Genomic DNA, 112,019 nt, shown 5'->3' on the forward strand with positions numbered 1-112,019 from the left:
CAAGCCGGTGGCGATACTTGGAGCCTCGCCAGGCGGGTTCGGAACGGTCCTGTCGCAGAACGACTGGCTGCCGGTGCTGCGGACGCTTGGAACCCGGCATTGGTTCGCCGGACGGTTACTCGTTGCGCACGCCGGGTCGTTGTTCGATCAGGAGGGCGACTTGATCGACGAGGGAATACGCGAGCGCCTGCGCGCCTTCATCGCAGGCTTCGTAGACTTCATCGAAGGCCGCTAGCCGGCCAACGAACCCTCACAGGCGCGGCGCTTCGCCCGGCGCGACGGTCATCACGTCGGCCCAGTCGGGATGCTTGCGATACTGCGCCTGGACATAGGGGCAGAGCGGAATGATGCGAAACCCGCTCCTGCGCGCGTCCTCGATCATATAGCCGACCAGCGCCGCGGCCGCGCCTGTACCTCGCATCGTCTCCGGCGCGCCGGTGTGGTCGGCGCTGATCAGGTTCGGCCCCCGGTTGGTGAAGGTGATCTCGCCTTCGCCTTCCACGCCCGCGATGCGGGCGACGTAACGCCCATGACGGCCGTCGCGCTGTTCCTTGGTGATCTTGATGTCGGGCACTACGCTTTCCTTTCTTCGCTGCTGAGCCAATCGCGGGCAATCCGCTCGTCGTCGTCCGTCAACGCATGCCCGGCAGGAATAACCTCGTGCCGGACGCGTGCGCCGTGGTCCTCCAGCCACGCGACGAGCGCCGGCGCCTTGCCGCCGAATGGATCGTCGCTGCCGTTGATCGCAAGCACGTCGGCCCCGGTCAGCTCGACTTGCGGAAGCGGGTCGAGCACCGGCGTCGAACGCAGAAATATTGCCCGCTTTATCAGGCCTGGATGCAGGCCCATCACCGAAGCGGCGAAATTGGCGCCGTTGGAGTAGCCGAGAAAGACGATCCGCGCCGGATCGAGGCCATAGCCGGAAACTGCCCCTTCCATGAAGGCGGCAAAGGCCTCCGCCTCGGCGCGGATATCGGCCTGGTCGAAAACCGTCATCGACAGTCGCCGGAACCAGCGAGCGATGCCCTCTTCATGGGCGCGGCCGCGCATACCGAGCAACGTCGCGCGCGGCGCAACGCGATGGCCGAGCGGCATCAGGTCGGCTTCGCTGCCGCCGGTGCCGTGCAGCAAGATCAGTGTGCTGCCGTCCGGTTCGTCCGGCACGTAGAAGCGATGCACGAAGGGCAGGTCGCGTTTCGGCAGGCGTGGCTCGCCCGGCCTCGCAAATTGCGGCAGCATCACTTTCAGGTCCTCGGCCCGCGCGGCATCCTGCGGCGGCACCAGCAGGGTTTCGCCCAGATGGCCGGGCGGCTCGTCCACGCCGAAGCCCGGCCCGTCGGTCGCCAGTTCGAACAGCGTCCCGCCCGGCTCGCGGACATAGAGCGAGGTGAAGTACTTGCGGTCGTGCATCGTCGTCGGCGACGAATTGAGGACCCCCAGTTCGGCTTCGGCCACCCGCACGGCCGCCACGTCGGCGGCGCGGAAGGCGACATGGTCGGCGGTGCCTGTGCCGGGAATGCCCGGAACATAGCCCGTCGCATCGCGCACATCGACGGCGTCGGTCGTTGACAGCAAACGCCGGATGTTTCCCGCCTGCGGCCCTGCTCTGTAGCCGAAGCGGCCGAGGAAGGCGGCCGTCTGTTCCGGCTCTTCGGTCAGGATGGTCACGGCACGCAACCGGCCGGCAGAAGCCGCCGAACCGAAGGACGCCGTCCGTTGTCCGTCGCCCACGCCCACCAGCTTGACGATGAAGCCGTCCGGGTCTTTCAGCCGCAGCACCGGTTCGCCGAACTCCCGGCTCGGGCCTTCCGCTCCTATCCTCTGGTTCAGCGCGCGGACCAGCCAGTCGCCAATGCTCTCGGAAGGCACCGCGAAGGCGATCTCGGACACCTGGCCGAGGCCGACCCGGCCCGGCGCCCCGTCCTGCCAGACGAGGAAGGTGACGAGCGAACCGGGCGAGCCGTTTTCGTCGCCGTAGAACAGGTGCAGTTGCTGGCCGTCCTCATAGCCGCCGGTTCGCTTGACCAGCCGCAGGCCGAGGAAGCCGGCATAGAAATCGACGTTCGCCTGCACGTCGCGCGTGATCAGCGTCACGTGATGCATACCGCTGGAGACTGGATTTTCCATGCCGGGAAACCGCCGCATCACTTCATGCCGCACGGTAGTGTCCCGCGAGCATCGATAATTCTACCTGACCTTCGCACGCGCACATTCATGTGCCAAGCGAAGCCGGGCAAACGCTGTGTTCGGGTATTGCGAACAGACAGGCCCGGGGCGAAGCCCGCGCCATGCGTGGAACGCTTGGCGACGACACCAACAATGCCGTCGCGGTCAAGCCGGAACGTTCCCGCACAGGTCCTTCGCTAAGCGAGCACCAATCCCTGTCGCATGGCGGTGGCGATGGCGTCGGTGCGGTTGGCGGCGCCGAGCTTCACCAGGATTGCCGCGATATGGAACTTGACGGTGTGGACCGAGATTCCGAGCCGGCGGGCAATCGCCTTGTTCGGCGCCCCTTCGGCGAGCAGCGCCAGCACCTCCGTTTCGCGCGGCGAAAGATGGACGGGGAGGCGGGCCTCACTCTCGTCGGCATCGGGGGCGGCTTCGCCGAGCGAATGGTCCGCGGCATCGACCGTGGCGCCGGATATCCGATAGCCGGCGGCGGCCAGGCGTGCCGCCGCCGCGATGAGAGCCGGATCGGCTTCCGCATCCAGCACTGCGGCAACACCGTCAGGGGGCACCGACCGATCGTCGCGGCCGGAAAGCAGGACAACCGACATACCGGGTAGCAGGTTTTCCAGAACCGCAATATCGTCAATGACCACGACGGTCGCATGGTCGCCGGAGTCCATGGCTTCCGCGGTCAGTGCGACAATGCCGTCGGATCCGGTCAGCGATGCGGCAAGGCGCTCGTCGCGCTCGGCATCACCGAGCGCGACCAGGATGACAAGACTTTCGTCGCCGTCGTGACTTGCCAGCATCGCCTGAATTCCGCCTGTTCAGATCAACGGCCTCTCACCGATGGTGATTGCCACGTCGCGTGCTTCGCCGCCGTGCAACACGCCGAGCGTCACGGTAGCGCCGGCACTGTCGGGGCCTAGTTTGCGGATCAGCTCGCGCGGGCCGCGCACGGCCTCGCCGTTCCAGGCGGTGACGATATCGCCCAGGACGATGCCGGCCGCCTTGGCTGGTCCTTCCTCATCGAGGCTCATGACGATGGCGCCCCGGACATCGCCGTGCCGGATCGGATGCAGGCCGGCACCGAGATAGCCGCGCGACACATGGCCCTTGCTCCTCAACGTCGCGACGGTACGCTCGATCGTCTCGTGAGGAATGACGAGCGCTCGCCGGCGGGGCCCGAACAGCAGCATACCGACCAGTGCGCCCCTGGCGTCCAGAACCGGGCCGCCCTCGAACCGCCCCCCGGTCATCGCCGCAAGGTTGATGCGGCGGTCGATGGTGCCGCCATGCAGCGAGCGCCAGGCCGGCCCGACCTCGCCCACCGTGCCGAGGACAGCAAGCGGCGAAGCGTTGTCACGCCCGGTGGCGACGACCAGGTGGCCGGGGCGCACGGGATCGGCTTTTTCGAGGACGGGAGCGGCGGCATCTTTCGGTTTCAGCAGCGCGATGCCGGTCGACGGGTCGCGTCCGATCAGTTCGACGCTCATCGTCTCACCGGACGCCAGCGTCAGTTCCAACTCCCCGTCCGGATCGACGGCTTCTTCGGCTGCGACATAGAAGCCGTCGCCCCAGTGGAAGGCTGTCGCGGTACGTCCGTGCCGGGTCCTGAAACACGCGGTCAGCGGCGCGGCTTTCTCGGCAATATCGGCGACTGCATCGGAAAAGGCGGCAAGATCGAAACGGCTCATCTTTCACTCCTGGGTTCTGCCCTTCGGGACTTTCGATACCCGGATATGGCAGCGGGCCTCGACGGTTCCCACTCGCCTGATGGTCAGGTTCGGTGACACTGGCCATCCGGCCAGGTCGCGGCGCGTCGGCGCGCTGCGCACATATAGGCATCCGCTTCCAGCCTTGCATGGAGACCTGCCATGGCACTGCCCGCGCCAGAATTGCTGCAGGACGATGGCCGCCTGCTCGACGCCTATTCCGCCACCGTCGCCGATGCCGTCGATCGGATCGGCCCGGCCGTTTGCCGCATCGAACGCATCGCCGACGGGCACCCTGCCGGGCATGGCTCAGGCTTCGTCATCTCGCCGGACGGCCTGATCGTCACCAATTTCCATGTCGTCGGCAACGCCCGTGCCGTTCGGGTGGCGCTGCCGGACGGCGCGTCCACGGAAGGTCGCGTGCTCGGCCGCGACCCCGACACCGACATTGCACTGGTCCGTGCCGACGGGCACTTTGCCGACATTGCGCCGCTCGGCGACTCGAAACGCCTGCGCCGCGGCCAGATCGCCATTGCCATCGGCAATCCGCTCGGCTTCGAATGGACGGTGACGACCGGCGTGGTATCGGCGCTGGGCCGTTCGATGCGGGCCTCGACGGGGCGCCTGATCGACGATGTAATCCAGACCGACGCCGCGCTCAACCCCGGCAATTCCGGCGGCCCCCTGGTGTCCTCGGCCAGCGAGGTAATCGGGGTCAATACAGCCGTGATCCGCGGCGCGCAGGGTATCGCCTTTGCGGTCGCCTCCAACACCGCCAGTTTCGTCATTGCCGAAATCATCCGCTTCGGTCGTGTGCGCCGCGCCTTCATCGGCGTCTCGGCCGATACGGCCGCCCTGCCGCGCCGCGCCGCGCTGCTGTCGCAGGTGACGAGCCGCACCGCCGTGCGGCTGCGCTCGATCGAAGCCGATGCGCCGGCGGCGAAGGCCGGCCTCAAGGAGGGCGATATCGTCTCGGCAATCGACGGTCACGCCATCGGCGGCGTGGACGACCTGGTGCGTATGTTGACCGCCGAACGGATCGACCGGGAGACGATGTTCACGGTAGTCGGAAGGTCCGGCATCAGACAGGTGACGGTAAGGCCGTCCTCACGTCCCTGATTGGAAAGGCGAGAGGGCTTGCCGATTCCGAGCGCTGGTTTAGAAGCTGGAGTTTCAAGTGCTGTCGGCATTCGATACCGGTCAAGGCGCCGTCATCCGCACCGGTCCAGCGCGCCGCCACTGTGTTGGGCCAGATATTCGACGGTTATCGACGGCTTTAGAGGGTAATCGGCGATATTTGGCGCACCCGACAGGATTCGAACCTGTGACCTCTGCCTTCGGAGGGCATAGATAAATTGCCCCTCGGATAACGAGGATAAGCTGAACGCCTTATTCTCTATGGCTTTGCGCCGATAGCATCGTTATTGTTAGCCACGCAATCCCACATAACAGTGTGGGACAAAGTGTGGGACGTGATATGGACGAGATCGATACGGTTGCCAAGCGGACGCGGCTGAAGGTTCGGAAAAACCCCTACTGGGTAGGCATCAGCGGCGGTCGCGGCGGCGTTTCTTTGGGCTACAGGAAAGCGAAGAGCGGCCGCGGCGCCTGGGTCGCCAAGGTGGTGCTGGACGGAAACCGAATTGAGCAATCTATCGGTCTGGCCGATGACGACGGAGCAGGCTTCGGGGCGCTCACCTATCGCGCAGCGGTTACAGCCGCCCTTGATTGGAGCCGCCAGCAACATGCCGCGATCGAGGCCCGCGACGGAGAAAAGTCGTCCGCACCGACCGTGCGCAGTGCCATCAACGCCTATGTAAAAACTCGGCAGCGCGTTTCCGGCCGCAACGGAGCGAATGCCAGCGGACGCCTGGCGCGTCATGTTCTATCGGACAAGGAGTTCGCCGATACCCCGCTGACCAAACTGCGATCAAGCCATCTCGACGCCTGGCGGTCCCGTCTGCCGATCCTCGACGGGCAACGTGTCGAGGCGGATTCTACTGACAGAGACGCCGACAGCGAAGATGCCGCTTTCATAACCCCCGCAACCGTTAATCGGCTGATGAACGATCTTCGCGCGGCGTTGAATGCGGCCGTCGAGAAGCACCGGCGCGAGTTGCCGGCGGCGTTGCCGCTGGAAATCAAGGTCGGCTCGCGCGCCATCCCGGCAAGTTCGAACGCCCGCAAGCAGATCCTGACGGATCAGCAGATCGCGAAACTGATAAAGGCGGCATATGAGATCGACGAAGATTTCGGCCAACTCGTCCTGATCTCCGCTGCGACCGGTGCCCGCCACGCGCAGATTCGGGCCTTGACCGTGGGCGACGTCCAACCCGACAGGCTTCGCGTCATGATGCCGGGCGCCAGGAAAGGCAGGAGTGCCAAGGCGAAGCCGCCCGTCGCTGTTCCCCTCGGCGCCGACGTTCTCGATCGTCTTTCGGTCTGCCTTGACGGTCGAGACGCCGCTGAACCGTTGCTGACCCGTTGGGCTTACCGAAACGTGGGGCCGCTCAAATGGGAAAAGGATCATCGCCGGGCTTGGGGTCCAGCCTACGAGGTGGACAAACCGTGGGCGGCAACTGTTGAGTGCGCCGGAGTCCCGAGCGATACCATCATGTACGCCTTTCGGCATTCGTCGATCGTTCGCGGCCTTCGCCACGGCCTGCCGGTCAGGCTCGTCGCGGCGCTCCATGATACCAGTTCCGAGATGATTGAGCGGTTTTACAGTGCCCATGTGGTGGATGCGACGGAAGAAATTTCACGCCGGTCGGTGCTCTCGCTGACCTAGCGCAAGCTGTTGATCGATAAGCTGAAACGGTCAGTCACTAAGCGAAATGTCATACACTTTTCAAGGAGTTACGACGATTTGTCCGCCAAATTAGGCTTGCGCAGTTTATCTTTTTAAGCCACGTTAATCACGGCAATTGCTACGAACGGTATGAACGGAAGAATTGGAGAAAGACGCGATGGCCATTAGCTAACCGGGCGTGTGGCGCCCGCATCAGTATGAGGGCTTTATCATGCCAGGAAAGCAGGCGGTCGACGTCGCTCCCGCAAATTCCGACGTTCCATGGACTGAACGGCGATTGCTGCCGTTGAAGCTGGCCGGGCAAATCGCCGGTCTCTCTCCCGCCACCTTGTACCGCCTCGAAGCCGGCGGCCGCGTGAAATTCAAGCGTCTCGGCGGGCGCACACTAGTCGAAGTAGCCAGCCTGATCGTTCTGATCGACGGCAGCGAAGATTGGACGGCCAGCGATCATGGCGCCGCCGGCCGCGCAAAGCGCGCCGAGCGTGCCGCCCAAGGCTGGCAATGATGGCCGGCGCGCGGAGAAGCGGCGGGAGTTACTTCCGCCCGCACCCAAAGAGCCGCCAAGCGTTCCTTGACGAGTGCGTCCTGATCTGGTGCGAGGTCGACGCCGACAAGTCGCCCAGTTCCGACGACCCCGACTTTCTGGCCGCACTAAAGGCACAGATGCGCAGCGATGTGGAGGCCCGGCTAGGGTCGGCCGCTCCCGACGTTATCGACTACTTCACCGGCGTTGAATTCGCCGCGTTCCAAAGCTGGCGTACAGCCCGCTATTTCGCCGACCAGCTCGATGAAATGGCGAAGCCGCGCCCCGGAAAGGGTAACAGGCGTCGGGAAGTGCCGGCGCATCTGCCGCTGCGGCAAAGCCGTGCAATCATCGCGTTTGTGGCCGCGGGGTTCAAAGCGCGGAACCCAACCGCTTCCAAGAACGCCATCTATGCGCAGACGGCCGAATACCTGGCCGATGGCCTTTCGAGGGCCGACGCCGGCGGCAAGATGACCATCAAAAACGTGCGCGATGCCTGCGAAAGCCACGGGATCTTTGACGACGTCGAAACGATGATGGCCCGAGACCAGCGCGAAACGAAGCGCGTGCGGGCGAAAGGACTGCCGCACGCTTGGGACTGCGGCTTCTACGACTGGCTCATTGTCGGCAGAAGGGTGGCCACTCTTCGCGGTTACGAAGACGAGCGTACGGCGCCCGCTCTGTACGAGAACCTCATAGCTCGGCCGACCCGATCGTTTGAACGACTTTACATCCAGGCGAGAGCCGGGAAGCGTTTTGCCGGTTTGCTGGGCGCTGACCTTGCGCGGGCGATCGACGCCGCCATTGGATTGCGTGCCTGGGTGTTGAAGGACATGGACGCATTAACTCCTGGTGTCGCCCGTAGCAGGACTAAAACTGCGAACGCAGCTGGTTGAACCTGATCGTTCGCGACAACAGGGAGACGACCAATGCGCGCTATCAGCACAACACCGTCCATCGAGTTAATCGCCGTCCAGGAGGCGGTCAGACGCTCAAACTGGAGCGCCGGCCACATCAGAAGTTTAGCCCAATGCGGGAAGCTCGGGAGCGACCGGAGCAGCGGCCGGATAATGGTCGACGCGGAATGCCTCGCCATACTGCTTCGGGCGCGCGCGGCCCGCCGGCGCCGCCCACGCCTCAGGCTTGTGATCGATAACGCATGATCGAAAATAACAACGCCACCGCCCCGGCAAGGGCGAGTGGCGTCAATTGAAAGCGAAGTTGGTCATATGACATTACAGCACAACACCACCATTGAAAAGCAAGAATTGACGCGGGAGCAGGCGGAGGCCGCGCCAGCATTGCCGCCGCTTCGCGAGCGGCTAACGAAACTGGTGGGCGCCGGTTATGGCCCGCTGCTGCTGACGCTTATTCCGCACGGCGTGCAATACCCCCGTTGGAACAAGTCGAAGAAACAGTACGTGCCGGCGGTCGCTTCCGGCAAAAGCCCCGGAATATGGGATGGCCGAGCATGGGCGGGCCTACCCAGTTGGACCGAGCGGCGCGCGACTGTCGCCGGTCTTGAAAAGATGAAGGACTGGCCGGAGAACACGGGCATAGGACTACAAACGGGAACGGTCGGCGCGTTCGACATTGACATCAAAGTTCCCCCGAATTCTGTCGATCCGTACGCCGTGACGGCTCGTGCGTTGATCTCCGACATCCGAAATATCATCGCCGCCAGGTCGAATTTGCCTGTCGAGCGACTGCCAATGCGGGGGCGATCCAACTCAACAAGCGTCGTGTTTTTCGCCCGCGTGGATACGCTGCTGAAGAGGCGTATGATGTCGTTCGACGCTGACGGTCATAGCCACGCCCTGGAGTTTCTGGCCGACGGGCAACAGGTGGTGATCAGCGGGCACCACAAGAGCGGCGGCATCCAGTCGAGCAATCTCGCCGAATGGCCGTTGGAAAAGCTGCCGCTGATCACCGAAGCCGATGTCGACGAACTGTTTGCCGAATTCAAAGCCGCCGGGGAGGCGCACGGATATCAAGTGGACGTCAGCCGCACGGCGGATCGGGCTCCCAAGGGCGATCGGCCACGCGATCTCGTCTTTGCCGAGGTCATGGCCCGAAAAGAGGACTGGCTGTCCGAGTTGTTGAACCTCGATGTTTCGGCGGCTCTTCCTTTTCGCCTCTCGCAAAGCGACCTTGATCGTAAGCTTGATGAGGATCTGTTGCTCGATACGGCCAGCATATGGGACTTCGGCACCCGCAGGCCTCACGATCCCATCAGTCTGATTTGCGAATTCGGCGCGATCGACGCCGAAGGCGACATCGGGTTCGGGGGGCCGCCGGAGTACGCGCCCGGCGAGGGTCAAGTCTATGACGTGATCGAGAATGTATTCGACACAGTTCGCCGGCCGACGCCATGCGAAGCGGCGACCTGGCTTTGCCGGCGGATCGGCGGCGAGGCGTTTCCCGAATATATAGGCCCGACCGACTGGAAGAGCGTGTCAGGTGCGGTCGCCACGGCGCTTGGCACGTCTTTGCAAGATCTGGCCTTCGCGCGCGTGTTCGAATTTGTCGACTGGTCGACGTTCGACGCGCAGCCGGAGGACTGGACGGAAAATGATGTTAAGCGATCGGCTTCTCTCGTTGCTGCGCTCCGTATCGCTGACCCGACAGGCTATGAGCGCCTTAAGGAGACATGGGCGCAACGTTCTGCCGAAGCCATCCCCGTTGCCGCGGTCGAAGAGGCGTTGCACCAGAAACAGGTCGAGCACGTCGAGCGCGAACAGAAGGCGCATTCCGCCGCCATGGCCGGCATACAGTCGGTGACATCGAAACTGGACCCGTCGACCATTCCCGTCAGAGAATTTGTCATCGAGCCGCGACTGCCGCTTGGCGATGTGGTTCAGATAGCGGGCGAGCCGGGCGTATCCAAATCCAGCTTTGTACTTCTCGATGCGGTCAGTATCGCATCGGGCCGCGAGGATATTTTGCGGGGCAAGGACGGCAAGAGGCAGGAGCGACTACACCGCAAGGGGGCGGTGATCGTTTATAATGCCGAAGATCGTCTTTCCGACATGCAACGCCGCCTGACAGCGCTACAGACGCACTACGGCGTCGAAGGGGCTTGCGAGCCGATCGTGCTCTGGTCAGGCGTTGATGGGCGAACGCTCACCATCATGCAGCGTGGAACCGAGAAGAACAGCATTCTGGAACGCGCCAGTGGGGCTGATTTTCTCGAAAACATGATCATGCGCTATCGGCCCGTTTTGGTGTGCCTTGATCCGCAGGTCTCGTTGACCGCCGGCAGCCAGGAAAACTCCAACGACGACATCAACGCTCTCTATCAGGAACTGGCGAACATGGCGTCGAAGCTCTGGACCTGCATCCAGGTCATTCACCACACGTCGAAGAGCACGCGGGAAGACGCCGGCGACATGGGCGCCGGGCGAGGCGGTTTCGCTGCCGCGGGCAAAGCTCGCGGCGTGTGGACGCTTACGAACGCAACGGGGAAGCGCGACGATGAGAAGCAATGGAACATCTCGGCCGCCGACAATCTGATCCGGCTGGACAGCGCCAAGATGAACCACGCAGCTCGACCGCGCACGCCGACCGTCTTTCGTCGGCGTAGTGTCGCTGTGGGGAACGGACAGGGGTTGCCGCTCGCGACGGCTACCGCTTTGTTTGAACAGTCGCCCCGTCAGATGCTTGAGGCTACCGGTGATTTTGCGCCGGTGCTGGAATTAGTCGGCCTGGACGAGTTGTGCCAGCCGGCCCAGGCCGTTGAAGTCGACAGCGAGATCGCCCGCAAGATCGCCACCGCTGTTGATCTGGTCATGGGCGAGGCAGACGAGTGCAAAGCTTCTGGCGTGGTCCCTACAGTGGGCGAGCGGCTGAAAATGGAAGGCGTGACCAAGGCCGCCAGTCGGCAGGAACTGACACCGATCATCACCGGCGCGCTACTCGGTAAAGGCGTCGCGATCGAGCGGGAAGGACAGATTGTACGAATTATCGCGATCAAGTCGGGCCGCATCAACAATGCGCCATGGATGTTCCGGCGGTTAATCGAGAGCAAGCAAGATGGTTGAAGGTGTTGAAGATTGCGTTGAAGGCTTCAACGCTCAAACCCTTGTGGCGCAAGGCTTTGCGCGTTTTTTGAGTGGCGTTGAAGGTGTTGAAGGCGACCTTCAACCTTCAACGTCGGTAAAAACCCAACAAAATCAACGGTTGAAGGTTGAAGGTCGTTGAAGCCCCTACGGGGGGCACCGCCGGCCTTCAACCGGGCGCCCACCGTAGCGCCCCGGCTTGAAGATAGCCGGAAGAGCACAACTGACCTGATTAGACAAAGTGTCCGTCGCCAACCTGGAAAGACCCAAGATAATGATACCTCAAAGCGTCTTAGCTGGAATGGTCGCATGAAAAAGCCGAACGCATGGCAATCATCGGCGCAGTGGCGCGCGATCAGCAGCGCCGCGATCAGCGCCTGGAACGCTAACCGCTGGCGCTTGCCAAAATGCGGGGCGGCTCGAAAATATGACGGGCGACCCTGCGAGCAACCGGCGCTAGAGAACGGCCGCTGCCGCTATCATGGCGGCCGCACAGGTAAAGGCGCGAATTGGGGTAAGCATCGCCTGCCGCCTAAAGACGCCGCACAGTGGGAGGCACGGCTTGCGCGCAAGTTCGCACAAATCGACCGTGACACGCGCCGGCGCGCGCAGCGATTGGCAAAGCTGACGCCCGACCAAAGGCGGCGTTATGACGCCTGGGTGGAAAGTCATCAGCCCGGCCCGGCCAGCGAACGGGCAAGGCGTCGGGCCAATAGAAAGATTGCTGCCGAGATCCGGGCCAGCTTGGAAAAGCCGGATCAGAAGCCCGTAACGCCCGAGCTTGCGGCATTGGATGCTGAACGCCGGCGAGTTGAAGCAGAAAGAGATCGGTGGCTTCGACAAATCAACACAGAACCGACAGGGAATGTTTTCGAATGAGCCGCCAGACAGAAATCGACGCCGCGCGGGCGCGCGCCATTCACCTGCTGCAGACGCGAGGATTTGAGGCCTCCGTGAGGGCGGCAATAAATCTCTGCGAGGACGAGGACGCGCCCGCAGCCGCGCGAGCATCGGCCATCAATTCAATCATGCGGGCGAACGGCGCCTTTACTCCGCAGACGGGGGAGCAGACCAAAGAAATGAGCGAAATGACAGCCGCCGAGCTGAAGGCGCTAACCGCCCAACTAGAGCGCGATCGGCAGCAAATGCTGCGCGATCTGGAGCAAGACGAAGATACCGCGTTCGATTGACTTATCTGTACTTTCTGTTACCTTTGTATTGTTACAGTAATGACAAAAATTACAAAAGAAAATCATTGACTTAACTGTTGATTGTACTACGTTTGGATTGTCGCAATTGAAGCCAACGGGAGTACATGCAAATGGTCATCGATTTTGTTACGGGTAGGACGCTCAACCAGCCGGAAGCCATTATCACTATCCTCGGGTTCGACAGTCCCTATCCCGAATTCCGCTTCGACGCTATCAAGCGCGGCCGTGATCTGGTTGACGGCCTCGTCGCACCCGATCTGGCTGTACAGATGCGGACGCTGGTGGAGGCTTCGGGGGGAAAGCTCGAAATCCTTAGCTGGGATGATCCGGGCCTCATAGATACGCCGCGCGATGCGCACCGCGTCATGATCGACGGGATTATGCCGCTTGAAACGGCGCTACGGCTGCGGGCGCTTTGCAAGGACTACAACGCGAAGCTGACGCAGCATTGATCGATCGGCATCGCGATAAACCGCCCCAGGCCTTGCCGGGGCGGTTTTGCTTTGCTGCGGTCAACTGCCCCGGCGGCCGGCTTACGCCGCTTCCTTGAGCCGCCTTGCCGCCTTGGCGACAGTCGCCCGGCTGGCGCCAGTGAGCCGCATCACCACGTTCCACGATTTCCCTTCCGCCAGCAGCCGGCCGATTTGCTCGATCCGTTCGCTGTCTTCCGGCCGGCCGCGATAGGCGCCGCGTTCTTTCGCCTTGACGATACCTTGCGCTTGCCGCCTGCGGCGGTCGTCGTAATCCTTCCGGGCGATCGCCGCGAGCATGTCGAGCATCATGCTGTTGAGCGCTTGCGCCATGCGGGCCGTGAACTCGTCGCCGCCGGCATTCAACAAAGCATAGGACGTGGGCAGGTCCAGCGCCACGACACGGACATCGCGCGCGGCTATTTCGCGCTTCAGGCGTTCCCAGTCGGCGCCGTTGAGGCGGCTTAGTCGGTCGACCTGCTCGACCAGCAGAACGTCGCCCGGTCTGCAATCCGCCAGCAGCTTGAACAGTTCCGGGCGGTTCAGCGAGGCGCCGCTTTCGTTTTCGAGATAGGTGGCCGCGATAACCAAGCCGCGATCCTTGGCGAAGGCTTCCAGGTCAGCACGCGTCCGGCCGGCGTCCTGTTCTTGGGTGGAGGCACGAAGATAGGCCCGAACGAACATGGCAGAAACTCCTTTCGGTCTGTTAAAGGTGGTCTGCATGATATCAGTCTGTTTAATATGGTCAACATGGTATAACAGACCGCGATTGCCGCGCCGCTTTGGTGGTGCGCGAAAGGTGTACGCTATCCAGACCAGCCGTTGTGCGGCTTCGCCCGCTCGCGCGCCATCTCGCCGCCCCGGCCCGACTCCTGGCGGGCAGTCCAAACGCAATCTGACCGGGGGCGGTCCACGTCCGTAGAAATTTTCAGTCCAGCCAAACTTTTGGCCGCCGAAATTCCGCCTTCCGCGCTGGCTTCAACGGCCGTTCTCGGCTATACTTTTCGGGCTGGTCAAACCGCGACGAGGCGAGCGCGTCGCACCAATCGCCCCACGGGGCAACGCAACGTCAACGAACCGCATCATCGCCGACAGTTTCGCCGCGACCCCGGTTCGTGATCCAGCAGCGCCATGGCCCGCACCGATCCGTCCGAACTCTTCGCACTATTCCTCCGCAATCGGAGGAGTAGATCAGTCGGCCAACGCGGGCCAAACTTCGACAAAGGCAAAGTCGGAGCGGACGCAGTGGACCACACCGGAACGAAACAGCACGCAGATCATGCCATCCAGCACTTCCGCTGGGTAGGCGGCTGTTCTAATGCGATGTTCAATCTTCAGATCGCACTTGGCGCCGTGCTGTCACTGGCTAACCCCCGTCAGGAATGGGACTTGCCGGACACACGGCAATGCCATGAACTTCTGGGCAGGGTCTATCAGAGCCTGGGAAACGCGATCGTCTACCTTAGCGACGACATCGAGATCGATCATCTGATCGAGGGGCTACTCGCCGCTGCGAACCTGGTCCGCGACATAGACCGCGAGAACTTCGGGAGCGATCGGCACAAGGACGACATAGACCGCACCAAAAAGTTGATTTGGCGGGCGCGCATCGTCGAGCTTCAGCAGGGCATCGACAAACGCCGTCGGGAGCGAGGGCTGGCAACCGTCGAGAAGATGCGGGCGCCGGCGAAGGCGACGGAAGGCGAGTTGTTCGGATGACCGCCGCAGCCCACGATCAGCACCTGGCCCAGGCCGCCGACCATCTCCGCGCCGCTATCGCGGGCGAAAAGCCGTTGCTGGACGGGGCACTGGGGCTGCGTTCGCTGTTCAATTCGCTAAATTCGAGCCAGCCTCTTGATCCGCAGCTTGCCGGCGAGGTTTCCCGGCTTCTGTTCGCGGCGGCCCCGCGCATCGCGGACGCCGCGTCCGGCCGTCTAGCGCCGGAATATGTTTTTGTGGCCCTCGGCTGTGCTTCAGCCGCAATGGGAAATGTGGATGCCGAGCGCCTCCGTGGCCTGATGGCTTTCGCGGCTATCCTGGAGGCCGAAATCCGCGCGCTCTTTCTGCGCGACATGATCGCCGCCGGCGGTCAGGCCGATTTGGCGGATGCACTGTCCCGAAGCCCCGTCATCGCCGCACCCTATCCGGTCGGCCCGACGACCCTTCATTGAGGAAACGACATGCCGTTTTTCAATAATCCAGCGTTTGGTCGAGCCTATGACACTATCGCCGCCATGCTCGCCCCGCCATCCGGGGCAGAGGCCGCCGGCTGGGCCACCGCGAGCGCCAGACAGGCGGACACGAACCGGCGGGGCCAGGTCTTTGACTACGCGACGGACCCGAACTTCGACCAGGAACGTTTCGACCGTATGGGCACCGGGGCGGGCCTCTGGACGCCGAGCCAGGGCTACTACGCTGTCGACAAGGACGACGCCACGAAGCGTTACGGCTTCGACACGCAGGCGGCAACGTTGCGAGCGAACAACGCTGCCGACAACGCACGCGCTCTTGCCATGAACCGGCTCGACAATCAGCGTTCCGCGATCACCGATCTATTCAAGCCGCTGGACCCCGGCCAGGTTCGCCCGGAGGTCACGCCCGAGTTTATGGACGCGCTTCATCTGCCGGCCGCTCCTGCCGTCGCCGGAGCGCCGAAGCCGCTTTCGGAAACCGAATGGCGGGCGAGCCAGAACCAGCGTTTGCTCGACGGCGGCCAGTTGACCGATCAAGATCTGCTGGACGCTATCACGGGCGACAAGACGCCGGTCAAAGCGATCGATCCGAACACTCACCAGCCCGCATTCATGTCGCCTGGCGCCGCCGTGCGGCAAGGTGCGCAGCCTTATGAAGCGGCCAGCGCCGAGCGCGTCGACAACTATTTGGCCTTAGGCCCGAACGGCGAGGAAGTCCGTTTCCCCGGCATCGTTGGCCCCGACGGACGCATTGTCGACGCGAACACCGGCCGCGTGGTCCCCAACGTTGTTCGAAAAGAAGGAACTGGTGGCGGGATGTCGTTCGAGGCCGACGGACAGGGCGGCGTTCGCTTCACCACCGGCGGCGCGGGAAACACCGTGTCGCAGCAGACCAATTTGCAGGGCCAGCGCGACGCCGCAACGCAGAGCGCGCGGGAACTGCAGACGCTCTTTGACAATATCGCGGCTTCGGACGTCGGCGTTGCTGGCAACTTCAACGATTTCCTGACGAACTACGGCGCCCAGGTGTTCCCCAACGTGGCCCGCGGCGACGTGACCGCGATGCGGACCCAGATGCAGACCACGGCGATGCGGATGGCGCGAAGCCTCGCCGGCGACAACCGGATTTCCGACACCGACCGCCGCATGGCTGAAGACATCATGGTGGGTCAGGGTCTCGGAGAGAGCTTGCCCGGTGCGAAGGCGAAACTGGCGACGCTGGTCGTGCTCAACGCATACCGGGCGAAATTCGCCGGATCGCTTGCTTCAGGTGGAGCGGCCTTGCCGCCGATCAACGGTAGCGTGCTGGGCCAACTGGTGGACGATGGCGCGATCACGCCCGCGCTGGCGGACGAATACCAGCGGACCATGCTGTCTTCCAAACGTGGCGGTCCAACCCGCATTCCGAGCGTGGGCGAACTCGAACGGGATTTCAATCCGACGCAGCTCGCCGCACCGCAGAAATCGGCCCCGGCCGCTGCGCCCGCAGGCGTTGACCCGGCCGATTGGGAGTTTCTTACGCCGGAAGAGAAGGCATTGTTTCGATGACCCCTGAACAGCAGCGCGCCATCGCAATCGCCCAGGCACGTCGGCGCCGCGCGGAAGCCGAGCAATCGGCAGTTCCGCCCGCCAGTCCGGTAGGGCCGTTTCCTGGTATGTTGCAGCCGGGGAACATTGATCTGGAACATCGACCGATTGCGCAGAACCCCGACGGTTCCTACAGCACCGTCCGTTCGATGTCGTTCGGCGACGACGGCGGCAAGGAAATTCTTGTCCCGACCGTTTCGCCGGATGGCGCCATTCTGTCCGATGACGCGGCGATCGACGCCTTCGGCAAGACGGGACAGACGCTCGGCGTGTTCGACACGGCGGAACACGCTGATATGTACGCCGGCGCGCTTCATAAGGCACAGGAACAGGTCTACGGCGCGCAGCCGAACGCAGCACTGAAAGCCGCTGCATTGGCCCGCGCTCGCCAGCGCCGCGCAGACGCCGAGCAATCGGCTGTCCCGCCGGAAGACCGCCGCGATAGCACTGGTGTTCCGGGCGGCCCCGACATCACGCCGGCCGCGCCATCGACATTCGGGCAGCGCGCCCTCGACGTGTCGGCCGGCGTGCTTGGCGCTCCGGTCGATGCCATGTCCGATCTGATGGGAGCGATCGGCCTACCGACGAGCGAAGCCCCATTTGGCGGCTCGAAGTTCATGGGCGGCATTCTGCACGGCCTGTCCGGCTCCAGGGAACAGGCGGAATTGGGCGATCAGACTGGTATCCAGCCTGGTGGCGCACCGATCAGCCAGCGCGTTTATTCCTCGTTCCTGAACACCGACAAGGCCAAAGATCAATACCTGACGAACACATACGGCCCCGAGAACGAAGGCTGGTATGTACTCGCCGATCGCTTTGGCAATCCGACTTCCCGTCGTGTCGTCCGCGGCAAAGACGGCTCGGAGCGCATTTTCGACCCGCCCGGCATTGACCTTGGCGACGTAGCCGGAATGGTCGGCGGCGTGCCCGATCTGATCGGCGCAATCATGGGCGGGAGCGCTTCCGTTCCCGCGTATGCGTTTGGCCCCGCTGCGGGCATTCCCGCATCGGCGGCGCTGTCCGCCGGCGGCGCGCAGCTTGTGGGCGAGAGCGTCGGGCGCCTGTTCCCCGAGAACCGGGAGGCCGAACCCAGCATCGTGGGTGACGTTCTGCCGCGCGCTGCGGGCGAAGCTGGCAGCGACGCCTTGATCGGGGCGATCACCGGCGGGGCCGGCCGCTTTGGGAACGCCGTGATCAACAAGGCGCGAGCGCCGTTCGCCAAGAGCGCGTCCGATCCGGTTGCGACGGAGTTCCGGCGGGCCGCCGACCGACTGCGCGGGCAGGGCTACGACATCTCTCCGCTCGCGTCCGAAGGCGGGGCCGGCGGCTTTACGTCCCGCGCCGAAGGACTGCTTGAAAAGCTTCCGGGGTCTGCCGAGAAAATGCGCCAATACCGCGAGCGCGGCGATCAGGCGGTCGCCCGGTTTCAACAGGACATCGCGGGCGACGTCGATCCGAACCAAGTCAGCCGCGAGACTATCGGCGAGCTTTCGACGCAGCGCAAGAACCTGACGATCGACCGCGAGCAGGCGCTGACCCGCGCCGATGACATGATCGGCCAGAACCAGGCCGATTTGACATCTCGGCAGGGTCCGCAGATGTCGGCGGAAGGCGCTGGCCGTCAGACCCGCGCCGGCCTGGAACGTGCGCGGCAGGAGTTCAAGGACGAAGCGAAACGCCTGTATGACATCGCCCGAGCGGCCCCAGGCGGCCGGGATGCAATTGTCGATGTCGGCCCGGTTCGCGAACAGGTCGCCCGTATCCGCGAGGCGTTGCCGCCGACTGCGGAAGGCACGCCGAGCGATCGGTTCACGCCGCAGGGTCTTTCCCGTTTCCTGCTTGGCGTTGACGACATCGCGCCGAATATCAGTCTCGATCAGGCTCGGCAGATGAGAGGGCTTGTCCAGGACGCAATAGACGACAAGTCGCTGATGCCCGGCGTTCCCGAACGCTACCTGTCGCAGCTTCAAACCGCGATCTCGCGCTCGATCGACGACAGTGTGGCGCGTGCCGGCACGCCGGAGCTTCGCCAGGCGCTTTCCGACGCGAACCGCTTCTACGCGCAGAATGTCGATCGCTTCAGTCGCAAGGGCATTATTGAGATCTATCGCGAGCCGATCCAGCCGGGCTACATCGAAGACAACCGCCTTGTCGATCGGCTGCTTTCCGGTCGAGGCCAACCCGGCGTGGTGCGAGAAACGCGCGACCTGATGGGCGCGAACAGCCCGGAGTGGGCGGCCACACGGCGCAACGCCGTCGAGCAGATCCTCGATACTGGGCGCGATCAGACCCGCAACGGCCGCAAGGTCGTCAACGTCGACGGCCTGGTAAGCAAGCTGAACCGGCTTGACGATGAAGCAATTACCGAACTGTTCGGCGTGGCCGACGCGCAGCAACTGCGCAACCTTGCCGTCGACATCTCCAATCGGTCGAAATACCTCGATGCGGCTGCGCTGTCGCAGAATGGCTCGCCGAATATCATGAACCAGCTGCGTGCCGCCGCCGCGGCCGACGATCAGATCGCCCGCGAATACCGCAACGGTGCCATTGCGCCATTCCTGCGCGGCGAGAATGGCGCAGCGGCCGCGCTGAAGCCCGAAGAGCTTGTTCCGTGGCTCTATCGTCGCGCCTCGCCGGACGAAGCCCGGCAAGTCCTGTCGAAACTGCCGGCGCCGATGAAAGCCCAGGTCGAGAAAGGCGTCGTTGCCGACATCGTTGAGAACGCGATCTCGCGGGGCGGCGGCGACATGTCCGCTGTCCGGCGTCTCGTCACCGGCGAGGCCAATCCCGCGGATAGCCAGGGTATCGCCGAAGTTCTCGGCGCGGGCCGTGACAGCGCCAGCCGCCAGCAAGCCGATCGGATCAACGCGCTCGTTTCGCCCGAGAACCGGCAGGCGTTGCGCGATCTTGCCCTTATCACCGCGCGCCGTCAGGAACGCGATGCAACGACTTCGGCAATCGGTGGCCTTGCCGCTGGCGCTGCGATCACCAACATTCTGTCATCGCCCGGCAGCGCGGTTCGCGGTGCGATCGTTGCGCGCGGCCTGGCGGAAATCATCACCCGTCCGGGCTTCCGCCGATGGGCGACGAACACCCGGCGCCATCAGATGACGGCGCAAGGGCAGGCACGGCTGACCGCGCTTTCGCCGCAGGCGCTCGGGCTGGCGAACGGCGCGATCTCGGAGAACGCAGACGTTCAGGCCGCGCTCGAATGGCTCAACGAAGGCGTTTCGCAGCTCAATGACGCCGGCGAGCGGATCACGCGACCGCCGCAGGGTTCGGGATCGTGGCAGGAGTTTTTCGAGCGCGAGATCGCGCAGTAGCGACCTGGAAGCGATAGCCAAAGAAGTCAGCGTTTGCTGCGATAGTAGGGCCGAACGTCAACACCGTCGCTTCGCGTGTAGCCGCTGACGTAATGGGTACGGGGGAGATTGGTGATCGTGCTGATCGCCCCATACCCAGTCGCGGGACCATGATGCCCGTCGGACTTTTCCTGACGTCTGGCATCTTCGGCCAGGCGGCCTGCCTGCCCTTCCCAAAACAGGCCGCCGTCGATCCGGTTGTTGACGCCATCACCGTAATAGATGATCGACGGCCATTTTTCTTTCGTTGTACCGTCGGCCAGGGCAGGCCCGGAAAGCGTGAAAATCGCCGTCGCAATTATTACCAGGATACGCATGGTCGATCTCCCGCCCGGCTGTGGAAGATAGCGGTACCGGGTCAGCGTCCGGTAAAGTCGGCCCGTAAAATTATAGCGATCGTCGAAAACGAGAACGCTGGCTCGCTGGATAAGGCGATGTGGGGCATCGGCAAGGCTCTGTTGGCTGCCGCTGCCGGAGCCGCTGGGGCATCATGTTATTCGATGACCCGCCGGCCTTCGCCGTAACACTGGTAGCAATTTATTGGTTCTGGAAACGAGGCTGAAACGCGGCCCTGCTATCCAAGGACATGGCGACGAACGACAAATACACGTCGAATTGGCGGGGCGCGCGTCGTTATCAGTTCGATGAAGAAGCGCGATTGAAGCGGGCAGCCATAGCGTCCGGCGCCCAACCTGCCCAGGTCGAAGTGTGGCCCATTGACACGAACCGGGACCGAGGCGTCATCGGGCTCGACATGGGCGGCAAGATCGCCAGCGGCAAGACGAAGGACGCAGGCATGCTGTTCCTGTGGGCTATACCTGCAGCTCTCGGCGCCGTTCTTCTCGCTGTGGTCGCCATCACGATCACAGGCGATCTTGCTCAGTAGGGAACGAATCCCCGCGCCTGTAGTTTTGCCTCGCTCCTAAGCATCTCCCATTGGCAGCCTCGGAGCAAAGCCCGCCCGGCAATCACTGCCCCGGACGGGCTTTTTCTCATTGGGAACAAATCTTCGATCTGTTGGTTGTTGGCTTGCTCCCGTGCCAGCCTCCCCTTCGCAGCATTGGAGCAAGGCTCGCCCTCCCGACACCTTGGGCGAGCCCTTTGTTTTGGAGAACCAAAACCGCCGTCCAACGTTGTCTCAGCAGGCGATCCCCGCCTTATGGAGAAAAACCATGGACTGGAACCGCGTCGAAGGAAACTGGAAGCAGATCAAGGGCAAAGTAAAAGAGCAGTGGGGCAAACTTACCGATGACGATCTTGACCAGATCGCCGGCAAGCGCGACCAGTTGGAGGGCAAGATTCAGGAGCGGTATGGCATCGAGAAGGACCGGGTGCGGTCCGATGTTGACGACTGGTATGGCCGCCAAAGCTGGTAGCGTTCTGCCACACATATACGCCCGGGCCGGCGAACCAGAGCGGGCTTTTCTTTTCTGGAACCAACCGCCGAATCGTTAGTTTCTTTTTCCTAGTCAGCCTCAGCTGGCAGTCCTGGGCAGGCCCGTCCGGTTCCGCGAGAGACCGGGCGGGCTCGTTCTGTGTGAGTAGGGGCCATGCGTGACGTTCCTTTCGAGAAGCCTGACCATCGAGACGGCCCGCGTCGGCCGCTACCTCACCATCACTCGCGTGGGACAGGCCGCAGACTTCCTGATGAATCAGTGGCCCGGCAAGGAGGGCTCAAAGCACCGTAAGGCCCTTCGGGCGGTGCTGGACGTGCTAGCAGGGAAGGGATGCGTCGATCGCCCGCGCCGCGCTCATAACCGCGGCGGAAGACGCCGACGTTTTCGTGCTGGAATAGATGGATCAGGCCGGGTCTTCCGCCGGATCGGGATCAAGATCATAGGCAAGGCGCTGCGCCACTATGATCACGTCTATGGCGCGATAAGCTTCACTTGCTGTCCATCCTGCATTTTCCGCGCGATCGACCAGGTCTCGGACAGCGAGGTCCAAGGCTTCCTGGCAGTCGATGTTACGGTCTGGGTAGCGGCCTTCGTGGCGGGGGTGCGGAATCTTGTCCATCCGCCTCAATGCGCGGCGGGACCTTTGGTTGCTGCAGATAGCGCTCGCCGTCGCCACGATGCTCGCCGCAGAACCAATGAACTGTCTCATCCTTCCGGCGTCCGAAGTCCCATCCTGCCCATTTCGTGCAGCCATCATGATCGCAGCGATGTTCGTAAACCCCGCTCGGCGCCGTTGATGGGGCGACGCCTCAGGGAGCTTGATTGGTTCGTCGCTCACAGTGGGTTCTCGAATTCGATCGGCTCGATGAAGTGCGGCGCGTCATTGCGCTGCTTGTCCTTAACGGAGGCGTTCACGTCGCGGCACACGCGGTGGAACTGCAACTGGTCATCGATATCGTGCGACAGCACTTCCGGCAGGTCGCTGGTCGGCGTCTCGGGGTTAAGCCAAGCATCGTAGTACGCCGGATCAAGGATGACGGGCTGGCGGTCGTGCAATTGCTTCATTGTGGCGCCGGCAGGCTCGGTGATGATGGTGCAGCTCGTCACGTCCAACTTGTCATTGTGCGCCCATAGGCCGGCGAAGCTGAAGGGCGCGTGGCCGGGCTGGAAGATGTGCCAGGGATCTCGGCCCTTGTCCGCCGGGCTGATCGTCCATTCGTAGAAGCCATCGGCTGGGATTAGGCAGCGCTTCGACTTGAAAGCGTCCTTGAACGCGCCAGACGTCGCCACTGTTTCGATGCGTGCGTTGAACATCGCCGCTTTCGGCATTTCCTTGGCCCACCACGGCACTAGCCACCAGCGGCCCTCGCGAAGTTTGTGGTTGCCGTCGTCGTTCCAGGTGATGAAGTCCACCGATTGCGTCGGCGCGATGTTGTAGCGGGCCTCGGTATTGCGCCCGGAGCCTTCCGCAGGAGCCGTTAGCCGATAGAGCCGATGGATTTCAGACCAGGAGAGGTATCGGGTGTAGCGGCCGCACATGGCCCTAGCCTAGCCATACGCCTCGGCCATGTCATCACCGGTCCAACAAGACGGCACCCAGGCAATCAGGTCGAAATGCTCGTCCGTGTCCCATCGTACCCAATCGGGATTTTCTCCGCTTTCCAGTTCTTCGTCGCTCCGCCAGCGCACATGCGCGAAATGTCCGGCTCGATCCTTGCCTACAAACCATGATCCGTCCTGCGGAGCGGTAACGGGCAATCCAGGTGCCACGGCTGCGCGGAACTCGACCTCGGGCGGGTTTTCCTTGCGGAAACGTTTCCGCGCGAGATGGCCGGCTTCGCTCTCGTCGTAGAAGCCGGGCGCCCGCCGCCGGGAAAACTCCGCCTCAAAAGCCGCTCGATCCTTCTTCCAATACATCTCGACGAGTGGATTAAGCCGCTCATGCACGACGTCCATCTCGTCAGCCGTAAGGCTTGCGGCGCCGCTCCTGCTCAATTTCAACGCGACACGATCCTCGGGCCGATCTTCGTTCATCCTTCCCGCTTCGATCAGTTCGATCGCCATGCCGACGACTGGGGCATAGGCGTCTTCAAGCTCGTCGTAGTCGTTCTCGTAGTCAAATTCTGTATTGTCGTCGTCGTCGTTGGCGCCGCGATGCATCCTTGTAGTCATCGTCGTCTCCTTTCAGGCCAGCCCGCCCACGAATGCGCTGGTATCGCCGCGCGGCGACATTGCGAGCCTGACGGCGCCGCGGCAGCCGCGCGCCCGGCAGGTCGCTTCCTTCTCGACCTCGTCGAGATATAGGAACTCGCGCTCCGGCGACGAGCAGATCGCCGCGCGCGTCAGGTAGTGGACATGACCGCAGCTCTTGCAGGTCATCTCCAGCTTGTCGCGGGCATCCAGGTCGCGCACCTGCACATTCTCCTTCCAGGTGCTCACCAGAAGTCCTCCACCGTCGGGATGCGCGTATAACTGATCTTGCCGCCGACATGCCCGCCCGCCGGCGGTTTCCACGGCCCGAGGCTCATCACCGTGCGGCCGTAACGGGCGTTCAAGCCGTCGATCGCCGCGGATGCACGTTCCCAACGCTGCCGGGTGCGATCGTCGTTGATCAGCATGTCGAGCTGACGCTGGTCGGCGAGGCTGAGTTCGCACAGCGTGACGCCGACGCGGAAGACCTGCGTGCCGTTCGAATGCTTGCGGCGAACCCGTTCCCACAGCCGGGCGAGGCCGGCGAGCACGGCCTGATCGTCGTTGACGATCGGGAGCTTCAGGTGGTCGCTCCACTCGCCGCCGCGCAGCGCCAGCCACAGCACCAGCCCGTTGCAGTAGTAGCCGGCGCGCCGCAGTCGCCGTGCCGCCTTGATCAGCAGGAGGCGGCATATCTCGTAGGCCGCCGGCAGCGTGCGGCTTTCAGGCGGCAGCACGCGACCGTGGCCGAACATGCCGCGCTCGGCCGGTTGGGCCTGGATGTCGTAGCCGTGCAGGGCGTACCAAAGCCGCTCGCCGTTGACGTTGCCCCACAGCTTGCGCATGTGCTTCGGCTGGAGGGCGTAGAGATCGGCCATGGTATAGACGCCAGAGCGCGCGAGCCGCTGCTCCATTCTGCCGCCGACGCCGGGCACGTCCGACAGCGGCAACGCGATCAACGGCGCCGGGAGGTCTTCCGGCCGCCAGATCATCAGCCCGTCGCCATATCGGTCGTCCGACCGTTTTCCTGCCTTGCACGCCATCTTGGCCAACTGGCGGTTGGCGGCGAAACCGATGGAGCAGGTGACGTAGGGACCGACATTGCGCGCGATGGTGGACTTCAGCCGTACGCCCAGGCCGACAGGATCTTCGCGGCCGCTTTCGTCCAGCCGGCAGGTCAACTCATCGATGCTTTTGACGGCGTCGATCGGAATGACGCTCTCGATCTCGGCAAGGAGCGTGTTGTGGGCGCGGCGATATAGATCGGGCTTCTGTGGCACCAGCACAATATCCGGGCAACGCTCCCGCGCCTCGGACACGTTCATGACGTTCTTGACGCCGAACAGCTTGGCCTCCCGCGAACAGGCGATGACACAGGTGCGATCGGTCCCTTCGAACGGCACGACGCCGACCGGCCGACCTCGAAGGCGTCGGTCGGCCTGCTGCTCGACGCTTGCAAAGAAGCCGTCGAAATCGAGGTAGAGGCGTTCGATCTTGTCAGGCTTCCGCAAGGCAAAGCTCCGCCGTCGCCCGGCAAAGCCGCGCCAACGGTTATTGATGCTGGATGTCGCACGCCGCCGATCGGCCGGCGTGTTCTCAAAATGTTCTCATCCTGATAATCTGTCAAGCGGAAAGGAATGTGTTCCTAGCCGATAAAGAGGCGAAACCCGCCGGTGACGACGTAGAGTGCCATGAACGCGAGCACGATGGCGAGCAAGATCATCGAGGGGCGCATCAAAGCGCCAGCCAGACGAGCGCCCCGCCGATCTCGAAACAGATCGCGAAGACGAGCAGAAAGGCGAGCTTGTCGAGCGTCACCTATTCACCAGCGTCGGCGGCATAAAGTCGATCCGGTCCAACTTGAACCACTGGTATGTAAAGCCGTCTGCCGGCTTATCGCTCTTGTTCGATTTGACTAGAAGCCACGTCTCTCCTGTGCACCCGTTCACCATGAGCGGGGAATTCGGCTGCGTGCCGTTGCCCGAGACAATCGAGAAGCATTCCGGCGTCTCCGCAACAGTTTTTGACTGTTCGCACCCCGCCAGCAACGCCGTCAATGCAGCGATGATCACCGCGCTTTTCATATCGGCCCCCAATCGCCCGATTTCATTCAGCGGACCCGGCTTTTGCGAGATTGCCGGCGTATGCGATAAGCCGGGGTAGATCAGCCTGAATGCTCGGCTTGTCCCCGTTCCTAGCTACGCCATTCCATTCGGGCACGAAGATATCTCGCACATAACTCGTCTGCGTGGATGCGTCTTCGCTATTGCCGTATCTAGGAGCTTTCTCTAACGACGTCATAACATCGCTTGCATCGGCGTAAGCTTGTCGAACGTTGATCGTTAGCTCCACACTCCGGCCATCGTAAAACGAGCGAGACCGCCCGAGATCAATTACGAAAGATTGCGGAATTAAATTAACGGCTTCCTTTCGATCAACGGAACCTTTTCTTAGAAAGATCATAACTAGCGGGAAAAGCAGCACCATTTCGACGGGGATCCGATGCTGCCATGCAGACACCACCGATGACATCAAGTCGATCGCGTGTTTGATCTCTCGCAAGTCGGATCGATATGCTGAAAAACCCGCAATCATGAAATACACAGCGTCCTTTGGGGCTCGAAGCTTTGCCAAGTCCAGCGCCGCGGCAATTTCGACCGCGATGAACTTCTCTGCATCGGGTTCGGCCAGAAGGTAAGTTCGATCGAAGAAGCGTTTGAGATACCTGAAGCCGTCGAAAGACGGGCCGTAGGCGCCCGAGACGATATGCTGCAACTCGCCGCTGTTCGTTGCGAAAACAAAGGCGACATTGTCGGCATCGAACAGGTGCTTGACCCGCTCCAGAAGCGCTATTGCATAAGATGGGCGACAGCGGTCCAGTTCGTCCACCAGGATGAAGAGCGGCGTTTCTCTAGTACCTTCGAGCGCGGCGATCGCTTTTCCCAGCTTTCCTTTGAACGTCTCTGTCGCCTTGTTCTTCCCGTTGAAGGCGTCAATGAGTTTCTGCGCGCCGGCGTCGATCACGCTCTCGATCTGAACGATGGTTTCCGAAACCGCGCCCTCGATGATCTGTTCCGAAGCGGACCTCTCTCCGTCCACGCCATCTTCGTCGAAGCCCACGCTATCCGTCATAAGGTCTTCAACAGCGTCCAGCGCCTCCTTGCCGACGTAGCGTTTGACGACAGTTTTCAACAATCCGGCGCCGAGCTTTCCCGCAACCGGGATCGCGTTTTGCTTCACCCCTCTCCACGCATCGAGCAGCTTCCCGTCCTTTTTGACGAACGGCTTTAGCGCTTCATCGATCGACGAGAGAATTGCAATGAATGGGTCGTCCAGATGATCGTCGCGCCAGGCGTTCACCCTAGCGACGACGTGGCCACTGTGTTCAAGTTGGCGTGCGAAGCGATCGAGAAAGAAGCTTTTCCCGGCGCCCCACTCTGCGTCGATATTCAGGACGTATGAGCCTGTTTGCCGTAAGCGCTTCCGATCGGCGATTTTTCCGCAAAGGAATTCTTGCAGGAATTTCGCGTCGCCCCGCCTTCCGATGAGATCGTCGCCCCATATCGTGTCGAGTGGGTCGGTTGCCTGCTCCGTATCCATGCCCGTCACCCGATTCCGTTGCTCGAGGATATTCAGGCGCAGAAGGGAAATTCGGGCAAGACGGATCACACGGCGTCCACCGGTTATTGAAAGGCGATTTTGTCGGCTAGATCGATAGCCTGTCTGTCCCTGCTGCGCGCCGTCCCACACTTGCGATCAGGCTGTAATATCGCACGCGAAATGATACGCTCTGCAAAAACGCGGGGATCGGTATGTGCTGCGGGCTGAAAACGCACAGTGACGCCATTCAGGCTGCCTGCGCAATTCTAGGTGTAATTATAGGCGCGACCGGCTTCTGGTTCACGATCGATCAGCTTCAGTCAGCTTCGACAGCACTTAAAGCCGCCAACGCCTACACCATCCAGCACGACGCCCGAGAGCTTGTGGCGAAGGTGGCACCCAACATCCAGAAGCTGGATAGCGGCAACCTCAACGCAGCCGAGAAGCGTGACGTGCTGATCGACTTCTGGCAAATGCTGAATTTCTATCTGTCGGTTTATCGTCAGGCACGCGCCGACGGCATTAGTCCTGAATTTGAGGCGGCGTTCAGGGCTGATTTTTGCGATTGGATATCCGTACCCACACGGGCGGCAGCGTGGGACGAACTGCGGGACGGTAACAAGATTTCGGATAGGCATGTTGCGATGAGGGAGGCTTGGTGTGCGAAGAAATAGAGGGGTTTTGTTCGCGGCACTGTTGATGGGATTTGTTGGGACGGCAGCGGCTGGCGAGTTTGGCAACGTATTCGGTAACGAAGAGACGCAAAAAGCGTCGCGAGATGCTAGCGCTACCGCCCTCGCCGCCGTCGAGAAGGCGGTGTCCGGTCTTCGCGCCCGCGAACTTCAAGACGGCTCTGGCGTCGAGCAGTTCATGGCTGCGTCTAGGCTCTTCGCCGAAGCGGCGGATAAGATGGAAGCTGTCTTGAAGACATTTCCGAACCAAGAACTATCGGAGCCTCAAATCGTCTTTCTAAAGGCGCAATTTTCGCCAGACAGCCAGACATTGGCGCAGCTTCAAGGCGCGAGATCGCTCCAGGACGTATATCGAAATTTCGCGGCGAAGACCCGCGAGATGTCGGGAACAATGGAAGGGCTAGCAACCAAGGAAAACGCCTTTTCGGTGCTGTCGCCTCTTTTAGTTGAATACTTTCAGCTTGCAGACGCAATCGTTGCCGTCAGAGCTGTCAAGTAGAACCTACACCGGCAGTCGATTGCAGCCGCCGCAAGTTTCGGGGTCGTGGCAAACCGAAACCGACTTCCTGGACGCAATCACCCGCCGAAGGCCCGCAACAACGGAACTTACTTGTCGTTCGCCGGCGGTTCGCCGACGTGGTCCTTACAGGTGCCAAGGTATTGAGATGCCATGTATCCGCCGAATGGCTGCGCTATGTGCCTCGACGACACCGCTCGGATAGCCCCGCCTTGCGTGGGAGCAAAAACGGTTGTCAAATTCACGCTACCGCCGGGCGTCCACTCGATAAACACCAGACTATCAAAACCCCCCCCCCCCCGCTGAACCCATACCGGTGTCGACCCCATATTTCCGGTAAGTTGGGCATGCCGCGCGGAAAGATCGATAGCGGAGAACGCAAGCTCAAACTTTGTCGGGCCAACTTTCAGTTGTTGTTCATAGCGGTGGTCGGCGTAGATGTCGTCAGTCGCCGAAAACGCGGACGCCGTAAATACGCAACCCAAATAAGCCGGTTGCCACTCGTTCGCGTCGGCAAATGCCGCCGAGCTTGACAACACAGACACAAACATCGCCAGGCCGATAGCGGCAAAACGCTCTCTGTGCATCAAAGCTCCCCCCAGTCTGTAGATTGGCGGAAGCCCGCCAATCGGGCAAGCCGATTTGCCGGCGTTGGGCCGCCCGCGTGAAGAGGGGCCGTTGGCCGCCTTAAAGTGCGCTGTGTGGGATTAAACTGTGGGACATTCGCCGAAGGAAAGGCCGCCCCTTCGTATCTATCTGTATTTACTGGATTATTTTGGCGCACCCGACAGGATTCGAACCTGTGACCTCTGCCTTCGGAGGGCAGCGCTCTATCCAGCTGAGCTACGGGTGCTCCGGAAACTGCGCCGCAGCTCCCGGCACGGCCGGCGAACCGGTCGGCTCCGGCTTCTTAGCGGAAGGCAGGCCGCGCTTCAATGCGGAAATGGAATGCCATCGCCGGCGCCGGTCGTGATCTGGAGATCGGCCGTCCGGCTACGATTTGACGGCTTTGACAAGCCTGCCGCGGCCGCCGCCGGAGCAGTTTGTTAACCGGCCGCGTCTAAGCTATGCCGCAACACTTCAATCGGCCTGCCAATGGCGCACTTTGCTCTCGACGATGAGTGCCGGTTGCCGGAGCCGACGATGTCCGACACCTCCCATCCCGGATTGGACGACCGCGGTGCCGGCAAGGCGCCCGGCCCCGGCGCGCCGGGTGTCGTCGTGCTCGGCGGCGCGCACGGCACGCTGGCGCTGGCGCGCAGCCTCGGCGGCAAGGGCATAAGGGTACACCTCGTTTCCAACGACACGCCGCTGCCGGGCTGGTCGCGCCGTGTCGACGGCAGCAGCGAATGGGGCGGACCGGATTCCGGCGGCGCCGTGGATTTTCTGCTCGACCTCGCCGCCACGCAAAATCTGCGCGGCGCGCTGCTGGTACCCGGCGGCGATGCCGAAGTGCGCTTCGTCTCGCAATCGATCGCCGCGCTGTCCGGCGCCTTCCAGGTCGTGCTGCCGCCGTGGGAGCGGCTCAAATGGGCATGCGAGAAACCGCTGCTTTATCGCCGTGCGGAGGAACTCGGCCTCGACGTCCCGAAAACCTACCGCTTCGCCTCGCTCGACGAGGCCGCAGGCGCCGACATCCGCTTTCCAGTGGTGCTGAAGCCCAACATGGGCGGCGGCGACAACCGCTTCGCGCGCGCCAAGGTGGTACGCGCCGACGATCGTGGTGCCTTTGTGGCGGCCTACAGGGACGCCGTCGGCCAGATCGGCCTCGATAACGTCGTCGTCCAGCAACTCATCCCCGGCGGCGGCGAAAACCAGTTCTCCTACGCCGCGCTGTGGTGGCAGGGGCGGCCGCTGGCCGAGTTCACGGCGCGCCGCGCCCGGCAATATCCGGTCGATTTCGGCTACACCTCCACCTTCGTCGAGGTGGTCGAGGCGCCTGAGGTGACGGCAGCCGCTCGGCGGCTGCTCACCTCGATCGGCTATCACGGCCTGGTCGAGATCGAGTTCAAGCGCGACGGCCGCGACGGCACGTTCAAGCTCCTCGACGTCAACCCGCGGCCGTGGTCCTGGTTCGGTCTCGCCGCCGCGGCCGGCATCGATCTCGGCGCCATGTTGTGGCAGAGCGCCAACGGCCTGCCGGTGGAGCAGGCGCGGGTGCGTCCCGGCACTGCCTGGATGTATCTGGCGCGCGATATGGTGTCGGCGGCCACGCTGGTCGGCCGCGGCACGTTGAAGCCGATGGACTATCTGCGCTCCTTCGGCGCCGTGCGTGCCTGGGCTACCTTTGCCGCAAGCGACCCCATGCCCGGGCTGATTGACCTGCCGCTCACCGGCTGGCGCGTGCTGACGCGCCGCATCCTGCGCTGACCGGCGAAAGGCTGCCACATGAGCGCCGCGAAACGCCTCCTCAAGCGCGCCGCCATCCGGTGGGGGCTGGAGGCCGTCGCGCTGAGCCGCGGCTGGCGTCTGTGGCCGGCGGCCGGCGGGCACGGCGTCGTCTTCACCTTGCACCATGTGCGGCCGGCTGCGCCCAAGGCGCACGATCCCAACGCCTTGCTTTCGGTGACGCCGGAGTTCCTCGACCTGGCGATCCGCGCCGCGCTGGAATGCGGCCTGACGCCGGTGGCGCTGGAAGACCTGCCGGTCTTGCTCGCCGATCCGGCGGATCGACGCCGCTTCGTCTGCTTCACACTCGACGACGGCTATCGCGACAATGCCGACCATGCCGCACCGGTATTCCGCCGCCATGGTGTGCCCTACACGATCTTCATCACCGAGGGTTTCGTCGAGCGCACCCGCTCGCTGTGGTGGGAGACGGCGGAGGCATTGACCGAAACGGCCGACCGGCTGGAGTTTGATTTCGGCGGCGGTGTCGAGACGTTGCCGATGGCGACGCCGGCTGAGAAGCAGGTCGCCTTCGATCGTATCGGCGACTTCATCCAGAGCGGCGACGAGGATGCTGCCGTCGCCCGGCTCGACGAGGCGGCAAGGGCGCATGGCATCGATCCGCTCGGCATCACGGATCGGCTGGTTATGGGCGACGGCGAACTGGCTGCCCTGGCCTCCGCCGATCCGCTCGCCCGTTTCGGCGCGCATACGCTCACCCACGTCGCGCTGCGCCGCGTCGATGCGGCGCGCCTGCGGGCCGAAATCGAAGGCTCCGTCGATGCGGTTGCGTCCTATGTCGGCCGCCGGCCGACGTGCTTCGCCTATCCCTACGGCTTCCCGGCGGCGGTCGGCGAGCGCGAATTCCGCGCGGCTGCGGAGGCCGGGCTTGCCATCGCCGTGACGACGCAGCCCGGCGTGCTCGGCTCGTGGAGCGGGCAGCAAGCTACGGCGGTGGGGCGCGTGTCGCTCAACGGTCTTTACCAGGAGAAGCGCTATGTGAAGGCACTTCTCTCGGGCATTCCCTTTCGGTTTATGTAGGGTCTCAGGCCGGCCGCCGGTGCGCCGCCATCGGCAGTTTCAGTCGGCGCGAAGCGGCGACGATGGCGCGCCGTGCCGGCGGCTCTATCAGGGTCGCGATCAGCCAGGCGGCGAACAAAAGGGCCGCGATCAGCAGGCCGACGACCAGCCAGCGGTTGCCCGGCGTGGCGAAGCGGGTGAACACGGCATAGCCGATGTGCTGGTGCAGCAGGTAGAGCGGATAGGTCAGCGCGCCGAGGCCGTAGGCCAGCGCCGGGCGGATCGGCAGCGCCGGCAGAAGGGCGGCGAGCGTGACGGCGCCTGTCGCCACGATGCCGGTAAGGCCGACGCCCCAGAAAGCGCGATGCACGCCATATTGCTCGACCATGCGCGGCTCGACCACATAGGTCGAGGCCACCGCCCACAGGAGCGCCAGCGCCAGAAGGCCCGCCGCCTTCCCGTCGAAACGCTGGCGGGCATGGAAGAGGACGAGGCCGAAAGCGAAGAAGCCGGAATATTCGGTGATGAACAGTTTCGTCACCGCGCCGGAATGGAGAAAGAATTCGTTGCCTGCCGAAATCGCCAGCCAGACGAACACGGCGATGCGCCAGCCGTTGCGGAACCAGCCGGCGGCCAGCAGCAGGAACACCCAGCTGTAGAAGATGATCTCGTAGGCGATGGTCCAGTAGGCACCGTCCATGAAGGGCTGGCCGGCCAGCCGCGAGATCATGATGAACTGCGCCAGCCATTGCGGCAGCGTCGGGTCCGGGATGCCGGGCACCGGCCATGCAAGCAGCACCAGCGCCGTCACGGTGGCTGAGACGACGAAGGTCGGCCACAGCCGCGCGAAACGCCCGACGGCGAAGTCGAAGGCCGAACGGTCCTGCGCCGACAGCGCGATGACGTAGCCGGAGATGACGAAGAAGACCATCAGGCCGGTGTCGAACCACATCGCCACCGGTGCGAGTTCCGGAAAGCCGACGCCGCCGCCTTCGCCAGAAATCGCCATGCGGAAACCGTAGTGGAAGGCGAGCACGGTGAGCGCCGAGACGAGCCGCAGGAGGTCGAGGTTGTAAAGGCGCGGTGCGGTTGTTCGTTGCATGGGCGGCGCTCGCTCGGGCTGCACATGCCGGCGCAAGCCGGCTGGCTCCCTTGAGCAAACACCGATCCGTTTAAGATTCCTTGAGTAGCGGCGCGAAACTTGTCGGCACTATGGTGCTTCTTCCCGCAAGCCCGGATGGAAAACCGGGGCTCGCTTTTGCCGAAATTGCCCTAGGCGCCTTCGACCAGCACGATCTCGCCGTCGGCAACTTGCTGGCGGATGGCAGCGGCGCGCTGGTACTCCGGCGAATGGTAGCAGTCGTGCGCCACCTTCAGCGATTCGAACTCGATGATGACGTTGCGGCCGCGGCCCGAACCTTCCGCCTTCTCGTGCTCGCCGCCGCGCGCGAGGAATTTGGCACCGTATTTGTCGAAGGCGATCTTGGAGGCGGCGACATAGTCCTTGTAGCGCTCCGCGTCACGAACATCGACGCGGGCGATCCAGTATCCCTTCGGCATTCTCTTTCTCCTGCTGGTCGGCGCCCACCCGTTCAGGCCGAACGCATCTCGGTGAGAATAGCGTGCGCCGCCGCCCGCCTGTCAACCGCGCCGACGATCGGCCGTCCGACGACGAGGTGGCTGGAGCCGTTGCGGATCGCCTGTGCGGGGGTCACCACGCGCCGCTGGTCGCCGTGCGCGGCACCGGCCGGGCGGATGCCGGGCGTCACCACCGCCATGTCGGGTCCGACGATCCGGCGCACCGCCGCCGCTTCCTCGGCCGAGCAGACGATGCCGCCCATGCCTGCCGCCAGCGCCTGCTCGGCGCGGCGCAGCACCAGCGTGTGCGGATCGTATTCGTAGCCGGCGTCGATGACGTCGCGCTCGTCCATGGAGGTGAGCACGGTGACGGCAAGCAGCGTCAGCCCGCTGCCCTTGGCCGCCTCGACCGCCGCCTTCATCGCCTTGGGATAGGCATGGATGGTCAGCATCGTCATGCCCATCCTGACGATGTTCTCGACGCCCTTCGCCACCGTGTTGTCGATGTCGAGCAGCTTCATGTCGAGGAAGACCTTCTTGTCGTCGTCGCTCGCCAGTTCGCGGGCAAAATCGAGCCCGCCGGCAAAGGCGAGCTGGTAGCCGATCTTGTAGAAGGAGACGGCGTCGCCGAGGTCGCGCACCACTGTCTCGGCCTCCTTGACCGAGGGCACGTCGAGCCCGACGATCAGGCGCTCGCGCATGGTGTCCGTATTCATGCCCCGATCCTCATCGAGGCTTGGCGCGCGGCTTGCGTCAGCGTGTGGCATAGGACCTCCATCGATTTCTGCAGTCGTCCGTCGCGGAAATTGCCGGCCTCGTCGAAGGCCGACGCGCCTTCCGGCACCGAACATTCCGGCGACACCACCTCCATCTGGCAGCGCACCAGCACCGCGCGCAGGTGGTTCGCGGCGCGGATGCCGGCGAAATGGCCGGCGGAAGACGAGCACAGACCTGCCGGCTTGCCTGCCAGCGGCCGCAGCACCCTGCCGTTGTCGTGGCGCACCCGGCTTACCCAGTCGATCGTGTTTTTCAGCAGCGGCGGAATGGAGCCGTTGTATTCGGGCGAGGCGATCAGCACGGCGTCATGGGCGGCGATCTGGCGGGCGAGCTTCATGGCATTGTCGGGAATGCCGCTCTCTTTCTCCAGATCCTCATCCATCATCGGCAGCGGATAGTCGGCCAGCGACAGCCGGGTGACTTCCGCGCCTTCCAATGCCAGCGCCTTCTGCGCCACGTCGGCGGTCCTGCCGCTGAACGCGCCGGTGCGGACCGAGCCGGCGAAGACGAGGATTTTGGGGATGACGGGCACGGCGGCTCCTCGATTGCAGCCTCTATAGGCCAAGCCGCCGCCAAATCAAGCCGGTGCGGAGGCCGTCTCAACCATGCTTGCGCCGCCGGTAGATCCACAGCTGCGTCGGCGGGATGTTGCGGACGACGAAGTGGAAATGCTCGACCGTGTAGTCGCCGCGGCCGGGCGGGATCGGCGACAGCGGGCCATAGGTGAGCTGGACGATCGGCCGGCCGGCCGGAATGCGGTCGAGCAGGCTTTCGACATAGGCAACGCGTTGCGCCACCGGAAAATTGAGCAGCGGCACGCCGGACACGACCGAATCGAAGGTCTGGTCGCGATGGTCTCCGAGCGCCGCCGAAAGATTGAAGGCATCGCCTTCGATGACGTTGACGCCGGGATAGAGCCGGCGGAGATGGCGCACGAACTCGGGCGAATATTCCAGCGCGTAGAGGTTTTCCGGTTTCACGCCGCGCGCCAGGATGGCGCGGGTGATGACGCCGGTGCCCGGTCCGACCTCCAGCACCGGCAGGCCTGAGCCGGGATCGACGATCGATGCCATCTTGCGCGCGGTTATGGAGCTTGTCGGCACGATCGAGCCGACGGTCTTCGGCCTGTCGATCCAACCTTTGAAGAACTGCAATTCGTCGTCGAACTTCTCGGCCAGGGTTCGCTTCAAACTGTGGCTGCGTGCCATCAATGCCTCTCCTGATGCGCCCCTCGCGCTACTTAACAGCTAACCCAGCGTCAGCAAGGAGCGAAGCTAAAAAAGGTCGTGGACAAGATAGTTTTTGTCGTTTCGATATTTGGATGGCACATGTCTTAGCCATGAAGCAGCGGCCATGCCCGGAAGGCGGGCGGGCGTCAGTGCTCGCCGAATGACTCGAAGAAATCCTTCATGCGGCTGAAGAAGCCACTCGATTGCGGCGAATTTTCCTTCGAGGAGAGCTGTTCGAATTCCTCCAGCAACTCGCGCTGGCGCCGCGTCAGGTTCTGCGGTGTCTCGACCGCGGTCTGGATATAGAGGTCGCCCATCTGCGGCTGGCGCAACACCGGCATGCCCTTGCCCTTGAGCCGGAACTGGCGGCCGTTCTGGGTGCCTTCCGGCACCTTCACGCGCGTCTGCGTGCCGTCCAGCGTCGCCACTTCGAAGGAGCCGCCGAGCGCGGCCGTCGTCATCGAGATCGGCACCTTGCAATAAAGGTCGGCTCCGTCGCGCTGGAAGAATTCGTGCGGTTTGACAGCGAGGAAGATGTAGAGGTCGCCCGCAGGCCCGCCGCGCAGGCCCGCTTCGCCTTCGCCGGTCAGGCGGATGCGGGTGCCGTCCTCGATGCCGGCCGGGATGTTGACGGAAAGCGAACGCTCCTCGGTGACGCGGCCCTGGCCGGCGCATTTCGGGCAGGGGTCCTTGATGGTGGTGCCGCGCCCCTGGCATTGCGGGCAGGTGCGCTCGATGGAGAAGAAGCCTTGCGCGGCGCGCACCTTGCCGTGGCCGCCGCACATGGTGCAGGTGACGGGCTGGGTGCCGGGCTTGGCGCCGGAACCGGAACATTCGGTGCAGGAGACGGAGGCCGGGACGCGGATCTGTGCGGTCTTGCCGGCGAAGGCTTCCTCCAGCGAGATTTCCATGTTGTAGCGCAGGTCGGCGCCGCGTTCGCGCCCGCCCGAGGTGCGGCGACGACCGCCGCCGCCCATCATCTCGCCGAAAATGTCCTCGAAGATGTCGGCGAAGCCGCCGGCCGCGAAACCGTGCGCGGCGCCGTTCATGCCGCCGTTCTCGAAGGCGGCGTGGCCGAAGCGGTCGTAAGCGGCACGCTTCTGCGGGTCCTTCAGGGTTTCGTAGGCCTCGTTGATTTCCTTGAACTTGTGCTCGCAGGCATGGTCGCCGGGATTGCGATCGGGATGGAACTGCATGGCGAGCTTTCGGAACGCTGCCTTGAGTTCCTTTTCGTCGGCGCCTTTCTGGACGCCGAGCGTTTCGTAGAAGTCAGCCTTCATGATTTCCCGTCGCTCTGTCTGTTCACGGCCCCGTTGTCGAGCTTGTCGGGTCGGGCCGCAATGGCGGTCCGACGTGGCCTCGATTTAGTAAGCCGGAAGCCGCAATGCCATAGTTTGCCGGGCAGTGCAGCGATTTTTTCGGTCGGGTGGCAATCGTACCGCGGTCGCCAGGGCTCAGGTGACGCGCGAAAACTTGCGGACGGGCGCGGCGAGGGCCATGAACAGGTCGTTCAGCCGCTTCGCTACAGGCGTCTCGAAGAAACGTGCGGACAGCATGGCCAGAACGAGCGTGACGGACAGCGGAGCCAACCAGAAGGCATAGAAGCTGATGAACCCGGTCGGCTCGACCAGCCGGCGCCAGACGATGCCCAACAGCAGCGAAGCGACAACTGGATGGATGAGATAGATGCTGAAGGAGGCATTGGCCAGCTGATCGAAAGACTTCAAAAGCCGGGTCGCATCGGGATTGTTGCGTTCGGCGAGGGCCGCCAGGAAGATCGAGGCGGCGAGCAGGGTGAAGGCCGGATAGCCGCCGAGCCCGTTCCACATCAAAAGCAGGGTCATTGCGAAGAGCAGCCAGCCGGGACGTGTGCTGGCCAGTTGCCAGCGGCTGTCCCGCACCAGCATCGCCACCAAGGCGCCAATGGCGAAATCGGCGAAGGCCCGGTAGGCGCCCCAGGTGTCGGCGACCATCCAATTGTCGAACGGCATGGCGCCGGCGACGGTTGCCGTCTCCAGCGCCGCGCAGGAGACGAGGACAAGACCAGCCAACCCGGCGGTGCCGAAACGGCGATGGATCAGCACCGCCGCTGGTAGAGTGAGATAGCAGAACCACTCGGCCGACAGCGTCCAGCCGACATAGTTGAAGGTCAATGCGTCGGTGAAGCCCCAGCCCTGCACGAGCAGGATGTTGGCCGGCAGCGCCGACCAGTCGTAGCGACCCGCCGCGCTCGAGCCGATCCAGCCGAGATGCACGGCGATGCCGACGATGACGAAATAGGCGAGGGTGGCGAAATAGAGCGGATAGAAGCGGGCGAGGCGGCGCACGATGAAGCGGGCGTAGGCGCCGCGCTCGGCCAGCAGCCTGTCGGCGTAACGTAGCATGATGAGGAAGCCCGAGATCATCATGAACATGTCGAGCAGCGGCATCAGCGCCCGCATGCGGTACGCGGCGTCCAGCCCGCTCGCCGGGCCATAGACCAGATAATGAAAAATCATGACCAGCAGCGCCGCCAAGAGCCGCCAGAACCCCAGAATGCGAAAATACACGCGCCCCGCTCCTCCCTTAGCTGAGGCCCGAGCCTAGCATCGAGGGAGCCGGGTTGTGCTGGAAACCAATCGTTAGGCTTAACGCCGAGGGAGGGGCTGGTAGTCCATCGCGCGCGGTCGGACTTCGGCCAAAACGGTCGATACTGCATCGAAGAACGTTTCCTTCATCGGCTCAACGGCATGAAAAAGCCCGGCACAGGGCCGGGCCTTTCCGATTTCAGTCGGTACCGATGGGATCAGGCAGACTTCTTCTTGTCGTCGTCGTCGAGTTCCTCGAAGTCGGCGTCGACGACGTCCGGATCCTTGGCGGCGTCCGCTGCCGCGTCGCTCTCGGCAGCTTCCTTCTGCGAGGCCTCGTACATGGCCTGGCCAAGCTTCATCGAGGCTTCCGCCAGCGCCTGGCTCTTGGCCTCGATTTCGGCCGCATCGTCGCCCTCGGCGGCCGTCTTCAGGGCCGCGATGGCATCCGATATCGCCGTGCGCTCGGCCTCGGAGACCTTGTCGCCATAGTCCTTCAGCGACTTCTCGGCCGAATGGACCAGCGCCTCGGCCTGGTTGCGAGCCTCGACCAGCGCCTTGCGCTGCTTGTCGGCCTCGGCATTGGCCTCGGCGTCCTTGACCATCTTCTCGATGTCGGCGTCGGAGAGGCCGCCGGAAGCCTGGATGCGGATCTGCTGCTCCTTGCCGGTGCCCTTGTCCTTGGCCGAGACGTTGACGATGCCGTTGGCGTCGATGTCGAAGGTGACCTCGATCTGCGGCACGCCGCGCGGTGCCGGCGGCAGGCCGACGAGATCGAACTGGCCGAGCATCTTGTTGTCGGCCGCCATCTCGCGCTCACCCTGGAAGACGCGGATGGTCACCGCGCTCTGCGAATCCTCGGCGGTTGAGAAGACCTGGCTCTTCTTGGTCGGGATCGTCGTGTTGCGCTCGATGAGGCGCGTGAACACGCCACCCAGCGTCTCGATGCCGAGCGACAGCGGGGTGACGTCGAGCAGGAGCACGTCCTTGACGTCGCCCTGCAGCACGCCGGCCTGGATGGCCGCGCCCAGCGCAACCACCTCGTCGGGGTTGACGCCCTTGTGCGGCTCCTTGCCGAAGAACTGCTTGACGACTTCCTGGACCTTCGGCATGCGGGTCATGCCGCCGACCAGCACCACTTCGTCGATCTGGCCCGCCTGCAGGCCGGCATCCTTGAGCGCCGCCTTGCAGGGCGCGATGGTGCGCTGGACGAGGTCGTCCACCAGGCTCTCGAACTTGGCGCGGGTGAGCTTCATCGTCAGGTGCTTCGGCCCGGAAGCGTCAGCGGTGATGAAGGGCAGGTTGATTTCGGTCTGCGCCGAGGACGACAGCTCGATCTTGGCCTTTTCGGCGGCCTCCTTGAGGCGCTGCAGGGCCAGCTTGTCGTTCTTCAGGTCGATGCCCTGTTCCTTCTTGAACTCGGCCGCCAGGTACTCGACCAGCCGCATGTCGAAGTCCTCGCCGCCGAGGAAGGTGTCGCCGTTGGTCGACTTCACCTCGAACACGCCGTCGCCGATCTCCAGCACGGAAATATCGAAGGTGCCGCCGCCGAGGTCGTAGACGGCGATGGTCTTGCCGTCCTTCTTGTCGAGGCCGTAGGCGAGGGCTGCCGCGGTCGGCTCGTTGATGATGCGCAGCACTTCCAGGCCGGCGATCTTGCCGGCATCCTTGGTGGCCTGGCGCTGGGCGTCGTTGAAATAGGCCGGGACGGTGATGACGGCCTTCTCGACCTTCTCACCGAGATAGGCCTCCGCCGTCTCCTTCATCTTCTGAAGGATCATCGCCGAGATCTGGGAGGGCGACTGCTTCTTGCCGCCGGCTTCCACCCAGGCGTCGCCGTTGTCGCCCTTGACGATGTGGTAGGGAACGAGGCCCTTGTCCTTGTCGGTGACCGGATCGTCGAAGCGGCGGCCGATCAGGCGCTTGACCGCAAAGACGGTGTTTTCGGGGTTGGTGACCGCCTGGCGCTTGGCCGGCTGGCCGACGAGTCGCTCACCGTCAGCGGTGAAGGCGACGATCGAAGGCGTGGTGCGCGCGCCTTCCGCATTCTCGATGACCTTGGCGTCCTTGCCGTCCATGACGGCGACGCAGGAATTGGTCGTTCCCAGATCGATGCCGATTACTTTTGCCATTTTGTCGTTCTCTCCTTCAAGCAGGCTTTCGTGGACCCTGTCAGGCGTTCCCGGGAAAGCCCCTGTTCACAAGAATTCCGCCGCAAGCTACGGTCCGCGCGGCTTGGACGGTTGTGCGGCGTATATAAGAACAGGCCCCTTGCTGCGCAAGCATATGTGGAGGCATTTGCAGGGCTGCGCTGGCATTACCCGATCCGCTCGGTTGGTCGCTTCAACAGCGGTGCGTTTTCCCCCTAGGCTGGAGCCCGCGAACACCCTTTCAGCAGCCTTGAGGCCATCATGTCTTCCACACGGATCGTTGTCATAGGAGGTGGCGTGGCCGGCCTCACCGCCGCTCTTGCCTTGCAGGAATGGGCTTCGGTGACGGTGATCGAGCGCGAAAGCCAGCTCGGCTACCACGCTTCCGGTCGTTCGGCGGCGCTGTTTTCCGAATCCTACGGCAACGCGATGGTGCGGGCGCTGTCGCGGGCGAGCCGCGAGGCGCTGGAGACGGGCGGTTATTTCGAGCACAAGCGTGCCGCGCTGCATTTCGGCGGGCCGGACGACGGCGAAGCCATCGACCGTTTCGCCCTGGAAGCGCAGGCCCTTTTGCCGACCATCCGGCGCCTCTCCGCCGCTGAGGTCGGAAAACTCGTTCCCGTCTTCGGCGAGCGCATGACGTGCGGCGGGGTTTATGAGCCCGACGCGATGGACATCGACACCGGCAAGATCGTCCAGGAGAGCGCCTCGGCCTTCCGCGCGCTGGGCGGGCAGATCCGCACCGGCGAGGAGGTCGTGCGGATCGAGCCGGATGGCGAAGGCTTGCGCGTCGAGACGACCGCCGGCGTCTACGAGACCGACACGGTGGTGAACGCCGCCGGTGCCTGGGCGGATGTGGTCGCGGAACGGGCAGGGCTGACCGGTATCGGCCTGGCGCCGAAGCGGCGCACCGCCTTTATCTTCGATGCGCCGGGCCATGATGTGCGCAACTGGCCGCTGGTGGTGGACATCCATGAACGCTTCTATTTCAAGCCGGATGCCGGCCGTCTCATCGGCTCGCTCGCCGACGAGACCGACTCGCCGCCCTGCGACGCGTATCCCGAGGACATCGACGTCGCCATCGCCGTCGACCGCATCGAGCAGGCGACGGGCCTGAGCATCGGCAGGCCGCAAAGCCCCTGGGCCGGGTTGCGGACCTTCGCCCCGGACGGCACCCCCGTCGCCGGCGCCGATCCGCGCCTGCCCCGTTTCTTCTGGTTGGCCGGGCAAGGCGGCTACGGTTTCCAAGTCTCCTTTGCGCTGGCGCGGCTCACCTCGGCGCTGCTTCGCGACGCCGCCGTTCCCGGCGACCTTGCAGCATTCGGCGTCGAGCGCGAAGCGCTGGCACCCGACCGCTTCATCGCCACGGAAGGTGGCCGGCAGGCCGGCTGAATCGGCGGACAGCTTATTTCCTGCGCGCGTCTCGCTGGCTGTTTCGGGCACCGGCGGACAAGACTGCTTGTCTGCACACCCTGCTTGTGATCGTATGTCAGACAAAAGTTTCGGATAAACCGCGACACCGCAAAGGGAGGATTTGCGCCATGGCCTCATTCAACCGTTCTTTTTCGCGCCGCCGGTTCCTCGGCGGCAGCGCGCTTGCCGTCACGGCCGGCGCGCTCGGCATGCCCTTCGTGCGAACGGCGCGAGCGCAGGCGGCGACCTTCAAGGCCGGCGTCATCACCTCGCTGTCGGGCGAGAACATCCTTGGCGGCAACTTGACCAAGCAGGGCTACGACCTGTGGGCCGAGGCGATCAACGCCAAGGGCGGCGTCGAGGTCGCCGGCGAGAAGTTCAAGGTGGACATGTTCTACGGCGACGACCAGTCCAATCCGGCGACCGGCGCCGATGCCGCCGAGCGGCTGATCGTCCAGAACGAGGTCGACGTGCTGTTCGGCCCCTATACAAGCGGCTCGACCATCGCGGTGCAGCCGATCTGCCAGAAATACCAGGTGCCTATGATCTCCGGCTCGGCGGAATCGCCGAACGTCTGGAAGGCGAAACCCGAGTTCAACTTCGGCATCATCCCGTCCGTGGACACGACCTCCGGCCTGTCGCTGGGCGTGCTGGCCAAGACGTCCAACCCTGGAGCCAAGACTGTTGCGGTGATCAGCGTCAACGAGCCGTTTTCCAAGGAAACCGGCGAGGGCTTCCGCGACGGCGTCAAGGCGGCGGGGCTGGAACTGGTCGCCTATGAACTGGTACCGCCGGAGGGCGACCTTACCCCCGTCATTTCCAAGATCGCGGCGCTGAAGCCCGATGTCGTCGCCGTCGGCGGCCACGAGGAAATCCTGATCAACGTGGTCAAGACCTCGAAGTCGCTGAACTACCGGCCGAAGGCGCTGATCATGCACTACGGCATCACCAACCCGGCCTTCGCCCAGGCGCTCGGCGCCGACGCCGACGGTGTCACGGGCGTGGTGGTCTGGCTCCCGACCGTGACCTACAAGGACGACGTCTTCGGCACCGCCAAGGAATTCTCCGAGATGGCGACGAAGAAGCTCGGCGGCGAACCCGACTATACGGCGGCCGGCTGCGCGGCCAGCGGCTTGGTGCTCGGCGATGCGCTGAAACGGCTCGGCAAGAAGCCGGCGCTGACGCCGGAGGACCGCGTCGCGCTGAAGGATGCCATTGCCGAAACCGATATCCAGACCTTCTACGGCCCGATCAAGTTCGAGAAGGACGGCCCGCATTATCACGACAACGTCCAGCCTGTGCCGGTGCTGGTACAGATCCAGGGCGGCAAGGTCGTCGCCGTCGGCCCGAAGGAAGCGGCGGCCGCCGACTACATCTATCCGCTGCCGGCCTGGAAATAGCATCTCCACGGCGGCGCGTGGCGAGACAGCGCGCCGCCGGACCCTCGCGGATGCGGGCCGGCCGCACGGCCGCCGTGTCCAGACGGGAAGACCTTCCCGCCACCCACACGGACGGACGGCTCCTGCCTTGGATCTTTTCCTCCAGACCCTGCTGAACGGCCTTCTGATCGGCGGCGTCATCGCCACCTTCACCATCGCCTTCCAGCTCACCTTCGGCGTGCTGCACGTCATCGACTTCGCCGTCGGCGGCTGGGTCGTGCTGGGCGGCTATCTCGGCTACTACGTCACCGCCCTGTTGGGGTTGGACGGCTTCGTCGCCATCCCTCTCGCCTTCGTGCTGTTCGGGGCTCTCGGCTACCTGATCGGCCCGGTCCTCTATAACGTCCGCAACAGCCGCACCGCGCGGCCGGAACTGATGGCGCTGGCGCTCACCTTCGGCCTGTTCACGCTGCTGCGCGGCGGCATGCTGACGGCCTGGGGCTTCAACACCCGCAACGTCACGACATTCCTGAGCGGCGAGAGCCTTGCGGTGGGCCCGGTCATCGTGCCGCTGATTCGGGTGGCGGCGGCGGTCTTCGCGGTGGCCATCGCCGGCGGCCTGTTCCTCTTCCTCTACCGCACCCGCTATGGGCTGGCGATCCGCGCCACTGCCGAGAACCGCCACAACGCGGCGCTGATGGGCGTCAACATCCGCCGCCTCAGCGCCAACGTCTACGGCCTCTATGCCGGCATCACCGCCATGGCCGGCGTGCTGATGGGCGCCATCTATTCCGTCAACCCCGAAGTCGGCCTGCGCTACACGCTGTTCGCCTTCTTCGTCGCCGTGCTGGCCGGGCTGGGTTCGGTCGGCGGCGCGGTGGTGGCCGCCCTTATGCTCGGCGTCATCGAGGCCTTCGTGTCGACCTATGTCGGCTCCAGCTATTCGCTGCTCGCCATCTTCGCCACGCTGTTCGTGGTCCTCCTGGCGTCCCCGAAGGGAATCTTGCGGAGGGGCCTCTGATATGGCCGCGCAACCCATGAAATCGCGCTGGCCCGGCCTCCTGCTGCTCGCCATCATCCTCGTCGTGCTGGCGTTGATGCCGCTGCTGGTCAACAATTACTGGCTGCGCGTCGCCACTGGCGCGCTGATGTGGGCGGGGTTGGCTTGTTCGTGGAACATGCTGGGCGGCTATGCCGGCTACATCAATTTCGGTCATTCCGCCTTCTTCGGACTCGGCGCCTATGTCACCGCCTTCCTGATGAACGATCCGTTCGGCCTGCCTTTCCTGGCCACCATTCCGGCCGGCATGCTGGTGACGGGCGTGTTCGCCGTCATCATCGGCGCGCCGACGCTGAGGTTGCGCGGCGCCTATTTCGCCATCGCCACCTGGGCCTTCGCGGAAGTGCTGATCCAGTTCGCTTCGGCGATGGATTTCACCGGCGGCATCGGCGGCATTGGCCTGCCGCCCTATCTCAATGAGCGCTTCTTCTACTACGCCATGTTCGGTACCGCGGCGCTCACCTACCTCGTCGCCTGGGCGTTGTTCGAGCGCTCGCGCTTCGGCCTGAAGGTGAAGGCGCTGCGCGATCACGAACCGGCCGCCGAGGCAATGGGCATCAACACGGCGCTGGTGAAGCTGCAGACCTTCGTGCTCAGCGCCGTCACCGCCTCCGTCTTCGGCGCGATCTTCGCCTACTGGGTCACCTTCATCAATCCGAAGTCGGTGTTCGGCGGCGACATCACCGACCAGATGGTGGTGATGGTGCTCTTGGGCGGGCTGGGCACCCTGTGGGGCCCGGCCATCGGCGGCGTGACGCTGTTCGTCGTCAACCGGCTGATATGGATGCACTGGGGCGACACCGCCTTCTATATCGCCATCCTCGGCGCCGCCATCGTCCTGGTGGTGTTGTTCCTGCCCAACGGCATCGCCGGCCTGTTTGTCCGGCGCAAGGCGAACGCGCTCGAAAAAGTGGCGGAAAAGCTCATTGGCGGGGGAGGAGAGCGATGACCGCCTCGGCACAGGCTTCCGCGGAGCCGATCCTGCTGGTGCGCGGACTCTACAAGCATTTCGGCGGCATCAAGGCCACCAACGGCGTCGACCTTGCGGTCGGCCGGCAGGAGATCGCCGGATTGATCGGCCCCAACGGTTGCGGCAAGTCGACTTTGTTCAGCCTCGTTTCCGGCACGGTGGCGCCCGACAAGGGCGAAATCCGCTTCGACGGCCGCGCCATTGCCGGTATGAGCGCGCATCGCATCGCCCGGCTGGGGCTTGCCCGCACCTTCCAGATTCCCGCGCTGTTCGACAATATGAGCGTGACCGAGAACCTGCTGGCGGCGGCGGCGGAAGGGCATTGGTCGGGCGCGCAGGAGCGCGCGGCCGCCACGCTTGCGCTGCTGAAACTGGAGCATGTCGCCGACAACCGCGCCTCCGATCTTTCCGGCGGCCAGCAGAAGCTGCTGGAATTTGGCCGCGCCGTCATGCGGCAGGCCTCGCTCATCCTGCTCGACGAGGTGACGGCCGGCGTGCATCCCAACATCCGCAAGATCATCCTGGAGGCCATCGCCAGCCTGCGCGAACGCGGCGTCTCCTTCCTCGTCATCGAGCACGACATGGAGATGGTGCGCAGCGTCTGCGACCGCATCATCGTCATGGATTCTGGCCGCGTCGTCACCAGCGGCGCCTTCGAGGACATCGTGCGCAATTCCGAAGTCATGCAGACCTATCTGGGGCGGCCGCAATGAGCAGGCTGGCAGCCGAAAACGTCGTCACCGGCTACGGCAAGCAGGAGATCGTCCACGGCGTCTCGCTGAGTGCAGAAGCGGGGCAGATCACCTGCATCTTCGGGCCGAATGGGTGCGGCAAGTCCACACTGCTCAAGGCCATCGCCGGCGCCCTGCCGGTGTGGAGCGGCAGCGCGTGTCTCGACGACACCGTGCTCTCCAATCTGCCGGTGCATGAAGTGGTGCGGCAGGGACTGGTGCTGATGCCGCAGGGCGGCGGCGTCTTCCCGCGCCTGACGGTGATGGAAAACCTGCGCATGGGCGGCTACGCGATCGCCGACAAGCGGTTGGTGGAGTCTCGCATCGAGGCGCTGATCGAGCAATATCCCTCGCTGGCGCGTCGGCGCAGGACGGCGGCCGGCGCGCTGTCCGGCGGCGAACAGGCGATGCTGTCGCTGGCGCGCGCGCTGGTTTCCGAACCGCGCTTCATCCTGCTCGACGAACCGTCGGCAGGCCTGTCGCCGGCGATGGTGATCGAGACGCTGGAGCGCATCACCACGTTAACCAAGCAGGGCATCGGCATCCTGATGGTCGAGCAGAACATCCGAGAGGCGATGCCCATCGCCGACAGGCTCTACATCCTCGCCGCCGGCGAAAAGCGCTTCGAAGGCTCGCCGAGCGACGTGCGTGACGATCGCCAGATCATGGACATCTATATGGGCGGCGCCTGAGGGAGTGCTTGACGACGATGCTGCGAAGCATAGCCTCGGAGCTTCCCGATCGACGAGTCCGCCATGATGGAAAACTATCCGCCTCCGCTTGCCGTCAGCCGCTGGTTCAACACGTCGGCACCCTTAACCCTGGAGGTCTTGAAAGGCCGGGTCGTGGTGCTGCATGCTTTCCAGATGCTGTGTCCGGGCTGCGTCTCCCACGGCACGCCGCAGGCCGAGCGGCTCCACCGTATGTTCGATGCGAAGGACGTCGCCGTCATCGGCCTGCATACCGTCTTCGAGCATCATGCGGCGATGACGCCGGTGGCGCTGGAAGCTTTCATCCACGAATACCGTCTGACCTTTCCCATCGGCGTCGACGAAGCCGGCGCTGACGGCCCCATCCCGGTGACGATGGCGCGCTACGGCATGCGCGGCACGCCGACGACGATCGTCATCGACCGGGCCGGGCGGCTGCGCAAGCACCAGTTCGGCCAGGTGGACGACCTTTCCCTCGGCGTCGCCATCGGCGCGCTGCTGGCGGAGGCGCCGCCGGATATGGCGGCGGAGAGTGCGGCTGCGCGATGCGACGAAACGGGTTGCACCGTTCCGAACTGACGAAGCGGTGGGTCGCGGCGGTCAGTCGGTGCCTTGCAGGCGTCGCGTCCAGTCCTCGACCTTTCGGGTTTCGAGGCGCTTGCGGGCATAGCCGCGCCAGCCATCAGGCAAGTGCGCAAGACCGGCCATTTCGGCAAGGGCGTCGAGGTTCATCGTGTCGACATAGAGGACGCGCCACGTCCGCCGGATCGTCCAGTCCGGCGAGACGCGATCCTCGAGGCGCAGTTCGTCTCCGGCCTCGACGGACCCTTCCTCGATCACGCGATAATACCAGCCGGTGAAGCCGGTCCTCTGCACTTGCGACGACATGTCGGCGACGTCGAATCGGGCATTCAGCTTCCAGCACGGCTGGCGGCCCTGGCTGACCTGGATCATCGCGCCGCCGAGGCGGAAGATATCGCCGATGGCCGTATTGTCCTCCGTCATGCCGCGCGTCGACAGGTTCTCGCCGAACGCGCCCGGTCTTTGCAGGACTTCGCGGTCCCCGAGCGCATCGATCCAGTATGCGTAGTGATCGAAGGCATAATGGTGCAGCGCCTTGTCCGAGCCGCCATGGTGCTTGCGGTCGCCCTGAACGTCGCCCGCCAGCCCTTCGCGGCCGAGGAACAGGCGCCCGGCGACGGCCTGCTTGCCGATGCCGCTTGGAACACCGCGAGGGCCGAGCGGCGCGACGCTGCCGGTCAGGATCTGGTCGACGGTGGTCATGGATACGTTCCATCCCGGTTCGCCCGAAAAATCAACCGGGCACGCCGGGCCGGCGGTTGCGCCAACCCTGCCCCAGCTTCAACCGGATCGCTCGATGTCGCGCCTGAGCACGATCAGCGTGGTCAGATCCTGCACTTCCGTCGTGTCCGCGATCGCGTCGCGCAACCCGTTCAGCCGGTCGATCGAAGCGACTTCCACCTCGACCACGAGGTCGAGCTGGCCACTGACGGAGGAGACGCGGCGCACCTCGGCATAGCCGGCCAGCCTGTCGAGAATGCCCATGGAAGGCGTGCGCGCCAGCGTCACCAGAAGGAAAGCGCGAATGACGTCGGCCTCCATCTGGCCGATGTCGGCGCGGTAGCCCCGGATGACGCCGCTGCGCTCCATCTGCGCCACCCGTTCGCTGGCGGCGGAACGCGAAAGGCCGACCCTGGCGGCCAGCGTCTTCATCGGGACGCGCGCTTCCTTCGACAGGATGGAGAGAATTTCGCGGTCCTTCGCGTCGGGCTGCTTCACGGTTGGGCTCCTTTGCCCTGCCGGCAATATGCCGGTCTATGTCGTCAGTCTGTCGGCCTCGCCGGCACCTTGCCGGATGCCTGCTTTGCATGACCGTGCAAAACTATCCACCATAAAATCCCGCACCGAAGCGCCTTCCATGACCGATCTCGACCACCCGGCTCCCGATTTTCCGCTCGAACAGGCGGCAGCGCTGGCACGCGAGCATTTCGGTGTCGACGGCGAGCTTTCCCGTCTCGACAGCGAACGCGACCAGAATTTCCGTCTCGTTTCCGCCTCCGGCGACTGGACGTTCAAGATCGTCAACGCCAGCGAACCGGCGCTGGAGAGCGAGTTCCAGGCCGCGCTTTTCGACCATCTCGGCGCTGTCGCGCCCGAGCTTGCCCTGCCGCGCCTGCGCAAGACCGTATCGGGTTCCACGCTGGCGACCGCCGAGGGTGTTTCCGGCGTGCGTCATGCGCTGCGCATGGTGTCGTGGCTGCCGGGCAAGCCGTTGGCCGAGAGCGCGCGCACGACTGAAGTGCTGCATTCGCTCGGCCGGATTATGGGGCGTATGGACCGCGCCTTGCAGGGCTTTATCCATCCCGGCGCGCTGCGGGCGTTTGACTGGGATATCCGCCGCGCCGGCGAATCCCGCTCGCGCCTGCACCACATCGCCGACGATGCCGACCGGGCGCTGGTGACGCGCTTCCTCGACCGCTTCGACGCGCATGTGGCGCCGCGCCTGCCGGCGTTGCGTGCACAGGTGATCCACAACGACGCCAACGACTGGAACGTGCTGGTCGATCCGGAACGGCCGGATGCAGTCGCCGGCGTTATCGACTTCGGCGACGCGCTGCACACCGTCCTCATCGCCGAGGTTGCGGTGGCCTGCGCCTATTCGATCCTGGACGAAGCCGATCCCATCGGCGCGGCGGCCGGCATCACGGCCGGCTTCCATGCCGAATATCCGCTGCGCGAGGAAGAACTCGATCTGCTGTTCGACCTGATCGCGGCACGGCTGGTCATTTCCGTCACCTTGTCCGCCCAGCGCAAGCAGCGCACCGGCGACAATCCCTATCTGGCAATCAGCGAGGCGCCGGCCTGGCGGTTGCTGCGCCGGCTCGATGCAATGAACCCGCGCTTCGCCACCGCGATCCTGCGCCATGCCTGCGGCTTCGACGCCGCGCCCGGCGCGAGTGCGGTATCGGGCTGGATCGCGCGTAATGCGAAAACCTTCGCGCCGATCCTCAAGCCGCATCCGGCGACACTGACCAAGGCGCTGGTTCCCTATGGCGACGCCGCCAATCAGATGACCGTCGCTTCCGCCGCCGCCGATCCCGATACGGCTTCGGCGTGGTGGGATGCCTACGCGGCCGAGCATGGCGTCACGCTCGGCATCGGGCCGTGGGGCGAGGCGCGCACCGTCTATTCCGGCGACATGTTCCGTTCGCGCCTCATCGAAGGCGAACGGCGCGACCGCCATCTCGGCCTCGACCTGTTCATGCCGGCCGGCACGAAACTCTACACGCCGCTGGCCGCGACCGTGAAAAGCGTCGAGATCGAGGAAGATCCGCTCGGTTACGGCGGTCTCGTCGCGCTGCTGCACGAGCCGGAAGGCTGTCCGCCCTTTGTCACGCTGTGGGGCCACCTCGCCCATGAAGTTGTTTCGCGGCTGAAGCCCGGAGACAGGCTGGAAGCCGGCGCGCTGGTCGCCGAGATGGGCGCACATGCCGAAAACGGCGGCTGGGCGCCGCATCTGCACTTCCAGATTTCCGTCGACCCGGAGATGGCGGCGCGCGACATTCTCGGCGTCGGCGAGGCGCGCTATCTCGACGTCTGGCAAAGCCTCTTCCCGAATGCCGCGACGCTGGCCGGCATCCCGCCCGAAACCTTTGCGCAGACCGGCTTGAGTCGCGCCGAGATCGTCGCGGAACGCAAGGCAAAGCTCCTGCCCAACCTGTCGATCTCCTATTCCGAGCCGATCAAGTTCGTGCGCGGCGACGGCGTGTGGCTGATCGACGACCGCGGCCGCGCCTATCTCGACTGCTTCAACAATGTCTGCCACGTCGGCCATGCGCACTCGCATGTGGTCGAGGCCATCGCCACGCAGGCGGCGAAGCTCAACACCAACACGCGCTACCTGCATGACAACATCGTCGCCTACAGCGAGCGCCTCACGGCGACCCTGCCGCCGGAACTCTGCGTCGCCGCCTTCGCCTGTTCCGGCAGCGAGGCCAACAGCCTGATGCTGCGCATGGCGCGCACCCATACCGGGCGCGAGGACGCCATTGTGCTCGACTGGGCCTATCACGGCACGACGCAGGAACTGATCGACCTCAGCCCCTACAAATACAAGCGCAAGGGCGGCAAGGGCCGCAAGCCGCATGTCTTCGAGGCCGTCATCCCCGACAGCTATCGCGCGCCGGAAGATTGGCCCGTCGAAGAGCATGCCAGGCGCTTCGCCGCGAGCGTGGCGGAGCAGATCGAAGCGATGCGGAAACAGGGCCGCGCGCCGGCTTTCTTCCTCGCCGAATCCATTCCCAGCGTCGCCGGCCAGGTGTTCCTGCCGGAAGGTTACCTGAAGGAAGTCTATGCCATGGTGCGCGCCGCCGGCGGCATTTGCGTCGCCGACGAGGTGCAGGTCGGCTTCGGCCGCGTCGGCAGCCATTGGTGGGCCTTCGAGACGCAGGGCGTCGTGCCCGACATCGTCACCATGGGCAAGCCGATCGGCAACGCGCATCCGATGGCGGCCCTGGTGACGACGCGAGAGGTGGCGACCTCCTTCAACAACGGCATGGAATATTTCAACACGTTCGGCGGCAATCCGGTGTCCTGCGCCGCCGGCCTCGCCGTGCTGGACGTTATCGAGCAGGGCGACCTGCGCCGCAACGCGTCCGAGATCGGCGCCTATCTGGTCGAGCGCTTCCGCGCCATGCAGGAACGGCATGAATCGATCGGCGACGTGCGCGGCATGGGCCTGTTCCTCGGCATCGAATTGGTCGAAGACCGCCGCACGAAAGTGCCGGCGACCGCGCTGGCGAAGAAGATCTGTGACGGCGTGCGTCGGCGCGGCGCGCTGATGGGCACCGAGGGACCGCACGACAACGTGCTGAAGATGCGCCCGCCGATGATTTTCACGCGCGCCGATGCCGACCTTCTGGTCGCGATCCTGGAGGAGACGTTCGAGGCGGTTGAGGCCGGCGGGCAATAACAGTTTTCGCGTCGGTATGGCGCCGTAGCGGCACATCAGAGCGACACGGTTCAAAAATGCTTCCGGCGCCCGCGCGCCGGTTATGGGCAGGGTTTTGCTTTTTTCCAACCAAGGGAGGAATCTTATGAAACGGGAAATTCTTGCAGCGCTGCTTCTGGCCGGCTCGGCGTTCGTCGCGTCTGCGGCCGCCGCCGATACGCTGGACGACGTCAAGGCGCGCGGTTCGGTGCGTTGCGGCGTCAGCGAGGGCGTCGCCGGCTTCTCGGCGCCGGACGCGGCGGGTAAATGGGTCGGCTTCGACGTCGATTTCTGCCGCGCGGTGTCGGCGGCGGTGTTCGGTGATCCGGAAAAGGTGAGCTATGTGCCGCTCTCCACCAAGGACCGCTTCACCGCCCTGCAGTCGAGCGAGGTCGATCTTCTGTCGCGCCAGACCACTTGGTCGCTGTCGCGCGATTCCGGCATGGGTATCCATTTCGTCGGCACCGCATATTACGACGGACAGGGCTTCATGATCCCGAAGAAGCTCGGCGTCGACAGCGCGCTGAAGCTGTCCGGGGCGACCGTATGCACCGAGCAGGGCACGACGACCGAGCAGAACCTGACCGACTATTTCCACGCCAACAAGATGGAATACCAGCCGGTGGTGATCGATTCCGCTGACGGCGTCATCAAGGCCTTCGAGACGGGCCGTTGCGACGTCTATTCGACCGACGCCTCGGCGCTCTATGCGCAGCGTCTCAAGCTGGCCGATCCGAACGGCTTCATGGTGCTGCCGGAGATCATCTCCAAGGAGCCGCTGGGCCCAGCCGTGCGCCAGGGCGACGACAAGTGGTTCAACGTCGTGCGCTGGACGCTGTTCTCGCTGATCGAGGCTGAGGAACTTGGCATCACCAAGCAGAACGCCGAGGCCAGCCTGAAATCGGCCAATCCGGTGGTGACGCGCTTCCTCGGCGTCGAGGGCGACAACGGCCAGCAGCTCGGTCTCGATCCCCGTTTCGCCTATGCGATCGTCTCCGCCGTCGGCAATTACGGCGAGATCTTCGAGCGCAATCTCGGCGCTTCGAGCGAACTCAAGATCGAGCGTGGCCTGAACGCGCTGTGGAACAAGGGCGGCCTGATGTACGCCCCGCCCTCGCGCTGAGGCATCTGGCTTCAGGAAGTTGGACTGTGTCGGACGACGGTGCCACGGCATCGTCGTCCAAGTTCGTTTTGCGTTTCAAAATAAAAACGTTTTTATTTTCCTTGAAATCGTTTTTATCGGCTGATAGCGTCACGACTAAAGGAGTGAGCGGGGCGGCAATCATGGCCGAGGGCAGGTCCACATCCGGTCGGTCGTCGCCGACGATCAAGACGCTCGCGGCGCATACCGGCTATTCGATCGCGACGATTTCTAAGGCGCTGCGCGGCTCGCCCGTCGTCACCGACGCCACGCGCGAGGCGATCCTCTCCGCCGCCCGCGAACTGGGCTACCAGGCCAACGCCCGCGGCATGGCATTGCGCACCGGCAAGACCTACCAGGCGGCCGTGCTGATGCCGATCACCTCGGCGGCCGGCTACGAATGGGACGGTGTCGAGTATACGCAGATCCTCAGCGGCATCTCCCAGGCGCTGGACGGCAGCGACTATCAGCTTGCCGTGCATGGCTATCGTAGCTTTGACGATGCCTGCGCCGTCGCCCGCCGCATCGCCGGCCAGCGGCTTGCCGACGGCTTGATCTTCTCCGGCGTGCTTGCCGACGACGAGCGCATCGCCATGCTGGTCGAGGCCGACTTCCCCTTCGTGTCGCTCGGCCGTTGCCGCCAGCCGCTCGTCTACGCCCATGTCGACGTCGACAACGAATGGGCGTCGCATGCGGCGACCGCGCGGCTAATCGCCGGCGGCCATCGCCGCATCGGCCTCATCAATGCCGCGCCGCGCCTGTCCTACGCACTGGACAGGATCGACGGCTTTTGCCGCGCCTTTCGCGAGGCCGGGCTGGAACCGTCGCTGGATCTCGTGAAGGGCGGAGACCTCACCGCGCGCTTCGGCCGCGACAGCACGCTGGCGCTGTTCAAGGGCTCGGTGCCGCCGACGGCGCTGGTCTGCGTCAACGAGGCGACCACGCTCGGCGTGCTTTCGGCGCTCGGCAGCATCGGCCTTCGCGTCGGCGAGGACGTCGACGTGATCGCCTATGACGACATCAACGTCAGCGCCTATTTCAACCCGCCCGTCACCACCTTCTATCAGCCGATCGAATTGCTCGGCCGCCGGCTGGGCGAGTTCCTTTTGCTGCGCATGGCCGGCGAGGATCCCGCCGGACTGAGAGAAGTCTTCCGGCCGGAAATGATCGGCCGGCAGCCGGACGATCTGGGCGGCCGCCTGAGCCGTCGCAGACCCACCCTGGAATCTTGAAAACGGAGGAAACGAGATGAAGAAAATCCTGATTGGCTTCGCACTAGCGCTTATGACGTCGGGCGCGGCGCACGCCGCCGACCTCGGCGGTAAACTGCTGAAGGTGGGCTCCGACACCACCTCGCCGCCGATGGAAAGCGTCGATACGGCGACCGGCCAGATCGTCGGCTTCGACGTCGACGTGGTCAACGCCATCTGCGCCAAGATCAACTGCAAGGCAGAGTTCGTCACGACCGGCTGGGACGGCATCTTCGCAGCCCTCGACCAGGGCAGCTTCGACCTTGTCGCGTCCGGCGTCTCCATCACCGACGAGCGCAAGAAGGCGATGGATTTCTCCGAGCCCTACATCGTCAACAGCCAGGCCATCCTGATGCGCGTCGAGGACGAAGGCCTGACCGCCGACGACTTCAAGACCAAGGGCAAGAAGCTTTCGGCCCAGGCCAACACCACCGATGCGCAGGTCGCCGAAGGCATCGTCGGCAAGGACAACGTCATCGCCTATGACAGCTTCGCTGCCTCCCTCATCGCGCTCAAGAACAAGGATGTCGACGGCGTCGTCATCAACGGCGCCAACGCCGCCGCCTACGAAAAGGAATTCGCCGGCGAGCTGGTGGTGCCGATCCGCAACCTGCAGTCCGACCCGCTCGGCCTCGTCTTCCGCAAGGGCGATGAGAACGTCGCCGCCTTCAATGAGGGCATCGAGGCGATCAAGGCCGACGGCAGCCTCGACGCGCTGATCCAGAAGTACTGGGGCGCCAAGTAACTTGGCTATCGGCTCCGGCGTCGCAGGGCGCCGGAGCCATTTTCTCGCGGAGGGCGGATTGAGATGCGGTTCCTGATGCGCCTGCGGCCGAGCAACCTGATCATCCTCGCCGCCCTGCCGTTCATCGTCTACCTGTTCGCCTCGTCGGGCGACTACCAGCGCTCGCTGCGCGCCATCATCGGCATCGAGCATGGGTCCTCGGCCTTCGTACCCGGCTTCCTGTTGCTCACGCTGGCGTTCGCGGCCGGGCTTGGCGTCGTCCTGTTTTCACGCGCGGCGGCGCGACGGCCTCGCCTTGCGATGACCTGCGGCGCGCTTAATCTGATCGCCGCCATCGCGGTTGCCGCAACCGGCGTCGTCCGTCCCTACGCCGCCTCCATCGTCGCCAACGCTGTCGATCCCTTCACCTCCAGGCTGGTCGTGCAGGGCGTGACGCCGCGCAAGCTGACCGACGCCGCCGAAGCGATGGTGAACGGATACGCCTCTGCACTGTTCTGGGCCTATCTGGCTGTGACGGTCCTGGCGCTGGCGCTCTTCTTCTTCACCGGCGGCCGAGCGGGCAAGACCGGGCGGATGATCCTGCTCGCGGTCAACGGCCTCGGCCTAGTCGGCATTCTCTTCATCGCGCCGATGGCATTCGCCGCCGGCGTCGCCACCACCATTCGCGCAGCAGTCGCGGCCTACATTCTCGCCGCGCTGCTCGGCCTCGTCTGGGTCGGCCTGCTCAAGCTCGACTACAGCCGGCGCGCGCATTTCACCTTCATCGCCATCGCCGCGCTGCTCGCCGTCGCCGCGGCGTGGTTCCTGTTGCAACCGCGTGACGATTACGCGCTGGTCGGCAACCTCGGCGGCAAGGTCGCCGTCGTGGCCGGTACGCCGTCCGGCATGATCGGCGCCGTCCGCTACGGCCAGTTTCCCGACGCGCCGGAAGACGAGGTGCCGCTGCGAACCTTCAAGGGACCGGCCGACGCCGTCGCCGCGCTGGCGAAAAAGGCCGATGTCAGCGCCGCCCTGCTGCCTGTTGCCGCCGCGCCTGCCGACCTGCCGGTGCTATGGAAGACCTCGGCGCTCAACGACCGAGACAAGGCTTCCGGCATCACGCTGGCGGTGCTTGCCATCGTCATCGGCCTGCTCACCTTCGGCGGTCATATCCATCGCCGCCATCCGCTCTCCATCGGCTCGGAATTCATCGTCGACACCATTCGCGGTATCCCCATGCTGGTCATCGTGCTCTATGTCGGCCTGCCGTTGGCCGGTGCGCTGAAGGACGCCACGCAGGGCGTGTTCGACCCGCCCAACCTGGCGCGCGGCATCGCAGCCATGGCGCTCGCCTATTCCGCCTATCTGGCCGAAATCTTCCGTTCCGGCATCAACGCCATCCCGCGCGGCCAGATCGAGGCGGCGCGCAGCCTCGGCTTGAACGGCTGGCAGACGGCGCGTCTCGTCATCCTGCCGCAGGCCTTCCGCATCATCATCCCGCCGCTCGGCAACGAACTGATCGCCATCCTCAAGGACACCTCGCTCTTGTCGATCCTGTCGATCCGCGACATCACCCAGCGCATGCGCGAGTTCCAGTCGGCCAGCTTCCTGCCGTTCGCGCCCTACAATTCCGCCGCCATCTTCTACATCCTGCTGACGCTCGCGGCGGCCAGCCTGGTCAGCACAGTCGAGAGAAAATATGACATCAAGCATCGATAACAGACGCGCCCTCAAGGCGCGCGCGACCTCGCTCGTTCTGCCGGAAAACTTCGTCTTCGGCGCCGCTACCGCCGCCTACCAGATCGAGGGCGCGCCGGCGGAGGACGGCAAGGGCGAGAGCATCTGGGACCGCTTCTGCAAGGTGCCGGGCGTCATCATCGACGGCTCCAGCGGCGCCATCGCCTGCGACAGCTACCACCGCTGGAAGGACGATATTGCGATACTGAAAGAGTTGGGCCTTTCGGCCTACCGCTTCTCCTTCGCCTGGACGCGGCTGATGCCTGAGGGGCGCGGCGCGGTGAACGCTAGGGGCGTCGCCTTCTACGACCGGCTGATCGACGATCTTCTCGCGGCAGGCATCGAGCCCTACGCCACGCTCTACCACTGGGACCTGCCGCAGGCGTTGCAGGACGAAGGCGGCTGGTACAACCGCGCCACCGCCGACGCGCTGGCCGACTATGCGGCGCTCGCCGCGCGCAGCTTCGGCGACCGCGTCAAGAAATGGACCACGCTCAACGAGCCGTGGACCTTCTGCTGGTCCGGCCACGCTTCCGGCGAGGACGCGCCGGGGCTGCGCGACGGCACCAGGGGCGGCGTGACCGCCAGCCACCACGCACTGCTCGGCCACGGCAAGGCGGTTCCGGCGATCCGTGCCGAAGCGCCGGACGCCTCGGTCGGTATTGTCTTCGACCTCAACGTCGCCGAACCCGCCAGCGCCGATCCGCGCGACGTTGCGGCCGCGCGGCGCTTCGACGGCGCGCAGAACCGTTGGTTCCTCGACGCCGTCTTCAAGGGCTCTTATCCGCAGGACATGCTGGCGCTGTACGGCGACCTGCTGCCGGAAATCCGTGCCGACGACAATGCGATCATCGCCGCGCCCGTCGACTATCTCGGCGTCAACATCTACCGCCGCTCGGTCATCGCCGAGGGCACGGAACTGGCGCCGCTCAACTATCGCCGCGTCCAGCCGGAGGGCCTTTATTCCGCCGTCGGCTACGAGATCTGGCCGCGCTGCATGTACGACGTTCTGCGCTACGTGAACGACAATTATGCGCCGAAAGAGATCTACATTTCCGAGAACGGTGTCGCCACGCGGCCGGAGGCGGTTGGTGCAGACGGCCATGTCTGGGACGAGCTGCGCGCCGCCTATTATGTCGATCACCTGAGCGAAGTGGCGAAAGCCGCAAGCGAGGGCGTGCCGGTGCGTGGCTACTTCGCCTGGACGCTGATGGACAATTTCGAATGGGCTTACGGCTACACCACGCCTTTCGGCATCACTCATGTCGACTACGAGACGCAGCAGCGCACGGTGAAATTCTCCGGCGAGATATATGCCGCAATCGCCCGGCAGGAAGCTGCCGGCAGGCCACGGAGCGTAGCGAGTGGCCGCTGAGGCAGAACAACCCGGCACGGTGCTCGTCACCGGCGCCGGGCGCGGCCTCGGCCGCGAACTGGTCCGGCAATATGCGGCCGACGGGTGGCAGGTGATCGCCTGCGGCCGCAGCTTGCCGGCGGGCAGTTTCGAGCCCGGCGTCGAATTCCAGCCGCTCGACGTCGCCGATCCGGAGTCGATTTCGGCACTGGCAGCACGGCTCGCCGGCCGGCCGCTGGACGTGCTCGTCAACAACGCCGCCGTGCGCAGCCCCGCCGCCGGGCTTGACGCCTTCCAGCCGGACGAGTTCCTCGACGTGCTGCGCGTCAATACGCTGGGACCGGTGCTGGTGACGCGCGCCTTGCTGGCGAACCTGCGCCTCGGCCGCGATCCCGTCGTCGCCAATATCGGCTCCCGCGCCGGCTCGATGGCCGAAGGCCTGCTCGACGACGATGACGACGACTACGCCTATCGCTGCTCCAAGGCCGCGCTCAACATGGCGACGGTCCAACTCGCCCGCGACCTCGAACCGGACGGCATTGGCGTGCTGTCACTGCATCCGGGCTGGGTGAAGACCGACATGGGCGGCGAGGAGGCGGTGTTGCCGGCGGCGGACAGCGCCCGTGCTCTGCGCGCCATCATTGCCACGGCGACGCCGGCGCTCAGCGGTTTGTTCCTGGCCTTCGATGGCCGGCGGGTCGGCTGGTAGGCCGCCTCAGCCCTTCATCTGCTGCTTGCTGCGGTTTTCGAGATAGCCGACGAGGCGCACCAGCGGCCAAAGGAAGGCGAGGTAGATGATCGCCGCGCCGATCAGCGGCGTCGGGTTGGCCATCAGCGCCTGCGCGTCCGTCGCCTGCTTGAGCAGGTCCGGCATGGCGACGACCGAGGCGAGCGCCGTATCCTTGAAGACCGACACGCAGTTGCTGGTCAGCGGTGCGGTGGTGACGCGCAGCGCCTGCGGCAGGATGACCTTGCGCATCGACAGCCAGAACGACAGGCCGAGCGCCGCGGCACTTTCGAACTGCCCCCTCGGGATGCTCTCGATGCCGGCGCGGCAGACTTCCGCGGTGAAGGCGGCGAACACCATCGACAGCGCGATGGTGGCCGAGGCGAACGCCGACAGCCGGATGCCGACGAAAGGCAGGGCGTAATAGATCAGGATCAGCACCACCAGGATCGGCAATGCCCGGAAGATATCGACATAGAGGATCGCCACCGTCCTGAGCGGGCGCGGCCCGTAGAGCCGGGCAAGGCAGACCAGCAGGCCGGCGATGCTGCCGATGACGATGGAAGCGCAGCCGAGCAGCAGCGTATTCGCCAGTCCGCGCAGCAGGATCGGGAAGGCCCGCACCAGCACGGGCCAGTTGAAGAAGGTGTCGATCAATTCCATGGCCGATCCCTCAGCGTGTTCGATTGCAGTGCTGCCTGACGAAGGCAGCCATGCATGAAATCATGCATGGCTGCATCGAAGCCCGCTTCCGTCAAGTCGGGTTACTGCGCTTGCGGAATGGGCAGCACCTTGTTGATGGACGAGTCGGCGGCGGCGTCCGCACCCAGCCATTTCTTGTGCAGGGCGGCCATCGTGCCGTCCTTCTTGATGGCGCTGATGGCGTCGTTGACGCGCTCCAGCAGTGGCGAGCCCTTCTTCATCATGATGGCGAACTTGTCACCGGTCGGGATCGCCTCGACCACCTTCATGCCCTTCATCTTAGTGAAGGCGAACTGGAAGCCGGCGATGTCGCCGATGGCGCCGTCGAGACGGGCCGACTGCACGTCGAGCAGCAGGTTCTGCTGGGTATCGTAGCCGCGGTATTCGCCGATGCCGTACTTTTCCGTATTGGCCTTGATCCAGGCCTCGCCGACGGAAGCCGAGATGGCGCCGATGGTCTTGCCCTTCATGTCGGCCAGCCCGGTCAGCTTGGTGTCGTCGCCGGCGATCAGCGCGATATCGCTGTCGTAGTAGCCTTGCGTGAAGGACTGGTTCTGCAAGCGGTCGTTGGTGATCGAGATGGACGAGATCGCCATGTCGATGCGGCCGGACGCGGTGGCGGCGAACAGCGCCTGGAAGCCGAGATCCTGGATCTGGATTTCGGCGCCGAGCCGCTTGCCGATCTCGTTGACCAGATCGACCTCGAAGCCTTCGAACGTACCGCTCTCGGTCTTGTTCTCCCATGGCGGGTTGGCGGGGTAGGCGCCGACGGTCAGCGTTTCGGCTTGCGCCGTCCCGATACCGCCTAGGGCCAGCATGACGGCGGCGAAGCCGCCCAGCAGTTGACGACGATACATTCCTGATCTCCTCCCGTTGATCGTGCCCGTGCCGCTCATGTTACGGCCGGGCGTTCCTCTCTTCCCTATCTGAGTGCTGCGACCATGCGTTCCAGCGCCTGTCCGAGCTCCTTCTCGTTGCGCATCACGCACATGCGCAGGAACGCCTTCGATGCGTCGCCGAACAGGTGGCCCGGCGCCAGGCCGACGCGCGCTTCCTCCAGGATGCGGGTGCAGGCGGCGTTGGCGTCCGATTCTCCCTGCAGGGCGAAGAAGGCATACATGCCGCCTTTCGGCTTCGGCGGCAGCACAACGCGGTTGAGCGGCCCCAGGGCTTCATAGGCCATGTCGAGCCCCCGGCGCGCGCGCTCGCGGATTTCCGACACCAGCCCTTCGCCCTTGCGGATCGCCGTCTCGGCGCCGGCCTGCACGAAGGCGGCGGTGCCGCTGTTGGCATACTGGGTCATGGCGCCCATATGGTCGGCCAAGGCTGTCGGATGCGTAAGCCAGCCGATCCGCCAGCCGGTCATTGCCCACGACTTGGAGAAACTGTTGATTGTCATGACGCGGTCGTCGTCCTCGGCGATCTGCATCATCGACGGCGCCACGTCGCCGTCGAAATAGAGTCGGCCGTAAACCTCGTCGGAGATGATCCAGATGCCGCGCTCGCGGCTGAACTCGAGCAGCGCCCGCATCTCCTCGATGCTCGCCGTCCAGCCGGTCGGGTTGCATGGCGTCGACAGGAAGATCGCGCGGGTGCGCGCGTCGCAGCGGGCATAGAGCGCGTCGAGGTCCAGCTTCCAGTCGCCGTCGAATTTCAGCGCCACCGGCCGCGGCTCGCCGCCGATCATGTGGATCGCGTTATGGATGTTGGGCCATTGCGGCTCGACATAGACCACGTTGGTGCCGACATCGACCAGCATTTCCAGCGCCAGATAAAGCGCCTGCATGCCGCCGGGCGCGACCGTCGAGCGGTTGATCGCGATCGGGCGGCCGTGGATGCGCGACTGGTATTCCGACAGCGCCGCGTTCAGTCCGTCGGCGCCGCGCATGTTCGGCACATAGAATGTCTGGCCGGCGTCCAACGCCGCCTTGGCGGCGTCGCGGATGAAGGTCGGCGTGACCATGTCGCCCTCGCCGTACCACAGCGGGATGACGTCGCCCAATGCCCTGGCGCGCACCGCCAGCTTGGCGATGTTTTCCGTCCTCAAATCCTGGATCTGCGCGCGGATGCCCGTCAGCGCCGACCTGGTTTCGTGGTTTGCCAGAAAGCCGTTCATTCCCGTCTCCGCCTGCGGCCCGACAGGCGGCCGCTATTGAGCATATGATCAAAAATTCAACCACAGAACAGTATACTGTTCAAGCCTGAAACTTTGTTCAAGCTTGAGTTGATAGGCGCATTTCCCGGAAAAACCGCAGCAAGACGAGAGCGGTCCGGAAAAATCAGTATACAGTTTACGACGGCGAGGCGGAAGCGAACATCGGGCCGCCTTTGTAGGCCGGGAAACCATAGCCGTTGATCATCACGAGGTCGATGTCGGAGGCGCGTGCCGCGATGCCTTCGGCCAGCAGGGCACTTCCTTCGTTGGCCATGGCCTTCAGCAGGCGGGCGACGATCTCCTCGGACGAGAATCGGCGCGGCACGATTCCCTTGGCGGCGCGGGCGGTCTCGATCAGCGCGGTGACTTGCGGGTCGACGGCACGATGGCCGCTCGAATAGTCGTACCAACCGCGCCCGCTCTTGCGGCCGAAGCGACCGGCCTCGCACAGCCGGTCGGGAATTTCGACGTAGCGTTCCTTCGGGTCGCGCATCGCCGCCTGCCGCTTGCGTTTTGCCCAGGCGATCTCCAGCCCGGCCATGTCGTTGACGGCGAAGATGCCCATCGGGAAACCCCAGGCTTCCAGCGCCGCGTCGACGTCCTGCGGCTCCGCCCCGTCCTCGACCATGAACTCCGCTTCGCGGCGATAGGCCGAATAGATGCGGTTGCCGATGAAGCCCTCGGTGACGCCGCAAACGATGGGCAGCTTGCCGAGCTTCTTCGCGAAGGCCAGTGCGGTCGCCAGCACGTCCGGCGCGGTGGCCTTGCAGTCCACCACTTCGGTGAGCCGCATGATGTTGGCCGGCGAGAAGAAATGCAGGCCGACGACGCGCTCGGGATGCGCCGTCGCGGCCGCGATCTCGTCCGGATTGAGGTAGCTGGTGTTGGTGGCGAGGACGGCGTCCGCTCTGACGATGCCGTCGAGTTTGCGGAACAGGTCGGTCTTGACGGTGAGATCGTCGAACACAGCCTCTATGACGAGATCGGCCGGTGCGAGTTCCCCGGCATCGGCCGCGACAGTCAGCCGGGCGAGGCACTGGTCCCGTGTTGCGGCAGTGAGGCGACCGGACTGCATTGCCTTGTCGAGCATGCCGGCGATCCGGTCGCGGCCCGCGGCGGCGGCCTCCTCCGTCTGCTCAACGCCAATGACGCGATAGCCGGCCGTCAGCGTGGCAACCGCAATACCCGCCCCCATCAGCCCGGTGCCGACGATGCCCACCGTTTTGACCTCGCGTGGCGCGACGCCGTCGAGCTTGTCCAGCTTGCCGGCGGCGCGTTCGGCGAAGAAGACGTGGCGAAGTGCGGCCGCCTCACGCGAATCGCGCAGCCGGATGAACGTCGCACGCTCCTCGGCAAGGCCGTCCCGGAGGCCCATGTCCGCCGCGGCCCTCACGAGACGCACCGCTTCGCCCGGGGACGCCTGGCCGCGGGCCTTCGACAGGACCTTGTTCGCCGCGGCCTCGACGGTTGCGGCGTCCGCCACCGGAACGGTGAGGGCACCCGTGCGCCGGAGCGGCGTGCCGGCGACGGCACGGGCAAGCTGCGCCGCCTCGGTAACGGGATCGGCGGCGATCTTGTCGGCGAGGCCGAGGCGGGCGGCTTCCTCCGGTTTGACGCTGCGGCCCGTGCCGGTCATGTCGATCGCCGCCGGGATGCCGATAAGGCGCGGCAGCCGCTGGGTGCCGCCGGCGCCCGGCACGATGCCGAGCTTCACCTCGGGTAGGCCGAAGCTCGCTTTTTCGCCGGCGATGCGGCCATGGCAGGCCAGCGCGACCTCGCAGCCGCCGCCGAGCGCAGCGCCATTGATGGCGGCGATCACCGGCTTTGCGAAATTCTCGATACGGTCGAGAACGTCGGGCAGGTGGGGTTCGACGGGCGGCTTGCCGAATTCGCGGATGTCGGCACCGCCGATGAAGATGCGGCCGGCGCCGGTGACGGCCACGCCGACGATATCGGCACTCGCTTTTGCATGATCCAGTGCGGCCATCAAGCCGGCGCGAACATCCGCCGAGAGCGCGTTGACGGGGGGATTGTCGATCGTCACGACGAGCACGCCGTCGCGAACGTCACCTGTCACCGTTTCCGAGAACCGTGCTGCAGCCATGGTGTCAGCCTGGCACCACGGCGGTGGCCTGGATTTCGATCTTGGCGCGGTCTTCGATCAGCGCCACCACCTGCACGGCGGCCATGGCCGGGAAATGCCGGCCGATCGTGTCGCGATAGGCTTGGCCGATGCCGCGCAGGTTGGCTGTGTATTCTTTCTTGTCGGTGAAATACCAGGTCATGGAAGTAATATGATGCGGCTCGGCGCCGCCTGCCTTCAGCACCGCGACGATATTCTCCAGCGTCTGTCGCACCTGGCCGACGAAGTCGTCCGTCTCGAACTGGCACTGGCCGTTCCAGCCGATCTGGCCACCGACGAAGATCGTGCGCCCGGTTGCCGCGACACCGTTGGCGTAGCCGATCGGCTTGGCCCAGCCTTCGGGTTGCAGGAATTCAAGCATCGGTCGTCTCCAGGCTGATACGGACTGTCATGTTCCCTCTCCCTGTTTCGCCGCCTTCATCAGCTCGCGGCCGATAATCAGCTTCTGAACCTCGGTGGCGCCCTCGTAGATGCGCAGCGCCCGGATCTCGCGATAGAGTTTCTCGGTGATCTCGCCGACGCGCACGCCGCGCCCGCCGAACATCTGCACCGCCTGGTCGATGACCCACTGTGCGTTCTCGGTCGCCGTCAGCTTGGCCATTGCGGCCTCGCGGGTGATCGGCAATTTCTGCACGTCGCGCCGCCAGGCGACACGGGCGACGAGCAGGGCGGCCGCATCTATTGCGGTGGCCATGTCGCCCAGCGTGCTTTGCGCCGTCGGCAGGTCGGCCAGCGTGGCGCCGAACATTTTTCGCGAGCGGGCGTGCGCGACCGCTTCGTCCAGCGCGCGACGGGCGAAGCCGAGCGCCGCCGCCGCAACCGACGGACGGAAGATGTCCAGCGTGCGCATGGCGATCTTGAAGCCTTCGCCCGGTGTCCCGAGAAGCTGCGAGGCCGGAATGCGGCAATTGTCGAAGCGGATACGCGCCAGCGGATGCGGCGCGATCGTTTCGATACGCTCGGCGGTCGAGAAGCCCGGCGTGTCGGCGAAGACGACGAAGGCTGAGATGCCGCGCGTGCCGGGCGCCTCGCCCGTGCGGGCGAAGACCGTATAGACGTCGGCGATGCCGCCGTTGGAGATGAAGATTTTTTCGCCGTCGAGCACATAGGCGTCGCCGTCACGACGCGCGGCGGTCGCCATCGCCGCCACGTCGGAACCGGCCTCCGGTTCGGTCAGCGCGAAGGCCGAGATCAGCTCGCCGGCGGCGACCTTCGGCAGGATGCGCTGTTTCAGTTCCTCCGATCCCGACAGGCTGATGGCACCGGTACCCAGCCCCTGCATGGCGAAGGCGAAGTCGGCCAGCCCGTCGGCATAGGCCAGCGTCTCGCGCGTCAGGCAGAGCGCGCGGCTGTCGATGACTTCGGAAGCACCGCCATAGGCGGCCGGCACGCAGGCCTTCAGAAAGCCGCCGGCGCCGAGCGCCTTCACCAGTTTCTTGCAGGCGCCGTCGGCGTCGGCATGGTCGATGGCGCCCAGCCCGCCCCTGGCGATGAAGGCGTCCAGATCGGTCGCCAGCGTGCGGTGACGATCCTCGAAGAACGGCCAGTCGAGAGCCTCGCGGCTCGGCGGCCCGGCGGTCGCGGCATGTCCGGCCATGGCTCAGTTCCCCTCGAAGGCGGGCTTCGCCTTGGCGGCGAAAGCCTCGAAGGCGCGGCGGAAGTCTCCGGTCGCCATGCAGATGGCCTGCGCCTGCGCTTCCGATTCGATGAGCTGGTCGATGCCCATCGCCCATTCCTGGTCGAGCATCTTCTTGGTCATGGCATGGGCGAACCACGGGCCGTCGGCAAGCATGCGGGCGAATTTCTGCGCGGCGGGCAGCAGCGCGTCGCGCTCGTGCAGGGCGTTGTGGAAGCCCCAGGCAAGGCCTTCCTGCGCACTCATTACCCGGCCGGTGAACAGAAGTTCGGCGGCGCGGCCCTGGCCGATGATGCGCGGAAGGATGCCGCAGGCGCCCATGTCGGCGCCGGCAAGCCCGACCCGGGTGAACAGGAAGGCGGTCTTCGCCTCCGGCGTGGCGAGGCGGTGATCGGAAGCCATGGCGATGATGGCGCCGGCGCCGACGCAGATGCCGTCGATCGCCGAGATGATCGGCTGCGGGCAGGCGCGCATCTGCCGCACAAGGTCGCCGGTCAGCCGGGTGAAATCGATCAGGTCCGGCATCGCCATCTTGGTCAGCGGCTCGATGATCTCGAACACGTCGCCGCCGGAGCAGAAATTGCCGCCGGCGCCGGTTATCACGATGGCGCGCACGTCGCTCGCCCTGTGCAGCGAACGGAACAGGTTGCCCAGTTCCTCGTAGCTCTCGAAGGTCAGCGGATTCTTCTTCTCCGGCCGGTCGAGCGTGATGGTGGCCACGCGCCCGTCGGCGTCCGTCTCGAAGCGGAAATGTTTCGGCGCGTGATCCTTGAACGGATGGCGCTTGGCCTGCATCGGATTGGTCATTCGCGCGGAATCCCTTGTCGTGGCGGCAGCCGGCGATCGCCGGCCGCGCCTGTTTCAGTCGTTTGCCGAAGGCGGCAGGAAGTCGACGTCGTGAGCAGCCGAGAGCCGCACCACTTCCTCGACGTCGGTCAGGTTGTGCAGTCCTTCGAAAAGGGCCTTGAGCCTGCCGGCCGGCGCGACCCAGAACAGCGCCTTCACCGGCTTGTCGGATTTGTTGAAATAGCCGCGCGGCATGCGCACTAGGTCGCCGGCCCTGGCGGTGAACCATTGGCCGTCGAGCTTCAGTTCCAACTGCCCTTCCTGCACGAGGATGAATTCGTCCTGTGTCGGATGGATGTGGACGGGCACGAACTGGCCCGGCTCGCTGTTGGTTTCAAAGGCAAAGGCGGAGTCCGAAACCGCCTTGGGGAAATAGCGCTGCCCGAGGATGTTCCATTCCGTGCCCTCGAAGCCGGCGCCGTTCTGCGTGATGCCTTTTTCCAATTCGCCTTTTTGTCCAGCCATGGCGTCCTCCGGTTTCAGCCTGCCATCACTTCACCACCGGCCACCGCGATCGCCTGGCCGGTTATCGCACCTGCTCCCTCCGAAGCGAGCCAGAGCACCGTGTCGGCCACTTCCTCGGGGCTGACGAGGCGGCCCTGCGGGTTGGCCTTGGCAAGTGCGGCGCGCGCCTCGTCGGCGCCGCGGCCGGTCTTGGCCGTAATGGTTTCAACCGCGCCGTCGAGCAGCGGCGTGTCGGTGAAGCCGGGGCAGACGGCGTTGACGGTGACGTCCGTGCGCGCCAGTTCCAGTGCCAGCGCGCGCGTGAGGCCGACGACGCCGTGCTTGGAGGCGCAGTAGGCGGAAACGTAAGGGTAGCCGGTCAGGCCGGCCGTACTGGCGACGTTGACGATACGGCCCTTGCCGGCGCGGCGCACCGAGGCGAGCGCCGCCTGCGTGACCAGGTAGGTGCCGGTGAGGTTGATGCCGATCACTCGGTTCCAGAAGGCCGGATCGGTTTTCTCGAATGGCGCGGACGGCGCCTCGCCGGCGGAGTTCACCAGCACGGCGATGTCGCCGAAACGGTCGATAGCCTTGGCGACGCCGGTCTCCACCGAGGCGGCATCGGTCACGTCGAAGCCGGCGAGAACGATCGCCTTGCTGCCCGCGGCCTCGATCTCCGCGCGCACGGCTTCCAGCGGCTCGGCGCGGCGGCCGGCGAGGCTGACGGCGTGGCCGCGCCCGGCCAGCGAAAGCGCGATCGCCCGGCCGATGCCGCTGCCGGCACCGGTGACAAGCGCGTGGCGCGCCTTCCCGCTCATGCCTTGCCCGCCGGGGGAGCGGCTGCAACCGCAGCGGCGCGAGCCAACCCTGTCTCGTATTGCACGCGGCCCTGGTAGTACTGCTTCGGCCAGACCTGTCCGGCATAGCCGACCTTCGCCGCCTCATGCAGCACGAAGGCCGGGTCGGCCAGATGCGGGCGGGCGATGGCGCAGAGATCGGCGCGGCCGGCGGCGATGACCGAATTGGCGTGGTCGGCCTCGGAGATGGCGCCGACGGCGATGGTCGGCACCTGGATTTCGTTGCGGATCTTGTCCGAGAACGGCGTCTGCCACATGCGGCCGTAGACCGGATGCTCGTCCTTCACCACCTGCCCGGCCGAGCAGTCGATCAGGTCGGCGCCGGCCTCCTTGAACATCTGCGCGAAGATCGCGGCGTCCTCCGGCGTGTTGCCGCCCTCGTGCCAGTCGTTGGTGGAGAGCCTCACCGAGATCGGCTTGTCGGCTGGCCACACCGCGCGGATGGCGCGGAATACTTCCAGCGGATAGCGGGCGCGGTTCTCGTGGCTGCCGCCATATTCGTCGTCGCGTGTGTTGGTCAGTGGCGACAAAAAGGCGGACAGAAGGTAGCCGTGCGCGCAATGCAGCTCGAGTATGTCGAAGCCGACCTCGTCGGACCACTTGGCGGCGCGCACGAAATCCGCGGTGATGCGGTCCATGTCCTCGCGTGACGCTGCGCGCGGCACGACCGAATGCGGCAGATAGGGGATGGCCGAGGCCGAGACGAGTGGCCAGCCGCCGTGCTCGACCGGCTGGTCGGTGCCTTCCCAGGCCACTTTGGTGGCGCCCTTGCGGCCGGCATGGCCGAGCTGCATCCCGATCTTCGCCGGCGTCTTCTCGTGCACGAAAGCGACCATGCGGCGGAAGGCTTCCTTCTGCTCCTCGTTCCACAGGCCGAGACAGCCCGGTGTGATGCGGGCATCTGGGGACACGCAGGTCATCTCCGGGAAGACCAGTGCGGCGCCGCCCATGGCGCGCGCGCCGATATGGACGAGATGGAAATCGTCCGGCACGCCGTCCGTTGCCGAATACATCGCCATCGGCGACATGACGATGCGGTTGGCCAGCTTCAGGCCGCGGACCGAATAGGGCGTGAACATCGGTGGCACCGGGTGGCCGTTCGGTGAGGCCGGCGCGCCGGCGCGCTCCGCGAACCAGCGCTCGTAACCCTCCAGCCAGACGGGATCGCGCAGGCGCAGATTCTCGTGGCTGATGCGCTGCGAGCGCGTCAGCATGGAATACATGAACTGCTCCGGTTCCAGCGTGTCGGCATAGCGGTGGCCGACCACCTCGAACCACTCCATGGCGTTGCGCGCCGCGTTCTGGATGCGGGCGACGTCAACCCGGCGCACTTCTTCGTAAGCCTCCAGCACGGCCGGGATGTTTTCGCGCCCGTGGCCGATCCGATTGAACTGGTTGGTCAGCTCGATGGCATCGTCGATGGCGAGCTTGGTGCCCGAACCTATGGCGAAATGCGCGGTATGGGCGCTGTCGCCCATCAGCACGACATGGCTGTTGCCGTTGAAATGGCTCCATTTCTCGCAGATCAGCCGGCCGAAGTTCAGCCAGGCCGAGCCGCGCAGATGGCGCGCGTTGCTCATCAGCGAATGGCCGTCGAGGGTATCGGCGAACAGCTTTTCGCAGAACGCGATGGACTGGTCCTGGTCCATCTTGTCGATGCCGTGTGCCTTGAACACTTCGTCGGTCGTCTCGACGATGAAGGTCGAGGTCTTGTCGTCGAAGCGGTAGATGTGTGCCTGGAACCAGCCGTGCTCGGTCCGCTGGAAGTCGAAGGTGAAGGCGTCGAAGCGCTTTTCGGTGCCGAGCCAGATGAAGCGGTTCGGCCGCACCAGCATGTCGGGCTTGAAGATCTCGGCATACTTTGCCCGGGTGCGGGAATTGACCCCGTCCGAGGAGATGATGAGGTCGGCCTCGGGGAACTCGCCGTCATCCTGCACCTCGCGCTCGAACACCAGTTCGACACCGAGTTCGAGGCAGCGTTCCTGCAGGATGTTCAGCATCTTCTTGCGGCCGATGCCGACGAAGCCATGGCCTGTGGTGCGGATCTTGCGGCCCTTGAACACCAGTTCGATGTCGTCCCAGTGGTTGAAGGCGTCCTCGATGGTCGCCGCCGTCTCGGGGTCCCACTGGCGCATCGACTGCATGGTGGCGTCGGAGAACACCACGCCCCAGCCGAAGGTGTCGAAGGGTCGGTTGCGCTCCACCACCGTGACGTGATGCGCTGGGTTCTGCTTCTTCATCAGCAGGGCGAAGTAGAGACCTGCCGGCCCGCCACCGATGCAGACAATGCGCATGCCGTCCTCCGTATCGCACCTTCGTGGACGGCTTGTCGCCCGCCCCTGTCGTCGCAGAATGGCCCCGTTCCAAAAAAACTTCAAGCTTAAAGTTATTTGCGACGGGAATCTTTGCGGACGGCCTGTCGCAGGAAGAAGGAGGGGCGTCCGGTGTGGTCAGCCGTTCTTGCCGAGGGCGGCGACGATCGAATGTTTCAGCTCGCCGAGCTGGTCGAGCAGCGCCAGTTCACCTTTCGCCGTCACCTTGCCGAACAGCTCCGATATCCATTCGGCATGGGCATCGGCCATCTTCTTGAAGGCCGCGCGGCCGAACGGCGTGAGCGCGATGATCTGCACGCGCCGGTCGGCGGGCGATGTGGTGCGGCTGATATGGCCGCTTTCGACGAGGCGCTCGACCAGCGCGGTGATGTTGCCGGGCGAGACCATCATGCGCTTCGAAAGCTCGCCCAGCACCATGCCGTTCCTGGCACGCTCCAGCTGCGCCATCAGGTCGAAGCGGGGCAGGGTGGAATCGAATTCCTCGCGCAGCCGCCGTCTGATCTCCGTTTCGACCAGCGTCGAGCAGGTGAGTAGGCGCAGCCACAGCCTGAGCTCCGTGCCGTGGTCGTGCGGCGCTTCCAGCACTTTGGTCTCGCCGTCCAGCCATGTCGGGGCGGCGGTGCCTCGTTCGTCTGTCTTCGGTTCGCTCAAATCCCGATCCTTGGCCCAACGGGTCGATTCTCGGCGCTTGTTGTAGTGCCGTTTGACCGGAAGGGGCAAGCGCGCAGCATGTCGCCCGGCCGCATCGGTTCGCCTTGCGCGATCTTCGTTGAATGGCCCGTTCTCCGGGCCAACCCGGTGTCAATCCTGGGAGCGGGGCGCTTGACGGTATAATGTTTCAAACATAAACTGTATACTGTCGACGAAGCTGATATACGCTGCAACCGGGAGGAGGCGATGGGCGGACTTGTCTTCGACGCGCTGCACCGTGCGCCGTCCCTTGCCGAGCAGGTCTACGGCATGGTCCGGCATAGCGTCAGGTCCGGCACCCTGCAGCCGGGCGAGCGGCTGGCCGATGGGTCCGCTTGCCAGGACGCTCGGCGTATCGCGAAGCCCCGTGCGCGAGGCGCTGGCGCGGTTGGTCGCCGAGGGACTGCTGGAAAGCGGCGACGGCGGCGTACAGGTTCCGGTGCCGACCGTCACGGCCATGGAAGAGATCTGCGACATCCGCAGGCTGATCGAACCGCCTGCGGCGCAGCGCGCCGCCCGCCGCATGAACGAACCGGCGCTGTGCGCCCTGGAAGCCGCGGTCGAGGCCGCCCGGCTGGCCGACGCAGCCGACGTGGCAGGCTTCCTTGAGGCGAATTACGTCTTCCGCTCGGTCTGGGTCGGGCGTCTCGACAATCGCCGCCTGCGCGAAACGATCTTCCGCTTCGACGATCAGGCCGGCGCCGTGCGCCGGATGACGCTTGCCCTTCCCGTCGCGCGCAAGCAGGCATTGGCGATGCTCGAAGAGGGGCTACGGGCTTTCCGCGAGGCGGACGGTGCGGCAGCCGAACGTTTCGCGCGGCACTACATCGACGGCGCGGGACACCATTTTCGCCAGATCGCTGCCGCCGCCGGCAATTCCGGTCAACCGGCCGTCCAGCACGGTCCACTCCAAGGGGTTTGAAATGACTTCTGTCGTCGCGCATCCGATGCACGGACCCAACAAGTTCAAGATCGGCGTCTTTTCGCTGAACGCCGATGGCGGCCTGACACTGACCACGGTGCCCGAGCGCTGGCCGGCGCTGTGGAACGAGATCGTCGACGTGGCCCGCATGGCCGACGACGCGGGCCTGGAATTCATCCTGCCGATTGCCCGCTGGAAGGGTTTCGGCGGCGAGATGAACAGCCGCGAATGGTCCTACGAAACGCTGACCTTCGCCGCCGCCCTTGCCGGCGTGACGAAGCGCATCGCGCTGTTTTCCACCGTCCATGTGCCGATGATCAGCCCGATCTTCGTCGCCAAGGCGCTGTCTACGATCGACCATGCCTCGAACGGCCGGGCCGGCCTGAACGTGGTCTGCGGCTGGAACCCTGACGAGTTCGCCATGTTCGGCCTGGAACTGATCAAGGACCGCTACGAGCAGGGGCTCGAATGGTTCGACGTCATCAGCAAGATCTACACCGCGACCGAGCCGTTCGACTTCGACGGCCGCTTCTACAAGCTGAAAGGCGTTTCGGGCCTGCCGCGCCCGCTGCAGCAGCCGCGCCCGGTCATCCTCAACGCCGCCTTTTCGCCGCCCGGCCGCGACTTCGCCGCCAAGGCCGCCGACTATCTGTTCACCACTTTCGTCGAGATCGAGGGTGGCCGCGAGCCGATCGAGGATATCCGCAAGCGTGCCGCCGAACAGGGGCGCGACGTCGGTGTCTACACCACCTGCCATGTCGTGTGCCGTCCGAGCCAGGCCGAGGCCGAGGACTATTACGAACTCTACGCCGAGACCATGGCCGACCATGTCAGCGTCGACCGCTACATGGGCGCCAAGGAAAAGTTCTCCTCCTCGCACGAGGCGGACGCCTACCGCCTGCATCGCAAGCGTTTCGCCGGCGGCGGCGGCACCTATCCGCTGATCGGTACGCCGCGCCATATCGCTGACGAGATGATCCGCATGAGTGAGGTGGGCTTTGCCGGCACCACCGTCTCCTTCGTCAATTTCAAGAACGAGTTGCCCTATTTCATCGAAAACGTGCTGCCGCTGCTCCGCGACGCCGGCCTCAGGGTGGCCTGACATGACGGCGGCGGACGATACCTCGCTGCTGCACGGAGGCGACCCCTCGGCGGACCTGTCCTCCTTCCGCCAGGCGCTCGGGCAATTCGCGACCGGGGTGACGGTGGTTGCGGCCGATGGCGAAACAGGCCCCTTCGCCGTCACCGCCAACTCGTTCCAGTCCGTCTCGCTGGAGCCACCGCTCATCCTGTGGTCGCTCAGGCGCCAGTCCAGCAAGATCGCGTCCTTTCTCCAGGCCGACCATTTCGCTGTCAACGTGCTGGCGGCGAGCCAGACAGAGCTTGCCGGCCACTTCGCCCGCTCGGGCGGCGACAAGTTCGCCGCCTGCGAGTGGTCGCGAGGGCTCCATGGCGTCCCGCTGCTTGCCGGTGTCGCGGCGCATTTCGAATGCGCTAAGGTGGCCGAGCATGATGGCGGCGACCATGTCGTCTTCATTGGCAAGGTTGAGCGCTACGCCTGTTTCGACCGCAGCGGACTGATCTTCGCGCAGGGCCGCTATGCGCTTGCCATCAGTCATCCCGGCCGCCCGTCCGATCTGCAGATCGACGGCCATCCGCGCGACGACTTCTTCCTGCCGCTGCTGGCCAGGGCCTATGCCTATCTCGCCGGCGCCTTTTCCGAGCACCACAGCGCCGAGGGCGTCACCACCGCCGAGTCGCGTGTGCTCGCTTTTCTGGCGACCGGGTCGGGCGCATCGGCCGAGGCGATAGCCGCGCGCACCTTCCTTGGTGAGAACACCGTGCAGGACGCGCTGGCCAAGCTGATCGCGGGTGGCCATGTTGCGCCGCGCCCGCCGGGCGCCCTCGTCATCACCGAGAGCGGGCTTGCCCTGCTCGGCCGCATCACCGCCCGTGCGCGCGCCTTCGAAGCCGAGAAACTGGCCGACCTGCCGGCCGAGGATGTGGCGGCGACCCGCCGCGTCTTGCGCGAGCTTGCCGCGCGGGGCGGTGGCTGACGATCCAGTCCATCGAATCTGTATACGGATATAAGGAAGGGAGATCGCCGCTTTCCTAGATTTTGCCAGCAGGACCGCCGGAATTTTAGCCGCCTCGTGCGAATCCTGTATGGATGCGCTATTGGTCCTTGGATGCGAGACCTAATTTCGTATACTGAAGTCAGAATTATATGGGCTGGACGATGAGAACCGATTCGACCCTTTCCCCCACCGTGGACCGCTCCGAAAGCCTGCGCCACCAGATCTACAACGACCTGCGCGAGAAGCTCAGGCACGGCCAGATCGGTCCCGACGACCGGCTGATCGACGTCAAGATCGCCAAGTCGCTCGGCATATCGCGCATGCCGGTGCGCGAGGCGCTGCTGCAACTCATCAGCGAGGGCCATCTGGTCGGCACCACGCGCGGCTTCGCCGTTCCGCAGCTGACCCCTCAGGACATCCGCGACATTTTCGAAGTCCGCAAGCTGCTGGAACCGCGGGCAGCCGCCAGTGCCGCGCGCGACATCGATGCCGAGGGTCTGGCTGCGCTGCGCGAGGCGCTCGAGCGCGCCGTCGCCGCCGTCGCCAACAGCGACGTCGAGGAACTGGTTGCCGCCAACGTCGTCTTTCGCCGGACCTGGCTCGACGCCAACCGCAACAGGCGGCTGGCCGAGACGATCTCGCGCTTCGCCGACCAGGCCCACATCGTGCGCGATGAGACGCTCATGGATGCGGACACGCGCGTCATCGTCCGCGACGGGCTGGCCGGCCTCTACGATGCCTTTAGCCGGCGCGACGCGCTTGCCGCGCAGGATCGCATGGCTGCCTTCATCGGCGAGGCCGAGAAAAGCTATTTCCACAGCCTGGAAGCCAAGGTGGGGGATAGCGGGGCGGGCGATGACGAAGCCGGCTCCGGAAAATCGTAGATGAACGAGGAAAGAACTCCCCGATGATGAAACTGGATGGCCCATTCCTGCGCGAGCGCCTGCGCGAGGGCGGCGGGCTGGGTGTCTTCTGGTCCGTCCTCGGCTCGTCGGCGCTGGTCGAGGTGGCGGTCGAGGCCGCGCCCGATGCCGTCGTCCTTGACGCCCAGCACGGATTGTGGAGCCGCCAGGCGATCGAGCATGTCGTCGGCACCGTTGGCTGGAAGACGCCGGTGCTGGTGCGCACGGTAGATGGCACGTCGCGATCGCTGGGCGAAGCGCTCGATGCGGGTGCCGAAGGCGTTATCGCGCCGCTGGTCGAAACAGCCGGGCAGGCGGCGGCGATCGTGGCGGCGGCCCGCTTTCCGCCCGAGGGCGAGCGCTCGGGCGGCGGCGTGCGGCCGCTGAAGGGGAATTTCTCGGCTTACTATGAACAGGCCCGCAGCCGCACCGTCGTCGGCGTCATGATCGAGACGGTACGCGGGCTGGAGAACGCTGCCGAGATCGCCGCCGTGCCCGGACTGGATTTCGTCCTCGTGGGCACCGGCGACCTTGCGCTCTCGCTCGGCATTGCACCTTCCGATCCGAAGCATGAGGCGGCCTGCCGTGCCGTCTTCGACGCCTGCAGGAAGGCGGCGACGCCCTGCGCGATCTTCACGCCGAATGCGACGGAGGCGGCGCGCCGCGTGGCGCAAGGCTATGCGCTGACCGTCGCCGCCAACGACATCGACCTCGTCGGCGCCGGCTTGTCCGCCGCGATGGCACGGTTCCGCGAGTCGCGATCCGCCTGACGCTCCCTTGCCTTTGACCGGGATCAGCCGGCTGGAACCCGAATGCGCCCGGCAGCCGGCGCCTTCGTGCGGGCGGCCTTCAGCCGGACCTTGAAGACGGCGCCGCCGTCGCGGCCACCCTCCACCCAGATGCGGCCGCCATGCTGCGCCACGATGCGCTGCGAGATGGCGAGGCCGAGGCCGGCGCCCTGCGGTTTGTCGCTCATCGTGTCGCCGAGTTGGCGGAAGCGCTCGAACACCACCTCCCGGTCCTCCGTGCGGATACCGGGCCCGTTGTCGGTTACCGAGAGCTCCAGGTGCTCGCCGGCCCGCCGCAGCGCGAGCAGCGCCTTGCCGCGACCGGGCGGCGAGAATTTGGCGGCGTTGCCGAGCAGGTTGATGACGACCTGCACCAGCCGGTCGTGGTCGCCGACGACGAAAGCGGGATCGGCGTCGATCTTGATGGCGAGCCTGACGCGGCTTTGGGCGAAGACCTGTTGCATGGAGGCGGCGGATTCACGCACCACGGCGGCTAGGTCGACGGAGGCCTTGTCGGCCGGCATCGATCCTGTCGCCTCGATCTTTGATAGGTCGAGCAACTGGTTGATCAGCCGCGTCAGCCGCTCGGATTCGGTGACGACGATGCGCAGGAAATCCAGCCGCTCGTCCGTCGGCAGGTCCGGATTGTCGCGCAGAATCTCCGAGAAGGCGCGGATCGACGCCAGCGGCGTCCTCAGTTCGTGATTGACGGTGACGACGAAGTCGTCCTTGAGCCGGTCGAGCACCTGCAGCCGCGCGTTGGCGGCCTTCAGTTCCGTCGTCGCCGCCTCCAGCGCCTGCGATTTCTCCTCCAGCTGCCGGTTGGCCTCGATAACGCGCGACGTCTCGTCGAGGATGCGCATCATCTCGTCGACGCCGAGCGATTCCTCCTCGACGATGGAGCCGACCAGCACGCGCGCCGAAGCCGCGCCGATCACGCCGGCCAGCAGCCTTTCGTAGAACAGCACAGTTTCGGCGTCAGCCTGCACGGCGGTCGCCGGGTCAACGCCGCGCGTGCGGGCGAAGCTGGCGTAGGCGGCCACCGCCTTCTCGCGGCCGAGGAAGCGCGCGGTCAGCGACATCAGGTCGGGGACCAACGCCGTGCGCCGCCAGAAGCGGGCTTCCTCGTCGGGATCGGCGACGCCGAGGAACATCGCCGCGCGCGCCCGCTCGACCGGGCTCTGGCGCACGAACAGCGAGACGAAGAAGAAGGCGCCGATATTGGCGAGCATCGTCCAGAAGGTGCTGTGCGTCACCGGGTCCAGCCCCTCCAGCCCGAACAGCGCATAGGGCTTCAGCAATTCGATGCCGAACAGGCCGTGGGCGATGAATTCCTCGCCCAGTGCGCCTGAGCGCGAAAAGGAGGGGATGAGCAGCGTATAGAACCAGACGAGGAAGCCGGTGGTGATGCCGGCGAAGGCGCCGGCCTTGGAGGCGCCGCGCCAGAAAAGGCCGCCGAGGATGGCCGGGGCGAACTGCGCCACCGCCACGAACGACATCAGCCCGATCGAGACGAGGGCGAAGGGCGCGCTGTCGTGGCGCATGTAGAAGTAACCGAGCGCCATCACCACGACCATCACCAGACGCCGCACCCACAACAGAAGCCGCGTCAGGTCCGGCTTGTTTTCCAGCCCGAGCGAGCGGATGCGCAGCAGCGCCGGCATCACCACGTCGTTGCACACCATCAGGCTGAGCGCCGTCGTCTCCACCACCACCATCGAGGCCGAGGCCGACAAGCCGCCGAGGAAGGCGATCAGCGCCAGTTCCGGATGGCCTGCCGCCAGCGGCAGCGACAGCACCAGGTTGTCGGGGTCGGTGTCGACCGGCAGCATGATGCGCCCGGCGATGGCGATCGGTAGGACGAACAGGTTGATCGCCAGCAGGTAGAGCGGGAACAGCCACAGGGCCCGGTCGAGATGGCGTTCGTCGGTGTTTTCGACCACCATGACCTGGAACTGGCGCGGCAGGCAGAAGATCGCCGCGAAAGCCAGAAACGTCATGGCGATCCAGTTGTAGCCGTAGTTGGCGGGAGCCTCCTGGAAGACGGCTTGGATGTCGGGAATGGTCGCGGCCTGCGAGAACAGGTCGCCGAAGCCGTTGAACAGGCCGTAGCCGACGAACAGGCCGATGGCGGTGAGGCAGACCAGCTTGAGCAGCGATTCCAGCGCCACGGCCACGACCATGCCCGGATGATGCTCGTCGGGGCTGATCGAGCGGCTGCCGAACAGCATGGCGAAGATCGTCAGCACCACCGCCGCCCACAGGGCGCCGTCCGTCAGCATCGGCTCGCTCGCCGGCTGCGCCGGGCCGAAGCCGGCGCTCAGCGCCGAAAATCCGACGGAGATGGATTTGAGCTGCAGTGCGATATAGGGCACCAGTCCGATCACGGTGATGATGGTGACCAGGGCCGCCAGGCCACCGCTCTTGCCGAAGCGGGCGCCGATCAGGTCGGCGATGGAGGTGATGCGGTTGGCGTGGCTGATGCGCAGCATCCGGCGGATCATGATCGGGCCGAGGCAGAAGGCCAGCGTCGGTCCCAGGTAGATCGGCAGGAAATCGAGGCCGGTCTGCGAAGCCTTGCCGACACCGCCGTTGAAGGTCCAGGAACTGCAATAGACCGCCAGCGACAAAGTGTAGACGATGCTCGATCCGGTCAGCCGCGAAACGCGGCCCGAGCCGCGCTCCACCAGCCAGGCCACGGCGAACAGCAGCAAAAGATAGGCGACGGCGACCGCGACGAGGATCGACTGGCTCATCGCGAGGCACTGTCCTTGTCGCGCTCGTTCGCCTGGCCGGCGCTGCCTTCGCTGATCAGGCCGATGACGGCGATGAGCAGGCCCCACACGCCGAAGAGATAGAGGTAGAGCGCCGGCCAGCCGAACAGCGTGCCGCCGACGAGGTTCAGGATGGGGGGATTGAGCAGGATCGTGCCGGCTGCGAACAAACCCACCATGCGGTCCCGTCTTGCCGTTCGACGCAGCATCGGTCCGGGTGCTCCCTAGGGATTGGCGATGCCGGCAGCCGCGCGCGCTGCGTGCCGGCGGGTCGCCGGCCGCTCCTGCCCGCACGCCAGCACGGCCCGCACGCAGGCGACGACTTCGGCTATGGCGAAGGGCTTGGAAATATAGGCGTCGGCGCCGAGGTCCATGCCGACGCGCTGGTCGGCCTCGCCACCCTTGGCCGTGAGCATGACGATGCGGATGCCGTCGTAGCGCCGGTCGGCGCGCAGCTTGCGACAGATTTCGTAGCCATTGCCCTTCGGCATCATCAGGTCGAGCAGTATGACGTCCGGACGTTCGCCTTCGATTGCGGCCAGCGCCTGCTCGCCGTCGGCCGCGGTGCGCACGTTGTGACCCTCGCGCTGCATCAGGAAACGCAGCGCACGCGATATGCTCGCATCGTCGTCGGCAATCAGCACCGAAGCCGCCATGTTTCCTCCTCCTGCGGGAGATTTCTCCCTTGTTGGACCGCCGGCGCGGCCAGGTAAGATTTGTAGACCTCTTGTTTTTGGCTCACAAGCCTCACACAATCACCGTCAGCAAAGGGGCTGACGGCATGGCAAACAGCGCAGCGGTCGCGGATTCGGCCGAAGGCGCCGCTTTCGGCGACGGCTTTGCCTTGGCCGCCGCCCAGGCGCGTATTCTTGTCGTCGAGGACGATCGCGACGTCGCCGGTCTTGTCGGGCGCGAACTGCGCGCGCTCGGCCTCACCGTCGACGTCATCGGCTTCGCCGAGGACGCGTTGCTCGCCGCCCGCGACACCGACTATGCGCTGATGGTCGTCGACCTCGGCCTGCCGGACCGCGACGGGCTCGACCTTGTGCGCGAGATGCGCAAGCGCGCCATCGCCACACCGATCCTGATGATGACGGCGCGCAGCAAGGTCGAGGACAAGGTCAGCGGGTTGGCCAGCGGCGCCGACGATTATCTGGTGAAGCCCTTCGCGGTTCCGGAACTGAGGGCGCGCGTCACGGCGCTGCTGCGCCGGCCTTCCCCGCTGAAGGACAGCCGGCTTACCGTCGCCAACATCGTTGTCGATCGCGATGCGCTGGAGGCCGTCGTCGACGGCGCCAGCGTGCCGCTGACGCGCAAGCAATTCCAGCTGCTCGAGCTGCTCGCCCGCCGTAAGAATCATATGACGCCGAAGCGGATGATCGAGGAGGCGCTTTACGGCTACAACGACGAGGTATCCGGTAACGCCATCGAGGCGCATGTCTACAAGCTGCGCCAGACCCTGCGCGCTGCCGGCGCCGAAGCCGTGGTCGAGACGCGCCGCGGCATCGGCTATCGGCTGGTCGAGCGCCATCGCGCGGCCGCCCATGGCTGACGGGCCGAGCGCCGCCGACCTTGCCCTTCTCGATCCGGACGGCACGTTCGCGCTCCGGCTGGCTGAGGATCGCGCTACCCTCGCCAGGCTCGCAGGCGTTCTCGATGCGATGGAAACGGCGGGTGGGCAGCCCGACTGCCTCGCGGCCATCGAACTCGTCGCGCACCGTCTTGCCGGCGCTGCAGGCACGTTCGGCCATGCGGCGGTCAGTTCCGCTGCGCTCTATCTGGAAGACCAGGTGATCGCCTTGCGCAAGGGCGCCGACAATCGGCCGGCCGTGGCAGGTGGACTGGCCACACTTGTCGGCGCGCTCGACAAGGCCATCGGTGCGGGACAGGGCAACTAAAAAATCAGTTTCAGATCAGCTTGACGTCAGGTTTTGCTCAGCTTGCTGCCGTTTACTGCAAACCGGATTCGGTGGAGGAGCTGAGCCGGCAGTGTTTTCGCGTTGGGCGCGCCGTGCGTCCGGGCGCGACTATGGCCGGGCGAATCGTCCTTCCCTGACAATCCCGGGTGTCGGCTGTGTGCCGGTCTGAAAAAAGGGAGGAGAATATATGTCTCGTAATCTGAAAAGCGGCTGGACGCGCCGCGAGGCGCTGAGGGCGAGCGCAGGCTTTGCCGGCGCAGCGATGCTGCCAGTCATGCCGACCGTGGTCTGGGCCGACGACAAGCCGGCGATCGGTACCTGGCCGGCGGGCAGCGAGGGCGATACGGTCAACGTCGCGGCGGCCGTGCCGCTGACGGGCAGCTATGCGGTGCAGGGCGCTGACGAACTCAAGGGCTGGGAACTGGCCGTCGAGCATATCAACACCGGCCACGAACTGATGAAGGCGATCGCGCCGAAGGTCGACAAGGGCCTGCTCGGCAAGCAGGTCAAGCTGCTCTCGGCCGACTCGGCCGCCAAGCCCAACAACGCGGTGCAGGCCGTGCAGACCTTCATCAACGACAACAAGATCATCCTGATGACCGGTTCGACCTCCTCGGCCGTGGCGGTTGCGCTCAACAAGTTCGCCCAGCGTGAGAAGATCCTCTACGTGGCCGGCATTTCCGGCTCCAACGACACCACCGGCAAGGACTGCGTGCGCTACGGCTTCCGCCAGAATTTCTTCGGCCAGACCGCCGCCGCCGCGATCGGCCCGGTGCTCTTGAAGCAATTCGGCAAGGGCAAGAAGGCGGCGTTCATGACGCCGGACTACACCTACGGCCACACCGTGACCAAGTCAGTCAACGACTACCTGACCGCCAATGGCGGTTGGGAGATGGTCACCAACCAGGTGTCGCCGCTCGGCACCCAGGACTACAGCCAGTATCTCACCAACATTGCCAATTCCGGCGCCGAGTTCCTCATCAACGTCAACTGGGGCCGCGACGCGGTGCTGTCGACGCAGCAGGCCAAGCAGTTCGGCCTCCTGCCCAAGATGACGCTCGTCATCCCCTACCAGATCCCGTTCCTGGCCAAGGAAGTGGGACCGGACATCACCGAGGGCGTGTTCGCGGCGACCGATTTCTGGTGGACGCAGGAAGACCAGTATCCGCTGGCAAAGCAGTTCGTCGAGGCCTTCCAAGCCAAGTACGGCTACCGGCCGGAATGGGGCGCCGAGAACAGCTACGTCAGCTTCGCCCATTGGGCGCGCATGGTTTCGGAAGCCGGCAGCTTCTATCCGCCGGACGTCATCAAGCAGTACGAGAAGGGCGAGACCATTCCCTCGCTGCTCGGCGATGTCCACTACCGGCCCGAAGACCACCAGTGCATCCGCCCCGTCGTCATCGTCCGCGGCAAGGCCAAGAAGGACATGAAGAACGACGAGGATTTCTGGGAAGTCCTCGAAGTCGTCCCAGGCGAAGGCCTGATGCAGAAGCCGGACGAATTCGGCTGCCAGCTCGGCGACTATACCTGATCGTCGACGTGCCTTCTCCGCGGCCAGCCGCGGAGAAGGGTCTTCCAGGGTCGCGGCCGGCGCGTGCACGCAGTGCCTCCGCCTCGTCACGGCTCGTCATAGTAAAGTCGCCGGATCTCCGGCACGCCCACCACACCGGCGGGCGTGCCGGCATCCGACAGGATCATCATCAATCTTGGAACGGGCATCGGCGTGATCAACTGGGCCAACTTCATATCGCAATGCTTCAACGGGCTGGTGACCGGCGCGCTTCTGGCCCTGATCTCTTCCGGCCTGACGATCATCTACGGCACGCTCGGCGTGCTGAACCTCGCGCATGGCGCGATGTTCATGCTGGGCGGCTATGCCGGCTGGGTGACCTACACCTATACGGACTCCTTCCTCGCCGCGGTCGTCGCGGGGTCGCTGTTCGTCATGCTGGTGGGCGTGGTGGTGGAACGGCTCGTCATCCGCCATTTCTATACGCGGCCGCATGAGGACCAGCTTCTCGTTACCTTCGGCCTCGGCATTGTCTTCGTCGAGACGGTGCGCTTTTTCTTCGGCAGCCTGTCGCAGACGGTGCCGCCGCCCGGCCCGCTGGTCGGCATCACCGACCTCGGCTTCATGATCTACCCGACCTACCGCCTGGCGCTGCTCGGCATCGTCGCGGTGGCGCTGCTGGTGCTCTATTTCGTTCTCTACAAGACGCGCATCGGCATGATCGTGCGCGCCGGCATCGAAGACTCCGTGATGGTCGATTCGCTCGGCATCAACGTCTACAAGGTGTTCATGCTGGTGTTCGGCATCGGCGCCATGGCGGCCGGCTTCGCCGGCATCGTCAACGCGCCGGTGGTGTCGATCGCGCCCGACGTCGGCGAGGCGATCCTCGTGCAGACCTTCGTCGTCGTCGTCATCGGCGGCGTCGGCTCCTTCCCAGGCGCCGTCATCGGCGGCCTCATCGCCGGCGAGATCATCTCCATCACCACGATGTTCAACCCGGCCTATTCCCAGATCATGCTGTTCGTAGCGATGACGTTGGTGCTGGTGCTGCGCCCGCACGGGCTGCTCGGCCAGGCCGGCCGCGAGTAAGGGCGTTCCCCATGCAGATCAAACGCCCCTACCTCGTCGAACTCTTCACCGCCCTGGCGCTGCTCCTGGCGCCGTTCGTGCTGCCCCATCTCGGCTTCTCGCCCTCGACCATCAATCGCATCCTGATCTGGGGCCTGTTCGGCCTCGGCTTCGATATCCTGTTCGGCTACACCGGGCTGCTCTCCTTCGGCCAGTCGGCCTTCTACGGCACCGGCGGCATGTTCGCCGCCTATCTTCTGACTGAGGCCGGCTTCCCCTATGTCATGCTCTCCATCGTCATCGGAGCGATCGTGGCGGGTGTCGTCGGCTATCTGGTCGGCCTGATCGCGCTCAAGCGCACGGGCATCTATTTCGCCATGATCACGGTGGCGATCGCGGAGGTCTTCTTCTTCGCCGAATTCAACCCGTTGTCGGCCTATACCGGCGGCGAGAACGGCCTGCCCGGCGTGCCAACGCCGGTGTTCAATCTCGGTTTCACGGTGCTGAAGTTCGATACCGACTGGACGATGTATACGTTCCTGGCGTTCTGGTACTTCGTCGGCATCGTCATTGCGTTGCGCATCGTGCGCTCGCCGGTCGGCGCGATCCTCTCGGCGATCCGCGACAATCCCCTGCGCGCTAGCGCGCTCGGCCACAACATCCACGGCTACAAGCTGACCGCCTTCGTCGTGGCGGCGATCTATGCCGGCTTCGCCGGCGGCCTGCTGGCCACGATGCAGGGTTTCATGCCGCCGGACGCCTTCATGTTCGACACGTCGGGCCAACTGGTCATGCAGACGGCCATCGGCGGCGCCGGCACGCTGTTCGGGCCGCTGATCGGCGCGACCGTGTGGCTTTACCTCAGCGACTTCTTCCAGAACGTGCTGCATCTCGGCCCGACCTGGAAGCTGGTGCTCGGCATCGTCTTCGTGCTTCTGGTCGTGTTCCTGCGGCGCGGTATCGTCGGCGCCATCGACGATCTCTACCGGATGGCCAGAAGCGATAGGGCGAAGGCCGCCGCGCCGGTGGCGGCTTCGAGCGAGGCCAAGGCTGCGGCGGTCGAGGCCATGCCGGCGCGCCGCCGCGACGACGCCCAGACCTCGGGGCCGATCCTGCAGGCGACCGGGCTTACCAAGCGCTATGGCGGCCTTGCCGCCAACAGCGACATCGACTTTTCCGTCGACCATGGCGAGATGCGCGGCATCATCGGCCCGAACGGCGCGGGAAAAAGCACCTTCTTCAAGATGCTCACCTGCGAGGTCGAGCCGAGCGCCGGCAAGATCGTCTTCGAGGGCCGCGACATCACCGGCATGGGCGTGACCGACGTCTGCCAGCTCGGCCTGACCAAGAGCTACCAGATCAACCAGCTGTTCGACCGGCTGACGGTTCGGCGCAATCTCATGATCGCGGCGCTTGGCGAAACGCGCGGAAAGTTCAAGCTGGACCTGTTCAAGTCCATCCGCAGCGTTCCGGGGCTGGAGGATCAGGTCGAGCGCACCGCGGCACTCGTCAACCTCACCGCCCGTCTCGACACGCCGGTCTCGGAACTGGCCTATGGCGAGAAGCGGCGGCTGGAGATCGGCCTGGCGCTGGCGACATCGCCCAGCCTTCTCCTGCTCGACGAACCGCTGGCCGGCATGAGCCCCAGCGAGCGTGTCGAGACGGTGGCGCTGCTCAAGTCGATCGCCCGTGGCCGTACCATGATCATCATCGATCACGACATGGATTCCCTGTTCGAACTGGTCGGCAAGGTGACGGTGTTGCAGGAGGGCAGGGTATTGGTCGAAGGCACGCCGGCCGAGATCAAGACCAACGCGAAGGTGCAGGAAGCCTATCTCGGCGGCGTGCATGGAGAAGTGGCATGAGCCTGCTCGAAGTCAGCGGACTGAACAGCTACTACGGCGACAGCCACATCCTGTTCGACGTCGGCCTCAAAGTCGAGAAGAACGAGGTCGTGGCTCTGCTCGGCCGCAACGGCGCGGGAAAGAGTACGACGCTGAAGAGCCTGATGGGCGTCGTCACGCCGAAGACGGGTTCCGTCAAGCTCGACGGCGAGGAGCTCGCCGGCAAGAAGGCGCACTCGATCGCCCGGCGCGGCATGCAGCTCGTGCACGAGAACCGGCGCATCTTCGGCAGCCTGAACGTCGAGGAAAACATCATCATCGCCGGCCTGACGGCGCAGAACAAATGGCCGCTGGAACGCATCTACACCATGTTCCCGCGGCTGAAGGAGCGGCGGAGCAGCCGCGGCACCGACCTGTCCGGCGGCGAGCAGCAGATGCTGGCGATCGCCCGCGCGCTGGTGCGAGATCCCAAGATCGTGTTGCTGGACGAGCCCTTCGAGGGCCTTGCGCCGGTCATCGTGCACGATCTGGTGCGCGCCTGCCGCGAACTTGCCGATGCCGGCCAGACAATCGTGCTGGTGGAGCAGAACCTCGCCGCCACGCTGGCGCTTGCGAGCCGCGTCTACATCATCAACAACGGCCATATCGCGCATGAAGGGCCGGCGGCCGACTTGAAGAAGCAGCCGGAACTGCTGCAGCGCTATCTCGGCGTCTGAGCTCCGACGCTCGCGGAAAAGGTCCAGTCAAACCGCCTTGGCTGCGGCGCGGCCGGCCGCGCGCCCGGAAAAGATGCAGCCGCCGAGGAAGGTGCCTTCCAGCGCCGCGTAACCGTGCATGCCGCCACCGCCGAAACCGGCCGCCTCGCCTGCTGCATAAAGGCCGGGCACCGGCTCGCCGGTGGGGCCGAGCACGCGGCTGTCGAGGTCCGTCTCCAGCCCACCCAGCGTCTTGCGGGTGAGAATGTTCAGGCGAACCGCGATCAGGGGGCCGTTGGCCGGGTCGAGGATCCTGTGCGGCTTTGCCGTGCGGATCAGCCGGTCGCCTAGATAGTTTCGCGCCCCGCGCAGGGCGATGACCTGCGCGTCCTTGGAAAACGGATTGTCGAGTTGCAGGTCGCGGGTGCGGATTTCGCGCTCGACCCGCGCAATGTCGAGCAGCGGCGCGCCGCCGATCAGCGCGTTCATGCGTTCGACGAGCCTGGCCAGATCGCGCTCGATGATGAAGTCTTCGCCCTTCTCTATGAAAGCCCTGACAGGCCCCGGAATGCCGGAGGTTGCGCGGCCGAGAACTTGCCGCCAGCTTTTCCCCGTCAGGTCGGGGTTCTGCTCCGAGCCGGAGAGCGCGAATTCCTTGCGGATGATCTTTTCGGTCAGGATGAACCAGGAATGGTCGTGGCCGGTGCCGCGCAGATGCGCCAGCGTCGCCAGTGTATCGAAGCCCGGATAGAGCGGCGGCGGCAGGCGCTTTCCGGTGGCGTCGAGCCAGATCGAGGACGGGCCGGGCAGGATGCGGATGGCGTGATCGCTCCACACCGGCGCCCAGTTCCGGATGCCTTCGACATAATGCCACATGCGGTCGCGGTTGATGAGCCGGCCGCCAGCCGCCTCGGTGATCGCCAGCATGCGGCCGTCGACATGGTCCGGCACACCGGTGATCATGTGCCTTGGCGGCGCTCCCAGCCGCGCCGGCCAGTTCTGCCGCACCAGGTCATGATTGGCGCCGATGCCGCCGGAAGAAACGATGACGGCGGCTGCAGCGAGTTCGAAATCGCTGGCAACCGTGCGCGAACTCTTCTCGCCGCGCGCGACCCCGCTCTCCTCCAGCACCGCACCGCGCAAGCCTGTCACCGCGCCGTTGGTGGTGACAATCTCGTCGACCCGGTGGCGGAAGCGGAAGGCTAACAGGCCGCGTTTCTCGGCTTCTCGCGCCCGCTCGACGAACGGCTCCAGCACGCCCGGCCCGGTGCCCCAGACGATGTGGAAGCGCGGCACTGAATTGCCGTGGCCCGACGCATTGCCGCCGCCGCGCTCGGCCCAGCCGACGACGGGAAAGAACTTCATCCCGCGCTCGCTCAGCCAGGCGCGTTTCTCGCCTGCCGCGAAGGCGACATAGGCCTCGGCCCACTTGCGCGGCCAGAAATCCTCCGACCGGTCGAAGGCGGCGGTGCCCAGCCAGTCGCTCCAGGCGAGGTCGCGAGAATCGCGGATGCGCATGCGCCGCTGCTCCGGCGAGTCGATCAGCAACAGGCCGCCGAACGACCAGAAGGCCTGCCCGCCCAGCGACTGTTCCGGCTCCTGGTCGAGGACGACGACCTTCTTGCCGGCGTCGGTCAGTTCGCAGGCCGCGACGAGGCCGGCCAGGCCTGCGCCGACGATGAGGACGTCAGCGTCGGCGGTCATGACGACAGTCGCTCCTCCAGGGTCAATCCCCTCACACCGTTTCCCATCCGTCCTTCTTGCCGGCGCGAAAGATGGCGTCGATGACCTTCTGGTTGAGGATCGATTCCTCTAGCGTGAACACCCGCTCCTTGCCTTCCCCTTTTTCCCCGCTTTGCGCCGCGCGCGCAAACGTCTCGACTTCGAGACGATACTGCTGCGTGCCGGGAAAGCGGAAGATCTGCGCTTCCGTATGTTTCCGGTTGTGCAGTTCGACGCGGTGATGGTCGTAGAGCCCGGCATTGAACGGCGAGGCGACCTCGATGAAGCCCTCGTCGCCGTGGAAGACCATGGCCTGACGCGCCGCCATCTGGGTGGAGACATAGAAGGACAGCTCGAAGCCGCCGAAATCGGCACGCACTGAGGAATAGACGTCGGTGCCGAAGCTGGCGTCGCGTTCGACGGTGGCCTGCACGCGCAGGGGCTCCTTGTTGGTGACGAAGCGCGCCGCGACCACCGGATAGACACCGATGTCGGGCAGCGCGCCGCCGCCGAGGTCGAGCCGGTTGCGCATGTTGGACGGATCGACGTTGTAGTAGCTGAAGGCGCCTTGCACATGCCGCAGCCGGCCGATGGCGCCCGCCTGCACTAGTTCGCGCACCTTCATCCACTGCGGGTGGTAGATGACCATGAAGGCCTCGCACACCAGCACCTTGTTTGCGTCGCGCAGCGCGATCAGCGGCTCTATGGCCGTCGCATCCAGCGCCAGCGGCTTCTCCACCAGCACATGCTTGCCGGCTTCGATCGCCTTTGCCGTCCATTCGACATGCTGTGCTGTCGGCAGCGGGATATAGACGCCGTCCACTTCCCGGGAGGCCAGCAGTTCGTCATAGGAGCCGAAGGCATGAGGCGCGCCGAAACGGTCCGCCAGCGCGCGCGCCTTGGCGGGATCGCGGCTGGCGACCGCCGCAAGGACGCCGTTTTCGGCATCGGCGATGGCCGGCAGGACCTGCTCGCGCCCGATCTTGGCCGTCGACAGAACACCCCAGCGGAACATCTTTCCTCTCCTGCGCATCGCCTTCGGGCAAGGTGTGCCCGAAAACGACGCCCATGCCAATGGCCGGGAGGACGAGGGATCAGCCGCGCCGGCCGATCAGGGTCATGTCGAAGTCGACGACGTTGGAGTAGATCGGCGTGCCGACATCCATGCCGTAGCGCGAGCGCAGCACCTTGCCGGTGACGTGGAAAGCGACGGTGCCGCGCTTCAGGCTGTCCAGCCTGGCGGTGAATACCTCGGGCGACGACTTGCCGCGCGCGGTCAGCCGCCCGGCGATGACGGCGGTGGTGTCGCCGGTTCGTTTCACGCTGGTGGAACGGAAGACGATCTGCGGCGCATTTGCGCTGTCGAAGACCGCGTCGGAGCGCAGGAAGGCGTCGATGCGGCCCTGGCCGGTGCCGACGCTGTCAGGGAAGATGGTGATCTCGACGCTGGAGCGGCCGACATCGGCGCCGTCGATGCGAATCGTGCCGGAGAAACGGCCGAAAGCGCCGCTCAACCCGCCGCCGCCCAGCTTGGCGATGGAGAAGCGGATCGACGAGCCGCCGGCACCGATGCTGTAGCGGCCGGCGGCATCGCCGAGCGAGACATCGGCCGAGGCCGTGGAAACGGGAAGCGAGAGCGCGGCAAGCAGCGCCAGCATACGGACGGACATGGCTGCGGTCCTTGGGGCAAGGCCGCTCGACGTGGCTGGCCTTCCTGACACGAACGAAGTACGGAGCGGGTCTATTCCCGAGGTTCGTCACCGGACGATGGCGCGATCATGCGCTGAAAGACGCTGTCGCGGAGCAGGAAACGATGGCGCAGTGCGGCAAGGATGTGCAGCGCCGCCAGCGCGATGCCAATCCAGGCGAGCCATTCATGCGCGACAGACCAGAACGCCTCGGCCGCGTCGGAAGCGCCGAGCGGCAGGTTCGGCATGACGAAGAGGTCGAACGGCACGCTCGGCACCTCCAGCATCGACACCGACACCAGCGCCCAGCCGCTGAGTGGGACGATGAGTTGCGCGGCGTAGAGCAGGGCATGGACCAATGGCGCCGCCCGGCGTTCGATCGGCGCGACCGTTTCCGGCAGCGCCGGCCGGACATTGCCCAGCCGCCAGCCGATCCGGACGAGCACCAGCCCGAGCAGCAGGAAGCCGAAAGATTTGTGCCACTGGATCAGTTCGAAGGCCGTGCGCTGGCTTGCGATGCGCACCATGACCAGCCCCAGCGCGACCTGGCCGATGAACAGCACGGCAATCAGCCAATGCAGCAGGATCGCGATCCAGCCGTAGCGGGTGGGGGTATTGCGGAACAGGAGCGCCACAGGTGGGAAACGCCGTCGCAGTGGTGTTTCTTCCCGTCTGCCAAGGCTCGCCTACTCACGGCAGGGCCTTGATCCGGCCAGTTTTTGACGCGTCCGAGTTACTCCTCGAACGGCAGGCCGGAATGGCGCAGGGCAATTCGGGCCTGCCGGCAATCCGGTTCGCTCGACCGTCCGACGAAAACGGCGTCCGCCCCGCCTATGCGCCGGGCTGGTCCGTTTCCTGGATGGCGGAGAGCTTCCACTCCTTGCCGTCGCGGCGTACGAAGGTCCACAATTCCGTCGTCTCGCTCGGCGCCGTTTCGTCGCCTTCCAGCACCTTGCCGGTGGCTCGGTCGCGCATCAGGTCGACCGATTCGTAGCGGAAGGCCGCCGTGGCATAGTCCTCGCCGTCCTCGCGCCAGGCTTCGGCGATATCGGCTTGCAGCAACCTCACGCCGGTGACGTCGTTGCGCATCCCGCTCTTGGCGTTATCCGCGAGTTCCTCGGAGAAGAAGGAGACCATTTCGGGCGTGCACAGACGCCGCAGCGCCGTGTGGTCCTCTTCCGCGAAGGCTGCCTGCACCTTGCCTAGCAGGCGCTCGAACGTATCGAGGTCGGCCTGGCCGAGTTCGATATCCTGTGAGGATGCCGGGGCGGCACCGCCGAAGCCGGGGATGGCGAACGATCCGGCGCGACCGCTGGCATGTCCGGGCCGGCTTGCCGACCTTTCGCCGGCCTGCTCGCGGGCATGCGCGTTCCGCCCGAAAAAATCGGCGCTGCCACTGCCGGGCTCCTGCTGCCCGAAGCTGGGGCCGCCGGCCGTCGCCGGAGTGGAACGCGAACGGAAAAAGCGCAGCGCCAGCATGACGACGAGACCGGCCAGAAGAAGCTGGATGAGGAAGCCGAGCATGCCGGCCATGCCGCCGAAACCGTAGCCGAGCAGCATGCCAAGAAGCCCGCCGATCAGCATGCCACGCATCAACGAGCCGCCCAGGCCGCCGAACAGGCCGGGCCGTTGTTGTGTTGCGCCCGTCTGCTGGCGGGTAGCGGCGTTGGGTGCGGTTGTCGGGCTCATCGAGCGCTCGACAGGCCGCGCGGCGTTCGGTGCCGTGGGTGTCGCCGGCGCTTGCTGGAAGGTGCGTGAGCCGCGGCTGCCGAAGCTGCCGCCGCGACGCGCTTCGGCGAAGTCCGTCGATACCATTGTGAAGGCGACCATCAGGGCACCCAGCAGGGTGAATGCGCGCGATTTTCCAGAGAGCATCGGATCCTTTCCTCCAATGACCCGCTCCGGAATGGTGCGCAAGCGGGCCCGATCAAAGCGGTCCGACATCACGAACGCTTGGTGGCGCGTACGTCAGAGGGGCCCGGCCCGCACGCGCAATGTATGAAGTGTTCGCCGCGCCCGCAAGCGGCGAACAAGGTCAGGACCGAAATGTCGCAGAATCCTGCACGCGTCGTCCCTTTGGGAGGAAGGCTACGCCCGTAGCACGCCGCCGGTCTGCTTGGCGACGTTGTCGACGATCTTCTTCGCCAGCGCCTCGAAATCCTCGTCGGTCAGCGTACGCTCGAGCGGCTGGATCGAGACTTCGATGGCGATCGATTTCTTGTCCGGGCCGAGTGCGGCGCCCTGGAAGACGTCGAAGACGTTGACCCCCGTCACCAGCTTCCTGTCGGCCGCGGCTGCTGCCTTGCTCAGCGCGCCGGCCTCGACCGTACGGTCGACCACGAAGGCGAAGTCGCGCTTGACCGCCTGGAAAGCGGACAGGTCGAGCTTCGGCTTGGTCTTCGTCGCCTTGGCCTTCGGCTCCGGCACGGCGTCGACATAGACCTCGAAGCCGCACAGCGGGCCGGCGACGTCCAGCGTTTCCAGCGTCTTCGGATGGAACTCGCCGAAGTGGCCGAGCACAACTTTCGGCCCGAGTTTTATCAGGCCGGAGCGGCCGGGGTGATACCAGTCCGGCGCGCCGGGCTCGACCTGCAATCGGTCCACCGGTGCGCCGCAGGCTTCCAGCGCCGCGATGGCGTCCGCCTTGGCGTCGAATACGCCGACGGGGCCGGCATTGCCGTCCCAATGGCGGCCGGCGCCAGTCAGCCCGGCGGTGCCGCGCCGCACGCCGGCGGCGACGCGCCGCTGACCTTCGGGCTTATCATCCTCGTAGATGCCCGAGACCTCGAACAGCGCCACGTCGCCGTAGCCGCGGTCGGCGTTGCGCTGCGCGGCGGCGATCAGGCCAGGCAGCAGCGAAGGCCGCATGTCCGACATGTCGGCGGCGATCGGATTGGCGAGTTTCAGCGCCGGCTGGCCGCCGCCGAACAGCTTGGCGTGTTTGGCCGGAATGAACGACCATGTGACGGCCTCCATCATGCCGCGCACGGCGAGCGCCCGCTTGGCGGCGCGGCTGCGCACCTGCAATGTGGTCAGGATCTTTCCATTGACGGCATCGTGGCCGGCGAGCGGACGCGGATGGATCTCGTCCACGCCGTGGATGCGCATTACCTCCTCCACGAGGTCGGCCTTGCCGTCGACGTCCGGCCGCCAACTCGGCACGGTGACGTCCACCACCTCCTTGCCGTCGTCCTTCGGCTCGAAGCCGAGGCGCTTGAGGATATCGAGGCTTTCGGCGCGCGGAACCTCGAGCCCGGTCAGCCGCTTCACCTCGGTCAGCGGGAAGGCGACGACCTTGCGCTTGATTTCCGTCCATCCGGCGGTGAACACCTCCGACGGCTCGCCGCCGCAAAGCTCCATCACCATGCGGGTGGCAAGCTCGATGCCCGGCCGGTTGAAGGCCGGGTCGATGCCGCGCTCGTTGCGGTAGCGGGCATCGGTGACGATGCCGAGCGAGCGGCCGGTGCGGGCGACGTTGAGCGGTTCCCACACCGCCGCCTCGATCAGCACGTCGGTCGTCGTCTCGTCGCAGCCGGAATGCTCGCCGCCCATCACGCCGGCGATGGACTCCACGCCGTTATCATCGGCGATGATGCACATGGCGGGCGTCAGCCTGTAGGTGCGGCCGTCGAGCGCCAGCACCTCCTCGCCCGCTTTCGCGCGCCGCACGACGAGGTTGCCTGCGACCTTCTTGGCGTCGAACACATGTAGCGGCCGGCCGCGGTCGAAGGTGATGTAGTTGGTCATGTCGACCAGCGCGTTGATGGGGCGCAGGCCGATGGCGATCAACCGCTGCTGCATCCACTTTGGCGACGGCCCGTTCTTCACGCCGCGTACGAGCCTGAGCGCGAAGGTGTGGCAAAGGTCCGGTGCCTCGATGATGACCTCGACCGGGCAGGCGCCCTTGCCAGGAACGGATTCGATAGGCGCGGTCTTGAGCGTGCCGAGGCCGGAGGCGGCGAGATCGCGGGCGATGCCGTGCACGCCGGTGGCGTCCGGTCGGTTCGGCGTCAGGTTGATCTCGATCACCGGGTCGTCGAGATGGGCATAGGCGGCGAAGCTGGTGCCGACCGGCGCATCGGCGGGCAGGTCGATGATGCCGTTGTGCTCGTCGGAGATTTCGAGCTCGCGCTCCGAGCACATCATGCCGTGGCTTTCCACGCCCCTGATCTTGCCGACCGAGAGCGTCACGTCGATGCCGGGAACGTAAGTGCCGGGCGCGGCGAAAGCGCCGATCAGGCCCGCGCGGGCATTCGGAGCCCCACAGACGACCTGCACCGGTGCGCCGCCATTGCCGATGTCCACTGTCAGAACGCGCAGCTTGTCGGCGTCGGGATGCTTCTCGGCCGTCAGCACCTTGGCGATGACGAAAGGCTTCAGCGCCGCCTTGTCGTCGACATGCTCGACCTCGAGTCCGATCGACGTCAGCCGCTCGACGATCTCGGCCAGTGTTGCGTCGGTTTCAAGGTGGTCCTTGAGCCAGGAAAGGGTGAACTTCATTCTTCTGTTCCGTCGGGTCTGGGGACGCTGCCTTTCAGGTGTCGGGGCAGGCCGTCCGGCATGTGGACAAAGGGAAGCTGCTCGCGCACATGGGCGTGGTGCGTGGGCTTGAAATAGGCTGGCTGGTCGAAGGCGCCGAGCATGAAATAGACGTCGTCCGGCAGGCGGCTATCGACATAGGCGATCGGCGCGCCGCAGGTGCCGCAGAAGGAGCGCGCCACCGGGCCGTTTTCGAAGCTCTTCAGCGTCTTGCCGTCGAGCGCCACTTCACCGGTCTTGAAGCCGACGAAGGCCGAGACGGGCGCTCCGCTCGCCTTGCGGCAGTCGCCGCAATGGCAATAGCTGATGTGGTGCGGCTCGGCGCTCGCCTCGAAGCGTACGGCACCGCAGCGGCAGCCGCCGGCGTGGAGAGTGGGTGCATTCATCTCTTAAGCTTTCTCGTTCAGCCCCCGCTGCCCTACCTATGAACTCAGCCCTCCGAACAGCGTCGGCATGTCGAGCGGGCGGAAGCCGTAATGAGCCAGCCAGCGCACGTCGGCGTCGAAGAAGGGGCGCAGATCCGGCATGCCGTATTTCAGCATGGCGATGCGGTCGATGCCCATGCCCCAGGCGAAGCCCTGGTATTCATCCGGGTCGAGCCCGCCGGCACGCAGCACGTTGGGATGCACCATGCCGCAGCCGAGGATTTCCATCCAGTCGCTGCCCTCGCCGAAACGCACTTCGCCCGGCCGCGAGCGGTCGCACTGGATGTCGACTTCCAGCGACGGTTCCGTGAAGGGGAAGAAGGACGGGCGGAAGCGCATCTTCACCTGGCTGACCTCGAAGAAGGCCTTGCAGAACTCCTCCAGCACCCACTTCATGTTGGCGACGTTGGCGGTCCGGTCCACCACAAGCCCCTCCACCTGGTGGAACATCGGCGAATGGGTGGCGTCCGAGTCCTGCCGGTAGGTCTTGCCGGGGATGACGATGCGGATCGGTGGGCTCGAGGCTTCCATGGTACGGATCTGCACGGGCGAGGTGTGCGTGCGCAGCACCTTGCGCTCGCCGGCCTCATTCGGCTGGAAGAAGAAGGTGTCATGCATCTCGCGCGCCGGGTGCCCTTCGGGGAAATTCAGCGCGGTGAAGTTGTAGTAGTCCGTTTCGATGTCCGGTCCTTCGGCGATGGCGAAGCCGAGGTCGCCGAAGATGGCGGTGATCTCGTCGATCACTTGGCTGATCGGATGGATGCGGCCCCGCTCGGCCGGAGAGGCGCGCACCGGCAGCGTGACGTCCACCGTCTCGGCCGCCAGCCTTGCGGTGATCGCCGCGTCCTTCAGTTCAGTCTTGCGGGCGGCAAGCGCCTCGGTGACGCGCGTCTTCAGCCCGTTGATCGCCGGCCCCTGCGTCTGGCGCTGCTCCGGCGTCATCGCGCCCAGCGTCTTCAGGAGCTCCGAGACGGAGCCCTTCTTGCCGAGGGCTGCGACGCGCACCGCCTCGATCGCCGCCTCGTCGCCGCTCGCGGCGATGTCGGCGAGGATGGAAGATTCGAGTGTACCGGTATCCATGTGTAAGCCCGTCTTGTTGTCTTGTTTGTGCGCCCTTCGAGGCTCGCTCCGCTCGCACCTCAGGATGAGGGAGGTTTGCGCCGGCGGTCCTCATCCTGAGGTGCGAGCGGAGCGAGCCTCGAAGGACGCACTGCCAAAGAAAAACCCGCGCCAGCCCAGCCGGCGCGGGTTTCCCAAATCAGATTTTCGAATGCTTGGGAAGCGCGGCGGCCTTAGGCGACTGCGCTTTCAAAAGCGTTCGGCGTGGTGTCTTTCAGATATTCGAGCGCGGTCTTGGCCTTGGCGACCAGCGCGGCGAAGGCCTGCGGCTCGTGGATGGCCATGTCCGACAGGACCTTGCGGTCGATCTCGATGCCGGCCTTGTTGAGGCCGTCGATGAAGCGGGCATAGGTCAGGCCGTGCTCGCGGACGGCGGCGTTGATGCGCTGCACCCAGAGCGCGCGGAAGTTGCGCTTGCGTGCCTTGCGGTCGCGGTAGGCGTACTGCAGCGACTTCTCCACCGCCTGCTTGGCGATGCGGATGGTGTTCTTGCGGCGGCCGTAAAAACCCTTGGCGGCTTTCAGGACCTTCTTGTGCTTGGCGTGGGCGGTGACGCCTCTCTTGACGCGTGCCATGTCGTGATCTCCTTAGATTCGGTGCGCAGCCGGGCTCAGAGGCCGTTCGGCAGGAAGTTCTTGATGACCTTCTTGCCGTCGGGTTCGGCCAGGACCATCGTGCCGCGGGCATCGCGGATGAACTTGTTGGTGCGCTTGATCATGCCATGGCGCTTGCCGGCGGCGGCAGACAGAACCTTGCCGGTCGCCGTGATCTTGAACCGCTTCTTGGCGGCCGATTTGGTCTTCATCTTGGGCATTTTGCTTTTCCTTCTTGGTGGGCACCATTGCCCTTGTTTCGCTCCGGACGACCAAAGTCCGGAAAGCATGAAAGTCCGCCACGGCATGCCCTGCCGGGCGGCTTTTCTGTAGGAACGCGGCCGTATACTGCAAAGCGGGCCGGCGCGCAACACCCAGCCCTGCGGCGCGGCGTCGCCGCCAGTGCGGGTTCAGGGCAAGCGGAACAGTACCGGCAGCCAACCCGAAACCTGTGCGGCGTCGATCATCTCGAAGAAGGGCAGGGCGACCAGGAAGACGAGCCCGTCGAGCAGGGTGGTGAGCAGAAGCCTCGGCTTGAAGGAGCCGGTATTGCCTTCCTGATAGAGCGACAGATCGGGGAAGAAGCGCGGAACGCGCTTCAGGTAGGCCTCGTAGGGCGCTCCCATCGCCTTTTTCAGGAAACGCTCCTCACGCAGGATGACGATATGAAAGGCCGCGGCGCAGATCAGGCCGAAGCCAATCATCGCCGTGAATGATCCGATCTGCGCGCCAACGCCGGCCGCCGCCACGCTGGAAAACAGGTAGAGCGGATTGCGGGTGATCGAATAGGGGCCGTCGGCGACCACTTCCTCCGACTTGCGGCCGCCGATGTAGAGCGTCGACCACAGGCGCCCGGCGATGCCGAGAAAGATCAGCAGCACGCCGAACATCTCGATGGCCTCGTGCATGGTCGTCTCGGGCGGGAACAGCGACTGGCCGAACAGGAGTATGGCGAACAGGCTCACCAGCAGCGCCGCCAGCATCAGCCGGCGCAGGGATTGATATCGGCTGAGTGCGCCGCGCTCCCGCCCGTTGACCATTTTGTTGTCCAGCGAAGTGTCGGTGGTCATGAAAGGCAGCCCCCCACATTATGCCCTGTTGCATGTGAACGGGGCGCCCCGCCCAAGAGCGCCCGGTCCGTCGGTCGTCGCTCAGCCGCGCGGCGCCAGCACCATCATCATCTGGCGGCCTTCGAGCTTCGGCTCGGCCTCCACCTTGGCGATGGTCGCGACTTCCTCGCGCACTTTGTTGAGGAGTTGCATGCCGAGTTCCATATGCGCCATCTCGCGCCCGCGGAAACGCAGGGTGAGTTTGACCTTGTCTCCTTCCTCGAAGAAGCGGCGCACCGCTTTCATCTTCACGTCGTAGTCGTGCGTGTCGATGTTCGGGCGCATCTTGATCTCCTTGATCTCGATGACCTTCTGGTTCTTGCGCGCCTCGGCTGCCTTCTTCTGGTTGGCGTATTTCAACTTGCCGAGGTCGAGAATCTTGACGACCGGCGGCTGTGCGTTGGGGGAAATCTCGACGAGGTCGAGGCCTGCCTCTTCGGCGGCCAGCAACGCATCGTTGATGGAAACATCGCCGCGGTTGTTGCCGTCGGCGTCGATAAGCTGGACCCGTGGAACCCGGATATCCATGTTCGAGCGCGGGCCGTCCTTGGTGGGCGCCGCTGCTTTGAAAGGTCTGCGAATGGTCGTGATCTCCTCGATCCGTTTCGGTTCATGGTTTGCAAGACGCGCCAATGTGGGAAGCGCGAGCGCGGTGTCAATAGCACAGGCCGCACAATAAATCACCCGTTTCGGTGCCGCATCTGCGCCAAAGAAGAAGCCGGTGCAGCGCTTCCCGCCTGTCGCCTGCTGTGCCACAAGGCGGGTCCTTGCAGGAACACCCGCGCAGGAATACCCGCCATGACGCCAACCGCCGCTGCCGCCCCCGAATTCCTCGATGTCGACGAAACACCCATCGCCTTTCGCCGCCAGACGGGTGCTGCGCCCGGCGTGGTGTGGCTCGGCGGCTACAAGTCGGACATGCTGGGCACAAAGGCGGAAACGCTGGGCGCATGGGCGAAGCGGCAGGGCCACGCCTTCCTGCGCCATGACTATTCCGGCCATGGCGAATCCGGCGGCGCCTTCGCCGACGGCACGATCAGCCGATGGCTCGCACAGAGCCTCGCCGTGTTCGACCGGTTCACCGCGGGCCGACAGATTCTCGTCGGTTCTTCCATGGGCGCCTGGATCGCGCTGCGCATGGCGCAGGAATTGCGCAAGGCGGGTGCGGATCGCGTTGCCGGACTGGTGCTGCTGGCGCCAGCGCCGGATTTCACCGCCGAACTGGTCGAACCGCAATTGACCGACGGGCAGAAGAAGGCGTTGGCCGAGAACGGCTATTTCGAGGAGCCGTCGGAGTATTCGGACGAACCCTACATCTATACGCGCGCGCTGATCGAGGACGGCCGCGATAACCTCGTCATGACCGGTCCGATCGACACGCATTGCCCGGTGCACATCCTGCAGGGGCTGGCCGACCCGGACGTGCCGCCGGCCCATGCGCTGAAGCTCGCCAGCCTGCTGCCAGCCGACGACGTGACGCTGTCGCTGATTCCGCAAGGCGACCACCGCCTGTCGCGCCCGCAGGACCTCGACATGCTGGTCGGCGCTGTCGAGGCGATGGTGGAAAGAGCGGCCTGACATGCGCGTCTCCATTCCAACATCCGCCTTCGTCGCGGCGATCGTCGGTTTCGGCGGCACGTTGGCGATCATCATCGCCGCCGCCGCCGCTGTAGGCGCCACCCAGGTCGAGACGGCAAGCTGGGTCACCGCCATCTGCCTCGCCATGGCGGTGGAAACAGGCTGGCTGTCCTGGCGCACAAAGATGCCGGTCATCACCGCCTGGTCGACGCCGGGCGCGGCACTGATCGCCGCTTCCTCCGGCTTCACCATGCCCGAGGCCGTTGGCGCTTTCATCGTCACCGGCGTGCTGCTTGTCGCCACCGGGCTGTTCCGGCCGCTGACGCGGCTGATCGCGAAGATACCCGGTTCGGTCGCCTCAGGCATGCTGGCCGGCATCGTCGTCACCTTCGCCATGAATGCGGCCAAGACCGTACCCGTCGACCCGTGGCTGATCCTGCCGCTGGTCGCCGCCTTCTTCCTCGTCCGGCTGTGGAACCCGTCGCTGTCGGTGCTGGTGGTGCTGGTCGGCGGCGTGCTGGCCGTCCTCCTCACCGGCCGTGTCGGTGGCCTGCCGGCGCCTGAGCTTTCGACGCTGACATGGATCCGGCCGCAGTTCACGGTGTCGGCGATCGTCGGTCTGGCGTTGCCGCTCTATCTCGTCACCATGGCCTCGCAGAACCTGTCCGGCCTGGCGGTGCTGCGCGCCGACGGCTACGAGCCGCCGCCCGGTCCGCTGATCGGCGTCACCGGGCTGGTGTCGGTGCTGACCGCGCCGTTCGGCGCTTCGACCACCAACCTGGCGGCGATCTCGGCCGCCATCTGCACCGGCCCGGACGTCCACCCCGATCCCGCGAAACGCTGGATGACCGGGCCGTTCTATGCGCTGGCCTATCTCGTCTTCGCCGCTTTCGGTGCCTCGCTGGTGGCGATCTTCGCCGTTTTGCCGCAAAGCCTGATCGTGCTGGTGGCGGGGCTGGCGCTGCTCGGCTCGCTTGCCAATGCGCTTGCCATCGCGCTGCGCGACGAGGCCGGCCGCATGGCGGCGACTGTGACGTTTGCCGTCACCGCTTCGGGCCTCGCGCTGTTCGGCATCGGCTCGGCCTTCTGGGGTCTCGTCGCGGGCCTTGCCGTCGTCGGCCTCGACTGCCTCAAAAAGAAGTAACTGCCACAACGGCTTGTCCGGTTTTGACCGGTCGCGTCTTGAATCACCGTTTTTCCTTTCCCATTTCGAAATGAAGCAGCCCGGTTGGCTGCCTCGAACGGAAGGAACGGGAGAAAATGAACGCATCTGCTTTGATCCGCCCGGCATGGACGCCGGCGACCATTGCGCTGATGGTGATCGGTTTCGTCGTGTTCTGGCCGCTGGGCCTGGCCATGCTCGCCTACATCATCTGGGGCGACCGGCTTGACGGCTTCAAGCGCGACGTCAACCGTGCCACCGACGGCGTTTTCGCCGGTTGCCGACGCGGTGCCGACCGCGCGCAGCGCTGGGGCCACGGTGCCCGCACCGGCAACGTCGCCTTCGACGACTGGCGCGACAAGGAACTGGAGCGCCTGGCCGAGGAGCGTCGCAAGCTGGACGAAATGCTGAGCGAATTCGATGAGTACGCCCGCGAACTGCGCCGTGCCAAGGACCAGGAAGAGTTCGACCGCTTCATGGCCAACCGCAACCGGCACACCGCGCCGACGACCACGGCCAAGCCTGCCTCGGACAAGCCCTCGAAGGGCAAGGACAAGGACAAGGGCACCAACCTGCTCGACGACTGAGCGGTCCTCTAGGAAAAGCGAACGAACGGCGCTGCTACAACGGCGCCGTTTCTTTTTTGTTCTATCCCGAACCTCGAATCACTTATCGTCGCGCCATGTCCCTCGGCTTCTTCCGTTCTCTTACGAAACCGGCGCCGCGTCCCGTCGAGGAGCGCGAGCATCAGGTCGCCGGCCGCACGCTGCCGCTGCGCATCGTCGAGAACGAGCGGGCGCGGCGCCTGACGCTGCGCATCGACGCCGGCGGGCAGGGCCTGCGCATCACCGTGCCGCCGGGGCTCAGGCACGGCGAGGTGGAAAAATTCCTCGACCGGCATCGCGGCTGGCTGGAACAGCGATTGGCCAAGGTGCCGGATCGGCCGCAGGTGCGCCCCGGCATCCGCATTCCTGTGCGCGGCGTGCCGCACCTGATCGTGCACGAGCCCGGCAAGCGCGGCACGGTCGAGGTATCGAGGGACGAGACGGGGCCGTTGCTGATCGTCCATGGCGACCGGCTGCACCTGCCGCGCCGCATCGCAGATTTCCTCAAGCGCGAGGCCAAGCGCGAGATCGAGACGCTGGTGGACAAACACACCGAGGCCGTCGGCCGCAAGGCCAAGGCGATCCGTTTCAAGGATACGTCGAGCCGATGGGGCTCATGCACCTCGGACGGCAGCCTGTCGTTCTCGTGGCGCATCATGATGGCGCCGCCGCCGGTGATAAACTACCTCGTCGCGCACGAGGTGGCGCATCTGAAGGAAATGAACCACGGGCCGAAATTCTGGAAGCTGTGCGGGGAACTTTGCCCGGATACGGATCGCTGCAAGGCCTGGCTCAAGCGCAACGGCGGCGCGCTGCAGGCGATCGCGTTCGAGTGAGGGGGTAGGAAATAGATGGTGCGTCCTTCGAGGCTCGCTCCGCTCGCACCTCAGGATGAGGGAGGTCGTGAACAAACACTGGTCACAGAGTTCGCATCAGACGGTCCTCATCCTGAGGTGCGAGCGGAGCGAGCCTCGAAGGACGCACGGTTGGCTCAATCGTCGTTCGCCGCATTCAGTTCTTCCGGCCTCAGTCCCTCGTCCTCATGGCGCGGCCATGGCAGGAAGTTCGGATCGAAGCGGTCATTCTCGAAATAGGCGAGCGCGCGCTGCGCTTCCGCGCCGTCGTAGGAGGCCTGTTCCACGAGGTGCGCGATCACGGCGTGCGCCTGCGCAAGCTTCGCTTTCAGGTCTGCGGCTCTCTCGTTCGCCATGATGCGCTCCGTTGCTCGTTACGGTGAACCTAGCGCGTTCGCACCGTCCTGCAACCGACGCTTTTCCTCGACTCTGGCCATTATTCATGCCAATCCGCCGTCATGACGACCGACCGTAAACCGCTCGACATCAAGATATGCGGCCTGAAGACCGACGTGGCGCTGGAGGCCGCGCTTGCCGGCGGCGCCAGCCATGTCGGCTTCATCTTTTTTCCCAAGAGCCCCCGCAACGTCGAGCCGGAAGAAGCCGGCCGCCTGCGGGAAGCGGCGCGGGGGCGCGCACATGCCGTCGCCGTGACCGTCGATGCCGACAACGCCTTGCTCGACCGCATCGTTGCCGTCATGGCGCCCGACCTGCTCCAGCTTCACGGCAGCGAGATGCCGGCGCGCGCGACTGAAATCAAGGCGCGCTACGGCCTGCCGATCGTCAAGGCGTTCTCCGTGCGCACCGCGTCCGACCTCGCGGCCATCGAGCCTTATCGCGGTATCGTTGACCGCTTCCTGTTCGATGCCAAGCCGCCGAAAGGCTCGGAGCTTCCCGGCGGCAACGGCGTGTCGTTCGACTGGTCGCTGCTGTCCGCGGTCCCGCGCGGTACGGATTATTTTCTCTCTGGCGGCCTCAATGCAGCCAACATCGGCGAGGCGCTGCGTGTTGCCGCTCCGCCGGCCATCGATATATCCTCGGGCGTGGAAAGTGCGCCCGGCGTCAAGGACCCGGTGCTGATCGAGGCGTTTTTCCGCGCCGTGAAGGACTCCGCCAAGCATCGCGCCGCTTGACAGGCACCCTCAAAGCATGGCCGGAGAGAAGGCGAGGCGACCTGCCCGGAAAGGCGGGGCGCAGGCCAATGACAGGAGATCGGCGATGAACAAGCCGGCTTTGCCCAATTCCTTCCGCACCGGCCCCGACGAGCAGGGCATGTTCGGCATCTTCGGCGGCCGCTTCGTGGCCGAGACGCTGATGCCGCTCATCCTCGATCTCGAAAAGGAATGGGAAGCGGCCAAGAACGATCCGGCCTTCAAGGCGGAACTGACCGCGCTCTCCACCTTCTATGCCGGCCGGCCCTCCAAACTCTATTTCGCCGAAGGGCTGACCAGGTATCTCGGCGGTGCCAAGATCTATTTCAAGCGCGAGGACCTGAACCACACCGGTTCGCACAAGATCAACAACTGCCTCGGCCAGATCCTGCTCGCCAAGCGCATGGGCAAGAAGCGCATTATCGCCGAGACCGGCGCCGGCCAGCATGGCGTCGCTTCCGCCACCGTCTCGGCCCGCTTCGGCTATCCCTGCGTGGTCTATATGGGCGCCACCGACGTCGAGCGGCAGAAGCCGAACGTCTTCCGCATGAAGCTGCTCGGCGCCGAGGTGCGTCCGGTCAGCGCCGGCCACGGCACGCTGAAGGACGCCATGAACGAGGCCCTGCGCGACTGGGTGACCAATGTCGAGGACACCTATTACCTGATCGGCACCGCCGCCGGCCCGCACCCCTATCCGGAGATGGTGCGCGACTTCCAGTCGGTGATCGGTTCGGAGGCACGCGCGCAGATGCTGGAGCAGGAGGGTCGCCTGCCCGACGTCATCATCGCCGCCGTCGGCGGCGGCTCCAACGCCATCGGCCTGTTTCACCCCTTCCTCGACGACAAGGACGTCAGGATCGTCGGCGTCGAGGCCGGTGGGCGCGGGCTGCAAGGCGTCGAGCATTGCGCCTCGATGAATGCCGGCCGGCCGGGCGTGCTGCACGGCAACCGCACCTACCTCCTGCAGAACGGTGACGGCCAGATCCTCGACGGCCATTCGATCTCGGCCGGGCTGGATTATCCCGGCGTCGGTCCAGAACATAGCTGGCTGCGCGACTCCGGCCGGGTCGACTACGTGCCGGTCCTTGACGACGAGGCGCTGGAAGCCTTCCAGCTCTGCACCAAGGTGGAAGGCATCATCCCGGCGCTGGAATCGGCGCACGCCATCGCCCAGGCGATGAAGATCGCGCCGTCGATGGGCAAGGACGAGATCATCATCGTCAACCTCTCCGGCCGCGGCGACAAGGACGTGCACACCGTTGCCGGCATGATGGGCATGGAGATTTGATCGTGACGGATACCCGCATCGACCGCCGCATGGCGAAACTGAAGGCCGAGGGTCGGCCGGCGCTCGTCACCTATTTCATGGGCGGCGACCCCGACTACGCCACCTCACTGTCGATCATGAAGGCGCTGCCGAAGGCGGGCGCCGATATCATCGAACTCGGCATGCCCTTCTCCGATCCGATGGCCGACGGCCCGGCGATCCAGGCCGCCGGCCTGCGCGCGCTGAAGGGCGGCCAGACGCTGGTCAAGACGCTGGCGATGGCAGCCGACTTCCGCAAGGGCGACGACGAGACACCGATCGTTTTGATGGGCTATTACAACCCGATCTACAATCACGGCGTCGAACGTTTCCTCACTGACGCCAAGGCATCCGGCGTCGACGGATTGATCGTCGTAGACCTGCCGCCGGAGATGGACGAAGAACTCTGCATCCCGGCGCTCAAGGCCGGCATCAACTTCATCCGCCTGGCGACGCCCACCACCGATGACAGGCGCCTGCCCAAGGTTCTGCAGAACACGTCCGGTTTCGTCTATTACGTGTCGATGACCGGCATCACCGGCTCGGCGCTGGCCGACACCGCCAAGGTGGGTGAGGCGGTCAAGCGCATCAAGGGGCACACGATGCTGCCGGTCTGCGTCGGCTTCGGCGTCAAGACGGCCGAGCAGGCGCGGCTCATCGGCGCTTCGGCCGACGGCGTCGTCGTCGGCACGGCGATCGTCAACGCGGTTGCTAACGTGCTGGGACCGAAGGGCGAAAAGGTCGCCGACCCGGCCGAGGCCGTCGCCACGCTGGTCGGCGGACTGGCGCAGGGCGTGCGGCAGGCCCGCCTTGCTGCCGCCGAATAGTTTTCCTACCTCCCTGCGAAAGACAGGAGTTCAGCCATGAACTGGATCACCAATTTCGTCCGCCCGCGCATCAATTCCATGCTCGGCCGGCGCGACGTGCCGGAGAATCTCTGGGTCAAGGACCCCGAATCCGGCGAGATGGTCTTTCACAAGGACCTGGAGGAGAACCAGTTCGTCATCCCGTCCTCGGGCCATCACATGAAGATTTCGGCGAAGGAGCGGCTGAAATTCTTCTTCGACGACGGCAAGTACGAGGTCATCGAGAACCCCAAGGTGGCGCAGGATCCGCTGAAGTTCCGCGACGAGAAGCGCTACACCGATCGCCTCAAGGAGGCCAAGGCCAAGACCAGTCTCGAGGACGCCATCCTCAACGCCACCGGCGCGATCGACGGCCTGCCGGTCGTCGTCACCGTGCAGGACTTCGCCTTCATGGGCGGCTCGCTCGGCATGGCGGCCGGCGAGGCGATCGTCCATGCCTTCGAGACGGCGGTGAAGCGCAAGCGGCCGCTGATCCTGTTCGCCGCCTCCGGCGGCGCGCGCATGCAGGAAGGCATCCTGTCCCTCATGCAGTTGCCGCGCACCACCGTCGCCGTCGACCGTCTGAAGGAGGCCGGCCTGCCCTATGTCGTCGTGCTCACCAACCCGACCACCGGTGGCGTCACGGCTTCCTATGCCATGCTGGGCGACGTGCACATTGCCGAGCCTGGCGCGCTGATCGGTTTCGCCGGCCCGCGCGTCATCGAGCAGACCATTCGCGAGAAGCTGCCGGACGGCTTCCAGCGCGCCGAGTACCTGATGGAGCACGGCATGGTCGACATGGTCGTCTCGCGGCTGGAGATGAAGAAGACGGTCGCCAACCTGCTCAAACTCCTGATGAAGGTGCCGGTCGAGGAAAAGCCGGCAGAACCCGAAATCCTGCCGCCGGCGGTGACCAGGCCGGAAGCGCCGCGTTCTCCGGCCTGATTGGGACACGGCCTGCCGCAACGGCGACGGCGCGCCGTCCCGGCCACGCTTAAAGCGTGTCGCGATCTTCCGGATTCGCTCCGCAAGCCTTAGATTTGATTTACGCCCGTCTTCGTCCCGAAACCGGTCCTCGCTTTCGGGAGACGGACGTCAGGAAACATTCCATGACCACCCTTTCCGCCGACCGCGAAATCGAGCGCCTGATGGCGCTGCACCCAAAGGGGTTCGACCTGTCGCTGGAGCGGGTTTCGCGCCTGCTCGACAGGCTCGGCAATCCGCAGGACAGGTTGCCGCCGGTCATCCACATCGCCGGCACCAACGGCAAGGGTTCCTGCGCCGCCTTCTCGCGCGCGCTGCTGGAGGCGGCTGGTTACAGAGTCCATGTCCACACCTCGCCGCATCTCGTCCATTGGCATGAGCGCTACCGGCTGGCCGCGCCCGGCGGCGGGCGGCTGGTCGAGGATCATGTCTTCGCCGAGGCCATCCACCGCGTCGCCGAGGCCAATGCCGGCCAGATGATCACCGTCTTCGAGATTCTGACCGCCGTCGGCTTCGTCCTGTTCTCCGAGCATCCGGCGGATGCCGTGATCATGGAGGTGGGCCTGGGCGGCCGTTTCGACGCCACCAACGTCATCAGGCGGCCGGCCGTCTCCGTCGTCATGCCGATCTCGCTCGACCACGAAGCCTATCTCGGCGACCGCGTCGAACTGATCGCGGCGGAGAAGGCCGGCATTCTCAAGCGCGGCTGTCCGGCCGTCATCGGCCAGCAGGAGTTCGACGCCGCCCGCGACGTGCTCGTCGAAACCGCCGAGCGGCTTGGCTGCCCGCTTTCCGTCTACGGCCAGGATTTCCTCGCCCATGGCGAGAACGGCCGCATGGTCTACCAGGACGAGGACGCGCTGATGGATCTGTCGCCGCCGCGCCTGCCCGGCCGGCACCAGTTCGCCAATGCGGCGGCGGCCATCGCGGCCGTCAAGGCGGCCGGCTTCGACATTGGCCAAGGCACCGCCGACCGGGCGATGACGACGGTCGCCTGGCCGGGCCGCATGCAGCGGCTCACGCAAGGACGGCTCGTCGATCTCGCGCCCGCGGGTGCCGATATCTGGCTCGATGGCGGCCACAATCCGGGTGCCGGCATGGTGGTGGCCGAGGCGCTGGCCGAGCAGGAGGAAAAGAACCCACGGCCGCTCTACATGATCGCCGGCATGATCAACACCAAGGATCAGGCCGGCTATTTCGCCGCGTTCAAGGGGCTGGTTCGGCACGTCTACACCGTACCCGTGTCGATGAGCGAATCCAGTGTGCCGAACGACGAACTGGCGGTGCGTGCCGCCGAGGCCGGGCTGTCGGCCGAGCCGGTCAGCTCGGTGGCGGCCGCGCTCATGCTGCTCACCGATACGCTGGGCGAGGACGAGGTGCCGCCGCGCATCCTGATCGGCGGTTCGCTCTATCTCGCCGGCGCGGTATTGGCCGAGAACGGTACGCCGCCGGTCTAAGATCGGAAATCGTTTCTCAGACGCCGAGCAGGCGAAGCGCCGCCGGCAGGGCCAGCGAGACGCCGGACAGGAACAGCAGCACGAAGACGACGACCTTCAACGCTGCCGCCGACAGCGGCGGCGGCCAGCGGCGCGCGGCATAGGTCATGCCCATGACGACCGGCACGGCCGCCACGCCGGCCAGCGTCGAGGGCGGCGGGATGTTGCCGCTCAGCGCCACCAGCGACAGGCGCACCACTTGCGCCGCCCCGAAGGCGGCGACGAGCGTCTCGCGGATCTTGGCGGTCGGCATCGGCTGACGATAGAAGTGGTAGACGAGCGGCGGCCCGCCGGTCGAGAACAGTCCGCCCATGACGCCCGATATGATGCCGAAGCCGACGAAGCTGGCGTCCGACGATTGCCGTGGCAGCGCCTTGCGCTGCACCGCCAGTTGCAGGCTGGAGGCCATGATGATGATGCCGAGCACGACTTTGAGCGCGTCGGCGCGGGTATCGGCCAGCCACTCCAGCAGGAAATAGCCGACGACCAGCGTCGGCAGGCTGGCGGACAGGACGAGGCGCAGCAGGTGCCGGGCGACGTGGTGCCGGCCGCCGTGGAGCATCATCTGCGTGGCGTTGACCAATGTCAGCAGGCCCACCATGGCGGCGGCATCGGGAAGCGGCAGCAGGCCTACCAGCGCGATCAGCCCCATCATGACGAGGCCGAAGGCGAAGCCGGTGATGGTCTGCACATAGGCGGCGACGCCGGCAATGAACAGAAAGGCAGCCAGGGCGGCGAGGCTCATTGCGCCTCGCCGTCATCGCGTGCGCCGGAATGCGGCATGGGGCAGGCTCTACTTCAGTTCGATCTCGATGAAGACGTATTCGCCTTCGGTGGCGTTGATGACGTCGTGCTCGACGCCTTCGCTGCGGAAATATGGCACGCCGCCCTTCATGTCGAAGACGTTCTCACCGTCCTTGCCGACAATCCTGAGCTTGCCGTCCATCAGCGGCACCACGACATAGTCGTGGCCGTGGCGATGCCAGCCGGTGCTGGCGCCAGGCGCGAATCGCCACTCGGTGACGACGACACGGTCGTTGTCGACGAAGACTGTCGCTTTGGCTTCTGTCGTCATGGCGGCGCTCCTTTGGGATGAACAAAGACGACTGCTCGAGCCATCGTCAGGACCACGGGCCAGGTTTCGATCCCGCCAGCAGGCATTCGCCAAATAAAAGGCCCGGTCGAAACCGGGCCGCAGGTGCGCATGCGCAGCGTCTATTCGGCTGCTTCCTGCGAGCGCGGAGCGGCGCCAAGCACATTGGCGTCGACATGGCTTTCGAACTTGCCGAAATTGTCGATGAACATGCCGACCAGTTTCCTGGCCTGACGGTCATAGGCGGCCTTGTCGGCCCAGGTCGCTCTTGGATCCAGAAGTTTGGGGTCGAGAATGGCGGCTTCGACATCGGGAACGGCAACCGGCACCTCGAAGCCGAAATTCGCGTCGGTGCGGAACTCGGCCTGGTTGAGCGAGCCATCGAGGGCGGCCGAAAGCAGGGCGCGCGTCGCCTTGATCGGCATGCGGCGGCCGGTTCCGTAGGCGCCGCCGGTCCAGCCGGTGTTGACCAGCCAGCAGGAAACGCCGTGGCGGGCGATGAGGTCGCGCAGCAGATTACCGTATTCGGATGGATGCCGCGGCATGAAGGGGGCGCCGAAGCAGGTGGAGAAGGTCGCCTCCGGCTCGGTGACGCCCTTTTCGGTGCCCGCCACCTTGGCGGTGTAGCCGGAAAGGAAGTGATACATGGCCTGCGCCGGCGTCAGCCTAGCGATCGGCGGCATGACGCCGAAGGCATCCGCGGTCAGCATGATGACCGCCTTCGGATGACCGGCACGGCCGGTGGCGCTGGCATTGGCGATGAAGTCGAGCGGATAGGCGCAGCGTGTATTCTCGGTCTTCGAGCCGTCGTTGAAATCCGGCACGCCGTCCTCGTCGAGCACGACGTTCTCCAGAACCGTGCCGAAGCGGCGCGTGGTGGAGAAGATTTCCGGCTCCGCCTCGGCCGAAAGCCGGATGGTCTTGGCATAGCAGCCGCCTTCGAAATTGAAGATGCCGTGCGGCCCCCAGCCGTGCTCGTCGTCGCCGATCAGCGTCCGCGACGGGTCGGCCGACAGCGTCGTCTTGCCGGTGCCCGACAGGCCGAAGAAGACAGCCGAGTCGCCGTCCGGCCCTTCGTTGGCCGAGCAGTGCATCGGCATGACGCCCCGTTCGGGCAATTGATAGTTGAGCGCGGTGAAGACCGACTTCTTCATCTCGCCGGCATAGGAGGTGCCGCCGATCAGCACGATCATGCGGGTGAGGTCGAGGGCGATCACCGTTTCCGAGCGCGTGCCGTGGCGGGCCGGATCGGCCCTGAAGGACGGCAGGTCGATGATCGTCATCTTCGGTACGAAGGACCGCAGCGCGGCTTTGTCCGGCCGGATCAGCAAGTTGCGGATGAACAGCGAGTGCCAGGCCAGTTCATTGACGACGCGCACCGGCAGGGCGAGATCCGCATCGGCGCCGCCGACGAGATCCTGCACGTAAAGGTCCTTGTCCGCCGCATGGGCGAGGAAATCGGCCAGCAAAAGGTCGAATTGCTCCGGCGCCATCGCCTTGTTGGCGTCCCACCACACATGCGGCTCGGTCCTGGCGTCGCGCACGACGAACTTGTCCTTCGCCGAACGGCCGGTGTGCTGACCGGTCTCGGCCATCAGCGCGCCATGCGCCGTCAGCTTCGCCTCGCCGCGGCGGATGGCGTCCTCATAGAGTGCCGCCGGCCCGAAATTGTAGTGCACAGTGCCTGTCGTTTTCAGGCCGATCGCATCGAGCCCGCAGTCCGGATTGCGTTTGCCGAGTTCCGACATGGACTATCCTTGTTGTTCTAGCCGCATTGAACCGGCAGCAGCCGGACGGTCGGCCATACGCCGCCATTGTCTGCTCAAAATCAGAAAAGATGAGTGATATCAAATCATTAATCGATTTAAAAAATTTGAAAGTTGTTTAAATCGTTTAGATGTGCAAAAATTTTTCGAGGTTACCCAAAGGATCGGCACGCATACGGCGTCCAATCCATGTGCGGGGTCGAGTGTGGACTCGTGCCGGGCGCCGCTATAGGAGGGCGGACGGCATGCCACATTTTGTACCCAATTTGTCCTGCAATAGCCCCTTCTCGAAGCACGAAGGGGATACCCGCTATGAGGGAGCCGCTGGAAATGGCAACAATCGCGCTTGTCGATGACGACCGCAACATCCTGACGTCGGTTTCGATCGCCCTGGAGTCGGAAGGCTACCGGGTGGAAACCTACACCGACGGCGCCTCGGCGCTGGAGGGTCTGGGGGCGCGGCCGCCGAACCTCGCCATCCTCGACATCAAGATGCCGCGCATGGACGGCATGGAACTCCTGCGCCGGCTGCGCCAGAAGACCGACCTGCCGGTCATCTTCCTGACCTCGAAGGACGACGAGATCGATGAGCTGTTCGGCCTCAAGATGGGCGCCGACGACTTCATCAAGAAGCCGTTCTCGCAGCGCCTCCTGGTCGAGCGCGTGCGCGCCGTGCTGCGCCGGGCCTCGGCCCGCGACGCGGCCGCCAAGCAACCCAGCCAGGCCAGCCGTTCGCTGGAACGCGGTCAGCTCGTCATGGACCAGGAGCGCCACACCTGCACCTGGAAGGGCGAGCCGGTGACGCTGACGGTCACCGAGTTTTTGATCCTGCATTCGCTGGCGCAGCGCCCCGGCGTGGTGAAAAGCCGTGATGCGCTGATGGATTCGGCCTATGATGAACAGGTCTATGTCGACGACCGCACCATCGACAGCCACATCAAGCGGCTGCGCAAGAAGTTCAAGGCCGTCGACGACGACTTCGAGATGATCGAGACGCTTTACGGGGTCGGCTACCGGTTCCGCGAGGCGTAGGAACAAACGGCGGGCCTCTATTCGATGGCAGTGGACGTTGAACGCAGCAGACCGGCGGCCGCCAAGCGGCCGTCACGGCCACCTGCGTTCCTCTCCAAGGTGACGGTGCCGCTGCGCCGCTTCCTCGGCCATCACATCTTCTCCAGCCTCACCCGGCGCATCCTTTTCCTCAACCTCGCCGGGTTGGCGGTGCTGGTCATCGGCATCCTCTACCTCAACACCTTCCGCGACGGGCTGATCGACGCCCGCGTCGAAAGCCTGATGACGCAAGGCGAGATCATCGCCGGCGCCATCGCCGCCTCGGCGACGGTGGAAACGGATTCCATTTCGATCGATCCGGAGAAACTGCTCGAACTGCAGGCCGGCGAAAGCACCGGCCCCTCGAGCGATCAGCTCGACAATCTCGATTTCCCGATCAATCCCGAGCGCGTCGCGCCCGTGCTCAGGCGGCTGATCTCGCCGACGCGGACGCGCGCGCGCATCTACGACCGCGACACCAACCTGCTGCTCGATTCGCGCCATCTCTATTCGCGCGGCCAGATCCTGCGCTACGACGTGCCGCCGATCGAGGAGGAGGAGCCGGGACTGGTCGAGCGCGTCGAGAAGTTCATCTTCAGCTTCTTCCGCAATTCCGACCTGCCGATCTACAAGGAGCAGCCGGGCGGCAACGGCGCCGCCTATCCCGAGGTCATCAAGGCGCTGACCGGCAGCCCTTCGACCATCGTGCGCATCTCCGAAAAGGGCGAGCAGATCGTCTCGGTGGCGGTGCCGATCCAGCGCTTCCGCGCGGTTCTCGGCGTACTCCTGCTTTCCACCGAGGGCGGCGATATCGACAAGATCGTCGCCGCCGAGCGCAAGGCGATCCTGCGCGTCTTCGGCATCGCAGCCCTCGTCACCGCCATCCTGTCGCTGCTTCTGGCCTCCACCATCGCCACGCCGCTGAGGCGGCTTTCGGCGGCGGCGGTGCGCGTGCGTCGTGGCGTGAAGAACCGCGAGGAGATTCCCGACTTCTCCGACCGCCAGGACGAGATCGGCAACCTGTCGCTGGCCGTGCGCGACATGACCAATGCGCTCTATGCCCGCATCGAGGCGATCGAAAGTTTCGCAGCAGATGTCAGCCATGAACTGAAGAACCCGCTGACCTCGTTGCGCAGCGCCGTCGAGACGCTGCCGCTGGCCAAGAACGAGACGTCGCGCAGCCGCCTGATGGAGGTCATCCAGCACGATGTCAGACGGCTCGACCGCCTCATCACCGACATTTCCGATGCCTCGCGTCTCGACGCCGAACTGGCGCGCGAGGATGCCGGCAAGGTGGACCTGAAAAAGTTCATCACCGACCTCGTCTCCGTCTCCAGTGAGGTCTCGCACCACAAGAAGGCAGTCCAACTGGAATTCAAGGTGGCCAAGCTGCCGCAGGGCGTGAAGGGTTACCAGGTGGTCGGCCACGACCTCAGGCTCGGCCAGGTCATCACCAACCTGATCGAAAATGCGCGCTCCTTCGTGCCGGACGAACATGGCCACATCACCATCTCGCTGGAGCGCTCGGGCAAGTTCAACATCGTCACCGTCGACGATAACGGGCCAGGTATCCGCGCCGAGAAGATCGACCGTATCTTCGAGCGCTTCTACACCGACCGCCCGGCCAGCGAGGCGTTCGGCCAGAATTCCGGTCTCGGCCTGTCCATCAGCCGCCAGATCGTCGAAGCGCATGGCGGCACGCTGACGGCGGAGAACATCCCCGGCACCAAGCCGGGCGAGATCAAGGGCGCGCGCTTCGTCGTCGCCCTGCCGGCGGACGGCTAAGATCTGCATGGTCCCGGGCAGGTTCTGAGCCGATGAGCGGTTTGCCCAACATCCATGGCACCGCCCTCGTGCTGGGCGATCGCGGCATCCTCGTCATCGGGCCGTCGGGCGCCGGCAAGACGACGCTGGCGCTCGCCCTGGTCGGGCATTTTTGCGCGCATGGGCGTTTCGCCAGGCTGGCCGGCGACGATCAGGTCCTCGTCGAGGCACGCGGCGGGCGTCTGCTCGCCCGGGCACCCGCCGCCATTGCCGGCCTCGTCGAAGTGCCGGGCATAGGGCCGCGGCCGGTTCCGACCGAACAGGCTGTGGTGATCGATCTCGTCCTGCGCCTCGTCGCCAAAGATGCCACAGCACGCCTGCAGGACAACGCGACCGAGACGATTGCCGGCTGCGTCCTGCCCCGTTTCGATCTCGCCCGGCACAACGTTCCGGCCG

111 protein-coding genes and 1 tRNA gene (2 of these 112 cut by a window edge) are annotated in these 112,019 nt (G+C 65.0%); 57 read left to right on the forward strand and 55 right to left on the reverse strand.

Going from position 1 to position 112,019, the window contains the following annotated elements; genetic code table 11:
• On the forward strand, positions 1–235 hold the final stretch of the coding sequence (locus FGU64_RS15445) for an NADPH-dependent FMN reductase (protein ID WP_139953997.1). The gene continues 320 nt to the left of window position 1, outside the view; the window shows 235 of its 555 coding nt (coding positions 321–555); its start codon lies beyond the left edge, outside the window; its stop codon occupies positions 233–235.
• Between the two features lie 15 nt (positions 236–250).
• Here the strand turns inward: FGU64_RS15445 and FGU64_RS15450 are convergent, their stop codons facing one another.
• From FGU64_RS15450 to FGU64_RS15465, 4 genes are all read right to left on the reverse strand, one after another.
• The gene (locus FGU64_RS15450) at positions 251–574 is read right to left on the reverse strand and encodes a GNAT family N-acetyltransferase (protein WP_139953998.1); all 324 of its coding nucleotides are present in this window, start codon (positions 572–574) and stop codon (positions 251–253) included.
• Positions 574–2,127 (reverse strand): VOC family protein, encoded by a 1,554-nt coding sequence (locus FGU64_RS15455; protein WP_139955402.1) that lies wholly within the window; start codon positions 2,125–2,127, stop codon positions 574–576. The genes FGU64_RS15450 and FGU64_RS15455 overlap by 1 nt, the downstream gene beginning before the upstream one ends.
• 236 nt (positions 2,128–2,363) lie before the next feature.
• Positions 2,364–2,978, reverse strand: a complete 615-nt coding sequence (locus FGU64_RS15460; RefSeq protein ID WP_139953999.1) for a helix-turn-helix transcriptional regulator — start codon at positions 2,976–2,978, stop codon at positions 2,364–2,366.
• Positions 2,979–2,996: 18 nt separating this feature from the next.
• Positions 2,997–3,866, reverse strand: coding sequence for a S1C family serine protease (locus FGU64_RS15465; protein ID WP_139954000.1), 870 nt, complete (start codon positions 3,864–3,866; stop codon positions 2,997–2,999).
• A gap of 180 nt (positions 3,867–4,046) precedes the next feature.
• Here FGU64_RS15465 and FGU64_RS15470 point away from each other — a divergent pair, with 180 nt between their 5' ends.
• The 9 genes from FGU64_RS15470 to FGU64_RS15505 all read left to right on the forward strand — a co-directional run bounded on the left by FGU64_RS15470 (position 4,047) and on the right by FGU64_RS15505 (position 12,937).
• Positions 4,047–5,003: a trypsin-like peptidase domain-containing protein gene (locus FGU64_RS15470; protein WP_139954001.1), complete on the forward strand. Its 957-nt coding sequence runs from the start codon at positions 4,047–4,049 to the stop codon at positions 5,001–5,003.
• 358 nt (positions 5,004–5,361) lie between these two features.
• Entirely contained in the window at positions 5,362–6,672 is a 1,311-nt protein-coding gene (locus FGU64_RS15475) for an integrase (RefSeq protein ID WP_210239033.1), read from the forward strand.
• A gap of 232 nt (positions 6,673–6,904) precedes the next feature.
• Positions 6,905–7,198, forward strand: a complete 294-nt coding sequence (locus FGU64_RS15480) for a hypothetical protein (RefSeq protein WP_139954002.1) — start codon at positions 6,905–6,907, stop codon at positions 7,196–7,198.
• Positions 7,195–8,112 carry a hypothetical protein gene (locus tag FGU64_RS15485; protein ID WP_139954003.1) on the forward strand — a complete coding sequence of 306 codons (918 nt, stop codon included), beginning with the start codon at positions 7,195–7,197 and terminating at the stop codon, positions 8,110–8,112. The genes FGU64_RS15480 and FGU64_RS15485 overlap by 4 nt, the downstream gene beginning before the upstream one ends.
• A 303-nt stretch (positions 8,113–8,415) precedes the next feature.
• On the forward strand, positions 8,416–11,256 hold the full coding sequence (locus tag FGU64_RS15490) for an AAA family ATPase (RefSeq protein WP_139954004.1): 2,841 nt from the start codon (positions 8,416–8,418) through the stop codon (positions 11,254–11,256).
• Entirely contained in the window at positions 11,249–11,416 is a 168-nt protein-coding gene (locus tag FGU64_RS23345; protein ID WP_180375549.1) for a hypothetical protein, read from the forward strand. The genes FGU64_RS15490 and FGU64_RS23345 overlap by 8 nt, the downstream gene beginning before the upstream one ends.
• A gap of 167 nt (positions 11,417–11,583) precedes the next feature.
• On the forward strand, positions 11,584–12,153 hold the full coding sequence (locus FGU64_RS15495) for a hypothetical protein (RefSeq protein ID WP_139954005.1): 570 nt from the start codon (positions 11,584–11,586) through the stop codon (positions 12,151–12,153).
• Positions 12,150–12,464, forward strand: a complete 315-nt coding sequence (locus FGU64_RS15500; protein ID WP_139954006.1) for a hypothetical protein — start codon at positions 12,150–12,152, stop codon at positions 12,462–12,464. Before FGU64_RS15495 ends, FGU64_RS15500 begins: the two co-directional genes overlap by 4 nt.
• 131 nt (positions 12,465–12,595) lie before the next feature.
• A complete protein-coding gene (locus FGU64_RS15505) occupies positions 12,596–12,937 on the forward strand; it encodes a hypothetical protein (protein WP_139954007.1) in 342 nt (113 codons plus the stop codon).
• Positions 12,938–13,018: 81 nt separating this feature from the next.
• Here FGU64_RS15505 and FGU64_RS15510 read toward each other — a convergent pair whose 3' ends face one another.
• A complete protein-coding gene (locus FGU64_RS15510) occupies positions 13,019–13,639 on the reverse strand; it encodes a recombinase family protein (RefSeq protein ID WP_139955404.1) in 621 nt (206 codons plus the stop codon).
• 561 nt (positions 13,640–14,200) lie between these two features.
• Between FGU64_RS15510 and FGU64_RS15515 the strand changes: the two genes are divergently transcribed.
• From FGU64_RS15515 to FGU64_RS15530, 4 genes are read left to right on the forward strand one after another with little or no spacing between them, the layout of a single operon-like run.
• A complete protein-coding gene (locus FGU64_RS15515) occupies positions 14,201–14,674 on the forward strand; it encodes a hypothetical protein (RefSeq protein ID WP_139954008.1) in 474 nt (157 codons plus the stop codon).
• Positions 14,671–15,126 (forward strand): hypothetical protein, encoded by a 456-nt coding sequence (locus FGU64_RS15520; protein WP_139954009.1) that lies wholly within the window; start codon positions 14,671–14,673, stop codon positions 15,124–15,126. Before FGU64_RS15515 ends, FGU64_RS15520 begins: the two co-directional genes overlap by 4 nt.
• 9 nt (positions 15,127–15,135) lie before the next feature.
• Entirely contained in the window at positions 15,136–16,695 is a 1,560-nt protein-coding gene (locus FGU64_RS15525; RefSeq protein WP_139954010.1) for a hypothetical protein, read from the forward strand.
• A complete protein-coding gene (locus FGU64_RS15530; protein ID WP_139954011.1) occupies positions 16,692–20,057 on the forward strand; it encodes a hypothetical protein in 3,366 nt (1,121 codons plus the stop codon). Before FGU64_RS15525 ends, FGU64_RS15530 begins: the two co-directional genes overlap by 4 nt.
• A gap of 26 nt (positions 20,058–20,083) precedes the next feature.
• Here the strand turns inward: FGU64_RS15530 and FGU64_RS15535 are convergent, their stop codons facing one another.
• Complete coding sequence (locus FGU64_RS15535; RefSeq protein ID WP_139954012.1) at positions 20,084–20,413, reverse strand: hypothetical protein; 330 nt, start codon at positions 20,411–20,413, stop codon at positions 20,084–20,086.
• A gap of 269 nt (positions 20,414–20,682) precedes the next feature.
• Here FGU64_RS15535 and FGU64_RS15540 point away from each other — a divergent pair, with 269 nt between their 5' ends.
• Positions 20,683–20,982 carry a hypothetical protein gene (locus FGU64_RS15540; protein ID WP_139954013.1) on the forward strand — a complete coding sequence of 100 codons (300 nt, stop codon included), beginning with the start codon at positions 20,683–20,685 and terminating at the stop codon, positions 20,980–20,982.
• A 286-nt stretch (positions 20,983–21,268) separates the two neighbouring features.
• The gene (locus tag FGU64_RS15545; protein ID WP_136354035.1) at positions 21,269–21,472 is read left to right on the forward strand and encodes a CsbD family protein; all 204 of its coding nucleotides are present in this window, start codon (positions 21,269–21,271) and stop codon (positions 21,470–21,472) included.
• A 424-nt stretch (positions 21,473–21,896) separates the two neighbouring features.
• Here FGU64_RS15545 and FGU64_RS15555 read toward each other — a convergent pair whose 3' ends face one another.
• From FGU64_RS15555 to FGU64_RS15585, 7 genes are all read right to left on the reverse strand, one after another.
• Complete coding sequence (locus tag FGU64_RS15555) at positions 21,897–22,202, reverse strand: hypothetical protein (protein ID WP_139954014.1); 306 nt, start codon at positions 22,200–22,202, stop codon at positions 21,897–21,899.
• A 125-nt stretch (positions 22,203–22,327) separates the two neighbouring features.
• Positions 22,328–23,032 carry an SOS response-associated peptidase gene (locus FGU64_RS15560; protein ID WP_139954015.1) on the reverse strand — a complete coding sequence of 235 codons (705 nt, stop codon included), beginning with the start codon at positions 23,030–23,032 and terminating at the stop codon, positions 22,328–22,330.
• 9 nt (positions 23,033–23,041) lie between these two features.
• The gene (locus FGU64_RS15565; protein ID WP_139954016.1) at positions 23,042–23,665 is read right to left on the reverse strand and encodes a hypothetical protein; all 624 of its coding nucleotides are present in this window, start codon (positions 23,663–23,665) and stop codon (positions 23,042–23,044) included.
• A gap of 12 nt (positions 23,666–23,677) precedes the next feature.
• Positions 23,678–23,932, reverse strand: coding sequence for a hypothetical protein (locus FGU64_RS15570; protein WP_246671132.1), 255 nt, complete (start codon positions 23,930–23,932; stop codon positions 23,678–23,680).
• Positions 23,929–25,194, reverse strand: a complete 1,266-nt coding sequence (locus FGU64_RS15575; protein WP_139954017.1) for a type VI secretion protein ImpB — start codon at positions 25,192–25,194, stop codon at positions 23,929–23,931. The genes FGU64_RS15570 and FGU64_RS15575 overlap by 4 nt, the downstream gene beginning before the upstream one ends.
• 303 nt (positions 25,195–25,497) lie before the next feature.
• Entirely contained in the window at positions 25,498–25,767 is a 270-nt protein-coding gene (locus FGU64_RS15580) for a hypothetical protein (protein ID WP_139954018.1), read from the reverse strand.
• A gap of 22 nt (positions 25,768–25,789) precedes the next feature.
• Positions 25,790–27,352 (reverse strand): P-loop NTPase fold protein, encoded by a 1,563-nt coding sequence (locus tag FGU64_RS15585; protein WP_139954019.1) that lies wholly within the window; start codon positions 27,350–27,352, stop codon positions 25,790–25,792.
• A gap of 143 nt (positions 27,353–27,495) precedes the next feature.
• Here FGU64_RS15585 and FGU64_RS15590 point away from each other — a divergent pair, with 143 nt between their 5' ends.
• Positions 27,496–27,957: a hypothetical protein gene (locus FGU64_RS15590; RefSeq protein WP_139954020.1), complete on the forward strand. Its 462-nt coding sequence runs from the start codon at positions 27,496–27,498 to the stop codon at positions 27,955–27,957.
• 7 nt (positions 27,958–27,964) lie between these two features.
• Positions 27,965–28,474 (forward strand): hypothetical protein, encoded by a 510-nt coding sequence (locus tag FGU64_RS15595; RefSeq protein WP_139954021.1) that lies wholly within the window; start codon positions 27,965–27,967, stop codon positions 28,472–28,474.
• Positions 28,475–28,581: 107 nt separating this feature from the next.
• Here the strand turns inward: FGU64_RS15595 and FGU64_RS15600 are convergent, their stop codons facing one another.
• Both FGU64_RS15600 and FGU64_RS15605 read right to left on the reverse strand, forming a co-directional pair.
• Positions 28,582–29,079: a hypothetical protein gene (locus tag FGU64_RS15600; RefSeq protein WP_139954022.1), complete on the reverse strand. Its 498-nt coding sequence runs from the start codon at positions 29,077–29,079 to the stop codon at positions 28,582–28,584.
• Positions 29,080–29,268: 189 nt separating this feature from the next.
• Positions 29,269–29,345, reverse strand: a tRNA-Arg gene (locus FGU64_RS15605).
• Positions 29,346–29,635: 290 nt separating this feature from the next.
• Here FGU64_RS15605 and FGU64_RS15610 point away from each other — a divergent pair.
• Together FGU64_RS15610 and FGU64_RS15615 are read left to right on the forward strand one after the other, a co-directional pair.
• Complete coding sequence (locus FGU64_RS15610) at positions 29,636–30,862, forward strand: ATP-grasp domain-containing protein (RefSeq protein WP_180375550.1); 1,227 nt, start codon at positions 29,636–29,638, stop codon at positions 30,860–30,862.
• A gap of 18 nt (positions 30,863–30,880) precedes the next feature.
• The gene (locus FGU64_RS15615) at positions 30,881–31,921 is read left to right on the forward strand and encodes a polysaccharide deacetylase family protein (protein ID WP_139954023.1); all 1,041 of its coding nucleotides are present in this window, start codon (positions 30,881–30,883) and stop codon (positions 31,919–31,921) included.
• Between the two features lie 4 nt (positions 31,922–31,925).
• On the opposite strand, the gene FGU64_RS15620 is transcribed toward FGU64_RS15615, so the two are convergent.
• From FGU64_RS15620 to dnaK, 8 genes are all read right to left on the reverse strand, one after another.
• Positions 31,926–33,002, reverse strand: a complete 1,077-nt coding sequence (locus tag FGU64_RS15620; RefSeq protein ID WP_139954024.1) for an acyltransferase — start codon at positions 33,000–33,002, stop codon at positions 31,926–31,928.
• Positions 33,003–33,172: 170 nt separating this feature from the next.
• Positions 33,173–33,460, reverse strand: coding sequence for a DUF1330 domain-containing protein (locus FGU64_RS15625; RefSeq protein WP_139954025.1), 288 nt, complete (start codon positions 33,458–33,460; stop codon positions 33,173–33,175).
• Between the two features lie 32 nt (positions 33,461–33,492).
• Positions 33,493–34,194 carry an orotidine-5'-phosphate decarboxylase gene (gene pyrF, locus FGU64_RS15630; protein WP_136354062.1) on the reverse strand — a complete coding sequence of 234 codons (702 nt, stop codon included), beginning with the start codon at positions 34,192–34,194 and terminating at the stop codon, positions 33,493–33,495.
• A complete protein-coding gene (locus FGU64_RS15635; RefSeq protein WP_139954026.1) occupies positions 34,191–34,787 on the reverse strand; it encodes an NAD(P)H-dependent oxidoreductase in 597 nt (198 codons plus the stop codon). The genes pyrF and FGU64_RS15635 overlap by 4 nt, the downstream gene beginning before the upstream one ends.
• A 67-nt stretch (positions 34,788–34,854) precedes the next feature.
• The gene (pmtA, locus tag FGU64_RS15640) at positions 34,855–35,463 is read right to left on the reverse strand and encodes a phospholipid N-methyltransferase PmtA (RefSeq protein WP_136354066.1); all 609 of its coding nucleotides are present in this window, start codon (positions 35,461–35,463) and stop codon (positions 34,855–34,857) included.
• Between the two features lie 167 nt (positions 35,464–35,630).
• Positions 35,631–36,764 (reverse strand): molecular chaperone DnaJ, encoded by a 1,134-nt coding sequence (dnaJ, locus tag FGU64_RS15645; protein ID WP_136354069.1) that lies wholly within the window; start codon positions 36,762–36,764, stop codon positions 35,631–35,633.
• Positions 36,765–36,938: 174 nt separating this feature from the next.
• The gene (locus tag FGU64_RS15650) at positions 36,939–38,033 is read right to left on the reverse strand and encodes an acyltransferase (RefSeq protein ID WP_139954027.1); all 1,095 of its coding nucleotides are present in this window, start codon (positions 38,031–38,033) and stop codon (positions 36,939–36,941) included.
• Positions 38,034–38,269: 236 nt separating this feature from the next.
• Entirely contained in the window at positions 38,270–40,183 is a 1,914-nt protein-coding gene (gene dnaK / locus FGU64_RS15655) for a molecular chaperone DnaK (RefSeq protein WP_136354073.1), read from the reverse strand.
• 315 nt (positions 40,184–40,498) lie between these two features.
• Here dnaK and FGU64_RS15660 point away from each other — a divergent pair, with 315 nt between their 5' ends.
• The 7 genes from FGU64_RS15660 to FGU64_RS15690 all read left to right on the forward strand — a co-directional run bounded on the left by FGU64_RS15660 (position 40,499) and on the right by FGU64_RS15690 (position 47,043).
• Positions 40,499–41,593, forward strand: coding sequence for an FAD-binding oxidoreductase (locus tag FGU64_RS15660; protein WP_246671133.1), 1,095 nt, complete (start codon positions 40,499–40,501; stop codon positions 41,591–41,593).
• A gap of 149 nt (positions 41,594–41,742) precedes the next feature.
• Entirely contained in the window at positions 41,743–43,014 is a 1,272-nt protein-coding gene (locus FGU64_RS15665; protein ID WP_136354077.1) for an ABC transporter substrate-binding protein, read from the forward strand.
• 127 nt (positions 43,015–43,141) lie between these two features.
• Positions 43,142–44,014, forward strand: a complete 873-nt coding sequence (locus FGU64_RS15670; protein ID WP_139954029.1) for a branched-chain amino acid ABC transporter permease — start codon at positions 43,142–43,144, stop codon at positions 44,012–44,014.
• A gap of 1 nt (position 44,015) precedes the next feature.
• Positions 44,016–45,002: a branched-chain amino acid ABC transporter permease gene (locus tag FGU64_RS15675; RefSeq protein ID WP_139954030.1), complete on the forward strand. Its 987-nt coding sequence runs from the start codon at positions 44,016–44,018 to the stop codon at positions 45,000–45,002.
• Positions 44,999–45,736, forward strand: a complete 738-nt coding sequence (locus FGU64_RS15680) for an ABC transporter ATP-binding protein (protein WP_139954031.1) — start codon at positions 44,999–45,001, stop codon at positions 45,734–45,736. The genes FGU64_RS15675 and FGU64_RS15680 overlap by 4 nt, the downstream gene beginning before the upstream one ends.
• Complete coding sequence (locus FGU64_RS15685; protein ID WP_139954032.1) at positions 45,733–46,446, forward strand: ABC transporter ATP-binding protein; 714 nt, start codon at positions 45,733–45,735, stop codon at positions 46,444–46,446. The genes FGU64_RS15680 and FGU64_RS15685 overlap by 4 nt, the downstream gene beginning before the upstream one ends.
• Before the next feature lie 63 nt (positions 46,447–46,509).
• Entirely contained in the window at positions 46,510–47,043 is a 534-nt protein-coding gene (locus tag FGU64_RS15690; RefSeq protein ID WP_139954033.1) for a TlpA disulfide reductase family protein, read from the forward strand.
• Positions 47,044–47,064: 21 nt separating this feature from the next.
• On the opposite strand, the gene FGU64_RS15695 is transcribed toward FGU64_RS15690, so the two are convergent.
• Both FGU64_RS15695 and FGU64_RS15700 read right to left on the reverse strand, forming a co-directional pair.
• Complete coding sequence (locus tag FGU64_RS15695; protein ID WP_139954034.1) at positions 47,065–47,748, reverse strand: MOSC domain-containing protein; 684 nt, start codon at positions 47,746–47,748, stop codon at positions 47,065–47,067.
• A 78-nt stretch (positions 47,749–47,826) separates the two neighbouring features.
• The gene (locus FGU64_RS15700) at positions 47,827–48,264 is read right to left on the reverse strand and encodes an Lrp/AsnC family transcriptional regulator (protein WP_139954035.1); all 438 of its coding nucleotides are present in this window, start codon (positions 48,262–48,264) and stop codon (positions 47,827–47,829) included.
• Positions 48,265–48,403: 139 nt separating this feature from the next.
• On the opposite strand from FGU64_RS15700, the gene FGU64_RS15705 reads away from it, so the two are divergent.
• The 7 genes from FGU64_RS15705 (at position 48,404) to FGU64_RS15735 (ending at position 58,390) form a co-directional block, all read left to right on the forward strand.
• Positions 48,404–51,457 carry an aminotransferase class III-fold pyridoxal phosphate-dependent enzyme gene (locus FGU64_RS15705; RefSeq protein WP_139954036.1) on the forward strand — a complete coding sequence of 1,018 codons (3,054 nt, stop codon included), beginning with the start codon at positions 48,404–48,406 and terminating at the stop codon, positions 51,455–51,457.
• A 124-nt stretch (positions 51,458–51,581) separates the two neighbouring features.
• Positions 51,582–52,598, forward strand: coding sequence for an amino acid ABC transporter substrate-binding protein (locus FGU64_RS15710; RefSeq protein ID WP_139954037.1), 1,017 nt, complete (start codon positions 51,582–51,584; stop codon positions 52,596–52,598).
• 161 nt (positions 52,599–52,759) lie between these two features.
• A complete protein-coding gene (locus FGU64_RS15715) occupies positions 52,760–53,848 on the forward strand; it encodes a LacI family DNA-binding transcriptional regulator (protein ID WP_136354098.1) in 1,089 nt (362 codons plus the stop codon).
• A 16-nt stretch (positions 53,849–53,864) separates the two neighbouring features.
• Complete coding sequence (locus FGU64_RS15720) at positions 53,865–54,611, forward strand: transporter substrate-binding domain-containing protein (RefSeq protein WP_136354100.1); 747 nt, start codon at positions 53,865–53,867, stop codon at positions 54,609–54,611.
• Positions 54,612–54,674: 63 nt separating this feature from the next.
• Positions 54,675–56,309: an amino acid ABC transporter permease gene (locus FGU64_RS15725; protein WP_139954038.1), complete on the forward strand. Its 1,635-nt coding sequence runs from the start codon at positions 54,675–54,677 to the stop codon at positions 56,307–56,309.
• Entirely contained in the window at positions 56,290–57,702 is a 1,413-nt protein-coding gene (locus tag FGU64_RS15730; protein WP_139954039.1) for a GH1 family beta-glucosidase, read from the forward strand. Before FGU64_RS15725 ends, FGU64_RS15730 begins: the two co-directional genes overlap by 20 nt.
• Before the next feature lie 19 nt (positions 57,703–57,721).
• Positions 57,722–58,390: an SDR family oxidoreductase gene (locus FGU64_RS15735; RefSeq protein WP_139955407.1), complete on the forward strand. Its 669-nt coding sequence runs from the start codon at positions 57,722–57,724 to the stop codon at positions 58,388–58,390.
• A 6-nt stretch (positions 58,391–58,396) separates the two neighbouring features.
• Here FGU64_RS15735 and FGU64_RS15740 read toward each other — a convergent pair whose 3' ends face one another.
• The 11 genes from FGU64_RS15740 to FGU64_RS15790 all read right to left on the reverse strand — a co-directional run bounded on the left by FGU64_RS15740 (position 58,397) and on the right by FGU64_RS15790 (position 70,175).
• Positions 58,397–59,071, reverse strand: coding sequence for an amino acid ABC transporter permease (locus FGU64_RS15740; RefSeq protein WP_139954040.1), 675 nt, complete (start codon positions 59,069–59,071; stop codon positions 58,397–58,399).
• Between the two features lie 101 nt (positions 59,072–59,172).
• On the reverse strand, positions 59,173–59,967 hold the full coding sequence (locus FGU64_RS15745) for an ABC transporter substrate-binding protein (protein ID WP_139954041.1): 795 nt from the start codon (positions 59,965–59,967) through the stop codon (positions 59,173–59,175).
• A 65-nt stretch (positions 59,968–60,032) separates the two neighbouring features.
• A complete protein-coding gene (locus FGU64_RS15750; protein ID WP_139954042.1) occupies positions 60,033–61,226 on the reverse strand; it encodes a pyridoxal phosphate-dependent aminotransferase in 1,194 nt (397 codons plus the stop codon).
• Between the two features lie 175 nt (positions 61,227–61,401).
• A complete protein-coding gene (locus FGU64_RS15755) occupies positions 61,402–63,369 on the reverse strand; it encodes a 3-hydroxyacyl-CoA dehydrogenase NAD-binding domain-containing protein (protein WP_139954043.1) in 1,968 nt (655 codons plus the stop codon).
• Between the two features lie 4 nt (positions 63,370–63,373).
• Positions 63,374–63,769: a RidA family protein gene (locus FGU64_RS15760; protein WP_136354114.1), complete on the reverse strand. Its 396-nt coding sequence runs from the start codon at positions 63,767–63,769 to the stop codon at positions 63,374–63,376.
• 27 nt (positions 63,770–63,796) lie between these two features.
• Positions 63,797–65,005 carry an acyl-CoA dehydrogenase family protein gene (locus tag FGU64_RS15765; RefSeq protein ID WP_139954044.1) on the reverse strand — a complete coding sequence of 403 codons (1,209 nt, stop codon included), beginning with the start codon at positions 65,003–65,005 and terminating at the stop codon, positions 63,797–63,799.
• 3 nt (positions 65,006–65,008) lie between these two features.
• Positions 65,009–65,851, reverse strand: coding sequence for an enoyl-CoA hydratase family protein (locus tag FGU64_RS15770; RefSeq protein WP_139954045.1), 843 nt, complete (start codon positions 65,849–65,851; stop codon positions 65,009–65,011).
• 54 nt (positions 65,852–65,905) lie between these two features.
• Positions 65,906–66,355, reverse strand: a complete 450-nt coding sequence (locus FGU64_RS15775) for a cupin domain-containing protein (protein ID WP_139954046.1) — start codon at positions 66,353–66,355, stop codon at positions 65,906–65,908.
• A gap of 14 nt (positions 66,356–66,369) precedes the next feature.
• Complete coding sequence (locus FGU64_RS15780; RefSeq protein ID WP_139954047.1) at positions 66,370–67,152, reverse strand: SDR family NAD(P)-dependent oxidoreductase; 783 nt, start codon at positions 67,150–67,152, stop codon at positions 66,370–66,372.
• Positions 67,149–69,485 (reverse strand): bifunctional salicylyl-CoA 5-hydroxylase/oxidoreductase, encoded by a 2,337-nt coding sequence (locus FGU64_RS15785; RefSeq protein ID WP_139954048.1) that lies wholly within the window; start codon positions 69,483–69,485, stop codon positions 67,149–67,151. Before FGU64_RS15785 ends, FGU64_RS15780 begins: the two co-directional genes overlap by 4 nt.
• A 156-nt stretch (positions 69,486–69,641) precedes the next feature.
• A complete protein-coding gene (locus FGU64_RS15790; RefSeq protein ID WP_139954049.1) occupies positions 69,642–70,175 on the reverse strand; it encodes a MarR family transcriptional regulator in 534 nt (177 codons plus the stop codon).
• Positions 70,176–70,581: 406 nt separating this feature from the next.
• On the opposite strand from FGU64_RS15790, the gene FGU64_RS15795 reads away from it, so the two are divergent.
• From FGU64_RS15795 to FGU64_RS15815, 5 genes are all read left to right on the forward strand, one after another.
• Positions 70,582–71,136 (forward strand): GntR family transcriptional regulator, encoded by a 555-nt coding sequence (locus FGU64_RS15795; protein WP_180375551.1) that lies wholly within the window; start codon positions 70,582–70,584, stop codon positions 71,134–71,136.
• 1 nt (position 71,137) lies between these two features.
• Positions 71,138–72,238, forward strand: coding sequence for an LLM class flavin-dependent oxidoreductase (locus tag FGU64_RS15800; protein WP_139954050.1), 1,101 nt, complete (start codon positions 71,138–71,140; stop codon positions 72,236–72,238).
• 1 nt (position 72,239) lies between these two features.
• A complete protein-coding gene (locus FGU64_RS15805; RefSeq protein WP_139954051.1) occupies positions 72,240–73,193 on the forward strand; it encodes a flavin reductase in 954 nt (317 codons plus the stop codon).
• 182 nt (positions 73,194–73,375) lie between these two features.
• Positions 73,376–74,098: a GntR family transcriptional regulator gene (locus tag FGU64_RS15810; protein ID WP_180375552.1), complete on the forward strand. Its 723-nt coding sequence runs from the start codon at positions 73,376–73,378 to the stop codon at positions 74,096–74,098.
• A 23-nt stretch (positions 74,099–74,121) separates the two neighbouring features.
• On the forward strand, positions 74,122–74,886 hold the full coding sequence (locus FGU64_RS15815) for an aldolase/citrate lyase family protein (protein WP_139954053.1): 765 nt from the start codon (positions 74,122–74,124) through the stop codon (positions 74,884–74,886).
• A 23-nt stretch (positions 74,887–74,909) separates the two neighbouring features.
• On the opposite strand, the gene FGU64_RS15820 is transcribed toward FGU64_RS15815, so the two are convergent.
• Genes FGU64_RS15820 through FGU64_RS15830 form a run of 3 tightly spaced genes read right to left on the reverse strand, consistent with a single transcriptional unit; the run spans position 74,910 to position 78,334 of the window.
• The gene (locus tag FGU64_RS15820) at positions 74,910–77,660 is read right to left on the reverse strand and encodes a sensor histidine kinase (protein WP_139954054.1); all 2,751 of its coding nucleotides are present in this window, start codon (positions 77,658–77,660) and stop codon (positions 74,910–74,912) included.
• Positions 77,657–77,857 (reverse strand): hypothetical protein, encoded by a 201-nt coding sequence (locus FGU64_RS15825; protein WP_210239034.1) that lies wholly within the window; start codon positions 77,855–77,857, stop codon positions 77,657–77,659. The genes FGU64_RS15820 and FGU64_RS15825 overlap by 4 nt, the downstream gene beginning before the upstream one ends.
• Positions 77,858–77,902: 45 nt before the next feature.
• The gene (locus tag FGU64_RS15830) at positions 77,903–78,334 is read right to left on the reverse strand and encodes a response regulator (protein WP_139954056.1); all 432 of its coding nucleotides are present in this window, start codon (positions 78,332–78,334) and stop codon (positions 77,903–77,905) included.
• 125 nt (positions 78,335–78,459) lie between these two features.
• Here FGU64_RS15830 and FGU64_RS15835 point away from each other — a divergent pair, with 125 nt between their 5' ends.
• The 6 genes from FGU64_RS15835 to FGU64_RS15860 all read left to right on the forward strand — a co-directional run bounded on the left by FGU64_RS15835 (position 78,460) and on the right by FGU64_RS15860 (position 84,735).
• Positions 78,460–79,230 (forward strand): response regulator transcription factor, encoded by a 771-nt coding sequence (locus FGU64_RS15835; RefSeq protein ID WP_139954057.1) that lies wholly within the window; start codon positions 78,460–78,462, stop codon positions 79,228–79,230.
• Positions 79,223–79,576 (forward strand): Hpt domain-containing protein, encoded by a 354-nt coding sequence (locus tag FGU64_RS15840; RefSeq protein WP_180375553.1) that lies wholly within the window; start codon positions 79,223–79,225, stop codon positions 79,574–79,576. Before FGU64_RS15835 ends, FGU64_RS15840 begins: the two co-directional genes overlap by 8 nt.
• Positions 79,577–79,784: 208 nt before the next feature.
• Entirely contained in the window at positions 79,785–81,128 is a 1,344-nt protein-coding gene (locus tag FGU64_RS15845; protein ID WP_139954059.1) for a substrate-binding protein, read from the forward strand.
• Between the two features lie 192 nt (positions 81,129–81,320).
• Positions 81,321–82,196 carry a branched-chain amino acid ABC transporter permease gene (locus FGU64_RS15850; RefSeq protein ID WP_139954060.1) on the forward strand — a complete coding sequence of 292 codons (876 nt, stop codon included), beginning with the start codon at positions 81,321–81,323 and terminating at the stop codon, positions 82,194–82,196.
• Between the two features lie 11 nt (positions 82,197–82,207).
• A complete protein-coding gene (locus FGU64_RS15855; RefSeq protein WP_139954061.1) occupies positions 82,208–84,040 on the forward strand; it encodes a branched-chain amino acid ABC transporter ATP-binding protein/permease in 1,833 nt (610 codons plus the stop codon).
• Complete coding sequence (locus tag FGU64_RS15860; RefSeq protein WP_139954062.1) at positions 84,037–84,735, forward strand: ABC transporter ATP-binding protein; 699 nt, start codon at positions 84,037–84,039, stop codon at positions 84,733–84,735. The genes FGU64_RS15855 and FGU64_RS15860 overlap by 4 nt, the downstream gene beginning before the upstream one ends.
• A 27-nt stretch (positions 84,736–84,762) precedes the next feature.
• Here the strand turns inward: FGU64_RS15860 and FGU64_RS15865 are convergent, their stop codons facing one another.
• The 12 genes from FGU64_RS15865 to infC form a co-directional block, all read right to left on the reverse strand.
• Complete coding sequence (locus FGU64_RS15865; protein ID WP_139954063.1) at positions 84,763–86,418, reverse strand: FAD-binding dehydrogenase; 1,656 nt, start codon at positions 86,416–86,418, stop codon at positions 84,763–84,765.
• Between the two features lie 31 nt (positions 86,419–86,449).
• Complete coding sequence (locus FGU64_RS15870; protein ID WP_139954064.1) at positions 86,450–87,451, reverse strand: Gfo/Idh/MocA family oxidoreductase; 1,002 nt, start codon at positions 87,449–87,451, stop codon at positions 86,450–86,452.
• 79 nt (positions 87,452–87,530) lie between these two features.
• Complete coding sequence (locus FGU64_RS15875) at positions 87,531–88,106, reverse strand: YceI family protein (protein WP_139954065.1); 576 nt, start codon at positions 88,104–88,106, stop codon at positions 87,531–87,533.
• Between the two features lie 71 nt (positions 88,107–88,177).
• A complete protein-coding gene (locus FGU64_RS15880; protein ID WP_139954066.1) occupies positions 88,178–88,759 on the reverse strand; it encodes a cytochrome b in 582 nt (193 codons plus the stop codon).
• 196 nt (positions 88,760–88,955) lie between these two features.
• The gene (locus FGU64_RS15885; RefSeq protein ID WP_139954067.1) at positions 88,956–89,999 is read right to left on the reverse strand and encodes a Tim44 domain-containing protein; all 1,044 of its coding nucleotides are present in this window, start codon (positions 89,997–89,999) and stop codon (positions 88,956–88,958) included.
• A gap of 213 nt (positions 90,000–90,212) precedes the next feature.
• Positions 90,213–92,624, reverse strand: a complete 2,412-nt coding sequence (gene pheT / locus FGU64_RS15890; RefSeq protein WP_139954068.1) for a phenylalanine--tRNA ligase subunit beta — start codon at positions 92,622–92,624, stop codon at positions 90,213–90,215.
• Positions 92,621–93,049, reverse strand: coding sequence for a GFA family protein (locus tag FGU64_RS15895; protein ID WP_139954069.1), 429 nt, complete (start codon positions 93,047–93,049; stop codon positions 92,621–92,623). Before FGU64_RS15895 ends, pheT begins: the two co-directional genes overlap by 4 nt.
• Before the next feature lie 36 nt (positions 93,050–93,085).
• Positions 93,086–94,168 carry a phenylalanine--tRNA ligase subunit alpha gene (gene pheS / locus FGU64_RS15900; RefSeq protein ID WP_139954070.1) on the reverse strand — a complete coding sequence of 361 codons (1,083 nt, stop codon included), beginning with the start codon at positions 94,166–94,168 and terminating at the stop codon, positions 93,086–93,088.
• 212 nt (positions 94,169–94,380) lie between these two features.
• Complete coding sequence (rplT, locus tag FGU64_RS15905) at positions 94,381–94,782, reverse strand: 50S ribosomal protein L20 (protein WP_136354170.1); 402 nt, start codon at positions 94,780–94,782, stop codon at positions 94,381–94,383.
• 35 nt (positions 94,783–94,817) lie between these two features.
• Positions 94,818–95,021, reverse strand: coding sequence for a 50S ribosomal protein L35 (gene rpmI, locus FGU64_RS15910; RefSeq protein ID WP_136354172.1), 204 nt, complete (start codon positions 95,019–95,021; stop codon positions 94,818–94,820).
• Between the two features lie 189 nt (positions 95,022–95,210).
• Positions 95,211–95,840, reverse strand: a complete 630-nt coding sequence (locus tag FGU64_RS15915; protein WP_139955409.1) for an isoprenylcysteine carboxylmethyltransferase family protein — start codon at positions 95,838–95,840, stop codon at positions 95,211–95,213.
• 111 nt (positions 95,841–95,951) lie between these two features.
• Entirely contained in the window at positions 95,952–96,491 is a 540-nt protein-coding gene (gene infC / locus FGU64_RS15920) for a translation initiation factor IF-3 (RefSeq protein ID WP_136354977.1), read from the reverse strand.
• 216 nt (positions 96,492–96,707) lie between these two features.
• Between infC and FGU64_RS15925 the strand changes: the two genes are divergently transcribed.
• The 4 genes from FGU64_RS15925 to FGU64_RS15940 all read left to right on the forward strand — a co-directional run bounded on the left by FGU64_RS15925 (position 96,708) and on the right by FGU64_RS15940 (position 100,090).
• Complete coding sequence (locus FGU64_RS15925) at positions 96,708–97,487, forward strand: alpha/beta hydrolase (protein ID WP_139954071.1); 780 nt, start codon at positions 96,708–96,710, stop codon at positions 97,485–97,487.
• 1 nt (position 97,488) lies between these two features.
• Positions 97,489–98,631 (forward strand): benzoate/H(+) symporter BenE family transporter, encoded by a 1,143-nt coding sequence (locus FGU64_RS15930; protein ID WP_139954072.1) that lies wholly within the window; start codon positions 97,489–97,491, stop codon positions 98,629–98,631.
• Positions 98,632–98,747: 116 nt separating this feature from the next.
• The gene (locus FGU64_RS15935; protein WP_139954073.1) at positions 98,748–99,236 is read left to right on the forward strand and encodes a DUF2852 domain-containing protein; all 489 of its coding nucleotides are present in this window, start codon (positions 98,748–98,750) and stop codon (positions 99,234–99,236) included.
• Between the two features lie 95 nt (positions 99,237–99,331).
• Positions 99,332–100,090: a M48 family metallopeptidase gene (locus FGU64_RS15940; protein ID WP_139954074.1), complete on the forward strand. Its 759-nt coding sequence runs from the start codon at positions 99,332–99,334 to the stop codon at positions 100,088–100,090.
• A 155-nt stretch (positions 100,091–100,245) separates the two neighbouring features.
• Here the strand turns inward: FGU64_RS15940 and FGU64_RS15945 are convergent, their stop codons facing one another.
• Positions 100,246–100,464 (reverse strand): hypothetical protein, encoded by a 219-nt coding sequence (locus tag FGU64_RS15945; protein WP_139954075.1) that lies wholly within the window; start codon positions 100,462–100,464, stop codon positions 100,246–100,248.
• 102 nt (positions 100,465–100,566) lie between these two features.
• Between FGU64_RS15945 and FGU64_RS15950 the strand changes: the two genes are divergently transcribed.
• The 5 genes from FGU64_RS15950 to FGU64_RS15970 all read left to right on the forward strand — a co-directional run bounded on the left by FGU64_RS15950 (position 100,567) and on the right by FGU64_RS15970 (position 105,851).
• Complete coding sequence (locus FGU64_RS15950; RefSeq protein ID WP_139954076.1) at positions 100,567–101,241, forward strand: phosphoribosylanthranilate isomerase; 675 nt, start codon at positions 100,567–100,569, stop codon at positions 101,239–101,241.
• A gap of 85 nt (positions 101,242–101,326) precedes the next feature.
• Entirely contained in the window at positions 101,327–102,547 is a 1,221-nt protein-coding gene (gene trpB, locus FGU64_RS15955; protein WP_139954077.1) for a tryptophan synthase subunit beta, read from the forward strand.
• 29 nt (positions 102,548–102,576) lie between these two features.
• Positions 102,577–103,392 (forward strand): tryptophan synthase subunit alpha, encoded by an 816-nt coding sequence (gene trpA / locus FGU64_RS15960; protein WP_246671361.1) that lies wholly within the window; start codon positions 102,577–102,579, stop codon positions 103,390–103,392.
• A gap of 36 nt (positions 103,393–103,428) precedes the next feature.
• Positions 103,429–104,355 (forward strand): acetyl-CoA carboxylase, carboxyltransferase subunit beta, encoded by a 927-nt coding sequence (gene accD / locus FGU64_RS15965; RefSeq protein ID WP_139954079.1) that lies wholly within the window; start codon positions 103,429–103,431, stop codon positions 104,353–104,355.
• Positions 104,356–104,519: 164 nt separating this feature from the next.
• A complete protein-coding gene (locus FGU64_RS15970) occupies positions 104,520–105,851 on the forward strand; it encodes a folylpolyglutamate synthase/dihydrofolate synthase family protein (protein ID WP_139954080.1) in 1,332 nt (443 codons plus the stop codon).
• A 16-nt stretch (positions 105,852–105,867) separates the two neighbouring features.
• Here FGU64_RS15970 and FGU64_RS15975 read toward each other — a convergent pair whose 3' ends face one another.
• The 3 genes from FGU64_RS15975 to FGU64_RS15985 form a co-directional block, all read right to left on the reverse strand.
• The gene (locus tag FGU64_RS15975; protein ID WP_139954081.1) at positions 105,868–106,635 is read right to left on the reverse strand and encodes a sulfite exporter TauE/SafE family protein; all 768 of its coding nucleotides are present in this window, start codon (positions 106,633–106,635) and stop codon (positions 105,868–105,870) included.
• A gap of 48 nt (positions 106,636–106,683) precedes the next feature.
• Positions 106,684–106,965, reverse strand: a complete 282-nt coding sequence (locus tag FGU64_RS15980; RefSeq protein ID WP_139954082.1) for a cupin domain-containing protein — start codon at positions 106,963–106,965, stop codon at positions 106,684–106,686.
• A gap of 140 nt (positions 106,966–107,105) precedes the next feature.
• Positions 107,106–108,731, reverse strand: a complete 1,626-nt coding sequence (locus FGU64_RS15985) for a phosphoenolpyruvate carboxykinase (RefSeq protein WP_139954083.1) — start codon at positions 108,729–108,731, stop codon at positions 107,106–107,108.
• A 348-nt stretch (positions 108,732–109,079) separates the two neighbouring features.
• On the opposite strand from FGU64_RS15985, the gene FGU64_RS15990 reads away from it, so the two are divergent.
• The 3 genes in view from FGU64_RS15990 to FGU64_RS16000 are tightly spaced (at most 32 nt apart) and all read left to right on the forward strand, a layout consistent with a single transcriptional unit that may run on beyond the window.
• Positions 109,080–109,781: a response regulator transcription factor gene (locus tag FGU64_RS15990; protein ID WP_136354200.1), complete on the forward strand. Its 702-nt coding sequence runs from the start codon at positions 109,080–109,082 to the stop codon at positions 109,779–109,781.
• 24 nt (positions 109,782–109,805) lie between these two features.
• Positions 109,806–111,584: a sensor histidine kinase gene (locus FGU64_RS15995; protein WP_139954084.1), complete on the forward strand. Its 1,779-nt coding sequence runs from the start codon at positions 109,806–109,808 to the stop codon at positions 111,582–111,584.
• A gap of 32 nt (positions 111,585–111,616) precedes the next feature.
• A protein-coding gene (locus FGU64_RS16000; RefSeq protein WP_139954085.1) for an HPr kinase/phosphatase C-terminal domain-containing protein crosses the window boundary here: on the forward strand, positions 111,617–112,019 show its 5' portion. Its footprint extends 47 nt past the window's final position; only the first 403 of its 450 coding nucleotides appear in the window; the start codon lies at positions 111,617–111,619; its stop codon lies beyond the right edge, outside the window.

Origin of the sequence: Mesorhizobium sp. 8, assembly GCF_006351905.1 — a bacterium.
GTDB classification, from domain to species: domain Bacteria; phylum Pseudomonadota; class Alphaproteobacteria; order Rhizobiales; family Rhizobiaceae; genus Mesorhizobium; species Mesorhizobium composti.

Coding starts and splice junctions, on each gene's coding strand:
- FGU64_RS15455 (WP_139955402.1), bottom strand. CDS start 2,127: ATGGAAAATCCAGTCTCCAGCGGTATGCATCACGTGACGCTGATCACG.
- FGU64_RS15460 (WP_139953999.1), bottom strand. CDS start 2,978: ATGCTGGCAAGTCACGACGGCGACGAAAGTCTTGTCATCCTGGTCGCG.
- FGU64_RS15465 (WP_139954000.1), bottom strand. CDS start 3,866: ATGAGCCGTTTCGATCTTGCCGCCTTTTCCGATGCAGTCGCCGATATT.
- FGU64_RS15470 (WP_139954001.1), top strand. CDS start 4,047: ATGGCACTGCCCGCGCCAGAATTGCTGCAGGACGATGGCCGCCTGCTC.
- FGU64_RS15475 (WP_210239033.1), top strand. CDS start 5,362: ATGGACGAGATCGATACGGTTGCCAAGCGGACGCGGCTGAAGGTTCGG.
- FGU64_RS15480 (WP_139954002.1), top strand. CDS start 6,905: ATGCCAGGAAAGCAGGCGGTCGACGTCGCTCCCGCAAATTCCGACGTT.
- FGU64_RS15485 (WP_139954003.1), top strand. CDS start 7,195: ATGATGGCCGGCGCGCGGAGAAGCGGCGGGAGTTACTTCCGCCCGCAC.
- FGU64_RS23345 (WP_180375549.1), top strand. CDS start 11,249: ATGGTTGAAGGTGTTGAAGATTGCGTTGAAGGCTTCAACGCTCAAACC.
- FGU64_RS15495 (WP_139954005.1), top strand. CDS start 11,584: ATGAAAAAGCCGAACGCATGGCAATCATCGGCGCAGTGGCGCGCGATC.
- FGU64_RS15500 (WP_139954006.1), top strand. CDS start 12,150: ATGAGCCGCCAGACAGAAATCGACGCCGCGCGGGCGCGCGCCATTCAC.
- FGU64_RS15505 (WP_139954007.1), top strand. CDS start 12,596: ATGGTCATCGATTTTGTTACGGGTAGGACGCTCAACCAGCCGGAAGCC.
- FGU64_RS15510 (WP_139955404.1), bottom strand. CDS start 13,639: ATGTTCGTTCGGGCCTATCTTCGTGCCTCCACCCAAGAACAGGACGCC.
- FGU64_RS15520 (WP_139954009.1), top strand. CDS start 14,671: ATGACCGCCGCAGCCCACGATCAGCACCTGGCCCAGGCCGCCGACCAT.
- FGU64_RS15525 (WP_139954010.1), top strand. CDS start 15,136: ATGCCGTTTTTCAATAATCCAGCGTTTGGTCGAGCCTATGACACTATC.
- FGU64_RS15530 (WP_139954011.1), top strand. CDS start 16,692: ATGACCCCTGAACAGCAGCGCGCCATCGCAATCGCCCAGGCACGTCGG.
- FGU64_RS15535 (WP_139954012.1), bottom strand. CDS start 20,413: ATGCGTATCCTGGTAATAATTGCGACGGCGATTTTCACGCTTTCCGGG.
- FGU64_RS15540 (WP_139954013.1), top strand. CDS start 20,683: ATGGCGACGAACGACAAATACACGTCGAATTGGCGGGGCGCGCGTCGT.
- FGU64_RS15545 (WP_136354035.1), top strand. CDS start 21,269: ATGGACTGGAACCGCGTCGAAGGAAACTGGAAGCAGATCAAGGGCAAA.
- FGU64_RS15555 (WP_139954014.1), bottom strand. CDS start 22,202: ATGAGACAGTTCATTGGTTCTGCGGCGAGCATCGTGGCGACGGCGAGC.
- FGU64_RS15560 (WP_139954015.1), bottom strand. CDS start 23,032: ATGTGCGGCCGCTACACCCGATACCTCTCCTGGTCTGAAATCCATCGG.
- FGU64_RS15565 (WP_139954016.1), bottom strand. CDS start 23,665: ATGACTACAAGGATGCATCGCGGCGCCAACGACGACGACGACAATACA.
- FGU64_RS15580 (WP_139954018.1), bottom strand. CDS start 25,767: ATGAAAAGCGCGGTGATCATCGCTGCATTGACGGCGTTGCTGGCGGGG.
- FGU64_RS15590 (WP_139954020.1), top strand. CDS start 27,496: ATGTGCTGCGGGCTGAAAACGCACAGTGACGCCATTCAGGCTGCCTGC.
- FGU64_RS15600 (WP_139954022.1), bottom strand. CDS start 29,079: ATGCACAGAGAGCGTTTTGCCGCTATCGGCCTGGCGATGTTTGTGTCT.
- FGU64_RS15610 (WP_180375550.1), top strand. CDS start 29,636: ATGTCCGACACCTCCCATCCCGGATTGGACGACCGCGGTGCCGGCAAG.
- FGU64_RS15615 (WP_139954023.1), top strand. CDS start 30,881: ATGAGCGCCGCGAAACGCCTCCTCAAGCGCGCCGCCATCCGGTGGGGG.
- FGU64_RS15620 (WP_139954024.1), bottom strand. CDS start 33,002: ATGCAACGAACAACCGCACCGCGCCTTTACAACCTCGACCTCCTGCGG.
- FGU64_RS15625 (WP_139954025.1), bottom strand. CDS start 33,460: ATGCCGAAGGGATACTGGATCGCCCGCGTCGATGTTCGTGACGCGGAG.
- pyrF (WP_136354062.1), bottom strand. CDS start 34,194: ATGAATACGGACACCATGCGCGAGCGCCTGATCGTCGGGCTCGACGTG.
- pmtA (WP_136354066.1), bottom strand. CDS start 35,463: ATGGCACGCAGCCACAGTTTGAAGCGAACCCTGGCCGAGAAGTTCGAC.
- dnaJ (WP_136354069.1), bottom strand. CDS start 36,764: ATGAAGGCTGACTTCTACGAAACGCTCGGCGTCCAGAAAGGCGCCGAC.
- dnaK (WP_136354073.1), bottom strand. CDS start 40,183: ATGGCAAAAGTAATCGGCATCGATCTGGGAACGACCAATTCCTGCGTC.
- FGU64_RS15665 (WP_136354077.1), top strand. CDS start 41,743: ATGGCCTCATTCAACCGTTCTTTTTCGCGCCGCCGGTTCCTCGGCGGC.
- FGU64_RS15675 (WP_139954030.1), top strand. CDS start 44,016: ATGGCCGCGCAACCCATGAAATCGCGCTGGCCCGGCCTCCTGCTGCTC.
- FGU64_RS15680 (WP_139954031.1), top strand. CDS start 44,999: ATGACCGCCTCGGCACAGGCTTCCGCGGAGCCGATCCTGCTGGTGCGC.
- FGU64_RS15685 (WP_139954032.1), top strand. CDS start 45,733: ATGAGCAGGCTGGCAGCCGAAAACGTCGTCACCGGCTACGGCAAGCAG.
- FGU64_RS15690 (WP_139954033.1), top strand. CDS start 46,510: ATGATGGAAAACTATCCGCCTCCGCTTGCCGTCAGCCGCTGGTTCAAC.
- FGU64_RS15695 (WP_139954034.1), bottom strand. CDS start 47,748: ATGACCACCGTCGACCAGATCCTGACCGGCAGCGTCGCGCCGCTCGGC.
- FGU64_RS15705 (WP_139954036.1), top strand. CDS start 48,404: ATGACCGATCTCGACCACCCGGCTCCCGATTTTCCGCTCGAACAGGCG.
- FGU64_RS15710 (WP_139954037.1), top strand. CDS start 51,582: ATGAAACGGGAAATTCTTGCAGCGCTGCTTCTGGCCGGCTCGGCGTTC.
- FGU64_RS15715 (WP_136354098.1), top strand. CDS start 52,760: ATGGCCGAGGGCAGGTCCACATCCGGTCGGTCGTCGCCGACGATCAAG.
- FGU64_RS15720 (WP_136354100.1), top strand. CDS start 53,865: ATGAAGAAAATCCTGATTGGCTTCGCACTAGCGCTTATGACGTCGGGC.
- FGU64_RS15725 (WP_139954038.1), top strand. CDS start 54,675: ATGCGGTTCCTGATGCGCCTGCGGCCGAGCAACCTGATCATCCTCGCC.
- FGU64_RS15730 (WP_139954039.1), top strand. CDS start 56,290: ATGACATCAAGCATCGATAACAGACGCGCCCTCAAGGCGCGCGCGACC.
- FGU64_RS15740 (WP_139954040.1), bottom strand. CDS start 59,071: ATGGAATTGATCGACACCTTCTTCAACTGGCCCGTGCTGGTGCGGGCC.
- FGU64_RS15745 (WP_139954041.1), bottom strand. CDS start 59,967: ATGTATCGTCGTCAACTGCTGGGCGGCTTCGCCGCCGTCATGCTGGCC.
- FGU64_RS15750 (WP_139954042.1), bottom strand. CDS start 61,226: ATGAACGGCTTTCTGGCAAACCACGAAACCAGGTCGGCGCTGACGGGC.
- FGU64_RS15755 (WP_139954043.1), bottom strand. CDS start 63,369: ATGGCTGCAGCACGGTTCTCGGAAACGGTGACAGGTGACGTTCGCGAC.
- FGU64_RS15760 (WP_136354114.1), bottom strand. CDS start 63,769: ATGCTTGAATTCCTGCAACCCGAAGGCTGGGCCAAGCCGATCGGCTAC.
- FGU64_RS15765 (WP_139954044.1), bottom strand. CDS start 65,005: ATGGCCGGACATGCCGCGACCGCCGGGCCGCCGAGCCGCGAGGCTCTC.
- FGU64_RS15770 (WP_139954045.1), bottom strand. CDS start 65,851: ATGACCAATCCGATGCAGGCCAAGCGCCATCCGTTCAAGGATCACGCG.
- FGU64_RS15775 (WP_139954046.1), bottom strand. CDS start 66,355: ATGGCTGGACAAAAAGGCGAATTGGAAAAAGGCATCACGCAGAACGGC.
- FGU64_RS15780 (WP_139954047.1), bottom strand. CDS start 67,152: ATGAGCGGGAAGGCGCGCCACGCGCTTGTCACCGGTGCCGGCAGCGGC.
- FGU64_RS15785 (WP_139954048.1), bottom strand. CDS start 69,485: ATGCGCATTGTCTGCATCGGTGGCGGGCCGGCAGGTCTCTACTTCGCC.
- FGU64_RS15800 (WP_139954050.1), top strand. CDS start 71,138: ATGACTTCTGTCGTCGCGCATCCGATGCACGGACCCAACAAGTTCAAG.
- FGU64_RS15805 (WP_139954051.1), top strand. CDS start 72,240: ATGACGGCGGCGGACGATACCTCGCTGCTGCACGGAGGCGACCCCTCG.
- FGU64_RS15810 (WP_180375552.1), top strand. CDS start 73,376: ATGAGAACCGATTCGACCCTTTCCCCCACCGTGGACCGCTCCGAAAGC.
- FGU64_RS15815 (WP_139954053.1), top strand. CDS start 74,122: ATGATGAAACTGGATGGCCCATTCCTGCGCGAGCGCCTGCGCGAGGGC.
- FGU64_RS15820 (WP_139954054.1), bottom strand. CDS start 77,660: ATGAGCCAGTCGATCCTCGTCGCGGTCGCCGTCGCCTATCTTTTGCTG.
- FGU64_RS15825 (WP_210239034.1), bottom strand. CDS start 77,857: ATGGTGGGTTTGTTCGCAGCCGGCACGATCCTGCTCAATCCCCCCATC.
- FGU64_RS15830 (WP_139954056.1), bottom strand. CDS start 78,334: ATGGCGGCTTCGGTGCTGATTGCCGACGACGATGCGAGCATATCGCGT.
- FGU64_RS15835 (WP_139954057.1), top strand. CDS start 78,460: ATGGCAAACAGCGCAGCGGTCGCGGATTCGGCCGAAGGCGCCGCTTTC.
- FGU64_RS15840 (WP_180375553.1), top strand. CDS start 79,223: ATGGCTGACGGGCCGAGCGCCGCCGACCTTGCCCTTCTCGATCCGGAC.
- FGU64_RS15845 (WP_139954059.1), top strand. CDS start 79,785: ATGTCTCGTAATCTGAAAAGCGGCTGGACGCGCCGCGAGGCGCTGAGG.
- FGU64_RS15855 (WP_139954061.1), top strand. CDS start 82,208: ATGCAGATCAAACGCCCCTACCTCGTCGAACTCTTCACCGCCCTGGCG.
- FGU64_RS15860 (WP_139954062.1), top strand. CDS start 84,037: ATGAGCCTGCTCGAAGTCAGCGGACTGAACAGCTACTACGGCGACAGC.
- FGU64_RS15865 (WP_139954063.1), bottom strand. CDS start 86,418: ATGACCGCCGACGCTGACGTCCTCATCGTCGGCGCAGGCCTGGCCGGC.
- FGU64_RS15870 (WP_139954064.1), bottom strand. CDS start 87,451: ATGTTCCGCTGGGGTGTTCTGTCGACGGCCAAGATCGGGCGCGAGCAG.
- FGU64_RS15875 (WP_139954065.1), bottom strand. CDS start 88,106: ATGTCCGTCCGTATGCTGGCGCTGCTTGCCGCGCTCTCGCTTCCCGTT.
- FGU64_RS15885 (WP_139954067.1), bottom strand. CDS start 89,999: ATGCTCTCTGGAAAATCGCGCGCATTCACCCTGCTGGGTGCCCTGATG.
- pheT (WP_139954068.1), bottom strand. CDS start 92,624: ATGAAGTTCACCCTTTCCTGGCTCAAGGACCACCTTGAAACCGACGCA.
- FGU64_RS15895 (WP_139954069.1), bottom strand. CDS start 93,049: ATGAATGCACCCACTCTCCACGCCGGCGGCTGCCGCTGCGGTGCCGTA.
- pheS (WP_139954070.1), bottom strand. CDS start 94,168: ATGGATACCGGTACACTCGAATCTTCCATCCTCGCCGACATCGCCGCG.
- rplT (WP_136354170.1), bottom strand. CDS start 94,782: ATGGCACGCGTCAAGAGAGGCGTCACCGCCCACGCCAAGCACAAGAAG.
- rpmI (WP_136354172.1), bottom strand. CDS start 95,021: ATGCCCAAGATGAAGACCAAATCGGCCGCCAAGAAGCGGTTCAAGATC.
- FGU64_RS15915 (WP_139955409.1), bottom strand. CDS start 95,840: ATGGTCAACGGGCGGGAGCGCGGCGCACTCAGCCGATATCAATCCCTG.
- FGU64_RS15925 (WP_139954071.1), top strand. CDS start 96,708: ATGACGCCAACCGCCGCTGCCGCCCCCGAATTCCTCGATGTCGACGAA.
- FGU64_RS15930 (WP_139954072.1), top strand. CDS start 97,489: ATGCGCGTCTCCATTCCAACATCCGCCTTCGTCGCGGCGATCGTCGGT.
- FGU64_RS15935 (WP_139954073.1), top strand. CDS start 98,748: ATGAACGCATCTGCTTTGATCCGCCCGGCATGGACGCCGGCGACCATT.
- FGU64_RS15940 (WP_139954074.1), top strand. CDS start 99,332: ATGTCCCTCGGCTTCTTCCGTTCTCTTACGAAACCGGCGCCGCGTCCC.
- FGU64_RS15945 (WP_139954075.1), bottom strand. CDS start 100,464: ATGGCGAACGAGAGAGCCGCAGACCTGAAAGCGAAGCTTGCGCAGGCG.
- FGU64_RS15950 (WP_139954076.1), top strand. CDS start 100,567: ATGACGACCGACCGTAAACCGCTCGACATCAAGATATGCGGCCTGAAG.
- trpB (WP_139954077.1), top strand. CDS start 101,327: ATGAACAAGCCGGCTTTGCCCAATTCCTTCCGCACCGGCCCCGACGAG.
- trpA (WP_246671361.1), top strand. CDS start 102,577: ATGGCGAAACTGAAGGCCGAGGGTCGGCCGGCGCTCGTCACCTATTTC.
- accD (WP_139954079.1), top strand. CDS start 103,429: ATGAACTGGATCACCAATTTCGTCCGCCCGCGCATCAATTCCATGCTC.
- FGU64_RS15970 (WP_139954080.1), top strand. CDS start 104,520: ATGACCACCCTTTCCGCCGACCGCGAAATCGAGCGCCTGATGGCGCTG.
- FGU64_RS15975 (WP_139954081.1), bottom strand. CDS start 106,635: ATGAGCCTCGCCGCCCTGGCTGCCTTTCTGTTCATTGCCGGCGTCGCC.
- FGU64_RS15980 (WP_139954082.1), bottom strand. CDS start 106,965: ATGACGACAGAAGCCAAAGCGACAGTCTTCGTCGACAACGACCGTGTC.
- FGU64_RS15985 (WP_139954083.1), bottom strand. CDS start 108,731: ATGTCGGAACTCGGCAAACGCAATCCGGACTGCGGGCTCGATGCGATC.
- FGU64_RS15990 (WP_136354200.1), top strand. CDS start 109,080: ATGGCAACAATCGCGCTTGTCGATGACGACCGCAACATCCTGACGTCG.
- FGU64_RS15995 (WP_139954084.1), top strand. CDS start 109,806: ATGGCAGTGGACGTTGAACGCAGCAGACCGGCGGCCGCCAAGCGGCCG.